98 protein-coding genes and 4 pseudogenes are annotated in these 96,713 nt (G+C 62.3%); 53 read left to right on the plus strand and 49 right to left on the minus strand.

The annotated features are described in order from the left end of the window. Positions 1 to 332 precede the first annotated feature (332 nt). The gene (locus A0U87_RS06785; protein ID WP_137405305.1) at positions 333 to 527 is read left to right on the plus strand and encodes a hypothetical protein; all 195 of its coding nucleotides are present in this window, start codon (positions 333 to 335) and stop codon (positions 525 to 527) included. Next, entirely contained in the window at positions 524 to 949 is a 426-nt protein-coding gene (dksA, locus tag A0U87_RS06790) for an RNA polymerase-binding protein DksA (RefSeq protein WP_137405306.1), read from the plus strand. The genes A0U87_RS06785 and dksA overlap by 4 nt, the downstream gene beginning before the upstream one ends. Positions 950 to 1,244: 295 nt before the next feature. Here dksA and A0U87_RS06795 read toward each other — a convergent pair whose 3' ends face one another. The 4 genes from A0U87_RS06795 to A0U87_RS06810 form a co-directional block, all read right to left on the minus strand. Next, complete coding sequence (locus A0U87_RS06795) at positions 1,245 to 1,631, minus strand: DUF4168 domain-containing protein (RefSeq protein ID WP_137405307.1); 387 nt, start codon at positions 1,629 to 1,631, stop codon at positions 1,245 to 1,247. Between the two features lie 172 nt (positions 1,632 to 1,803). After that, a complete protein-coding gene (locus A0U87_RS06800; protein ID WP_137405308.1) occupies positions 1,804 to 2,109 on the minus strand; it encodes a hypothetical protein in 306 nt (101 codons plus the stop codon). A gap of 285 nt (positions 2,110 to 2,394) precedes the next feature. Further along, complete coding sequence (locus tag A0U87_RS06805) at positions 2,395 to 4,779, minus strand: membrane-bound PQQ-dependent dehydrogenase, glucose/quinate/shikimate family (RefSeq protein ID WP_137405309.1); 2,385 nt, start codon at positions 4,777 to 4,779, stop codon at positions 2,395 to 2,397. A gap of 365 nt (positions 4,780 to 5,144) precedes the next feature. Beyond that, the gene (locus A0U87_RS06810; RefSeq protein ID WP_137405310.1) at positions 5,145 to 5,813 is read right to left on the minus strand and encodes a TetR family transcriptional regulator; all 669 of its coding nucleotides are present in this window, start codon (positions 5,811 to 5,813) and stop codon (positions 5,145 to 5,147) included. A 373-nt stretch (positions 5,814 to 6,186) separates the two neighbouring features. On the opposite strand from A0U87_RS06810, the gene A0U87_RS06815 reads away from it, so the two are divergent. Beyond that, complete coding sequence (locus A0U87_RS06815; RefSeq protein WP_137405311.1) at positions 6,187 to 7,173, plus strand: SDR family NAD(P)-dependent oxidoreductase; 987 nt, start codon at positions 6,187 to 6,189, stop codon at positions 7,171 to 7,173. Positions 7,174 to 7,241: 68 nt separating this feature from the next. On the opposite strand, the gene A0U87_RS06820 is transcribed toward A0U87_RS06815, so the two are convergent. Continuing rightward, positions 7,242 to 7,841, minus strand: coding sequence for a TetR/AcrR family transcriptional regulator (locus tag A0U87_RS06820; RefSeq protein WP_240700513.1), 600 nt, complete (start codon positions 7,839 to 7,841; stop codon positions 7,242 to 7,244). Positions 7,842 to 8,147: 306 nt separating this feature from the next. On the opposite strand from A0U87_RS06820, the gene A0U87_RS06825 reads away from it, so the two are divergent. The 4 genes from A0U87_RS06825 (at position 8,148) to A0U87_RS06840 (ending at position 10,361) form a co-directional block, all read left to right on the plus strand. After that, positions 8,148 to 8,402, plus strand: a complete 255-nt coding sequence (locus A0U87_RS06825) for an acyl carrier protein (protein WP_137405312.1) — start codon at positions 8,148 to 8,150, stop codon at positions 8,400 to 8,402. Positions 8,403 to 8,915: 513 nt separating this feature from the next. Then, entirely contained in the window at positions 8,916 to 9,197 is a 282-nt protein-coding gene (locus A0U87_RS06830) for a type II toxin-antitoxin system ParD family antitoxin (protein ID WP_137405313.1), read from the plus strand. Continuing rightward, on the plus strand, positions 9,194 to 9,490 hold the full coding sequence (locus A0U87_RS06835; protein WP_137405314.1) for a type II toxin-antitoxin system RelE/ParE family toxin: 297 nt from the start codon (positions 9,194 to 9,196) through the stop codon (positions 9,488 to 9,490). The genes A0U87_RS06830 and A0U87_RS06835 overlap by 4 nt, the downstream gene beginning before the upstream one ends. 325 nt (positions 9,491 to 9,815) lie before the next feature. Then, entirely contained in the window at positions 9,816 to 10,361 is a 546-nt protein-coding gene (locus A0U87_RS06840; RefSeq protein ID WP_240700514.1) for a hypothetical protein, read from the plus strand. On the opposite strand, the gene A0U87_RS06845 is transcribed toward A0U87_RS06840, so the two are convergent. From A0U87_RS06845 to A0U87_RS06955, 22 genes are all read right to left on the minus strand, one after another. Next, on the minus strand, positions 10,358 to 14,101 hold the full coding sequence (locus tag A0U87_RS06845) for a conjugal transfer protein TraG N-terminal domain-containing protein (RefSeq protein WP_137405315.1): 3,744 nt from the start codon (positions 14,099 to 14,101) through the stop codon (positions 10,358 to 10,360). The two genes, A0U87_RS06840 and A0U87_RS06845, sit on opposite strands and share 4 nt — an antisense overlap. A gap of 8 nt (positions 14,102 to 14,109) precedes the next feature. Next, positions 14,110 to 15,534, minus strand: a complete 1,425-nt coding sequence (locus A0U87_RS06850) for a conjugal transfer protein TraH (protein ID WP_137405316.1) — start codon at positions 15,532 to 15,534, stop codon at positions 14,110 to 14,112. Between the two features lie 46 nt (positions 15,535 to 15,580). Beyond that, the gene (locus A0U87_RS06855; RefSeq protein ID WP_170978365.1) at positions 15,581 to 16,129 is read right to left on the minus strand and encodes a hypothetical protein; all 549 of its coding nucleotides are present in this window, start codon (positions 16,127 to 16,129) and stop codon (positions 15,581 to 15,583) included. A 50-nt stretch (positions 16,130 to 16,179) separates the two neighbouring features. Further along, the gene (locus A0U87_RS06860; protein WP_137405318.1) at positions 16,180 to 17,067 is read right to left on the minus strand and encodes a conjugal transfer protein TraF; all 888 of its coding nucleotides are present in this window, start codon (positions 17,065 to 17,067) and stop codon (positions 16,180 to 16,182) included. After that, positions 17,064 to 17,660 (minus strand): S26 family signal peptidase, encoded by a 597-nt coding sequence (locus A0U87_RS06865; RefSeq protein WP_137405319.1) that lies wholly within the window; start codon positions 17,658 to 17,660, stop codon positions 17,064 to 17,066. Before A0U87_RS06865 ends, A0U87_RS06860 begins: the two co-directional genes overlap by 4 nt. Beyond that, positions 17,632 to 18,480 carry a type-F conjugative transfer system pilin assembly protein TrbC gene (locus A0U87_RS06870; RefSeq protein WP_137405320.1) on the minus strand — a complete coding sequence of 283 codons (849 nt, stop codon included), beginning with the start codon at positions 18,478 to 18,480 and terminating at the stop codon, positions 17,632 to 17,634. Before A0U87_RS06870 ends, A0U87_RS06865 begins: the two co-directional genes overlap by 29 nt. A gap of 13 nt (positions 18,481 to 18,493) precedes the next feature. Then, positions 18,494 to 19,588, minus strand: a complete 1,095-nt coding sequence (gene traN / locus A0U87_RS06875) for a conjugal transfer protein TraN (RefSeq protein ID WP_137405321.1) — start codon at positions 19,586 to 19,588, stop codon at positions 18,494 to 18,496. Further along, positions 19,585 to 21,510, minus strand: a complete 1,926-nt coding sequence (locus A0U87_RS06880; protein ID WP_137405322.1) for a hypothetical protein — start codon at positions 21,508 to 21,510, stop codon at positions 19,585 to 19,587. The genes traN and A0U87_RS06880 overlap by 4 nt, the downstream gene beginning before the upstream one ends. A 316-nt stretch (positions 21,511 to 21,826) precedes the next feature. Further along, positions 21,827 to 22,840, minus strand: a complete 1,014-nt coding sequence (locus A0U87_RS06890; RefSeq protein ID WP_137405324.1) for a TraU family protein — start codon at positions 22,838 to 22,840, stop codon at positions 21,827 to 21,829. After that, positions 22,837 to 23,496 (minus strand): conjugal transfer protein TraW, encoded by a 660-nt coding sequence (locus A0U87_RS06895; RefSeq protein ID WP_137405325.1) that lies wholly within the window; start codon positions 23,494 to 23,496, stop codon positions 22,837 to 22,839. The genes A0U87_RS06890 and A0U87_RS06895 overlap by 4 nt, the downstream gene beginning before the upstream one ends. After that, positions 23,486 to 23,722, minus strand: a complete 237-nt coding sequence (locus tag A0U87_RS06900) for a hypothetical protein (RefSeq protein ID WP_125999402.1) — start codon at positions 23,720 to 23,722, stop codon at positions 23,486 to 23,488. The genes A0U87_RS06895 and A0U87_RS06900 overlap by 11 nt, the downstream gene beginning before the upstream one ends. Further along, entirely contained in the window at positions 23,719 to 24,036 is a 318-nt protein-coding gene (locus tag A0U87_RS06905) for a hypothetical protein (protein ID WP_137405326.1), read from the minus strand. The genes A0U87_RS06900 and A0U87_RS06905 overlap by 4 nt, the downstream gene beginning before the upstream one ends. Further along, positions 24,033 to 24,440, minus strand: coding sequence for a hypothetical protein (locus A0U87_RS06910; RefSeq protein ID WP_137405327.1), 408 nt, complete (start codon positions 24,438 to 24,440; stop codon positions 24,033 to 24,035). The genes A0U87_RS06905 and A0U87_RS06910 overlap by 4 nt, the downstream gene beginning before the upstream one ends. After that, positions 24,437 to 24,766, minus strand: a complete 330-nt coding sequence (locus A0U87_RS06915) for a hypothetical protein (RefSeq protein ID WP_137405328.1) — start codon at positions 24,764 to 24,766, stop codon at positions 24,437 to 24,439. The genes A0U87_RS06910 and A0U87_RS06915 overlap by 4 nt, the downstream gene beginning before the upstream one ends. Beyond that, positions 24,763 to 27,285 (minus strand): TraC family protein, encoded by a 2,523-nt coding sequence (locus A0U87_RS06920; RefSeq protein ID WP_137405329.1) that lies wholly within the window; start codon positions 27,283 to 27,285, stop codon positions 24,763 to 24,765. Before A0U87_RS06920 ends, A0U87_RS06915 begins: the two co-directional genes overlap by 4 nt. Next, positions 27,282 to 27,890 carry a TraV family lipoprotein gene (locus A0U87_RS06925; RefSeq protein ID WP_137405330.1) on the minus strand — a complete coding sequence of 203 codons (609 nt, stop codon included), beginning with the start codon at positions 27,888 to 27,890 and terminating at the stop codon, positions 27,282 to 27,284. Before A0U87_RS06925 ends, A0U87_RS06920 begins: the two co-directional genes overlap by 4 nt. 26 nt (positions 27,891 to 27,916) lie before the next feature. Continuing rightward, positions 27,917 to 29,248: a TraB/VirB10 family protein gene (locus A0U87_RS06930; protein ID WP_137405331.1), complete on the minus strand. Its 1,332-nt coding sequence runs from the start codon at positions 29,246 to 29,248 to the stop codon at positions 27,917 to 27,919. After that, positions 29,245 to 29,991 (minus strand): type-F conjugative transfer system secretin TraK, encoded by a 747-nt coding sequence (locus A0U87_RS06935; protein ID WP_137405386.1) that lies wholly within the window; start codon positions 29,989 to 29,991, stop codon positions 29,245 to 29,247. The genes A0U87_RS06930 and A0U87_RS06935 overlap by 4 nt, the downstream gene beginning before the upstream one ends. Before the next feature lie 73 nt (positions 29,992 to 30,064). After that, positions 30,065 to 30,700, minus strand: a complete 636-nt coding sequence (locus A0U87_RS06940) for a TraE/TraK family type IV conjugative transfer system protein (protein WP_137405332.1) — start codon at positions 30,698 to 30,700, stop codon at positions 30,065 to 30,067. A gap of 5 nt (positions 30,701 to 30,705) precedes the next feature. Further along, positions 30,706 to 30,972 carry a type IV conjugative transfer system protein TraL gene (locus tag A0U87_RS06945; RefSeq protein WP_137405333.1) on the minus strand — a complete coding sequence of 89 codons (267 nt, stop codon included), beginning with the start codon at positions 30,970 to 30,972 and terminating at the stop codon, positions 30,706 to 30,708. 129 nt (positions 30,973 to 31,101) lie between these two features. Continuing rightward, positions 31,102 to 31,416 (minus strand): hypothetical protein, encoded by a 315-nt coding sequence (locus tag A0U87_RS06950; RefSeq protein WP_137405334.1) that lies wholly within the window; start codon positions 31,414 to 31,416, stop codon positions 31,102 to 31,104. A gap of 194 nt (positions 31,417 to 31,610) precedes the next feature. Next, positions 31,611 to 32,378, minus strand: coding sequence for a DsbC family protein (locus A0U87_RS06955; protein WP_240700515.1), 768 nt, complete (start codon positions 32,376 to 32,378; stop codon positions 31,611 to 31,613). 1,021 nt (positions 32,379 to 33,399) lie between these two features. On the opposite strand from A0U87_RS06955, the gene A0U87_RS06965 reads away from it, so the two are divergent. From A0U87_RS06965 to A0U87_RS06985, 5 genes are all read left to right on the plus strand, one after another. After that, positions 33,400 to 33,822, plus strand: coding sequence for a transcriptional regulator (locus tag A0U87_RS06965; protein WP_137405337.1), 423 nt, complete (start codon positions 33,400 to 33,402; stop codon positions 33,820 to 33,822). Positions 33,823 to 33,828: 6 nt separating this feature from the next. Beyond that, positions 33,829 to 34,443 (plus strand): GntR family transcriptional regulator, encoded by a 615-nt coding sequence (locus tag A0U87_RS06970; protein WP_137405338.1) that lies wholly within the window; start codon positions 33,829 to 33,831, stop codon positions 34,441 to 34,443. A gap of 171 nt (positions 34,444 to 34,614) precedes the next feature. Next, positions 34,615 to 34,749, plus strand: coding sequence for a benenodin family lasso peptide (locus A0U87_RS06975; protein WP_164546142.1), 135 nt, complete (start codon positions 34,615 to 34,617; stop codon positions 34,747 to 34,749). A 65-nt stretch (positions 34,750 to 34,814) separates the two neighbouring features. After that, positions 34,815 to 35,486 (plus strand): lasso peptide biosynthesis B2 protein, encoded by a 672-nt coding sequence (locus A0U87_RS06980; RefSeq protein ID WP_137405339.1) that lies wholly within the window; start codon positions 34,815 to 34,817, stop codon positions 35,484 to 35,486. 374 nt (positions 35,487 to 35,860) lie between these two features. Next, the gene (locus A0U87_RS06985; RefSeq protein WP_170978366.1) at positions 35,861 to 37,183 is read left to right on the plus strand and encodes an asparagine synthase C-terminal domain-containing protein; all 1,323 of its coding nucleotides are present in this window, start codon (positions 35,861 to 35,863) and stop codon (positions 37,181 to 37,183) included. A 17-nt stretch (positions 37,184 to 37,200) separates the two neighbouring features. On the opposite strand, the gene A0U87_RS06990 is transcribed toward A0U87_RS06985, so the two are convergent. The 4 genes from A0U87_RS06990 to A0U87_RS07005 all read right to left on the minus strand — a co-directional run bounded on the left by A0U87_RS06990 (position 37,201) and on the right by A0U87_RS07005 (position 43,499). Next, on the minus strand, positions 37,201 to 39,120 hold the full coding sequence (locus A0U87_RS06990; RefSeq protein ID WP_206366582.1) for an Atxe2 family lasso peptide isopeptidase: 1,920 nt from the start codon (positions 39,118 to 39,120) through the stop codon (positions 37,201 to 37,203). Between the two features lie 155 nt (positions 39,121 to 39,275). Continuing rightward, positions 39,276 to 41,840 (minus strand): TonB-dependent receptor, encoded by a 2,565-nt coding sequence (locus A0U87_RS06995; RefSeq protein ID WP_137405342.1) that lies wholly within the window; start codon positions 41,838 to 41,840, stop codon positions 39,276 to 39,278. 88 nt (positions 41,841 to 41,928) lie between these two features. Then, the gene (locus tag A0U87_RS07000) at positions 41,929 to 42,957 is read right to left on the minus strand and encodes a FecR domain-containing protein (RefSeq protein WP_137405343.1); all 1,029 of its coding nucleotides are present in this window, start codon (positions 42,955 to 42,957) and stop codon (positions 41,929 to 41,931) included. Continuing rightward, positions 42,954 to 43,499 carry a sigma-70 family RNA polymerase sigma factor gene (locus A0U87_RS07005; RefSeq protein ID WP_137405344.1) on the minus strand — a complete coding sequence of 182 codons (546 nt, stop codon included), beginning with the start codon at positions 43,497 to 43,499 and terminating at the stop codon, positions 42,954 to 42,956. Before A0U87_RS07005 ends, A0U87_RS07000 begins: the two co-directional genes overlap by 4 nt. Positions 43,500 to 44,059: 560 nt before the next feature. Here A0U87_RS07005 and A0U87_RS07010 point away from each other — a divergent pair. Then, entirely contained in the window at positions 44,060 to 45,145 is a 1,086-nt protein-coding gene (locus A0U87_RS07010; RefSeq protein ID WP_137405345.1) for a MarR family transcriptional regulator, read from the plus strand. Then, a complete protein-coding gene (locus tag A0U87_RS07015; protein WP_137405346.1) occupies positions 45,145 to 46,053 on the plus strand; it encodes an antitoxin in 909 nt (302 codons plus the stop codon). Before A0U87_RS07010 ends, A0U87_RS07015 begins: the two co-directional genes overlap by 1 nt. A gap of 208 nt (positions 46,054 to 46,261) precedes the next feature. Here A0U87_RS07015 and A0U87_RS07020 read toward each other — a convergent pair whose 3' ends face one another. From A0U87_RS07020 to A0U87_RS07040, 5 genes are all read right to left on the minus strand, one after another. Beyond that, positions 46,262 to 46,495 carry a DUF6429 family protein gene (locus A0U87_RS07020; protein WP_137405347.1) on the minus strand — a complete coding sequence of 78 codons (234 nt, stop codon included), beginning with the start codon at positions 46,493 to 46,495 and terminating at the stop codon, positions 46,262 to 46,264. An 81-nt stretch (positions 46,496 to 46,576) separates the two neighbouring features. Next, entirely contained in the window at positions 46,577 to 46,918 is a 342-nt protein-coding gene (locus tag A0U87_RS07025) for a MarR family transcriptional regulator (RefSeq protein WP_021228339.1), read from the minus strand. A gap of 6 nt (positions 46,919 to 46,924) precedes the next feature. Continuing rightward, entirely contained in the window at positions 46,925 to 47,839 is a 915-nt protein-coding gene (locus A0U87_RS07030; protein ID WP_137405348.1) for a phytanoyl-CoA dioxygenase family protein, read from the minus strand. 12 nt (positions 47,840 to 47,851) lie between these two features. Then, complete coding sequence (locus A0U87_RS07035; RefSeq protein ID WP_137405349.1) at positions 47,852 to 48,478, minus strand: acyl-homoserine-lactone synthase; 627 nt, start codon at positions 48,476 to 48,478, stop codon at positions 47,852 to 47,854. A 78-nt stretch (positions 48,479 to 48,556) separates the two neighbouring features. Continuing rightward, a complete protein-coding gene (locus A0U87_RS07040; RefSeq protein WP_170978367.1) occupies positions 48,557 to 49,312 on the minus strand; it encodes an autoinducer binding domain-containing protein in 756 nt (251 codons plus the stop codon). Positions 49,313 to 49,820: 508 nt separating this feature from the next. On the opposite strand from A0U87_RS07040, the gene A0U87_RS07050 reads away from it, so the two are divergent. From A0U87_RS07050 to A0U87_RS07065, 4 genes are all read left to right on the plus strand, one after another. After that, a complete protein-coding gene (locus A0U87_RS07050) occupies positions 49,821 to 50,756 on the plus strand; it encodes a toprim domain-containing protein (protein ID WP_240700516.1) in 936 nt (311 codons plus the stop codon). A 67-nt stretch (positions 50,757 to 50,823) separates the two neighbouring features. Next, complete coding sequence (locus tag A0U87_RS07055) at positions 50,824 to 52,971, plus strand: ParB/RepB/Spo0J family partition protein (protein ID WP_240700517.1); 2,148 nt, start codon at positions 50,824 to 50,826, stop codon at positions 52,969 to 52,971. A gap of 335 nt (positions 52,972 to 53,306) precedes the next feature. Further along, positions 53,307 to 54,302, plus strand: coding sequence for an ATP-binding protein (locus A0U87_RS07060; protein ID WP_137405389.1), 996 nt, complete (start codon positions 53,307 to 53,309; stop codon positions 54,300 to 54,302). A 3-nt stretch (positions 54,303 to 54,305) separates the two neighbouring features. Further along, positions 54,306 to 56,807 (plus strand): S8 family peptidase, encoded by a 2,502-nt coding sequence (locus A0U87_RS07065; protein ID WP_137405352.1) that lies wholly within the window; start codon positions 54,306 to 54,308, stop codon positions 56,805 to 56,807. A 96-nt stretch (positions 56,808 to 56,903) separates the two neighbouring features. On the opposite strand, the gene A0U87_RS07075 is transcribed toward A0U87_RS07065, so the two are convergent. After that, complete coding sequence (locus tag A0U87_RS07075) at positions 56,904 to 57,170, minus strand: type II toxin-antitoxin system ParD family antitoxin (protein ID WP_137405353.1); 267 nt, start codon at positions 57,168 to 57,170, stop codon at positions 56,904 to 56,906. A 224-nt stretch (positions 57,171 to 57,394) separates the two neighbouring features. Here A0U87_RS07075 and A0U87_RS07080 point away from each other — a divergent pair, with 224 nt between their 5' ends. Continuing rightward, positions 57,395 to 61,675, plus strand: coding sequence for a strawberry notch-like NTP hydrolase domain-containing protein (locus tag A0U87_RS07080; RefSeq protein WP_137405354.1), 4,281 nt, complete (start codon positions 57,395 to 57,397; stop codon positions 61,673 to 61,675). A 67-nt stretch (positions 61,676 to 61,742) separates the two neighbouring features. Here the strand turns inward: A0U87_RS07080 and A0U87_RS07085 are convergent, their stop codons facing one another. After that, complete coding sequence (locus A0U87_RS07085; RefSeq protein WP_240700519.1) at positions 61,743 to 62,681, minus strand: MucR family transcriptional regulator; 939 nt, start codon at positions 62,679 to 62,681, stop codon at positions 61,743 to 61,745. A gap of 194 nt (positions 62,682 to 62,875) precedes the next feature. Between A0U87_RS07085 and A0U87_RS07090 the strand changes: the two genes are divergently transcribed. The 7 genes from A0U87_RS07090 (at position 62,876) to A0U87_RS07115 (ending at position 67,439) form a co-directional block, all read left to right on the plus strand. Then, the gene (locus tag A0U87_RS07090; RefSeq protein ID WP_137405356.1) at positions 62,876 to 63,361 is read left to right on the plus strand and encodes a hypothetical protein; all 486 of its coding nucleotides are present in this window, start codon (positions 62,876 to 62,878) and stop codon (positions 63,359 to 63,361) included. Further along, positions 63,354 to 64,016 carry a hypothetical protein gene (locus tag A0U87_RS07095; RefSeq protein WP_137405357.1) on the plus strand — a complete coding sequence of 221 codons (663 nt, stop codon included), beginning with the start codon at positions 63,354 to 63,356 and terminating at the stop codon, positions 64,014 to 64,016. Before A0U87_RS07090 ends, A0U87_RS07095 begins: the two co-directional genes overlap by 8 nt. A gap of 44 nt (positions 64,017 to 64,060) precedes the next feature. Beyond that, the gene (locus A0U87_RS07100) at positions 64,061 to 64,765 is read left to right on the plus strand and encodes a hypothetical protein (protein WP_137405358.1); all 705 of its coding nucleotides are present in this window, start codon (positions 64,061 to 64,063) and stop codon (positions 64,763 to 64,765) included. A 142-nt stretch (positions 64,766 to 64,907) separates the two neighbouring features. Next, positions 64,908 to 65,726 carry an N-6 DNA methylase gene (locus A0U87_RS07105; RefSeq protein ID WP_240700520.1) on the plus strand — a complete coding sequence of 273 codons (819 nt, stop codon included), beginning with the start codon at positions 64,908 to 64,910 and terminating at the stop codon, positions 65,724 to 65,726. 32 nt (positions 65,727 to 65,758) lie between these two features. After that, complete coding sequence (locus tag A0U87_RS26150) at positions 65,759 to 65,908, plus strand: hypothetical protein (protein ID WP_170978369.1); 150 nt, start codon at positions 65,759 to 65,761, stop codon at positions 65,906 to 65,908. 197 nt (positions 65,909 to 66,105) lie between these two features. Then, positions 66,106 to 67,137 (plus strand): hypothetical protein, encoded by a 1,032-nt coding sequence (locus A0U87_RS07110; RefSeq protein WP_137405359.1) that lies wholly within the window; start codon positions 66,106 to 66,108, stop codon positions 67,135 to 67,137. Continuing rightward, positions 67,134 to 67,439 carry a hypothetical protein gene (locus A0U87_RS07115; protein ID WP_137405360.1) on the plus strand — a complete coding sequence of 102 codons (306 nt, stop codon included), beginning with the start codon at positions 67,134 to 67,136 and terminating at the stop codon, positions 67,437 to 67,439. Before A0U87_RS07110 ends, A0U87_RS07115 begins: the two co-directional genes overlap by 4 nt. 21 nt (positions 67,440 to 67,460) lie before the next feature. Here the strand turns inward: A0U87_RS07115 and A0U87_RS07120 are convergent, their stop codons facing one another. The 3 genes from A0U87_RS07120 to A0U87_RS07130 all read right to left on the minus strand — a co-directional run bounded on the left by A0U87_RS07120 (position 67,461) and on the right by A0U87_RS07130 (position 70,080). After that, on the minus strand, positions 67,461 to 68,012 hold the full coding sequence (locus A0U87_RS07120; RefSeq protein WP_240700521.1) for a hypothetical protein: 552 nt from the start codon (positions 68,010 to 68,012) through the stop codon (positions 67,461 to 67,463). Continuing rightward, on the minus strand, positions 68,002 to 68,274 hold the full coding sequence (locus A0U87_RS07125) for a hypothetical protein (RefSeq protein ID WP_137405362.1): 273 nt from the start codon (positions 68,272 to 68,274) through the stop codon (positions 68,002 to 68,004). Before A0U87_RS07125 ends, A0U87_RS07120 begins: the two co-directional genes overlap by 11 nt. Positions 68,275 to 68,349: 75 nt before the next feature. Continuing rightward, entirely contained in the window at positions 68,350 to 70,080 is a 1,731-nt protein-coding gene (locus tag A0U87_RS07130; RefSeq protein WP_137405363.1) for an ABC transporter ATP-binding protein, read from the minus strand. A 188-nt stretch (positions 70,081 to 70,268) separates the two neighbouring features. Between A0U87_RS07130 and A0U87_RS07135 the strand changes: the two genes are divergently transcribed. The 3 genes from A0U87_RS07135 to A0U87_RS07145 all read left to right on the plus strand — a co-directional run bounded on the left by A0U87_RS07135 (position 70,269) and on the right by A0U87_RS07145 (position 72,334). Further along, the gene (locus A0U87_RS07135) at positions 70,269 to 71,465 is read left to right on the plus strand and encodes a DUF932 domain-containing protein (RefSeq protein ID WP_137405364.1); all 1,197 of its coding nucleotides are present in this window, start codon (positions 70,269 to 70,271) and stop codon (positions 71,463 to 71,465) included. Between the two features lie 85 nt (positions 71,466 to 71,550). Further along, entirely contained in the window at positions 71,551 to 71,763 is a 213-nt protein-coding gene (locus tag A0U87_RS07140; protein ID WP_125999077.1) for a hypothetical protein, read from the plus strand. 85 nt (positions 71,764 to 71,848) lie between these two features. After that, positions 71,849 to 72,334, plus strand: coding sequence for a hypothetical protein (locus tag A0U87_RS07145; protein ID WP_137405365.1), 486 nt, complete (start codon positions 71,849 to 71,851; stop codon positions 72,332 to 72,334). A 103-nt stretch (positions 72,335 to 72,437) separates the two neighbouring features. On the opposite strand, the gene A0U87_RS26670 is transcribed toward A0U87_RS07145, so the two are convergent. Next, complete coding sequence (locus tag A0U87_RS26670; RefSeq protein ID WP_240700522.1) at positions 72,438 to 72,791, minus strand: hypothetical protein; 354 nt, start codon at positions 72,789 to 72,791, stop codon at positions 72,438 to 72,440. Between the two features lie 432 nt (positions 72,792 to 73,223). On the opposite strand from A0U87_RS26670, the gene A0U87_RS26675 reads away from it, so the two are divergent. The 21 genes from A0U87_RS26675 (at position 73,224) to A0U87_RS07250 (ending at position 89,777) form a co-directional block, all read left to right on the plus strand. Then, a complete protein-coding gene (locus A0U87_RS26675) occupies positions 73,224 to 73,766 on the plus strand; it encodes a hypothetical protein (protein WP_240700523.1) in 543 nt (180 codons plus the stop codon). Between the two features lie 52 nt (positions 73,767 to 73,818). Next, entirely contained in the window at positions 73,819 to 74,253 is a 435-nt protein-coding gene (locus A0U87_RS07155) for a DUF4262 domain-containing protein (protein ID WP_137405367.1), read from the plus strand. Between the two features lie 25 nt (positions 74,254 to 74,278). Then, positions 74,279 to 74,590, plus strand: coding sequence for a hypothetical protein (locus tag A0U87_RS07160; protein WP_240700524.1), 312 nt, complete (start codon positions 74,279 to 74,281; stop codon positions 74,588 to 74,590). A 136-nt stretch (positions 74,591 to 74,726) separates the two neighbouring features. Continuing rightward, on the plus strand, positions 74,727 to 75,188 hold the full coding sequence (locus A0U87_RS07165; RefSeq protein WP_137405368.1) for a hypothetical protein: 462 nt from the start codon (positions 74,727 to 74,729) through the stop codon (positions 75,186 to 75,188). Between the two features lie 15 nt (positions 75,189 to 75,203). Then, on the plus strand, positions 75,204 to 76,286 hold the full coding sequence (locus A0U87_RS07170; RefSeq protein WP_137405369.1) for a hypothetical protein: 1,083 nt from the start codon (positions 75,204 to 75,206) through the stop codon (positions 76,284 to 76,286). 23 nt (positions 76,287 to 76,309) lie between these two features. After that, a complete protein-coding gene (locus A0U87_RS07175; protein ID WP_137405370.1) occupies positions 76,310 to 76,723 on the plus strand; it encodes a hypothetical protein in 414 nt (137 codons plus the stop codon). A gap of 313 nt (positions 76,724 to 77,036) precedes the next feature. Next, complete coding sequence (locus A0U87_RS26680; protein WP_240700525.1) at positions 77,037 to 77,276, plus strand: ATP-binding protein; 240 nt, start codon at positions 77,037 to 77,039, stop codon at positions 77,274 to 77,276. Positions 77,277 to 77,318: 42 nt separating this feature from the next. After that, a complete protein-coding gene (locus A0U87_RS07180; protein ID WP_240700526.1) occupies positions 77,319 to 78,704 on the plus strand; it encodes an ATP-binding protein in 1,386 nt (461 codons plus the stop codon). A 64-nt stretch (positions 78,705 to 78,768) separates the two neighbouring features. After that, positions 78,769 to 79,338: a hypothetical protein gene (locus A0U87_RS07185; protein ID WP_137405371.1), complete on the plus strand. Its 570-nt coding sequence runs from the start codon at positions 78,769 to 78,771 to the stop codon at positions 79,336 to 79,338. Further along, entirely contained in the window at positions 79,335 to 80,177 is an 843-nt protein-coding gene (locus A0U87_RS07190) for a hypothetical protein (RefSeq protein WP_137405372.1), read from the plus strand. Before A0U87_RS07185 ends, A0U87_RS07190 begins: the two co-directional genes overlap by 4 nt. A gap of 61 nt (positions 80,178 to 80,238) precedes the next feature. Next, positions 80,239 to 81,441: a type IV secretory system conjugative DNA transfer family protein gene (locus A0U87_RS07195; RefSeq protein ID WP_137405392.1), complete on the plus strand. Its 1,203-nt coding sequence runs from the start codon at positions 80,239 to 80,241 to the stop codon at positions 81,439 to 81,441. A gap of 12 nt (positions 81,442 to 81,453) precedes the next feature. Further along, on the plus strand, positions 81,454 to 82,752 hold the full coding sequence (locus A0U87_RS07200; protein WP_137405373.1) for a hypothetical protein: 1,299 nt from the start codon (positions 81,454 to 81,456) through the stop codon (positions 82,750 to 82,752). Positions 82,753 to 82,776: 24 nt separating this feature from the next. After that, positions 82,777 to 83,079: a hypothetical protein gene (locus A0U87_RS07205; protein WP_137405374.1), complete on the plus strand. Its 303-nt coding sequence runs from the start codon at positions 82,777 to 82,779 to the stop codon at positions 83,077 to 83,079. 36 nt (positions 83,080 to 83,115) lie between these two features. Beyond that, on the plus strand, positions 83,116 to 83,331 hold the full coding sequence (locus tag A0U87_RS07210; RefSeq protein ID WP_137405375.1) for a hypothetical protein: 216 nt from the start codon (positions 83,116 to 83,118) through the stop codon (positions 83,329 to 83,331). Positions 83,332 to 83,711: 380 nt separating this feature from the next. After that, positions 83,712 to 84,662 carry a hypothetical protein gene (locus tag A0U87_RS07220; protein ID WP_137405377.1) on the plus strand — a complete coding sequence of 317 codons (951 nt, stop codon included), beginning with the start codon at positions 83,712 to 83,714 and terminating at the stop codon, positions 84,660 to 84,662. Positions 84,663 to 85,282: 620 nt separating this feature from the next. Next, entirely contained in the window at positions 85,283 to 85,753 is a 471-nt protein-coding gene (locus A0U87_RS07225; protein ID WP_137405378.1) for a DUF736 domain-containing protein, read from the plus strand. Between the two features lie 87 nt (positions 85,754 to 85,840). After that, entirely contained in the window at positions 85,841 to 86,119 is a 279-nt protein-coding gene (locus A0U87_RS07230; protein ID WP_137405379.1) for a hypothetical protein, read from the plus strand. A 70-nt stretch (positions 86,120 to 86,189) separates the two neighbouring features. After that, the gene (locus A0U87_RS07235) at positions 86,190 to 87,200 is read left to right on the plus strand and encodes a DUF2493 domain-containing protein (protein WP_137405380.1); all 1,011 of its coding nucleotides are present in this window, start codon (positions 86,190 to 86,192) and stop codon (positions 87,198 to 87,200) included. A gap of 125 nt (positions 87,201 to 87,325) precedes the next feature. Then, a complete protein-coding gene (locus A0U87_RS26685) occupies positions 87,326 to 87,490 on the plus strand; it encodes a DUF6117 family protein (protein ID WP_240700528.1) in 165 nt (54 codons plus the stop codon). Positions 87,491 to 88,001: 511 nt separating this feature from the next. Beyond that, positions 88,002 to 88,982, plus strand: coding sequence for an SLOG family protein (locus tag A0U87_RS07245; RefSeq protein WP_137405381.1), 981 nt, complete (start codon positions 88,002 to 88,004; stop codon positions 88,980 to 88,982). A 282-nt stretch (positions 88,983 to 89,264) separates the two neighbouring features. After that, positions 89,265 to 89,777 carry a hypothetical protein gene (locus A0U87_RS07250; RefSeq protein ID WP_137405382.1) on the plus strand — a complete coding sequence of 171 codons (513 nt, stop codon included), beginning with the start codon at positions 89,265 to 89,267 and terminating at the stop codon, positions 89,775 to 89,777. 15 nt (positions 89,778 to 89,792) lie between these two features. Here the strand turns inward: A0U87_RS07250 and A0U87_RS07255 are convergent, their stop codons facing one another. Beyond that, positions 89,793 to 90,029, minus strand: coding sequence for a hypothetical protein (locus tag A0U87_RS07255; protein WP_240700527.1), 237 nt, complete (start codon positions 90,027 to 90,029; stop codon positions 89,793 to 89,795). Between the two features lie 185 nt (positions 90,030 to 90,214). On the opposite strand from A0U87_RS07255, the gene A0U87_RS07260 reads away from it, so the two are divergent. The 3 genes from A0U87_RS07260 (at position 90,215) to A0U87_RS07270 (ending at position 91,934) form a co-directional block, all read left to right on the plus strand. Further along, entirely contained in the window at positions 90,215 to 90,595 is a 381-nt protein-coding gene (locus A0U87_RS07260; RefSeq protein WP_137405383.1) for a hypothetical protein, read from the plus strand. A gap of 338 nt (positions 90,596 to 90,933) precedes the next feature. Beyond that, entirely contained in the window at positions 90,934 to 91,491 is a 558-nt protein-coding gene (locus tag A0U87_RS07265) for a tyrosine-type recombinase/integrase (RefSeq protein ID WP_230588603.1), read from the plus strand. Beyond that, positions 91,491 to 91,934, plus strand: coding sequence for a hypothetical protein (locus tag A0U87_RS07270; RefSeq protein WP_206366584.1), 444 nt, complete (start codon positions 91,491 to 91,493; stop codon positions 91,932 to 91,934). Before A0U87_RS07265 ends, A0U87_RS07270 begins: the two co-directional genes overlap by 1 nt. Before the next feature lie 106 nt (positions 91,935 to 92,040). Here the strand turns inward: A0U87_RS07270 and A0U87_RS07280 are convergent, their stop codons facing one another. From A0U87_RS07280 to A0U87_RS07295, 6 genes and pseudogenes are all read right to left on the minus strand, one after another. Continuing rightward, complete coding sequence (locus A0U87_RS07280) at positions 92,041 to 92,658, minus strand: tyrosine-type recombinase/integrase (protein WP_230588604.1); 618 nt, start codon at positions 92,656 to 92,658, stop codon at positions 92,041 to 92,043. A gap of 3 nt (positions 92,659 to 92,661) precedes the next feature. Then, positions 92,662 to 92,910 carry a phage integrase N-terminal SAM-like domain-containing protein gene (locus tag A0U87_RS26690; RefSeq protein ID WP_230588605.1) on the minus strand — a complete coding sequence of 83 codons (249 nt, stop codon included), beginning with the start codon at positions 92,908 to 92,910 and terminating at the stop codon, positions 92,662 to 92,664. A gap of 392 nt (positions 92,911 to 93,302) precedes the next feature. Continuing rightward, positions 93,303 to 94,333 (minus strand): annotated as a pseudogene (locus A0U87_RS07285) (IS110 family transposase). A 247-nt stretch (positions 94,334 to 94,580) separates the two neighbouring features. Next, positions 94,581 to 94,676: pseudogene (locus A0U87_RS26695) on the minus strand (IS5/IS1182 family transposase); the annotation flags it as partial. A 314-nt stretch (positions 94,677 to 94,990) separates the two neighbouring features. Continuing rightward, positions 94,991 to 96,146: pseudogene (locus tag A0U87_RS07290) on the minus strand (IS110 family transposase). Between the two features lie 79 nt (positions 96,147 to 96,225). Continuing rightward, a pseudogene (locus A0U87_RS07295) lies at positions 96,226 to 96,540 on the minus strand (transposase); the annotation flags it as partial. Positions 96,541 to 96,713: the final 173 nt, after the last annotated feature.

A 96,713-nucleotide genomic window follows, 5' to 3' on the forward strand; every position in this document is an offset into this window, starting at 1 on the left:
TCTGTCGTCGGTCATCGTCTTCTTCTCCAGGTTCGAGTTCGCATCCGAACCCTACCAGAAGATCGACGGTGGCCACCCTCTCAGGGAAACCTTCCTACACCACCCCGTGGGACACGACCAAAAGAAACAATCGAAGTTGCCATCCTGTCCGTTTCGCCGGACCGGCATTGCCTGATGCAGAAAAAAGGGGTGGGCGCAAAGAAGTGCGGCTCGCCCTATCCTCCGCATGCCCCGCCTCATCGGGCCATCCTGGCAAAAATGGCGCAGCCTCCGCCATTTCATGATAGGAGCCCCACCATGCCAGGCGATACCTTGGAATGTGAGATCGAGAGTTGAGCGCAGCCGACTTCTACCATCAGCAAGCCGCGGCCGAACGCCTCGCGGCGCAGAAGGAAATCCTGCCACAGCGGCGCCAGCAACATGAGCGCTCCGCTGAGCGATGGGAGGAGATGGCCCGGTCCGCCGAGGAGACGGAACGGCGTACCGCCATCAACGAGGCATCCAGGCAGGCAAGAGCACTGTCATGACAAATGCCTGGATTGACCTGCCTGCCGATTATCATCCGTCGGCCGAGGAGGAGTTCATGAACCCGCGGCAGCTGGAATATTTCCGCCAGCGCCTGCTCGCCTGGAAGAAGCAGATTCTCAGCGAGGCGGAAACGACGCTCAATGTTCTGCAGATGGAACAATTGCGAGAACCCGATCTCAACGATCGGGCGTCGAATGAGACAGACTGGTCGATCGAATTGCGCACGCGCGATCGCCAGCGCAAGCTCATCGCCAAGATCGCGGCAGCGCTGCGCCGTATCGACGAGGGCGAATATGGCTATTGCGAGATCACGGGCGAACCGATCTCGCTCGGGCGCCTCGAGGCGCGGCCCATCGCCACGATGACGCTCGAAGCGCAGGAAAGGCATGAGCGCCGCGAGAAACTGTCACGCGAGGGATAGTGACGCTGTATGACCGATGCGCTGCAACGCGCAGAAGCTCGCTATCCTTCTGCCTTCCAATCCAGCAGCTATCGGCGATGGGATTTCCGGCGGATCCGCGCCCCGCAATGGCGGCATGTGCCTGCATAGTCGAGGCCATCCCAACGCACCTGCGGGCGATGGGGAACATGCCGATTGAACCAGCATAGCGGCAAAGGAAATCGCACCGGACCCTCCGTTGCACTGAGGCTGTCAGCGGCGCGTCCGATCGCGCTGGCAAGTATGGAGGCGCCGCCGGACAGGGCGAACCCGATGCCTATTGCTGCGGCGGCGTCGCGCCCTGAAGCTTCCCGGCGATGGCCTGGAGACGTTGCTGCAACGCCGGATCGGATTGTGACGCGGTCGCGATCTCGTTGAACTTTTCGGGGGTCAGTCCCGCCTGTTGCACAGCGGCCGCCATCTTCGTCTGCTTGTCGGCATCGGGCGTGGCGCTATCCTGCTGGATTTGCTGCACAGCCAGCGCGGCTCTCACATATTGCTCCAGTTCCACGTCGCTGAATGTGGTAGTCGGTGTCGGAGCCTCTGGCGTCGTCGGGGCAGTTGATGGCGGCACCGCGTCTTGCGCCGATGCCTGTATGCTGCTGCCAATCAGCGAAAAGAGGCACAAGGCCGTGGCTTGCATGATCGATATGTTGGACTTCATTTCGCACTCCATCAAGGCAAGGGCTGAGCGTTTCCTATCGTCCGCAGGAATCCAACCGAACATTGGACCCACGGTGCCTTGTATGGGGTGGACCGACGACAAAGGCGCAAAAGCGCTTGCCGGCCCTGGCCGGCGGGTGTTCCAGATTTGTGGTGGGACGCTTGGAAAAGAGCTATCGTCGACCCATGACGTGGGCTGCAGGATCTATGATCGTTATCGCGTCGCCCGAACTATTGGCGACGGCATTGGCCATGCCGAACAGTTCGACGCGCCCGCCATCATTATAGACCCGTCCGGCAACCGTACCATGCAGGATCGCGTGCGCGCCTCTCTCGACCGTGAAATCGCCCACAATCGTGCCGCGAAGAATGAAGCGCCGGCCGCCGGCAAGCGTGGCGTCACCGGTGATGGTGCCGTAAAGCGCGATATCTTCCTCGATCACATAAGGGCCGTCGATGTTATTATGGACTGCCTTCACGTTCGTCTCCTTTCCATGACCGCAAGATAGAGGCTCCCGTCACCTTCGCCAAGGCGTGTCAGGTTCTGCGCCGTGTCATCTGGAAACCGCTGACATCGCCGGGAAAAGGAGAACCGGCGGCGACCGCTTTATCGATGCGCTCTATCCACCCGGCAGGCACCGCCTGCAGGATTGCTCACGCAACATGCTGGAGCATCGGGATCTCACCCGCAGCCTCGCCGTGCCGCCTCGGCAGCACCAGAGCGGCCCGCAGTCTGCAAGGCGCGAGACGTCGTGAACGAACCGCTACTCGGATCTTGGGGGCAGTGCGAAGGCCATCGTATAGTCGCCGTAGCGCGTTCCCAGCGCGCCATGGCCGCCTGCGGTGATGACGACATATTGTCTCCCATCGCGTCCGCGGTAGGTCATGGGTGTAGCTTGTGCGCCTGCCGGCAGCCGGGCCTTCCACAGGACCTTGCCGGTCCGCAGGTCGAAGGCGCGCAGATACTGATCGGTCGTCGCGCCAATGAACACGAGGCCACCCGCCGTGATGATCGAGCCGCCCAGGTTCGGCACGCCCGTCTTGAGCGGCACGCCGAGGCGCGAGCCGAAAAGACCGGTGTCGCGTGCCGTGCCCAGCACCTCGCGCCAGAGAACCTTGCGTGTTTTGAGGTCGATGGCAGTCAGATGGCCCCAGGGCGGAGCGTTGCAGGGCGCGCCGAAGATGCCGATCCAGGCTTTCACGACGGCGGTGTAGGGCGTGTTGTACTGAGTCTGAAGCTGTGCCTGCCTGGCGTTCTCACCGCCTTTCTTCTGCTCTATCAGCGCTTTCGTGCGAGGATCGTCGCGGCGCATCAACCAGAGCTTGAACGGCATCTCCATGGTGTTGACCGTCATGATGCCGCTTGCCGGATCGACCGCCGCGCCGCCCCAGTCGGTGACACCGTCAAATGCCGGATGGCCGATAATGGGTTCCAGTCCCATCGGCTGATAGGCGCCGGTGCCAAGCGCCCTGCGAATATCGATCCGGCACATGAGCTGGTCGATCGGTGTCGCGCCCCAGGTCGACTTCTCGTCCGGCGCCGGCGGGGTGAAAGACGGCATCCCGACAGAAAAAGGCTGGGTCGGCGATACGCGCACCCCGGGCGTCGCGCCATCCTGCCGCACCGGGCGCTCGACGACCGGGGCGATCGGCTCACCGGTCAGGCGGTTGAGGAAGTAGACCTGACCCATTTTCGTGGTCTGGATGAGCGCCGGGATGGTGCGACCGTCAGCGCCGCGATAGTCGAACAGCGATGGTCCGATGGCGAGATCCATGTCCCACATGTCGCGATGCACGAGCTGGCGGCTCCAGCGCAGCTTGCCCGTCGCTACGTCGAGCGCAACGATCGAGGTGCCGAACCGGTCGTCGAACGGCCTGCGGTAGCCGATCCAGTAGTCGGGCGAGGCGTTTCCGGTACCGAGATAAACGATGCCGTTGGCCGCATCCGCCGTGATCGCACCCCAGACATTGGGTGTACCGCGCGTGTATATTTCGTCCCCGCCCAGCGGCGCGATCGCATCGGCCGAGCGACCCACATCCCAGGCCCAGATCTGACGGCCCGAGACCGGGTCATAGGCGCGCACCACACCGCTGGGAATGTCGCGATTGACATTGTCGGTGATCCGCTCGCCGATGATGAGACGGTTATTCACCACCATGGGCGGCGAGGTGCTGATCTGGTCCGCCGCGCGCGATACGCCCATGTTGGCGCGCAGATCGATGCTGCCATTCTCGCCAAAGCCCCGGCACAACTGGCCAGTCTCGGCGTCCAGTGCGACCAGCCGGGCGTTGAAGGTCGGCGCAAAAATACGGCGCTGGCAAGGCGTTCCCGCCGGTGCCTCAAAATATGCGACACCCCGGCATACGAGATAGCTGTTTCCTTCGCGGGTCGCCTGCTCCCGCCAGGTCCAGCGCGTCTGCCCGGTCGTCGCGTCGATCGCCTGCACGAAGGAATGCGGCGTGCAGGTATAGAGCATATTGCCGATATGGATCGGGGTCGCTTCGGAATGATATTCCCGCTTATGCTGCTTTGCTTCGGCGACGTCCGGCAGGTCGCCGGTGCGCTGTGTCCAGGCAAGCTTCAACTGCCCCACATTGGCGGGCGTGATGTCGGCGAGAGTGGAATATCGGCGGCCGGCGAGGGTGCCGCCATAGGCCTGCCAGTCATTGTCGGCCTCGTTTCCACGCGATTGACCGGAGAGTGGCAGGACTGCGCTGGCTTCCTGGTCTCTTTGCGCACTCGCGCCGTGGCCGAAGGTAAAAATCGTGCCCGCGACCAGAAGAATGAACGCCGCCGTGATGACCGGATTTGCGACTGAACGGATTCGGAACGAGTGTCCACGAGCCGCGGTCAGCAAAACAAGGATGAGAAGTACCGTTGGCGCAACGACCCGCGGAATCAGCTGAAGCCCGTCCAGCCCCACTTCCCAGATCGCCCAGGCAATCGTGCCGATCCAGATCGCGCCATAGAGCCACCGCCCGCGACGATCCCCGCGCCCGATCAGGCCGCCGCTCGCAATCATCGCGACACCGGCTATGACGTAATAAAGCGACCCGCCCAGCCAGGCCAGAATGCCGCCGGCCACCGCAAAGTAGCCGCCCAGGATCGCAATGATCCACCCCAGAATGGCTGTCAGAAAGCGTGCCATCTTTGCCCCGCGATAAAGATCGACCTTTTGCAACGCCTGATTGTCTCGAAGGTTTCCGAACTGTGATCGGGAAATGACAGAAGTCACAATCCGGTCCGACGCGGCTTGACCAGAGAGAAGGACGAGTTCCTGGTCGTCCGATCTATTTCATCGATCTTGTGGTCTATCCCTCACACCAACATGCTGTGGCCGCGAGCAAGGCCAGTTCCGCTTCCTCAGCGATACGTCCAGCGATCAGATATCGGGCGACGGGGGGCTCTGCCTCATCGAGACCGGCGGTCTGTCTGCGCACGGACGAAACGCTCTGCAAGGCTCGCAAGCCCATCGCGGCTGAAAATCGGCACAACCGCTGACGACATTCTCGATCAAATCGTCACCCGCCCGGCCAACAGGCCGAAAAGGGTTAGCGCGAGCGCCTCCTGCATGAACGGCGCAAACCGCATGCGATGCGCGCCAATCTCCGGATCGGCGGTATAGGCGGCCAACAGCGCCTCGGTCGGCCGATCATGCGGCCAGACACCGCTGGTCATCAGCAACGCAATGGCGATGATTTTGTAGATATCGCCCTCATCAAGTTCCGGCAGCGGCGTCCGGAGCTTCGCCGACAGCGCCTCGACCGAGACGAGCACGGCCCGCTTGTGACGCAGAACGGTGTCCGTCGACACATTACGTTCCAGCACGCTCGCCTGCGCGCTTATGAGATCGCACAAGACCGGGCGAGCGGCGAGGCTCTGTGCGATCGCACCGGCGACAGCCTCCGCCCGTTCATGTGGAGGGGAGGCCGGCGAGATTGCGGACAGATCCAGATCGTCGATCCACGCCTGGAGCGCTCCATTCAGCAGCTCCAGCAGGACGGCTTCCCGGGATTCGAAATAGCGCAGCACATTCGACTTCGCGAGGCCGACGCGGCGGCTCAACTCGTTAAGGCTCACATCGGCGACGGACATGTCCTCTAGCATCGCCCAAGCCATGCTCAGGATCGTCCGGCGGCGCTCGTCCCGCTGGGTCTCGTTTCTGGCGCGCTGGAACTCCATGCCCTTCTCCTATTCGACCGATGGTCATTTGTGAACCGATCGGCGTGTTCCTGATCGCGTCCTGTCTGGCACCACCGCACGGCTCTTCATGCTTTCGTCCGCCAGGTATTGATATAAGACCATCGGTCTTTTATATAGGGGCGAGCAGGAAGCTGACTTTGGACGGACCTTGCAGAATGGACTGGAACTTGACGGACTACCAATCCCGGAAACGATGCATGTCATCCATGAACAGGCAGCGGGTCGCTTTCCTGCAGCACGGCGACGAACTCGTCCGCTGTTGACGATGGCCACGCCGCCGGAACGTTCCTGAGAACGCGTGCGGTCTCGCCTCGAACACCATCATCTCCCCAACCCGAAAAAGGATATTTCCATGTCCAGTGAACAAGCCCCCATCGGCTCGCCCTTCGGGCCTGCCAGCACCGCCGAGGACGTCATCCAGGGCATCGATCTCACCGGCAAGACCGCTATCGTGACGGGCGGCTATTCTGGCATCGGCCGCGAGGCAGTGCGCGTCCTGCTCGCCGCCGGCGCGAAGATCATCGTGCCCGCACGCAACATGACGAAGGCGCAAGAGACCGTGGCCGGACTAGACGGCGTGCAACTGGAGGCGATGGACCTGATGGACCCGGCTTCCATCGATGCTTTCGCCAAAAACTTCCTCGCCAGGAACGATACGCTCGACATCCTCATCAATTGCGCCGGCGTGATGGCCAATCCGCTGACGCGCGATGCACGGGGCTATGAGAGCCAGTTCTCCACGAATGTGCTGGGACACTTCCAACTGACCTGCGCGCTGTGGCCGGCGCTGGTCACAGCGAACAACGCGCGCGTGGTGTTCCTCAGTTCGGCCAACCACCGCGGGACAGTCATCGATGTCCTGCACGATCCGAACTTCGAACATCGCGCATATGACCCCTGGGTCGCCTACGGCAACTCAAAGGCGGCCAATATCCTGCTGGCGCTGGCGCTCGACAGCATCGGCGAGGCGCAGGGCGTGCGCGCCTTCTCTGTTCACCCGCGCGGCATCTTCGACACCGGCCTGGTGCGCCACATGGACCTTGCGATCGCCAGGGCCCACGGCATGATCGATGAAGACGGCAAGCCGATCATCGATCCCGAAAAGGGCTGGAAGACGCCTGAGCAAGGTGCATCCACCATGGTCTGGGCCGCCACCAGTCCGCTGCTCGATGGCAAGGGCGGCGTCTACCTGACCAACAACGAGGTAGGCCGGCAGCTCACCGAAGATGACGATGACAAGATCGACAACGACAGCGTCAAACCCGGCGTCAAGGACCCGGTGAACGCCGGGCGTCTGTGGCGGCTCTGCGAGGAACTGACCGGCGCACGCCTCGACTGATAGCGGCGCAATAGCATCGTGCGTCCGGAACGGCCGCCCGCTCCGTTCCGGACGACACCGACCCGCGGCTATGGCGCGTAGGCGCGCAGGAACGTCTCGACCGCGACCGAAGCATCTGCTTCCATCAGTTCAGGCGTGGCGCAGTCGATCAGGCACAAAAGCAGCTTTTGATGGCACCCCGCCAGAGTGAGGGTCGTAAACGACCGCGCCGCCACATAGGGATCATCCGCCCGCAATTGGCCGCGCGCCATGGCGGCCCCAAGAAATTGCGCAAGGAGGTTTTGCATCTGACGCGGCGCGCGATCATAAAATATCCGCCCGACTTCAGGGAATCGTGCCGCCTCCGCCAGCACCAGACGGTTCAGGGCTATCGCATCGCGCGAGGTCGCCTTGGCTAGCAGCTTGAGACCGACGTTATGCAAGGTCACACGCAGGTCGCCGTCCGTGTTGGCCAGCATCTCCAGCATCTGCCCGCGATAAACCGCCGTGACACGATCCAGCACGGCCTCGAACAACCCTTCCTTGGACGGGAAGTAGTTCCAGAGCGTCCCTTTCGAGCCGCCGACCGTTGCCGCGATGCCGGACATGGTCGTCGCCGCATATCCATGCTCCAGAAAGGATTTTGCAGCGACCTGCATGATCGATTCGCGACGGTCGTTGCGCCGCATTTCCCTGCGGCTCAATGGGCAAGATGAAACAACCGAAATCATCGCTCGAGCATAGGAGCAGCGGCATCACATCGCCACTGGCAACTTCAAAATGAACCCGCGCAGGTGTCCATCCGCCGGGTAACAGGCCTTTCCGTCGAGACACGCTGGCTGGCTGATCCCGGATGTCCGTATCACCTTACTGTTCATCTCAACTCTTGACGACCGGATGCGAATTGACAGCATGTCGAGACGAGCTTGCGATCCATGGAATTTACTTCCGGGCGGATCTGCATCCATCTCATCATCCAGGCGGATAGAAACAACATGAACGATATTGCGGGACGAATCATGAAAATCATCGTCGAGCAGATGGGGGTCTATCCGGACCAGGTCACCCCCGACGTCCATTTCATCGACGATCTGGGAGCCGACAGTCTCAACCTGGTCGAGATTGTCATGGCGATCGAGGATGAATTCGGTATCTCGATTCCCGATGACGATGTCGGAAAGATAGCGACCGTGCAGGATGCGATTTCCTATGTCGAAACCGCACAGGCTGGGCCGGGAGCCCGTAAATAGGCCGCTCGAGGATTGTTCGTCCACATGACCGGATTTCGCGCCCGGTGCTTCGGCCAGATTTATGCGCACCCATGGAACAGCTATTCTCCTGGAATCCGGCCCTAATATCGCAGTGCACAAATGTCACGCAAATGACGTCCTGGGAATGACCAGATTCTGTGGTCCGGAAAGAACCTCCCTCACTGCGCCATCGATATGATGCTGCGCCTGCGGGCAAGAAAAAGGCCGGCAGAATGCCGGCCTAGTCAGGAGAGGATGCCTGAAAGGCAAATATATGCTGCGCTTGCGAACGCGATTGCGCAAGCAAAAAATTCAGACGCTGAAAACTTCCATTTCGACAGATAGGATATCGCGCTTCGTTTCCGTTCGGAATGGTCGGCGCATGGTTCGCTGCAAGCCCATAAAGGGCGCCGACCACCCAGTCGGCGTAAATCAGGGGATAGCGGACAATCCTGGTTTACCGTTGAAAGCGGTGGCAATTTTTGCCATATGAAGTGCAGGAGGTATGGCCCGATGGCGACCATGAATGTTTCCCTGCCGGATCCGATGCGGGACTATGTGCAGAACCGTATCGACAGCGGCCACTATGCCAGCGTCAGCGACTATGTGCGCGACCTGATCCGCCGCGATCAGACGGAGACCGAAGATGAGCAGCGTTGGCTCAGCGACCTGGATGCTTCAATCGAACGCGGGCTAGAGGATGAAAAGGCGGGCCGTCTTTACGATCTGGGGGCAGTCTGCGCGGAAGTTCGTGCGGAAATTGAAGGGATGGCGGGCGAACAGCCACTTCAATGAATGTTTTCCTGACGCGCGACGCCCGCAATGATCTCATGGTGATCGGTCGCCACATCGCAAAAGATAATCCGGGCCGGGCGATGACTTTTATTGCGGAGTTGGAGGACGTCGCCCAGCGCATAGGCGACATGCCGCGCGCCTTTCCGCTGGTTCCACGCTACGAGCAGCACGGTATTCGGCGACGTTCCTACCGTGGCTACGGCATGCTCTATGCGGTGCGAACTGACACAATCATTGTCTACCGCATAATTGGGCCGGGCCAGGATCACGATCGCGCCCTGCGGCTGAATTGACGAGAGGGCGCCACGCGCAGGCAGGAGATTCATCTTCCCCATCAAATCGACTCGCGCCGATGCTTTCTCCTCTGGCCCCTCCAGAGCCAGCCAGATCAATCTGATGAATCTGCTGGCTCCTGTCCCTGCCTCTCCCGTTCCAGCTGCGCTTCATATTGTTCGCGCGCCATCTGACGTCCCAGGAGCCGGGCAAGACGCAGGATCGCCGCATCCGCTTTGGGAGACAGGGGCGGAGCCTCCTGCAGAGAATGCCGCCTCTTCTTCATCGCGGCGTCCGTTCCGACCGCAGGTCCACCCATGACCGGGGTCCGTAAAGAAAACAGGCATGGAGCGGGGAAGGGATGAGCGAAGGGAAGAGGATTGGGACGGACTTTTTCCGCGCAATCGCGCCGTCATGATGATGGCCGCCCGGTTCCATGTCCGACCGGCCTGTGCTATTTCCTCCCTCGGAAAGGCTCTGCACATGCAGGACGTTGATCAGATCGACCCGACACCAGAAGAGACCCTCGCGCCAGCGCCGTCGCCGCGTGCGGCTGACTGGTTCTGGCGCCCATGGTATGCGAAACTCTACTGGGCTTTGGCGCTGCTTTACTGGATCGGTCTCGAGCTGATGATCACCATGCCCTATGACCAGTGGAACATAACATTGGCCGATATGATGGTGCTGCTGATCTTCGTCTTCAATCCGATCACGGTGGTGGCGGTGCTGGGATATGGCTTCCTCAAAGCCAAGGTCGCATGCGGCGAATGGATTATAACGCCGGGACCGCCGTCGCAACGGCCAATGATTGACCCTTACACGGATCCATTTGATATACGATCTGGGAGTATCTTCCACAGACATATCGGCTTGATGAAGGATAGACATTAGGGATCCCTGCGCTCTTTGAAGCTGGGGTCTCCGTCCGCTGGGCCATGATCTCGATCCATCAACAATCGACCCGAACTCAGGATCGATGATTGTTCCATTGAAGTAAGCGGGGCAGTGACCTGCATAGTGCCGCGACCAGAATCTGCCTGTTCCAAATAACGATTGCGAAGGCCTTGATTGCCGAGAACCCCTTCGCTCAATTCCTTTGCGAACGCTTCCTCTGGGCGTCCCGAACGGGCCGCGGCTTTCTCCGCCGACGCGATGACCTCACGAACATCGTAATTCACGATGTCAATCGATGACTGTGCCGAAACAGTCGCAGCTCCCCGATCGGAGATATCCATTCCCAGCTTGCCACTCAGCGATCCGGTCACGCTACCAGAGGCTCCCGATTTGCCTTTGTCACCCTTGTCACCTGTGCTGACGCCCCTGCTAGCGGTTGCCGAGAGATCACCCGACACGTTTTGAGTATTTGAAGTCTGATGGTCTGCATTTCGAGAAAGCGATCTTTGCCACCCAGTTTGCACCATGATCGCAGTGACATCGCGCTCCAGTGTATCGGCAACCTGCGGTTTCAACCGCCAGTTGCCTCGCCGATCCATCTCGAACCCACCACGCAGCCAGTTGGCCATGGCGGCCTGACCTTCCGGGCCACTGCCCAGGAAATGCTCGATTGTGTCGGGGCCGGCCTGCTTGCCGGCCTCGAACCGCGTGCTGGTGTCATTGCGGGCGGACTGGCTGAACCCGGCGCTGCTGGAGACAAGCAGATCATTATGGGCGAAGCTGAACCGGGCATGCCCGCCATTGGCGATGGCGCCAAGCTGGCTCTCGTTGATCAGCCCGCCCCGCCACATCTGCGCTGCGAGTTCCGGTGTCAGGTTGAGGCTGAGGTCGCCATTCTGATCCATGGCGATCTGGCGCCTGGACATTTCGACGCCATGCGCACGCAGCAGCGCCTGGGTACGGGTAAGGCGCTCCCTGTCGACAATTCCGGTCAGACGCTCGTTCCGCGCGCGATCGGCGATGCCTTCCGCGCCGCCCTCGGCCATATCGACCTGGTTGCCGGCCGTACCGGCGAGCGCGCGGATGAAAGAATCGAGGCGAGCCGCTTCCCGGACCGATACTCCGGCGGCCGCCGCGCCTTCGGCAAAGCCCGCATTATCCGCCTGCCGCCGCTGCTCGCCGATCTGGGCATTGCCGCGTACCCCGTCGGGCCCGATCTCGCGCTGCGCGTCGAGCTTGCCCGACCGCTCGGCAAAATCATAGCCTGCAGCCTCCCGCGTGCGCCCATAGACGCTGGTGCCCTCACGCGCCGCCTCCGCGGTCGCGCCATCGGCCGTGCCGACCTGCACGGCGGCGTTGTAACTCTCCAGCGCGCCCAGGACCTGCGCCTCGTTGCGCCCGGTCGCGCGCGAGAGTTGGCTGATCGCGGTCGATCGTGCCTCGCCTGACAGCGCATTGATGAACCCGATGCGCCGGCTGGTTTCGGTGACAGAGAGACCCAGCATGGCCGCAGCCTGCCGTTGTCCCTGATTGCCGCCGGTTCGATGCGCCTGCTCGGTCGCGACATTGCCTCGCTCGACGGCGGCAACTCTGTCGCCCGCATAGTCGCGCCGGCCTTCCATCGCGCCCACCTGCGTCTGCGCCGCGGTCAGGTCATTGCGCAGCATCTGCTCCTGATCGAACGCATTAGCCGTCAGCTTGGCGAACGTCGGATCAGCGCTCGCCTGGGCGATGACCGTCGATGCCTTGAGCGCGGCATCCTTCGCATCATAGCCGCTGCGCTCAAAATGCCGCTGCGCGCCGGATTGCATCATGTCATAGGCTTGGCTGTCGCCGAACGTCTTCCACTGCACCATATTCTGCGCGAAGGCTGCAAAGGCGCGTTCGCCGCCCTGGCCTTGGCCGAAATAGGTGGTGCCAAGCTTGCGCAGGGCATCGCCCTGAGCAAAATTGTGGATCGCCGAAGTCGCGGCATTGGCGCGTACCGCGCGCGCAGTCGCCGGATCGCTCAGATCTCGGCCCACAAGGGCAGGGGAGAGCCCGCCCAGTTCCCGCGCAGCGTCCGCCCGGCCGAGGCCGAAGGCTGCAGTTCCCGCCGCGCCGCCGCCCTGTTCGCCGAGCACGGATCCGGCCGACGCGAAGCTACGGTCCAGACCGAAGCTGCTGCGCTCGCCAAAATCGCCGAAGCCTGAGGATGCAGCGCGCCGCGACATGGTACCGCCGGCCGAGGCCTGCGCCTCCAGGGCCGAGGCATAGCCCTCGCTCGTTCCGACGGTCGCGGCCGCCATGCTGCCCTGACCCTGCACACCGAGCATGCCGGAGGTGAAGGCAGTGAACATGTTGCCCGAGAAGCGGAAGACGGTGAAGACGAAGGCGCCGGCAAGCCCTGCCGCGGCCGTCCGGAACGACCCGAAGATGGCAAGCGCCTTCATCGCCGCCGAGGGCGCGAGGATCCAGCTATCGGCGGCGACATTGGTCGCCCGCAACTCGGCCAGGACGTCCATCGCCCGGCCGAGGGTGAGCTGGTAGATGCCGGCATCGATGACGCCCCAGAGCGCGACGAACACGAAGAGGCCGAGCGCGAAGCTCGCGACCCTGAGGTTGATCGGCGTCAGGATGAAGAGCAATGCGATTGGCATCATCATCAGCATGATCGCGAAGACCGAGGCGCGGATGGTCGGCATCCATTCGTTGGCGGTCGAGAGCGTGGCGAGTCCGTTGGATTCGATCGCCCGGTTGGCCATCACCCGCGCGGTTGCCGCCGGGGAATCCTCGAACAGGACGTCGCCGACGGTCTGGCCGAGCAGGATGTTGGTCAGGAACTTCTGCCGGCTCATGGAATGACCCAGCATCATGTCGCCCAGCGCATCGATCTGCTGGCGACAGCGATCGCGCTGGGCCGCCTGGGTCACGTCGAAGCCGGTGCGCGCGCAGACCTGGTCGCTATAGGCGTCGAACAGCGTGCTGTCCGACAGGCGATCGGCGATATAGCCCCATGCAGCCTCGCAGCTCATCGTCGTGCCGGCCTTGTCGCTCGCTGTGTACACGGTCGAGAAGGTTGCTGGCCCTGCCATCGCCGCGAAGGAGGCTGGAAGATCGGTCGACGTCCGGAAGAGCTGATCGTCGTCGACCCCATAGGCCGGCGACACGCGGGCGACCGGATAGCATTGCCGCACATAGTCCTTCACCGTCGCATCGAGGAAGGTGTCCACGATCGGGCTGCGGGGACTGACGGCGTTGAGGAACAGGTCGAAAGCATGACCGCCGGCGCCAAATTCCAGCTTGGCATTGGGATCGGTGGTATTGTCGTCGATCGTCTCGGCGAGCGCCCGCTCCATAAGATTGGTGACGCCGGCGACCAGTACGATGAGGTTGGGGACGTCGCCGACCGGCTGATAGGCGTTGCGCACCCGGTCGTAGATGTGGATCGTGCCGGTCGTAGCGATCATCCCGGCGAACAGGCCGATGCCGATCAGCATCTGGAAACCGAAGGCGACCAGCCCCATGCCGGAGCCCTTGATGCTCGCCAGCACTGCGCCCAACCCGATCCCGGCAACTGCGATGATCACGACCAGCGTCTCGTAGCGCGGGTCGCCGAACATCATCGCGACCAGGTGGAACGCATCGACGGTCTCCGAGAAGCCGTCCCATGTGTGATAGCTCGCATCGATCGCCAGCGCGGGCGTCGCGCCCAGACACCCGACAAGGGTGAGGATTAAGCGAATGATTTGACGCATGGCCCGCCTCACCGGTTGCGATTGGCATTGGCGCCAGCGGCGTCGCGGGCATCGCGATCACGCTGGCGGACCACTCCGGCATAGTTGGCCGAGAGGTTCGCCTGGTTCATGGCGGCCATATAGGACTGGCGCATCTGCGCGCGCTGGCGCAGCACCTCGTCTCGCAATTCGCGCAACTGCTCGATGCCCTTGGTGAGGATACGCGTCTGGCAGATGTTCGTGTTCTCAGCGTCCGAAGCGCCCGCCGTCGTCACACCGCGTTCGGCATTCTGCAGCGCGAAGTCGATCGAGCGGGTGAGGTCATTCAGCATCTGATAGGCGAGGGTGAGCGCCACCAGTTCATCGGTGTCGGCGATGACGCTGTCGGTAAGCCCCTGTCGCACGCCCCATTCGAGCAGGCGATAGACCGGTAGTGTCCGGACATTGGCGACAAACTGCTTTTCCTCCGTGGTCAGCGCCGCGCGCGTCCGGATCTTGACGGAGATCGCCTCCATCCGCTCGCGCGCCAGGATGAGCGCGCCGCGGCCCGCGCCATTCACCGAACAATCCGCAGCGGTCGCGGGGATGTTGAGCGCACGCGTCGGCACGCGACCGGTCAGGAAATCGTCGGCGCTCTCGGTATCCTGGCGCGGGCAGGCGGGAATGGCCGAGAAGAGCGGCACCTTGTCGTTCGCATCCCAGCGCATATAGACGTCGCCGACCCGGGCCCGCATGACGCCCGCCCAGTCGGATGCGCCGACGCGCGCGGCGGCGTGCGCCAGCAGCGATCCGGTCTTGAAAATATCCGTCACCTCGGTCGGGCAATTGGCGAGCGCTTCCTTCAAGTCCTCCGTCGGATTACCCTTGTTGGCCTGTATCTTCTCGCGGCTCTGTTGCCAGCTATTGGCATAGCCTTCGCGGATGGACTTGTAGCCGGTCATCTCCTCGACAATGCCCGACATATTGTCGTCGCCCTTGGCGATCTGGACCATGCGATTGGCGAGACGGCAGTCGTTCACCTGAATAGAGTTCAGGAAATTGGTCGCCGCCTCCATTTTTGAAATAATATTGCCCATCTTCTCATCCAGCGTTTCCAGAAGATACTGGAAGGCGACGGCCGGGGCGGCTTGCAGGATGGTCTCCAGCTTCTGGACGAGATAATCGGGATCGAGGAACGACATACCGCCAAGGAACATGTCGATGCCGCCGCAGCCCGCCTTCACCTTGGGCAGCGTCAGACTCATCAGATAATCGTCATGCACATCGACCCGGCCGGACATGCCGCCGGCGGTCACATAGCCGCGTGTCTGGTCCTCGAAGCTGCCGGGCGAGGTATAGGTGACATTATCGAACCAGCTCTCGGCCCAACCCTGGGCGTGGGCCGGGACTGTCTGGCCGCATGAAGCTGCAATCAGGCAGAGCGCGAGGAACGGGCGGCGTATATGATAGGCCATGACAGGTTTCCTGAAGGCAAGAGTTGACGACACAGCCCCGGCACGATCAGCGTCCTTTCCGATTGGGAGAGGCGGGCGCCCTCACGCCGACAATTCCCGTAAATTTCGACATGGCGCGCACACCCACCGCGGCGCGCGCCCCGGTCAGCATCCGGGCGGCAAGCCAGGCGTTGCGCGCAATATTGGCGCCATGGTCGGTGCCGATCGCGATCGGCACCATGCGGCCTGGATCAGCCAATGGCCGCACCCATGCGACCGGGTGTCCGACCCAGGGAAGGCCAAGACGCCCCGATCGGAGCGCTGCCTCATCTTGTCGCAACGTTCGGACCTGCCAGCCATAGCGGCCGCGGAATGCGAGAAGCTTCGTCCAGAGGTCGCCGCAGGGCAGGCAGCCGGGCGCCGTGCTTATCTCGATCACATAAAGCGATGCCTGGCCGCGCAGCATGGTCTCGAAGTCAGGCGGAAAATCGCGCGTCATCGGCACGCGGGAGAGCCACAGGCGCATGTCCGCAGCCGTCGATACCGGATGGATGGCCGCCTGCCGTGCGACGTCCCGGTCTGCCTGCTGAGCGAGGACGCTCGCCGGCAGCAGCATCAGTGACGCCAGCAGCGAAACGCCGCAGGCCAGCGTGGAACCCAGGCGCCTCACGGCCTGCGATCCCTGGCATCGATAAGATCGCCGCCGATCACGCGCGGATCGGTCGAGGAGACCGGGCCATTGGCCAACGCATCGAAGAAGCCGTCTTCCTCCCCCGCGCCGGTCAGCCACTGCTCGGGGCGTATATCGCCGCTCAGCAATCGCACGGCCTGATAGGCCATCTGCGCAAGATTGGGGTAAGTCTCGACCCCTGCGGCAATCACCATGCGCTGGGGACTGCCCCGACGGATGACCATGGTGGTCGGCGTCACCTCCACCCCGAAACGCTGCTTGAGGTCGGGCCTGCGATCGAGATCCATCAGGCTCACCTGCCAGCCCATGTCATCCTGGAACCGCTGGACGATCGGCCACTGCACCTTGCAATAGCCGCAGGATTCCCGGGCAAACATGACGAGCGCAAATTCCCCGGCGTGCGCCCGCAGATATTGGCGGCGCACCTGATCCTTCTGCGCGCCCAGCGCATCGCGTGCCTCGCCGACCATCGGGTTGGCAGCCTTGGCATTGAGTTCGGGATGGGTGAGCATGGCAAGCTGGGTGACGCCGGCAAAGGCGCGGGCCTTGCGCCGGGCAAAATCCTGCAGCCGCCAGAAATCGGCGACCGCGTCGATCGTGAGGACGGTTGCGGCATAGTCGCGCTGCTCCACGATGAGCTTCGCGATCCGGGGCGGCGACCATTTGGCCAGTTCCACCATCGGAGGGATGACGGGCTTTGGGACCGTCTCTTGCCGCACCTCTTCTTCAGTGCCGGATTTGGGTGTCTCGTACCACCAGTAGCCCCGCGCCGTACGATCGCCCGCGCTCGCAGGCGCCGCTTGCGCGCACGCAGGACCGGCGGGCAGGAGCAACGCCATGCCCAGGATGAGCATGCGCTTCACAGCAACTTCTCCATGCGCGTGAGCCGCTCGATCGCCACCGGGCCATAATAGCGGCTGTCATATCCGTCGGGATGCCGCGAACCGACGAAGATCATCCCCTCGGGAATGCGCGGACTTTCCGGCTGCCAATGCATGAGCGCCTTGCCATTGCGCGCCGCAGGCTTGCTGACGCCCATCAACCTGCCATTGCAATAGTACCAGCCATTCGCGATCAGCCCGCCAATCCCATGCTTCTCGACCATGCTGATCCGGTCACCAGGCAGGCAGAGCGCATATTTGGTGATGGCGACGGGCTTCGGGCCGGCTACGGGATCGGACAATGTGAAGGATATGAGGTCGCCGCGATGGATCGGACCGGGAGATCGATGGACGACCCATGCGTCGATCGACGGCGTCATGACCAGGGTGATCTGCGGCATCGCCCACCAGGCAAAGAGACCGATGGGCAGCACGATGCCATAGGCCTTGAGCAGCTGGGCAGGCCGCGCCGGTTGCCCAAGACCGCTTGCGCCGAGCGCCACGGCCGCCCGGAGCGGCAGATCCTTGAGTTCGCGCCAGAGGCGGTTACCGGCGCGCCAGGTGAGCAAGAGCATCTCGCACCTCCTCCTTGCCGCCAAGGCGGCCATATTCCTCGAGCAATCCCGATAGGGCAGCGTCGCCCAGCACGATGTGCGCGGCGCGCGGGCTGGCCTCGTCACGCTCGCAATAAGGGAGGGTCGGATCGCCCGGGACCATCGCTAGCGCGGGCACCTGGGTGACGCCATGCTGGCGGAACACCAGGGGATCGACGATGACCTGTACGTCGCGCATTGCGCAGGCAGGGCCTTCGCAACCGGGATCGCGGCGCAATATGGCGGCCGACAATTTCGCCATCGGCGCGACCTGCCGCATCCCGCCCGGCATGCCGCGGAAGGCCATCACGCCGCCGGCGCGTTCGAGCTGCCCGGCATAGGTGCGCAGCGTCTCGACCGGCATGGACGAGGAAACGAACAGGACGGGAACCCAGCGTTTCGCACCACCGGTGGATACGACGCCGGCCAGCGCTGCCTCTTCGGGCTGTTCAAGGCCCAGGGCCTGGGCGATACGACGGCTGGCGGCCTCCCGCTCGATGGCCAATGCATCGCGGGCCGCCGCGACATCGGCCTCCACCTGTTTCGCCATGGCGGGATCCGGCTTGCGCCTGTTGATCGCCTCGAAAGCACGGCGCTGCGCGGCGGCATCGGCTTTGGCCGGTAGAGCTGGTGAAGAGGGATGGGCGGTCTTTGCTTTGTCGGCGGCGCGCTTCACGCGCTCCATCGCCGCGCCGCCCTTATCCTGGATGCGCGTGCGGGCATTGCCGTCCCGCTGCTGACCAGCCGTATCCTGCAGTTCGCTCGCTCCGACCAGCAGCGGGGCGAGGGCAATGGCTGCCAACAGGCGCGCGCGCCTAGTTGTTGATCGTCTGCATATAGGCATCGATCTTGTCCTTCATGTCGATCTGGATTTCGGATTGGGCGCGCGCCTCGACTTCCGCATAATATTCCGACAGGTCCATTCGCGAGAAATCGAGCGCCTGGAACTCCTCTGGCGTGAAGCCCCGGCAATAGGGCTGCTTGGGCGTACCCCAGCCGATCGCGCTGAAAGCCTTCAACTGCGGCCGGCCCTGCTCCTGGATGATCCGGCCGAGCTTGGTGTTGAAGCAGCAATGGCCGCGGGCCTTCTGGACGCAGATGCCAAGGATCTTCGAGGAGCAGTAGCTGCCGACCTCATGGCACATGCCCGACCCGCGCAGCATGCCCACTTCCATGTCCTGCTGGTCGCAACCGGAAAGCAGGAAATCCATCATGAAGTTGATGGCGAGGCTGATCGCGATCGATGTGGGGTCAATGCCGACGACGATCGCATTGGCGCCGGCGCTCGCGGCCTGGCCCGCCGTCGCGCCCGCCTTGAACGCGCTATAGGCCGCTTTCATGCCGGTGAACACGCCCTTGGCAACGGCGATCTTAGTGCCGATCGACGAGATCGAGCCACCCATGCCGTCCTTAACGATCTTGCCCTTGTCCTTGCAGCAATTCGAAAAGGTGGTCTTGAGACCGGCCGGGCGGCACCGCGCGGCGCGGCCCGAGAAAATCTCGATGGTGCCAAGACAATTGCCGTCGGCATCGACGCCGCCATCCGCCTCGACACCCGGATCGTCGACGACCGGATCATCGACGATCGGATTGGCGCTGGTGTCGATGCAGGCATTGGGCGAACAGGTCGGCGCGCCGCCGCTGGCCGGCACGGCGCACGCATATTGATCGCCGAGCGGGCAGTGCATCGCCCCGGCCACATCCGCCTCGCAGCGCGTTTCGCCGATCGGGCACATCCATCCGCCCGAGCCGGTCAGATGGCAGCTCGCCGTCTCGCCGTCATCGGCCGCATCGCCATTGCCATTGAGATCAACCGCGCACAGCTGCTGGGCCATGGCGGTCGCTGGTACCAGCGAAAGGCTCGCGCCGACAAACAGGAGCGTGGCAAGAAGGGCGCGCACCGGCGTCATCGCACGGCACCCGTGCAGATCATATCTGCTCCGCCCAGACGCACTGTCTGCATCATCACCACCGCTTCGGGGAAATCGTCGATGCAGCCGCAGCCCTGCACCAGTTCCTCGCCCTCGCCCGCGGGGCAGACATTGCTGTCCTGGCAGGCGTGATAGAAAAAGTCCCAGCCCGTGGGATTGGTCTGCTTCGAACCGGTCACGCCATCGGGAGCTGCGGCGCTATTGGCCTGAGCCTTGCGCGTCTTGCAGATGGGCTCGCAGGCATTGACGCTGCCACGATCAGGCAGCGTGAAGGCGCGGGTCGTGAGGCTATGGCCGCCATCGCCCGTCCGCACCCGGTCCGCCAGCAGCGTCTCGGTCGAATGATCGATGATATAGGCGCCGCGTGACAGATCGGGCTGAGGGACTGCACCCTGATCCACCGTGCAGGCATAATCGCGCTGGCGCGCGAAGAAATCGCGGCTGACCTGCATCGCGCAGGCGCCGGTACCGATCACCCGGGTCTGGGGGAGGGGGCTGAGCCCGGTCCTGACACCATTGCGGAAGGTGGTGACGCCGTCCACTGTTTCGTCAGCAAGACGGCACGCATCGTTCGCGGCGTAACCCGAGCACAGATCAACAAGCCGCTCACTGACCTCGCAGTCGGTATTGGCCTGGATCTCGACGATCACGTTGCCCCACCGACCCCCGCCGCCGCCACGCACCCGCGCAGACACGGTGGTCGCGCCAGCCTTCACCTGCGAGGTGATGTCGATGGGCGAATAATTGTACCAGCTGCTCCCGCTGATCCGGCAGTCGCCGGAAGGGATGCCATTATCCATCCACACGCGCTTGCCCGCATAGCCGACGGCGACACCATTAACGCGCGCTTGCACCCAGTCGTCAGCGCTCATCTCGACGATACGCGCGGACGTCATGCGCTCGGGCGCGATGGCCGTGAAGATTGCCGAATAGACGGGAGGATTGTCGCCGCAGGCGCCTTCACCCCGAATCTGATAGCGGCGGCACCCTTCGCCGCAACTCCAGCTTGACGCAATGACGCCGCTCGCCGCGACGATGTCGTCGAACTGCCAGGCCTTGATGCTGACCTCGCGTTCGATCGTGCAGGATCGCACCTGCTCGGTCTTGCCGACGCCGGCGGGCGAGCCCTTCAGGGACTGGAACACGCTGCTCCCCTGCGCCGCGGCATAGGCATCGCCGGCGATGACGCCAGGATTAGCCTTGTAGGCCGTTGCGCCAACCTGGGGTTGCGACGCACAAGAGGTGGTCTGCGCACCCGTATAGCGGATCACGGGGCCTTCGATGGAGGCCTGGGCGATGCCGATGCGCGGATCGCTCGTGGTGAGCGCGCCCACGACACCGCCACCCAGATCCTTGAGCACCGAGGCCATATTGCCCCAGACGAGATTGCTACCGCAGCTATTGTTGACGCAGTAACAGCCAGCAAGATCGGTCAGCTCGACCTCGGTGAGCTTGAGCGATCCCGACGCGGCCGTATCCCAGCGGAGGAAGCGGCAGGCATTCCAGGTGCCCGGCGCACAGGAAATGAGCCCGTTGGCGCAGATCCCTGAAACCGGAACAGGGACTGTCATCGCTTCATCGAAACTGCCGTCGAGATCGCGGTCGCGCGAAATGCTGAGCGTTCCGATATCCCCGCTTGCATTGGGCTGTGCGAGCAGTTCGAGCAATGTCGCGCTTTTCTGGCAGACGAGGTTGGGCGAGAACGTCTTAGAGGAATCGACCGTGCTGATCGCCTCTCCGGCCAGGCCCGGCGTCACATAATTGCCAAGGATCGCGTCGCTGTCAGCACTCTTCGCCCGGGCGGCCTCGGCCGCAGCGCGGGCGCGATCCTCAGCCGTCTGGGCATGAAGCGCTACGGGCAGGCTGAGCGCCGCCATCAGAAGCAGGGCGCGCTTCTTCATGGCCGAATCTCGCTCGGAATGATCCGCCGGGATCCCCGCCGCAGCCGGAACAGGAGCGTGGATGGAACCGGGCCGGGCAGTTCCGCCCGAAACACGGCCTGTCCTTCGAAAACGGTCAGCGTGGCCACGACGACATGCGGCGAGGAGGGGGGGACCGCATCATCGTTGGTTGTGGCCACGCCGACCGTCCGGCCGGCACCGCGGGGGCTATGCGGCACCGGTCTAGCCGCGCGCGTTCCGCCTGGCTCCATGGGGTGACGGGAAGGCCATCGGCTAATCCCAGGCGTACGAGCGCGGATCTGGTGAGATAGAGGGCTCATGGCGTCGAGATTCCGGCGCAGCAGATCGTCTTCTCGAACAGCATGAACTGGGCATTGTCCTTGCCCGGCGCATGTTTGCCGCTGGTCCAGAGCGCGCCTGGCCGGCCGACATTGACGCACTGGCCGCCCTTGACCGGCTCCATCAGCTGGAACTTGTAGCGGCTCTTGGTCCAGACCGGCTGAGGGATGAACGAGCAGCCGTCCGCCGAACTGATGGTGAGCGCGCCGAGACGCCCCATCATGAAGACGCCGCGCGCGGCGAGCCCCGCCCAGGCTTCGACACTGTCTCCGAAATGGATATCGCCCGCCACCGGATAGGTCGCGCCCCAGGAACCCATGCACCAGAAGAGCGGATCGACGACCTTGCCGGCGGCTGCAGCGGCACTGTCGGCCATGCAGGCTAGACCTGCGGCCGGATTGCCGAAGAGGATCGCCTCGGGCTGGATGATCGCGCCCAGCGTGGCCGATTGCCAGGTCGGCAGCACTTCGGTGATCAGCGCCACATCGAAGCCATTATCCTCGATGCACGGCAGGTCGGTGAACATGTCGAGCATCTTCCAGACCGGCGCGATATAATAGTGCATCTGCGCGAACATCTTGGCGGTGTTGGTGCCGTCCGAGATGCTGGTCTGGCTGCCCTGGAGCCTGCCGCCGGTCGGCATGATGTCGGCGCCGAGCGCCACCATGCACCCCGGTTCGGTCACCACGTCGACCATGCGACCCGGCGACCAGAAGCTCACCTTGACGCCGAACCAGAAGGTTACGCCCTTGCGGCAGGCGCACAGCGGCTTGGAGGCGGACTGGGCATCGAGCGCCTTGCCAAGCGGATCACTCGGACCCACCTTCACGCCGCCGATGGTGATCGGGAAAATGCAGTTCCAGCGCACTTTGGTGATCGGATTGAACACCGTGCCCGCCTCGCATTTGGAGGCATGGGCCGGAGCCGCGACCGCCAGTGCGGCAAAGCCGGAGCCCAGCGCGAGCAATCTGCGAAACGACAATAGTTTCATCGCACTGCCCTCCGGTCAGTTTTGCGCCTGTCGACCTCGGTCAGCACCAGCTTCTGCCCGGTCTGCGCGACGATCACCGGCGCGACCGTCAGGCCAAGCCGCGCCTTGACGCGTTCCTCGAGCAGGAAGAGCGCCCTGCCGTGACGCTCGCCGAGCGTGATCGCGTCGGCATCGCCGGGGCCCCCGGCCGCCAGCAGGATGAAATCGGCCGGCCGCGCGGTGCGCAGCGCCCAGGCGAGGTCGCGCGGATGGACCACGATGAGCCGCTGCGGGAGCGACACATAGGCGAGGGGATTGAAGCTGTAGCCCCTCGCGTAGAGCAGCTTGCCGTCCGGAAGCCGAATGTCCTGTTCGAGGGTATAGAAGGGCACGACCGTCCGGGCCCTGTCGGCCTGGGCGATCCCCAGCGTCGCCGCCTTCATCGCCGACCAGTTCTTGCGCGGTCCGAAGGCACTCTTCATGTCGGGGACATGCGCGGCCCGGCCCTCGATCTCGCTCAGCGCGTCGGTCTCGGCGATCGGCCAGGTACGCCCGATCTTGCTGATCGCCGCCATGCTCATCGAAGGCGTCAGCACAGCCATAGTCGTCGCGACCGCAGCGAGCAGGGGCAGGAGAGGACAGCGACCGAAATGCCGATGCAGCGAGCTAGCGACCATGGCGCCGTCTCCACCAGGGATGAGAATTCTCGCGATCCTCGCCGATCGCGGCGCTGATGAGCGCCGCCATCGCGACGATCGCCGTGACGGCCACGAGAATGCGGAACAGGGTCGGCACGGCCGGGAGCTGCCAGGCGATGAACGACTGCACCAGGAGCAGACCCTGGCTGCCGATCATGAGGCGGATCGGTCCCGGCGCGGGCGTGGAGGAGAAGATGCCGTTCATGGCCGCCCGCCTCCTCGAATAGGAAGGCCAGGATGCACCGGGCAACCGCGGGCCAGCCAATAGCCGTACAGAACCGGACCCAGGCAGGAGAAGACGAACAGCAGCCTGGGATAGGCAGCCAGTTTATCCCACCAGACCAGCCTGACGACGATGATCCCCAAAGCCAGCAGCAGCTGGATCGCCAGGCACATGCGCCGCGACCAACGCGCATCCTCTTCCTCGCGCGCCTTCCAGCATTCATAGGTCTCGATGCTGATCATCGATCGGCCGGTTCCGGGCTCGAATGCCGATGCTGAAGAGAACATGTCGGTCATGCGGGCCTCGCCTTCGCCTCTTCCGGCTCGGCCGGACGCAGGCGGCAATAGAGCCTGAACCCGGCTTCTTCGATGACAGGCCAGAGGCAGACGATGCCAAGCCACAGGCCGTAGAGCGTGACGGGCCAGCCGATCAGGAACATGAACGGAATGAGCGGGACAACGGCCCAGCAGCTTTGCAGGAGCGGACCCAGAACGGGGTGTCTGGCTTGCTTGAGGAACCCGGCGAGCAACTCGTCAGCCGTCTTGAGGCTGCGTGTGCATTCGCCATTGGCCTCGTGAAGCGTCAGGATCGCGCGACCCAGAAAATCATTCTGGCTCTCTCCAGGATAGCGCTTGCACCGGCACATCGCACCGAAGTCCTCGATCATCCTGGGCGTGAACGGTTCGATCCTGTCCGTCATTTGTGCCTCCATTTCCGCAAGCGCGAGAGAAGCATCCCGCATGCACCCGACAGGCCGATCAGCAGCATCCCGCTCGCAAAGCAGGCGGCCGCCACGATGAGTCCCGTGCGAACCGTCCGGAGGACAGGCTGGTCGAGCGCGATCCCGGCCGCGATGACGACACTGCCCATCATGCAGGTCTCGATCGCCACCAGCCGCAGGCGCCACTGGAAGGCGGCCGCTTCGGCGCGCTTTGCAACACGCGCCTCGATCAGCGCCTCGATTGCCGGATCCTTTTCCCACTCGAGCGCGAGCTGGTCGGGATGGGGAAGGGCCTTGTGTGTCATGCGACCCTCCAGCCTTCAGGGCCGACGCCGCCCAGCACCTCGACCGGATCGACGCCGGCCAGTTCGCACACCGCCTCCAGCGGATTGCGGCCGGCCCGCACCAGCGCCTCGAAGGCGGCGACCTCATTGGGCGCCGAGGTGTTGATCCAGTAGCTGAAGGGATCAACCACCAGCCGCGCGATACCGAGCCCGAGCGGGCTATCGATGAAGACCTCGCTATAATGGGGCTTGGCGTTGCGGACCGATTTCAACAGGTCGAGCACGAACCCCGAATAGTCGAGGATCTTGTTGTCGACCGCCTTGTCATAGGTGGAGCCCTGCAGCAGGAATTTGGTCGCGGCATTTTCCAGGATCACCTGGCCCGTGCCGCCGAAGAGCATGAGATCGTTCATGCTCTGGAGGACGATGCCGAAACTGCCCTGATATTTGCGCGCGCGCCGATAGCCCTGGCCGAACGCCTCGGCGAGGCGCGAGAGATCCTGCCCGTCGCTGCGCGTCATGAACTGCGCGGCCTCGTCGCACAGGACGAAGCGGGGCTTGTCGCGCGCCGAGAGATAGAGCTCCTGGGTGACGGCGTTCACTACCACCATCACGACCACATTGAAGAGGTCCGGAAGAGCCTTCAGCCGTTCGAGTTCGAGCACCACGAACTCGTCGCGGGAGATATCGAAGGTGGAGGGGCCGTTGAAGAAATGGCCATAGGCACCCTGCGACCCGAAATCGCGCAGATTGAACGCGAGTTCGCGCGCGACCGGCACGAGATGATCGACCCGGTCGAGATCGGAGACGGCATTGTCGGGATAGCGGCCGAGCCAGTCGCGCACCGCGTCGATGCCGTCTACGCCCCGTCCGCTATCGACCGTCCATTGCACGGCGGACTTGAGAAGGTTCCATTCCGACGTGGTGACGGGCTTGCGCGTCGAGGCATTGGCCATCTCGGCGACGATCGCGACCGCCATGGCGATCGCCGACTGCTTGTCCTCGCCGTCGAGCGCCAGTCCCATGTCGAAGGGGTTGAGGACGAGGCGCTCCTCGCCGATGTCGATGTAGCGCCCGGAACAGAGCGTGCAGAGTTTCCTGTAGCTGCCGCCGATATCGATGATGCGGATGAGCGCGCCTTGCGCATAATATTGCTGGCAGAGATTATTGAGCAGGAAGCTCTTGCCCGCGCCCGACTCCGCCGAGACAATGAAATTATAATTGTTGATGCGCGGATCGAAGAGATCGAGCGTGATTAGCTGGCCCTTGCGCCCGACATAGAGCAAGGCCGGGCGGCCACCGCCGCGAAAGTCGGTCTGCACCGGGGCCATCAAGGTCGCCGCCTTGACGGGCATACGGAAGTCGCGCTCCAGCAGCTTCAATGTGCGCTTTTCCGGGTAAAGTCCGAAGGGCAGGCTAGCGGCGAGCAGCACCGGCAGGAGATAACTTTCCTCCTGCACCATGAAGGGCAGGGGTTCGGATTCCCATAGCCGCTTGGCCCGCGCCGCCATCTCCCGCGCTTGCGCGCTGTCGCGGCCGAACACCCACATGGTCGGGATCACCGAGACGAACCGGCTGTTCGACGCCTCGTCCAATATCCAGCCGATCTCCTCGATCTGCTTGCCGACCTCGACCGCGAAGCTGCCGGCCGCCTTCTGCGCCGAAAGGATCTGCGCGCGCTTGTGGATCTCGAACTGCGAATGATCGAAGAGGACCGAAAGACAGTAGAGGAACGGTCCGCCGATCTGGTCGCTGTCCTCGGCGCTCCCGCGCATGCCACCCATGAGCCGGTTGGCGCGCTCGGCGGTGATCCGCCGCGCCGGTGCCTTGGGCGTGAGGCATCGTGCGACCTGGTTGCCCAGAAAGACTTCGGGCCCTTCGAAAAAGAGGTCCGGTCCTGCCTCGATGATCTGGCGCGCAACTGAGGGCGCGGGCATGCCGCCGACGCTTTCACTGAGGAACACGCCGGGCGCGGGGGCAAAGACTCCGTTGAAGATCCGGCGATAGAAGCTGACCAGTTCGTCCGGCGGCAACCGCCGGATGCCCATCTTCGCCAGCTGCTCCTCGACCTGGCGGCGAAGATCGGCGCCGAGCTTCACCCGCGTCTTGATGACGAGGAACAGCCGGAAATCGCGTACCGGGATCGAATGCAGCGCATCGAGCCCCCTGGTTCCGCGACGCAGATAATCGGCCGTGCGCCGGGCCGAGGCCTGGACCAGCGGGTCCGGTCGCACCTTGAGGTCGAGATAGGCGTCGAGCGCCGGATCGATCAGCGGATCGGCGAAGGTGATGAGCTGGAGGACCGTGCCTTCAGGGAAATGGATGTTGAGAAGACCCAGCAATGCCTGCTGGACATGGGCGAACATATAGGCGGCGGGCACGAGTTCCCAGGCCTGGCCCCAGCCATCGTCGATGCACAGGAAGGCTTCTTCTTTCTCGACCCAGGCGACCATCGGCAGGAAGTCCGAATAGGCGTCGCGGGTCACGGCGGCGCGCAGCCGCTGATAGCTGAGGGTCTTGTGGGCGGCGTTCGCGCTCATGGCCGCTTCTCCGGTTCGATCGCCATCGGCGCGGCCTCTTGCGTCGGCGCGTCCGCGGCGCCGGGCTCGGGCGCGCGCATCGTGCGCAGCACGGGCGGGGCAGGGCTGCGTCCACCCGGCTCGACCAGATAGTCGCCCACGACCCAGGCCGGCCGATTGAGGATCGAGTAGACATAGCGGGCCATGTAGAGCCGGTCGGGCCGCTGCTTGTCGGCATAGGGCAGGATCAGCGTGCGGATCGTGCGCGATGGGCGGAGCATCGGCGAACCGGCCCCCTCGATCACCGCGCCGACATTGCCCTGCCCAGCTTGCGGCGACACCGCGACGGCGGCGGCCGCTTTCGCGCCGGCCTTGCCCGGCACGGGTGCTCGCCCCTTCCGGTCGGGGCTGAGCAGCTTGCGGTCATTGGTGACCGACGGATCGGATTTCGACGCTCGCCCGGCAACCGCGTCGGCATAGGCCTGATCCGGATGGATGCACTGGCCATGGTCGCTGTTCTTGCAGGAAAATTTCTCGCTATAGGGCGACATCATCGATCCGACGGTGGCGCAGCCGGGAAGCGCGAGAAGCGGCAAAACCATCAGGCAGGGATGAAATCTCTTCATCGCTTTGACTCCAGAAGGGGGGCGCATCAAAATTTCACTCCCGCGCCGGGCTTGATCTCGAGGGTCGCGCCCTCCTGGATCACCACGACGACATCCTTGGCTGCGCCCACCTCGACGATGGGACCGGCCTGCCGCGCGAGATCGAGATAGAAATCGGTGAGCTTGTCCGAGGATTTGGAGAGGCCGCCGGCGATGCCCGACTTCGCGGCATCGCCCGCGTCGAGCGTGCGGACCGTTCCCAGCGCCGAGGTCGACATGTTGCCGAACGTGCCCTCGACCGACTGGGATATGCCGCTGATGGTGCCGGCGATGAAGGCGCGCGCCAGCGTGGCCCCGGCCCGCGTCACCACCTTGCCCGACAGGCCCTTCTTGCCATCGGTATCGACGAAGAAGCCCTTGACCGGCTGATCGACGATGGAATGTTCGTCGAAGTCGACGCAGGACAGCGAGACGAGCTGGACCTCGACCCGTTCCTTGGCGAGGCTGCCCGTGGCGTTGCCGATCACGAAGCATCCGGCAAGGTTCGCCTTCACCTCATTGGGCAGCACCGCAGGCGCCTGCACACGGGCGATGATGGGTTCGGGATTACTGGTCGCGTCCCGGCTCGCCAGCGCGTCGATCCCGGTCAGAAGCCGCGCTTTCATGAAACCAGGCGGCAAATAGATCGTCCGATTCTTTTTTTTGGACGAAGCCGAGGCATCGGCGCCCTGGGCCACGACCTGGCCGGTCGCCGTCCCGATCGCGCCCACCGTCTTCTCGACCGGCGGCGCGGGCGGGGCAGGCGGCGCTACCGGGCCGCTGGGCGGCGCCGGCAGCTTGTCCGCGTCCGCGCTGACGTCGCCGGTTTCCGGGGGATAGGGAAGGGCGGGCACGCTGTCCGGCAGGGCAGGCGGGAGATCGCCATCGACGCCCCCGGCCGCCCCGCGCCCCGGCGAGCGTGATCCAGGGACGACCTTGCCCTCCTCGATCGCGCTGATCCGGTCGCCGAGCAGTTGCTGCCCGTCAAGGACCTTCCTGAGGTCACCGCGCAGCTTCACCTCAAGGCTGTCGCCGCGCAGGCCCGCACCCATGTTGAGCGAGGACGCGGGGTTGGCGGGCTTCGCCTCCTCCTTGCTGCCGGAGACCGTATAAAGGCCGATCCCGATGGCGCCGACCGCGACGCCGACGGCAAGCTGGCGCGCGCGCAGTTTCTGACGGGCGGAAAGCTTGCTCCATTGCGTCTTCCAGTCGAGAAGCGCCGGCGCCGAACGGCGCATCGCGTCATCCCTTTCCCGCGCGCCTTCGCCGGCAAGATGCGCCTGATAGGGCGACAGCTCTTCCGGTCCCTGTGCCGGATCCTTGTCCATTTCGCCGCTCATTGCCCGGCTCCCCGGCGAACGACGACAAGTCGGGCCGTTTCACCGGCGTCGAGACGGACCCGGTCCAGGGTGAGCGAGAAAATGCTTGTCCCAAGCACCGGATCGACCAGCAACCGTTCGTCCAGCGCCACCGGGGCGGCCGCGCGCAGATGATATTCGGAAGCTGAAAGCCCGGCGCCCTCGACCGTGATACGCCGCCGTTCGGTGATCGACAGGCTGGGCGCCGCCGCTATGCCGACCGTGCCGCCGGACGGCGCGACCTCGCTGAACGAGGCAGGGATGCGATCGTCGAGCAGCGACAGGGTGATCGAGACGGCGCGGTCCTCATCGGCGAGCGCCGCCATCAGCTCATTGTTCGCTTGCGCGCGCTGGCGGGCGCCCGGCATCAGTACCACTGTCTGCGCCGGAATCTCCGCCGGCTCGGCATAGAGCGGGTAGGTCGCGCCGTTGCAATGCACGAAGAATTCGGAAGGCTGCGTCACGTAGGTGCGCGTCACCTGGCCGGCATCGTCGATCTCCCGCGCCAGGAACTTGATCCAGGCATCCGCGCCGCCCTTCTCGACGGCGAGGCCCTTTTCGGCCGAGAATTTGATATCCTCGATCTCGCCGCCCTCGCACACGACATGGTTGATGTCGCGGTTGGACAGGCGGATATGGCTGGTCTGGTCGGGCAGCGCGTGGATCGTCTGCGCCGACGCCGGCGGGCCCCCAAGCAAAAGGAAAAGCGCCAGGGCGCGGCGCATCGGCGCGCCGCAGAATTTTCTTGTTGCCGTGATTTCCGAGCCAGCAGGCGCTGCCGCCTGCTTCGAAATCACTTCAGCGGGTTTCGGCATTGAACTGCTCCTCGGAAAGGCGCGTCAGCCAGAACCGGCCATTTTCGATGGCGTAGCCGATGCGCAATATGCCCCGGAATTTGCGGATCACGCCGCCGATGACGCGTACCTTCTCGACCGGCACCACGATCTCATGCGCGGTCCACCGCACCGGCTGATCGCCCCGGATATAGGTGGCGATCGACAGGGTTGGATTGCTCGCCAATTCGTCGAGCACGGCATTGAGACTGTCGCGCATCGCCCCATAGGCGGAAGGATGTGCGAGCCCGAGCAGCTCCTGGAACTGGCGGTCCGCCGAATAGGCCGACCAGGTGCCCGACAGCGCGACAATGTTGCGCGTCATCGCGACGATATAGGCTTCGGACGGCTTGTTCCCGGAGACATGCAGATCGCCGGTAGCCCCGAAGGGCACGATGATGGTGCGGGCATTCTGGTTGGTCGTATAGATCACCACGCCCAACACCGCGGTGACGCCGAACATGCCGGTGATCGCGACCTTGAGCAGCCGGTTCTCCTCGAAGAGGTTCGCCGAGCCCTGCAGGTAGCGATGGATGCCGAAGCTGGCGGGCTTGCCGAGCAGCGGATCCTCCTGGCTCCCTTTGCGACCGAACATGCGCATCGCCCTCACTCGAAGAAGCGGGTCTGGGTAGGACCCGGATAATGGGGAAAGGACACCAGGCCCCAGCGCCACGCGAGGTGCGCGAGATAGCCCCTGGGCTTGGTCCGCTTCCACGGGATGAAGAGGAGAAGGGCAGCGATGAGCGCCCAGCCGACAAGTCCGCCCACGATCGCGGCCACGAACACGCTCGAGGTCATAGCCAAGAACTCGTCCGATCCGAACCACAGGATCTGGACCGGCCGATGCAGATATTGCGGAAGGCGTTCGTCCACTTGCCCTTCTCCTCCTGCTTCATGACACCTGTGAAGGTGCCGGTTTCCGGAGGCCGACCATCGGCCCCCAGCACGTGCCGGTGCGAATGCGTCTGGCTGCTCAGCCAGCGCGCAGCCGCACGCGGCATCTCAGACGACCATCCCGAAGGTCTGGAGAATGGAGTCCGCCTTGATCAGGCAGACAGCCGCAACGATGGTCGGGATGCCGATCATGATGTTCGAGAAGAGGCGCGAGACGCCGAACAGGAAGGCGGCGACCCCGCCCACGAAGCCGAGCGGGCCCTTCACCCCCTGGTTCACGACGATATCGTAGATATCGTAGCCGAGGTCGCCGGCGGCCGGCGCCGAGAAGGCATGGGCCGGACCGGCGATCAGGGTCATCGCGCCCAAAGGGAGACCGAAATTGGCCACCGCCAGGGCCTTGTTACCGAGTTTACGCATCATGGCATTGCTCCAAAGAGAAGCCGTCCAACAAAAGCCTGCCGGCATCGAAAGAGGATCGGTGTCGGCCGGGGCGTCGGTGGACGGCTCCAAGAGCCCGTCGCCGCCGGCATCCGGTTCATCCGCCGGGCCGCGTCCGCCCAGGCTGGATGCCCTCCGAAATGAGATCGTCGCTTGCCACGACGGCGTGGCTGAACTCAGCGGGACGCATCACTCGCCGCCTTTGCCGCCGCGGGCCTCGCGTGGCTGTCGAGGAAAGCCTCGAGTTCGGCCTGCAGGAACCCGGAAATGAGCTTGCCGTCGGCGATCAGTGTCGGCGTTCCCGAAATGCCGATCCTGGCGACCAACTCGGCATCGTCGGCAACCTTGGCGCGCCCTTGCGCGCATTGCGCCAGCGCGGCCGGACTCTGGCCGGAATAGGCCGCCTTGAACGCGGCCTCGCGATCGGCCGAGCACAATATATGCTCCGCTTTTGCCGCCGCAGTCGGGTGGATCCCGCTCACGAAGAAGATGAGCCGCCGCACCGGCTTGCCCTCCGCTGCCTTCGCGGCCCAGAAGCGATCGAGCGCCTGGCAGTAAGGGCAGTCGGGATCGGTGAACTCGATCACCGTAGGCGCGCCGGCAGGACCGATCGCCAGCGCCTTGGCGGGATCGATTGCCTTCAGGCGGCGCGTCGCACCCTGTTCCTGTGCCAGCGCGGTCAGGTTGACGCCATTGCGATCATAGACCGTGGCGAACAGGATATGCTCGCTTTGCGGCGCGTAATAGACGATCCGGCCACCGGCGCTGGCCTGATAGATCGGGCCCTCGACAGGCGAGGGGCCAAAATCCTCAAAGCGGAGGTTGGTGAAGGTCTGCTGGAGTTGCCGTTCCGCTTCGTCCGCAGCCTTGGCAAGCGCGGTGTCCGATGTGCGGCCCTGATCCTCTTTCGCTAACGCCTCGCCAGGCTGCAGGAGGGCGAACAATGCCGCCCCGCAAATTCCGCTCACCCATTTAACCGACGCCGGCGCATCCCGGCCAATCGACCTGCGGCGATCCTGGTTGAACGGCCAAGAAAACAGGCGCTCAGCCGCAACTGGAGGGATCGCCAATGGGAAATGTCTGTGCGAAACTGACATAAGCCTCCTTCATCCGGCGCGCAGCTCTTTGCGCGTCGGGTTTCGTCATGCGGTTCGGGCTGGGAGCATCGTTTAAGGGCTGTGCTCGCCGTCACCGTGTTGTTCGGATGGATGAAGGATGAAACGTCAGACCAAGCCACACAATGGGCGGGGTACTGAGATGCCGATTCGGCACCTCAATACCGATTTCGGCATTTCAGTGCCGATTTTTCCGCTTTTTCGGGGTCATTGGCCCGTCTCTATTCGTGGAGACACTGCCGCAATGACCATGACCAACTCGCGAATCATGCAGGGAGAACGTGCATGAGGGCCTCAAGAACTTACAAGCTTCAGCTGTCGGAACAGGGAGTCGATCAGTTCCTTGCCTGCCATTGCAGGCTCGCGCGAATGACCCGGGAATTCATCCCTTATGGAACGACTCTTAATGTTGCGATCAGCATTCTCGATCGCTGCGATCCTTCCGAGATCGCCGCGGAACTTGAATCACCCCTATGTGGGCAGCTCGGAGGCCCATCCTACCGCTTTGTCGGCACCACATCTCGACTGGCTGCCGTCGTGGACCGGGTCGGCAGGCGCCTTATCGAGAGTGGGGAATGTGGAGCCGGGGTGGCGACATGGCGCCTCTATAATGTAGCACTAATCATGTTTCTGACTTCCGAAGACCGGGAGTTGCAGACTGCTTATAAGATAGCGACGGCATTGGCCAGTTAACGGAATGTTATAACTATCTGTTTCACTGGATATTCAAGCGCCAAGCTAATGCTTTCAATTTGAAAGCAAAATAGTTTGACCATTGGTGCGACTAACAACATTTTACATCCCTGGGCTGTGCACGGGAGCTTTGAGCCATTGGCAGGGAGACCTTGTCATGCCGCTTCAGGCTTTGCCCAATGCACGTGACCCCTCGGTTCTTGCGACGATCAAACTGATGTCCGGGAGGCGCATAGAGATGATGAGACGATTCGGGAGAATAACGCAGGAAGACTTCGCTGCGACCGTCGGGATCGGCACCCGCTGGCTGCGCGAAATCGAAGCCGGCAACCCCAAGTCGCGGCTCGACGATCATTTCCGCTGCGCGCATGCGCTGGGTCTCTCGACCGGGCACCTCGTCATTCCTCTCCTTTTCATCGAGCACGGCCGCGTGTTCCCGCGCGGACTTCTCGAAGGCGATCTCTCGAAACTCGAAACCGTCTGCATCGATGCCATCGCGCAACATAATCTCGACACGCTCTCACGCCAGCTCCTGTCGCCCGCCGCCGATGACGATGCCGATGAGAATACGGACGAGTGATTTGTCATGTCGCCTGGAACACGTCATGCCGAACAGGTCTACCGAGACCTTAAGCACGCGCTGCTTTCAGGCCGCTATGCGGCATCTTCCGATCTTTCGGTGCCGGACCTTGCAACTGAATTCGGGCTCAGCTCCTCGCCGATCCGCGACACGCTACACCGCATGTTTGGTGAACGGCTGCTGGAAGTGGGTCATCATCATGGCTTTCGCGTCATTGGCTGGACACCGGACAAATTGCGTGACTGCTATACATGGCATGGGCAACTCATTCGCCTGGCGCTGAAACCCGGCATCAGGGCCAATGCTCAGCTTCCCATAGCGCCGGACGGTTGGTTTACCGATTACACGACGCCGGAAGCGGTCGTCGCTACGACCGAACGCATGTTTCTCACGCTGGCGAGCATGTCCGATTCAGAGGAGATTGTCGCGGCGATTGCTAACGCCGGAGAGCGCCTGCGGGCCGTGCGACTCCGGGAGATCGAGCGCTGGCCAGAGTGTGCCGACGAGCTCAACTCTGCCAATATATTGGCAGTTTCAGGGACAGGAAAAGCCCTTTTGCAAATGCTCTGGAACTATCATCGGCGCCGTATCAGGGCCGTATCGATGTTATGTGAGCCATAGCCAAGGGTTTGATAATGAAAGATAAGGCCGCATCCAGGCGGAGTGTTCTTTCTTTCTCTCGAAGAGTGCAAATAAAGCTTTCAAAATGAAAGCATATATTGCTGAATATATTTGTTCCCAAGCCTAGCCTTTCACTCGCCACGAACCATGTGGCGACAGAAGGAGGCAAATATGGAACGCGAATATGACAAGTCGAGCGCCGACGTGATCGAGCTGGGCGTTGCCAGCGCGGTGACGAACGGTGTCGGGCAGGGATCCATCGACCTTCCCGCCAAGCAGCAGGCGCCGGGAATCCTCGACGACTGACACCCAGAACGGTACCTGGTCCGTGCCCAGGGCTGGATCAGGTACTGTTGCTATCGGAGGGCGCGGTGGAACGTGTCATTCTCAAGCAGGATGTCGGCTACTGTGAGCTGGAAGGCCATCTCTACTTCCTTGACGTCAGCCGCGATCGCTACCTTGGTGCATCAGCCAGTTTGGCGGCAACTGTCGACCAGCTGCTGCAAGGTGCCGAGTTGTCTGAATCCTCCAGAAAACAGCTGATTGATACTGGACTATTTGTTCACGCAGAGGGAAGGCAGAAGGTTCTCGAACCGCCTTGCCAGCTGCATTCAGCTCACGCCATTACCGGGCGTTCAGCCAAGATTTTTCCGGTCTACACGGCTATCTACCTTCTACCATGCGCTGTGCTCTTCCTGGCAATATTTCATGGTTTGGTAGGACGACTACATCTAAGAACGATCATACATCTTTCTCAGTACACTTTGAGAACCAAATCCATCGACGTTCTGCCCTCCAACATCGAACCGATGCTCCACTCCTTTACGCAAGCACTGCGACTGTTTCCACGGAAGGACAAATGTCTGCCAGATGCGCTTGCTCTGCGCGCCTATCTCGGACTTCAAGGAATCCGCACAACCCTCGTGTTCGGCATTCAGCCGTCACCATTCATGGCACATTGCTGGATACAGCATCATGACACGGTCTTGGGACAAGATTTGGAGGCGGTGGCGGATTTCCGTGCAATAAAGGTTGTGCCGTGAATACCTCATACCGCATCGACCTACGGCGGGGAGCGGAAAGTTCTGCGGAAGCTCAAATTTCAGATCACCGACCGTCGGGCATCCAATTAGAGCATAGCCCAGACTTGAACGTTGCCCGCGCTGAAAATGGGCAAGTTCTAATTCTGGGAGATTGTTTTCCATACGATGGAACGAAATCGTCATGTAGCAGGGGATCAAGGGGCACGGCCGAACATATTCACGATGTCGCGCGGAATTATTGGGGTAGGTTCGTTATCGTCGCCCACGATCCTGACGGGGGCCTTACCGCCATATATCGCGATCCGTCTGGCATGATTCCGTGCTACTATTCCGTTGAACCCGAGCGCGTGGTCGTTGGTACGAGCGCCGTCGAGATGACAAAAATTCTGGCAAGCCAGGCGCGCATTGATTGGAAGGGCGTCGCCGATTGCCTCATGGCCTCGGATCTCCGGGAGCATCGCACCTGTATCGAACAAATCATTGAAGTTGCGCCAGGAGAGATGGTTGTAATTGACACGGACGGTCCCCATCACCAGTTGTTCTGGGATCCATCTGCATTTCTTGGCAGGAACGACGAGTATAGCTTTGAAGAGGCGGCGGAGAATCTACGGAAAGTTTTGAACCAGGTATTGGCTGCGTGGTGCGCTCGCTATCCTCGGGCAGCGGTCTCCGCATCAGGAGGATTTGACTCCTCAGCCATTGCTGAATTGGCTACCCGACACGGAACTGTCGAACTTCTTCATTTCTACACAAGATCGCCTGGCGGTGATGAACGAGCCTATGCGGAACAGCTGGCCAACCATCTGGATAAAACTGTCCGCTGCGAATGCTCCGAAGCCGACAGCATCGATGTTACCGAAAATCGGTCCGGTTTTCGGCCAAGACCTTCTGCGTGTTCGTTCACGCAGGTTTTTGATGATGCTTCAGAGAGATTTGCGACCGCAATCGATGCCTGCGCTCATTTCAATGGAGGTGGCGGAGACAATGTCTTCGGTAAGCTGCATTCCGCATACCCGCTGGCCGAACTTTACCGGCATGCCGGGCTCTCGCGCTCGCTGATTTCGACGGCAATCAACATCTGTGACGTGACCGGCGTTGAACTATGGTCGGTGTTCCGGCAGGCGGCGCAGGCCATATGGAATCCAGGGCGAATAGCCGCTTCTTGGCCGCGACAGACCGAACTTATGGCATCGTCGGCTATATCTATGGCCAGCAACGAGTCTCATCCGTGGTTGCAGTCAGCCAAAAACGCTGGGCCTGGGCAGAAGCAGCATCTGCGAAACATCGCACGTGGTACCGCAACAACGGACTACTTGAACATCCGCAGCACGCGACCCACGATCTACCCGCTTCTCTCCCAGCCTGTAATCGAACTATGCCTGTCGATTCCGACCTGGTTTTGGTTCATGGGCGGGCGAGATCGCGCACTTGCGCGTACCGCTATGCAGCCTTTTTTGCCCGTGCCCATCATCAACAGAAGCACTAAAGGCGCGTTCGATGGGCTGCTGTATCAGATATTTGCGCTCAATCGCGATCAAATATTCAGGGATTTGAACGAAGGAACGCTTGTCTCTCACAAAATGATCGACATGGATCAGATCACACATCTCCAAACGCAGGATGCTATTTCTGCCTCCCAGCGTGCTCGTATTCTGCAACTGCATGAGACAGAAATCTGGTGCCGGAATTGGTGCTGATTGTTGAATCTATAGAGTTATGGCGAAAGCTGCTTCTGCAGCCATGCTATGTTCCTACGGTATATCGCCAGACGATGGGCCGGATGCACTTTTACGTGCCCCTCGTCAGGATAGACAAACATTTCGATTGGCCATCCACGTCCCTTGAGTTCGCGATATGTGGTAAGAGCCATACGGTACTCGCCGGATGAAGCCTGAATAAGCATTGGTACAGGACGTGCTCTCGGTGCATCCATTAGAGACACCTCCCGCCAGAACCCCGGATTTGCGGCGAAGGAAGTAGGATAGCCAATCTCTACGTAGAAATCGTGCAAGGCTTCTCCGGCCAGCGCCAGCGTCGAAGGCGCCTCGCAGCAGGTGCTGAGAATCGCAGCTGAAAATAGTGTCGAGTTCGACAAGGCGAAAGTTGCAGTTGATGCGCCATCGCTCAAGCCTGTGATCGCAACACGATTGGCGTCTACTAGGCCTTCATTCACAAGTTTATCAATAATTACCTTAAGCGAGGACAGATTGCTTCTGCGATCGGCCCAGCCATTTATGCTTGCTTTGAGAAGCTCAATTTGGTCCTTGGGCTTGTGCAGTGATCCGTACCACATGGGGCGGTTGAAGCTAAGTACAGCGAAACCTTGTGCCGCCATGGCCTGGATTGGATATTCGTCGCCAGTGCCGCCGCGGAGAAAGCCACGCGAGTCGTATTGAACAATGACGAGCGGCAATCTTTTCCGTTCTCTAGGACTTGGAGGAAGGACGAGATCACCGAAGGTCGAAATGTTGAATTCGTTAGACCATTCCAGCCGCCTGACTGAGCCCGAGGACAGCTTGTCAAACCACGGATTCGGATCGAAAAGGGTGCGTCGACGTCCATCGCTCGGCGAGACCGCGATGATCCTGCGCGGCTTCGTCGATGTTTCTTGGGCGCAGACAAGCTGCTGCTGCCACGGTCGACAACCAAACACAGCGTCAATCGTACTTAGGAACCGGCGCGGCTTCCCGTTTCCAGGTGACCAGATGAAGAATTCTGTACGGTTATCTCCAATGCCGGTATATCGTTGATATAGAAGGTGGTTTCCATCATCTGACCACCACATCGCGACTATGTTGGAACAAACATCCCATCCGCATGCAATATCATGCTTTTCGACCTTCACCTTCAATGCCGTCTCACCGCTGACACTGTCGCTTTCGCGGGTGGTCCAGGCCAGACGCGAACCATCGTTCGATTCCGCAAATCTGATGCTTCCTGCAGGTCGCGAGGCAGATGGATGCAGCGCGCTCACATCATCGGGACGGACGGCTCGGCCAGCACGATTTTGGACGTCTATCGCCTGATCAATTGATGGAATATCGGACGAAACAAACGGGCGGTCACCGGACAGCGGCCAGAAGCGACCGTCATAGTGGTAGCCTTGGCGCCCCTCCGCTTCGATTGAAGCAAGGGCCTCGATCCTTCCTGGACGGCTTGAAAACAACACGGCTGTACCATCAGGCGACCACGAAAGAGCTTCAATGTCTACTGCGCTCGAGAGCAGCAGATGTGACGACGCGCTAGCCAGTTCATATATCCAGATTTCAGATCGGGTTCCGGCGATTTTTGTATATGCAAGGCTCCCACCGGATGGCGACCAGCGCAAGAGCGCCGCTTTTGGCCCTCCGACCGGGATATCGGCAATTCCGTAAATGTCACCCGTCGCTGGTGCGATGTCCCCACCATCGTCAATGACCTTCGTCCTATTCTTTGAGTCCAGCGGGACGAGGGCGATCGCGGTGCAATAGCTATCGTCCCCCACGATGGCACGCCGAGCGCGTACGGCCAGGAACGCCCCTCCCGGCTGAAGCTCAAAGGCGTATGATGACGGCGAGACCCCAGGGTCGCCGAAATCCGTCAAATTGACGAGATCTTCCGCAGATATCCCTCGCTTGCCTTCTTGCCCGAACATCTCACGAGGCGCCAATTCGCACCGTTTCGATTCAGCGAAGGCGGTCTCCGAAAAGGAACCGAATGCGAGAGCCGCGACAAGGCTCAAGCCGGTTGTTGCACGAGACCGGGCCATATATTCACTCAGAGAAAGTTGGATGATGTTCCGCGGTCGGCTCAGAAGTCCTTGGCTATTGTGAGGCTTATGAACCGGCCAATGGCGGAGAAATTCGTAGAGTCGTAGTTTGCGTAATAGCTGTAGCCGCCGCTCGGAGCCGCGTATGGGGGACGCTTGTTAAAGACATTCTGGGCATTCAACGTGAAGCTTATGCCGGAGAAATTAGCGAAGTCGTCCGGCAAGGTGTAACGCAACGACAAATCGACCGTAGTTTGCGATTCAAGATCGACGTGAGGTTCGGTCCGATTATCGGTAATTCCGGCAATATGATTGATATAAACAGCGGCCGCCGACCCACCATTGGTCCAACCTACGCTCGCGCGACCCTTGAACCTGGCGGGATTAAAAATTGTCCCGGCAAGCGGCATCCAGCCTGCATTCGATGTCAGTTCCTGCTTGGACCAAAGCCAAGCGCCGTTGGCGTTCAGAAGCAGTGTCGAACTTGGGCTTACTGCTATCCGGTAGTCCAGCGAGATATCAACACCTTCAATACGCTGCCGAACAGCATTCGTGTTCCTGTTATGGAGGATCGCGACGACGTTATCGACCTGTGACGAACCGGAATAGTTATAGAACTGGGCAGAGTTGGCGATGATTTGATCGATATCGGTCTGCGAAGGGCTGTAGGCGACAAAATCCGAGAAACTTTCGTCCGACAGGGCCCGAAAAATGGCAGTCCCCGCGACGGGCTGCACGACACGGTCTTTGTAGTCGACATTGAAATATGTCGCTTGAAAGCTAAATTCATCCAGGAAATTTGGACGGATCGCCGTCGACACTGACCATGACGTTGCTTTTTCCGGTTTTAGATTTGGGCTTCCGCCAATATCGACGAGCAATGTCGAGCCGCTGGGAAAGCGATCTCCACCAAAATAGTTCGCGGGATAAAGGTAGCTGTAGTTGGTCGCGAACTGATCGTAGAGACTTGGTGCCTTGAACGACTTCCCCCACGTACCCTTAATTTCGATCTCGTCGGAAATCCCGTAAATGACCCCGAATTTGGGGACCGCGACCGAGGCGATTTGGGGGTAATGCTCGAAACGCAGTGCTGCGTTGAACTCCAGCTTTTTCAGGAAGTTTATATCCTGAGCCGGCCCGACGGCCGGGATCGAAATTTCCGTGAAGCCGTAATAGCTCTCAACTGAGCCGCGGGAATCCGGCAATGCGGCCTCGTCGCGAACAGCGATATGCTGGTTGTATCGATAGCCGCCGCCCGCCACAATCTTCACGGGGTTGCTGTTAAGCTCGGCGACCGACCCTGTAGCGAAGGCTTCCACATTGATCAGCTCATTGCAGTAGCAACCGCGGGTATGGCTCATGGTGGTGCCATTCGATACCCACGCCTGATCAAACCGAATACGGTCACGTCCATAGGTGCCGGATACGGTTACGTCCCATCCACTTCCTGCGTCGATTTTTATGTTCGGTGATACAGAATAGGAGGTCGTAGTTGGCATATTCTCATAAATATACTCAGCCGATTCGCCATACGATCGAAAAGTTGTTCGGCGACTATATGTTGCATCGACTGAGAAATTTACTGTGTCGGAAAGGGCCTGCGTGGCAGAAAGGAGACCACTCGTCTGACTAACTCTGGGATAGAGAGTGTTGCCATCTGGCATGTATGCCGTATAGGTCCGATCCTTCGCGTCAATCTCGGAATTGTGATCATAGCTGATTGCCGCCATCACATTGCCAGATTTCCAACTTTTTCCTGCAACTGCACTGTACTGCTGTCGGAAATTCCCTCCACCTGTCGCGCCCCCGATTGTGCTCGAAACCGATATGCCTTCGTAGTTACGCTTGAGGATGATGTTTACCACGCCGCCGACAGCATCCGTGCCGTAAACTGCTGATGCCCCATCCGGGACAATTTCGACCCTATCGACCGCAGCAAGCGGAATGGTGCTGAGATCGACGGCCTGAACGACGGACCCATAGGACAGGCGATGGCCGTTCAATAGCGTCAAAGTGGCATCGCCGCCGAGTCCGCGCAGATTGGCGGATGAGCCAGATGAGAGATCGAGGTTGTTCACCCCGACCGCGCCGGACAGTACACCCAGGTTTTGTCCGCCGCCGAAATTCTGTGGCAACGTTCGAAGCGCCTGCCCGAGATCCGTTTGGCCTGCAAGCTTTATGGCGTCAGCGTCTAAGCGGATCATGGCCGAAGCGGAATCCGCTGTCTCAATTCGCGACCCGGTCACGATGATGTCACTTTCGCCGTTTCCCAATCTGTCGTTTTTTGCCGAACGAACATTCTCGCGAACAATCAGGGCTCCTTCGGCGACTTCAGCCGTCAGCTGTGTTCCAGCAAGTAACTGCCGGGCAGCCTCTTCAATCGTGAATGTTCCTGAGAGACGCTTTGACCTTTTGCCCCGCAACGGATCGGCGGGCGCAGAGAATTCCAAACCACCTTCGCGCGCGACTTTGCGAAGGGCCTCCGTAAGCGATTGGGCCGGGAGATCGAAGGCGACAGACTTGTCCGCCTGCGCCGAAGCAGGAGAAACCGCGATCAAAGCACTGACTGCAATGCCTACAAGAAAACCGCTACGAACCGCTCGCATGCCTATCCCCCAGACCTGATGAAACGCGCATCCCTGGATGCGTTCAGTGGGTCAGACGGGATAAATTGCGAAACTAGCGGCGGGTGAGCTACTTCTTGAGAATGATCTTGTCGTTGCCTTGAAACTCGACGGTCAGACCGAGAGAACGGGCAAGATGTTTGGCGACATTCTGTGGGTTGCGGATATGCAGATCGGCGCTCACGCGCATGTTGGCGATCTCGGGCGTATCGGCAACTATTTGCACCTGCGAATAGAGGTTAGCTTCCGCCAATATCGAACCAACGGTTTCGTCATTATAACTCTTCACGCCGGTCACCCATTGCCCTTCGTTTTCCGGCGCCGGTTCAGGAACAGCCGGTGCTTCCTGGCTAGCAGCCGGAGAATAGCGAAGTCTTTCACCGGGTTCGAGATATCGTTTCACAACCCGGCCGTTGACCCGTTGCGGCTGACAGGGCGGGGTGACGGCGACCTTTCCTTCGAAGAGCACGATGTTCACCTTGCATTGCGCCCGCCGTTCCACATCGAACACCGTTCCAAGCGCCGTTGTGGAGCCGCCGTCAGCCATTACGGTGAACGGGCGGGAGCGGTCATGCGCCACCTCAAAATGAACCCGCCCGTGGTCGAGTTCGAGATCCCTTCGGTCCGATCCCATCCACACCAGCAGGCGGCTGTCGCTATCGAGCGTCACCACCGATCCATCCGCAAGCGTGACCTTGCGCACCTCTCCCCTTTTCGTGCTGAGCACGAGGGGGTCATCCTGCACGCGACCGCCTCCTACCGCGACCTCTCGCTTTCCCTGGGGCTGAGCCGCTTCCTTCTTGAAGCCCAATACGCCGATGACAAGCAGGCCTATCACCGAGGCGGCGATCGCCAGTTTCCAAAGCCCTTGACGAGAAGGGCTGTTTTGGACCTCGGGTTCGCCGGAGCGGAGACTCTCACCGGCGGCATCGAGTCGAAGTATTTTCGCCTCGATTTCGTCGAAGGCTGTCCGATGTTCGGGAGCCTCATCGCACCAGCGCATCGCCGCAGCTCGTTTCACCGGGTCATCTTTGGATTCGAGCACCCAAAGTGTCGCCTGCTCGTCGATCGAAAGCTTGGGATCCTGCCCTTCCGTCATCGGTCGTCCATCCTTGCCATCAGATGGCCCAATGTTTTGAGCATGTTCCTCTTCACCGCCCACTCGCTCAGCCCCATGCGCTTTCCGATATCGCGAAAACTATAGCCGTCAACGCGGTTGAGGAGGAATATCTCTCGATCAAATGGTTCGAGTTCCAGCAGCAGTTTTTCACAAAAGGCCAGGTCCTCGCGCGCGGCCAACGCGCGGTGCTGATCTGAATCGCCCGGAAGTTCAGCAGCGTCCGACAGGGGGCTTTTCAGTTTTGCCACGCGGGTAGAAGAACGGTCTACCCAATCGCGCAGCAGGTTGGTCGCGATACGCCGGAGATAGTGCTGCGGCGAGGTCAGCATTTTTCCCGCGCCGCTCCGGACGAACCGAAGAAAGGTTTCCTGCGCAAGCTCATCCGCTTCCGCGCGCGTGACCGAGTTTCGGTAAAAGTACCGCACCAGCCGGGGATTCTCCTCCTGATAGAGGCGGACGATCAGATCATCGTCATCGGCCGTATGGGCAGCATCGCTACCAGTGTGGGCATCATTAGCCATGGCATTCGCTCGCCGCCGGACGAGCCGACAGTCCCGATGTAACATTGCCACCGACCGCCTCGATCACTGCGGCCGCATTGCCCTGATCTTTCGATTGATCTCTTCGCCCCATTCGCCGCACCTATGTCCACTCGGAGCGACGGCCGAAGCCGGATGTTGGAAACCTGTCTCATGGCAGGCGCATGCGCCTTTACCGTTGCCAGCTGGACATACGCGCATGCCACCCGGCCGAAAACCGACCGAGTTCATGAGAAAAAGGGGTTTCCACGCCCCACTCCCAGATTTCATGGGAGCACAGGCATTTGTGCATGGGAACTGTGCGGAGGCAAGAGCTAATTGACAGCCGGTGCATCGAACACCACGCGGCGGAGTCCCCTTTGGAACTGGGTAACGACATCGGGAGGCGGGTCGTCCTGCCACCGCAAATCAATGCGTCAGCGGGTGTGGCACCCATGCCCGGACGGGAATGCGTGTCGCATGCGCCTTAAATTTCCTGATCAGTAGATATGGACAAATTGTCGAATATTCGATAAAACGGCCATATTCACTGGACATAAAATATGTTGAAATATGAGGCTGAAGAACGCGAGCTGCTGGACGGCCTGATCGATGCGATCGCGACGCTACCAGATGGCCATGCCGAAATCGATGGGCTCGAGGTTGCGATCGGACCGCGTGGGCGAGTCGATGCGCTGATCGATGCCCAGATCGGCGGGCAGGCGGTCCAACTCCTAGTCGAAACGAAACGTGAGGCCTTTCCACGCGACGTTCGCGAAACCGTCTGGCAATTGCGCAACCACCTCGCGCACATGCCGGCCAATCGCGAAATCCTGCCTTTCTTTATCGCGCGTGCCATCTCCCCTGGCGCGCGTGACATTCTGCGCGAAGAACGGGTTGGTTTCTACGACCTTGGCGGATCGCTCTACATCCCCGCCCGTCATGCCTTCGTCTATGTCGATCGCCCCGTCCCGAAGAAGAACGCTAAGATCTTCGGTTCCCTTTTCCAGGGGCAGAAGGCGCGGGTCGTCCAGGCCATATTTGATCGCCGATCCGAATGGCTCAGCGTCAAGGAGCTGGCGGAATCGACCGAAGTGTCACCGGCTACCGTCTCAGCAACTCTTACCGAACTGGAGCGACGTGAATGGGTCGACGTCGAGGGCGCCGGCCCCTCCAAATTGCGGCGCCTGCGCTCAGCCAAGGCGTTGGTCGACGCATGGTCCAGCTACATCACCGACCAGAAGCCGCCGAAACTCGCACGCTATTATGTCCCAGGCAGCAATGCGCTTGAACTCGCCCAGCAGCTGGACCGGGCGTGCCGCGAGGCCGACGCGGCCTATGCCGTGACGGCCGAAGCAGCCGCCCAGCTCTATGCGCCTTATCTGTCGAGCATCTCACAGGTGAAATGCCGGATCGAACCGGGCCGCCGGCAAGAAGAAGCGCTGGAACGGTTGAATGCGCGCCCCGTCAGCGAAGGCTGGAACCTCGGGCTTCTCGAGACCCGTGCCCGGGGCGATGTCACCGTGGCAGAAAGCGTGCAGGACGTGCGGCTCGCTTCGCCGCTGCAAGTCTATATCGACTTGCTGCAAGGCTCCGGCCGCTCTCGTGAGATGGCCGCGCACCTGCGGTCGGAAAGGCTCGACGCGTAATGACCAAGCCCCAGACGATCGGCGGCTACGGCACCGCCGTAACCGAGGCGTGCGAACGCGTGCTGGTGACCTTGCTGCGCGGTCTCGGCCCATGGAAGGATTCGGTCTTCCTGGTCGGGGGACTGGCGCCCCGATATCTGGTCACCGCGCGCCCGCCCAAGGTGCCGGCCCACGCCGGGACCGGTGATGTCGACATTGTCGTCGATGTCGGCATCCTCACGAACACCGACGCCTACAGCACGCTCGAAGAGAATCTGAAGGCGATGAAATTCGAGCGCGCCGAGAGCGACAAAGGTGCCAAGCAGTCCTGGGGTTGGCAGACCGAGATCGATGGCGGCGCCAGGATGATTCTCGAATTCCTCGCGGATTCCCCGGAACTAGGTGGCGGCAAGGTCCAGGAGCTGCCGACCGAAGGCAATGTCACCGCCATCAACATCCCGCATGCGTCGATGGTGTTCGATCTGCACGAACGGATCGAGATCACGGCGGATCTGCTGAACGGCGGCGGCCGGGCCACCGAGACCATCCGCTATGCCGACATCGTCAGCTTCACCTGCCTGAAGGCCTTCGCTTACGACCAGCGTCATGAGCGCAAGGACGCGCATGATCTTGTCTATTGCATCGAACATCATGACGGCGGGTTAGAGGCCGTCCACAAAGCATTCCACCAGGCACTCGAAGGCAAGCATGCCGACGTCATCCACGAGGCGATTGCTCGTCTCACAGCCCGCTTCCGCGATCCCAATGCCGACGAGAGCTATCTGCGTGATGGACCCGTTGCCGTTGCCCGGTTCGAGGACGACGATGCCGACGTCGAGATCGATGAGGAACTTCGCAATGCCCGGCTTCTCCGCCAAAGGCGCGCCGCGGATGTCATGGCCGCATTTCTCGGTCCATGGCTGAACTGACGAGCCGCCAGCGTCTGCGCGATTAAGTCCTCGATTTTTCTCCCGCCGGCCACCCTTTGTGAACCGGCTGTGTAGGCGTCGCCGGACCATGGCATGTGCCAAGTAATACCTGGCTCCTCAGCGGTGTGGCACTGGTAGGAGCAGCCCGACAAACAGACGGTGCCGGGACGTTCCATTACCCGAACTTCCGCCGGCAAATGACGCATCTTTAGCGGCGGGTGAACAGCTCATCAAAAAGACGTCCGGCTTCTTCCCGTCCCTCTGCCGTCAGTTCGACGGAGCGGGCCTTGCCGACCGGATTGGTGATGAACCCGCGCTGATGGAGCCGATCCATCGCATCCCAGTCAAAGCCTTTCCAGGCCATCCCTGTACCGCGCAAATTGTACCACAACAGCGCGAGCACTGCCGCGTCGATCCGGCCCGTGTCGATATCGTCACTCATCCCAGGCCGACCCTGTATCGATCCAGAAGCTGTCGCATGGCGCCGGATCATGCCCTGCCCACATCAAGATGATCTCGCTTATCACGGAAACAGCAATTTCGCGAGATCATCCATCACCTTGTCTATCCCTGCCCTCGTCCGCGCCGACAAGCGGATGAAGCTGCGCCGATGATCGTCAGGGTGCGGAATCCGGTCGAGCATTCCGGCCTCAACCATTTCAACGGTCCTGCGAAAACCCGTCGTTTCAGACAGACCTGAGAGACGGGCAAATTGTCTGAACACCTCCTCCATGTCCTTCTGCTCGATCATGTAAAGATCGAGAAACATCATCCATACCGGCCACTGGCGTCGACCGAGGCCCAGTTCACTTTCGGTGAAGCCGGGTTGTTCGACCAGAGCATTGCAGATGCGGCGGCGGACCATCGCGGCTCATCCATCTTCGGCCGGCGAACCGCCCAAACCTGGCAGGATCCGGCCGGCACGATAGTCCGCGATCAGCCGTTCCTGCTCGGGGCGAAGAACATCGATCGCGCCCTGCGCTCCATCGCCTATGGCATTGAGCAGCAGGGATGGGCATCGCCCTTCATGAGTTCCCAGGTTCGGGCGATGCGCCTGATATCCGGCAAGCGTCATGAGAGACCGGGGCAGGGATCGCGCAATCTCGGGCGGATAGGCCAGCCACGGCAGTTCATAGGGTTTGAGCCAACCGAGACTGTAGCTGATGATCATGCCGCGGCGGGAATTGGCCGACTTGTTGGCACCGCCCGCATGCAAGGTGGACCCAAGGAATATCAGCGCATCGCCTGGATCCATCTCCGCTGCGATCGCATCTTCCGCGGGCATCACGATCTCATCCTGCCGTCGGTGACTGCCGGGCCAGATCAGCGTGGCGCCATTTTCCGCCCGATACGCGGAGAAGGGCCACATCACGTTGACCATATATTCGACGCCGGCAGTGTGGACAGGCCACATGTCCTGATCGCGATGCGGCGGCTGTGCCACGCCGCCTGGTTCGATCTCGATCGCCTGCGTCAGGTTGAGCTGGATCGTGTCGCACCAGGGCTGGAGGAACCTCTCGACGACCGCCACCACAAGCGGGTCGAGCGCAAAGCGCCCCATGTGGCGCGAGCGCCGCAGGAGACCGTGGAAACGCCGCGTCGTCTCGCCATAGAACGGCCCGACCGAATGCGGGGTCGCTGCGAAATCCTGTTCGAGGTCGCATGCCAGCCTGTCGACCAGGCTGGACGGAACGGCGTTGCGGATGATGCAATAGCCTTCCGCCTCGAGGCGCTCGCAGCACGACTTCGTATCCGGCACCAGCCGGTCAAGAGCAATGATGGTCATGGGATGTCTCCGTCAGGCTGCGGCGCGGCCGTCAGCTTGGGCGTGGACGATGCGCATCGGCACATAAGTGCCTGCAGTCCGCAACTTGTCGGGTGTGTCGCCGTCGATGTCGATCACGAGAGCGCCGGTGCTCAGGCCCGCGATCTCCCGGGGCAAGCCCAGCGGCCGGCAGTCCCATCCGAGCGACAGGATCTGGCTCAGCCATCCTGAATCCGCGATGCATGTGAAACGGCGAATGCCCCGAAGCAGCGCAAACTCGACCACGGCCGTCGTGACCGCATTGCGGACCTGCAGTCTCCGCGCCGCGCGGTTACGCGGCGAAAGGCAGGCGCGGCTGAGCTCAAAGATATGCTCGCCCGATGGGACCGGGCCATCGCACAGTTCGGGGAAGATATTGCCCAGGACATGCGGGCGAACGCTCGGAAGCAGACGGATCGAGCCGTCATGCTCGCCGCGCTCATTGGTCGCGACGACGTAGATCGCATGCTCGTCGTCGAACTGGTCTACTTCATAGACGCCGTCGACGACCGGTACGTCCCAACCCAGCAGATCGACGAATATCCTTTTCCGGTCACGATACATGCCGTTCAGCACGGGAGAGCCTTCGCCCCATTCCGCGCCTTCGAAAATCTCGATCATGATGATGCTCCTTCGTTGGTGGAAAGGGCATCATCGGTGCGATCAACAACAGACTTCTATAACCGGAACTGGGTATTGCTAGTGCTTGCGGAGCATCTCCGGGAAGCTCGCGAGACCGTCGAACAGCACCCGGGCGATCAGATTGCACCGCTGGATGTTGCCGTATGAGCGAAACACCGCCTTGCAGTGCTGATGGGCCGTATTCCCGGAAATTCCGAGGATATCTCCCATTTCGGCGTAGCTCTTGCCTTGACCCAACAGCAACACGATTTCCCGTTGTCGTGGAGTGATCTCCGGAGTGGGATCAAGGCTCAATCCCGCGGCCATGCGTGCCTGTCGCCGCATTGCCTCGAACGCATGAGAGGCGGCGTAGAAGGCGGCAGGCAGAACCTCACGGGAGATATCCCCCGACAAGGGCGTGGCGAAGGTGCAGCTTCCGGAATATTCACCGGGAAGATGGACGGGGATCGTATAGCCGGCCCGGAAATTGCGCAGCGCGCCTCGTTCGAGGATGTGACGATGCCGCTCATTCAAGCGGTTCAGCAGATGAGGATCAGGCCAAATAAACCCCGTATTTCGACCGCTGCACAGGAAATGGATGGGATCATCCATATAGTAACCCTCATGGAAGACTTCGCTGAGCCAGCCAGGCGTGTAGTTCGAGATGCCGAAGGACGTGGATGGTGGACTAAGAAGGTCGACATGATGCCCGATCGCGAAATGCCGGAAACCCAGGAAATAGGTGAGATGTTCAAGAACCTCCTGTATTTCCTGACCATCCTTTGCTTCGTAAAATGCCTCAATGATCGACTGATATTCCTGGGAATGTAGCATGACTGGCTCCTTCTGGAGCGGGCTGTGAAATAGCCGTGTCCGCCGGCCGCCGCTCCAGAGCCGTCGGCCCCGAAATCCTATCAAAAATGCTGCGACGCAAAAATTTAGTTCTTTCTTCAACGTCGTGACAACCTTCATTTCACGAACGTTATTCGGTCGTCAAAGGGAAGGGGAGGGTGAGGCGAGAAGCGGGCTTACGCCCGGATTTCAACAAGATCGCGAGCTTCGTCATGCCTCCCCGGAGTCCCGCCAAAATGGTTCAAGCTGTTTTCGCAATTTTGTCGCGCATGCGAACCAGGTGGCGATCCGCAAGAGAGTTGCGCGAAGACACACGATGGCTGCGGCGCATCATTCGCTCCGAACCGGAACCTGGCCGACGGATACTCGAACTCTATTTCATCGAGAAATGTCCGGTCGATGATATCGCGATCCGGCTCGATCTATCCGTTGAAACGGTGCGTCGACACTTGCTGCGCGCAATACATCGCTTTGAAGAGGAGCGTGTGTCTTGAACGGTTTGCGCTCGCAAGCTGACCGGCATCGCCGCAACGCGCTATGTGTCGACTCGCTGCGGCTGCAGGAAATCGAGACAGCGGGTGCAAACCTCGTCAAACGTCTGGGCGGCAGATGGCGCGGTGGACAGGGGCTTTGTCTCTGCCCCGCCCATGACGATCATGACCCGAGCCTCTCCGTCCGCGTCGGCGACTCCGCCCTGCTGTTCAAATGCTTCGCCGGTTGCGACACGATCGCCGTCTTGCGGGCTATCCGCTACCTTCACCTGGACCTGCCCGAGCGAGGCGCCCCAATTCCCTCGATCAGGCACCGCTCCTTTCAAACCGGATCCGGGCCGGCACTGCGCGTCTGGGATGCCTCCAATCCAATCGCCGGCACGCCCGCCGCCACCTATCTCGTCAACCGCTTCCTTGTGCCGCCCTGGCGCGACCTTCGCTACAACCCGCGCACGCCGTTGGGGCGGGGGAGGGCTGCCGTGTTTCGACCCGCGCTCATTGCCGCAGTCCGCGAGGGCCATCGGATCGTTGCCATCCATCGCACCTTTCTCGATCCCGTAGCGGCCTTGAAAGCCAATGATCTGGCCGACCCGCGGATGATGCTTGGACGCCCTGGCCGCGGCGCGGTGCAGCTAGCGCCTGCGACCACTACTCTTGGCCTTGCCGAAGGCATCGAAACGGCGCTCGCTGCGATGCACCTTCATCGAATCCCGGTCTGGGCAACGCTCGGCGCCGAACGCGCTGCGCATGTCCTGCTGCCAAGCCGACTGGAACGCCTCGTGCTGCTCTTCGACAGGGATGTGGCGGGATGGAAAGCGAACCGCCAGATCCGGCTAGCTCATCAGCATACGGGTCTGAAGGTCTTCAGCCCATGGCCCCCCGTTCCTCATAATGACTGGGCGGATGTGCTCGAGGACATGCCGCGCGCGGCGTGACGATCTCGCCAATGCGGAAATCTGTTCGCAGCCACGAGCGCAAGGACGCTTCCATCGCTGACAAGCCATGTCGCCTGCGATCCTGTCTCGTACGGCCCCGGCCCGGCGCAGCAAGAGGGAAGGGAGAGGGGATGGGCGGTTCGATGAGCGAGCCGCACCAATGGAGAAACCCATGTCCCAGACTCCCATTCCCGTACCCGCTGCCAATCTCACCAAGTCACCCGTCAATGTCCGGACCCGCGGCGATGCGGACGCCGATGCGGAACTGGAAGCCAGCATCCTTGCCCACGGTCTCATCCAGAACCTGGTCGGGGTGCCGGTTTCGCGCAAGAAGGGCTACTACCGGATCACCGCCGGCGGTCGCCGCCTCGATGCCGTGCATCGCCTGATCGAAAAGGGGAGCCTGCCGGCCGATCATGCGATCCCCGTCCTGGTTCTCGACAACGCCAAGAATGGCCGCGAGGTCAGTCTCGTTGAAAATTTCGAGCGGCTTCCGATGGGACCTGGCGAGGAATGCCGCGCCTTCAGGGATATCATCGAGGTCGAAGGCAAGACGGCGGCCGACGTCGCCAAACGGTTCGGGCTCACCGAACGGTTCGTGATGGGCCGTCTGCGTCTCGCCAACCTTGCCGAGCCGATCTTCGAGGCACTCGAGAATGGCGAGATCACCCTTGATGTCGCCAAGGCCTATTGCACCACGGCCGACAGCGCGCGCCAGAAAGCGATCTGGGACATGCTCTCGGACAGCTACTGCGGCCATTCCGTCAGTGAAATCCGCCGCCGCATTAAGGACTATAGCTATCGGGGCAACGATCCCCGCGTGCTGCTGGTCGGTCGCGATGCATACACGGCCGCCGGCGGGCGGATCGAGGACGCCGATCTCTATTCGAACGCGGACGACGAACGCTGGATCGACACCCATATCGTCGACGAGCTTGCGATGATGAAACTCGCCGCCGAAGCGGACATGCTGCGCGAACGGGAAGGCTTTGCCGAGGTCCGTCCCGTCGCTAACACCCGCGTCCCCTACATGGACACCTACGCCCTGACGCCGTTGCTGGTCGAGGCGCCGGCGCTCAGCGAGGAGCAGGAACAGCGCAAGGTCGAAATCGAGGAGGAACTGGCCGAACTGGAAGCCGAACTCGAGGATGAAGGCTGCGAGCCGGACGAGGAGGACCAGAACCGCTACACCGCCCTCCAGACCGAGCTGTCGGCCATCGTCGAACGTGAACCCGTCGTCGATGCCGAGCAGAAGGCGAACGCGCTGGCCTATCTCGTGATCGGGCCGGACGGCCAGCCCCATATTCACCAGGAACTGTTCGTCGCGCCCGTCGCCGCTGACGAAGAGGGTGAAGATGATGAGGATGAAAGCCTCGAGGAGGGGGAAACCAACGGCGAAATCCTCGCCGAAGAGGCCGGCGAGGACGAAGCGCGAAACAGCGGCCCGGTGATGAGCCAGCGCCTGCGCGAGATGCTGGCTATGATGAAAACCGAATTGCTGGCGGTCCATGTCGCCAGCAATCCCGCGTTCGCGTTGGATCTGGGCACCTTCATCATGGTCGATCGCGAATGCCGCGTCTCGTCCTCCGACATTCCGAGCGATCTGCGCGCCTCGGCTTCCGCCCGCCTCCTCGCCGATTTCAAACCGGAAACGGCCGCTGTGGCGGAATGGAAGAAGCTCGATGAGGCGCTCGATCGAAGCTGGGTCAATCACCAAGCCATCGCGGATCGCTACGACGCCTTCTGCGCTCTCCCCGATGAAGCGCGCGCAGCCTGGCTGGGCTGGGCGATCGCCCGCACGCTGCAGGCCGTCCCGCTCGGCCGCCGCGAAGCAAGCTTCCTCGATCATCTGGGAACGAAGCTCGGGATCGATGTCGCGGCCTGGTGGCGGCCGACCGCACTCACCTACTTCGACAAGCTGACCAAGCCTGCCATTCTGAGCCTGTTCCAGGAGATCGGCGGTCTCGAGCTGCAATCGCGCTATGCCGGTTCCAAGAAGCACGATCTTTCGGCTTCGGCTGAGCGGCTTTTCGGAGGCGACGTCATCATCGAGCCCGAGATCAAGGAGCGGGCGCTTGCATGGCTTCCGGAAGCCATGCGCTTTGGCCCTGCCGAAATCGCCGGTGAACACGGCGAATTGAGCGACGATCGCGATGCATCACCCACTGGAATCGTCGACGCCGACAACGACGATCAGATTTCCCAGGCTGCCTGATCGGGACCGGGGGGATGGGCTACGGCCTGTCCCCCTGGCTTTGAGGTTCAACTTGGCGACGCCAAACGCCAGGCTCGCGCACTCTTGGAATCTATCCTCCAACAAGAGTAAGATGACTTTGCCCCGGCTCCTGCGCGAATTTGGCTATATGTCAGGCACTATCGCCTCTCAGCGAGAGAGCATATGTGCTGACACCCATCATTGACGAAGTCGACGGGACTGGTCTGCAAATGTCGCATCCCGCATCAGCTTGTTCTTCATTTCCCTTGGCGTTTGCGTTATCGAATCAGGAACGATGGGGGAAAATTGCGTGCGAAAGAAATCGAGTAGATTCAATGTCTAATGCCAAGCAGATATTGGCAATGCTGCGCAGTCGAGCCGAAGGCGACGACGAGCAGTTCTACTCGATCGCTTTGCAGGTGGCCGCCGCCGAGGCCCGGCAGGGTCGCCGGGACACCGCGAACGACTTGCGTGCGGCGGTCGATACTGCACGCGGCGCGCGTGGCGTCAGCCCATCCATTCCGATCGCTTTCGCCCGCCCGCGCGGTGATCTTGAAGGTCTCCTCGACCTTCGCGAACCGACAGTGACGCTCGCCGACGTGATCCTTCCGGCCGCCGTATCGGAGCGGCTTGGCAATGCTATTCTCCAGCAGCGGCGACGGGATTGGCTGCGCGAACATGGCAAGGCGCCCAACCGGCGTCTCCTTTTCGTCGGCCCGCCGGGATCAGGCAAAACCATGACCGCCGAAGCGCTGGCCGGCGAGTTGAAGCTACCACTCTTCATCATAAGGCTGGAGGCGCTCATTACCCGCTTCATGGGTGAGACCGCCGCCAAGCTGCGGCTCGTGTTCGACGAAACCCTCCGTCGTCGCGCCGTCTATCTGTTCGACGAGTTCGATGCCGTAGGCGGGCATCGCACCGCTTCCAACGACGTTGCCGAGATGCGCCGCGTCCTCAACAGCTTCCTCCAGTTCATGGAGGAAAAGAGCGCCACCGACAGCCCGCTCGTGGCGGCGACCAATCATCCCGAATTGCTCGATCGCGCTTTGCTGCGCCGCTTCGACGACGTGATAGAGTTCGAGCTGCCCTCCGCCGAACAGGTGCGGGCGGTGGTCAAGGCCAACCTCAAGCCGCTCAAATATCCCCGATTGGCGTGGTCCACCATCGAGAAGGCGGCGCGCGGCCTCAGCCAGGCCGAGATCGCGCGCGCGGCCGACGAAGCCGTCAAGGCTGCGATCCTCGACCAGCGCGACCAGATAACCACGCCCGACATCACCGCTCGCCTCGCCGAGCGCCAGGCGATGCGCACCGCGTTCTCCGCGAAACACTGACCTGTGGCGCAACACGACCGACCGCATCTCGACATTTCGGGACTGGCGCACAGCGTTGCTTTCAAGTCGCCGGGCAGCAATGCCCGGCAGCGCCCGCTCATCCGCATCCGCGCGGACCACGGCCAGCGCTTGATCGCCGAACTCGCTTCGGCTTTTCAGCACGCCGAGCAGGCCCGGCAGATGCCGGATGGCGCTCCGCCCCTTCCCCCGCCGGACGGCACTTTCCTTGAAGTGGAGCTGTCGCCGCAAGCCGGTCCGACCACGCTCGAACGCACGCGGGAGAAAACCCGGCAAGGCGCCGTGACGTTCACCGAACAAGGCGCGCGCCGGATCGCCTTGTTCGTGCCCGACGACATGCGCGACACGCTCGAAGCGGTGTTCCAGGATTACACGTTCGGGCCGCTCAACGAGCGCACCGGCTCGCCCAAAGGGAAAACCCGCGTCGAAGCGATCGAGCATATCCGCGAGGCGCGCATCCGCACCTTCTGGCGCGATGATCCCGCCGCATTGCCCGAAGACCCCCAGGCGGAAATGTGGTGGTCGCTGTGGTGCTTCCGCGACCGGGTTGACCGCGTTCTCGAAGCCGCCGCCCAGCTTGGGCTCCATGTCGGCGAGGCCGACACCTTCCTGCGCTTTCCCGAAACCATCGTCGTTCCGGTCTATGGTCGCCGCGCCGCGATCGAGTTGCTGCTGTTCGCGACGGGCGGCATTGCCGAGCTGCGACGCGCCAGCGACAATCCTCATGTTTTCACCCATGACCTGCGCGACGAGGCGCGCGCCTTCATCGACGACCTTGCCGAACGGACGATCTGGCCCGGCCGCGAGGCGCCGGCCATCTGCCTTCTCGATACCGGCGTCAATCGTGCCCATCCGCTGATCGAGCCCGCCCTGGCGGTCGAAGACCTGTTGAGCGTCGATCCCGCCTGGGGCGGCGACGATCATGCGCCCGGCTCCGGCCACGGCACCGGCATGGCGGGATTGGCGCTGCACGGCGACCTCGTGGCGCCCTTGGCCGATCAGGAACAGCGACGCCTGACCCACCGGCTGGAATCGGTCAAAATCCTGCCGCCCGCAGGGTTTCCCGCGAACGACCCTCACGCTTACGGTCCCATCACCCAAGGCGCCATCGCACGCGCCGAAATCCAGAACCCCGACCGCGCGCGCCTGTTCTGCATGGCCGTTACCAATGGCGGACGCAGCGGCGCCGAGGCGACCGCATGGAGCGCCGCCATCGACCAGGCTGCGGCCGGCGCCGAATCCGAGGATCAGGAAAACCCGTCGCCCAAGCGGCTCATCGTCCTCGCCGCAGGCAACGTCCCCGACCACGCCGATCCGGCGGAGATCACGGACGCCGACGCCTTTCCGGCGGAAGATCCCTGTCAGGCGTGGAACGCGCTGGCGATCGGCGGCTACACCGAAAAGAGCCAGATCGCGGAGGCCGGCTATCAGGACTGGACGCCGATGGCGGCGGTCGGCGCCGGAAGCCCCTACAGCCGCACCTCCTATCTCTGGCGCGCCGGTCAATCGCCGTTCAAGCCCGACCTCGTGTTCGAGGCGGGCAACCGGGCGATCAGCCCCGCCAAAACCGAAGCGATTGCCGGCCTCGACTCCCTTTCGCTTCTCACCACCGCGCGCGATGTCGGTCAGCGTCCGCTCGACAGCTTCTGGGCGACCAGCGCCGCCACGGCGCAGGCGGCGCGCCTAGCCGCGCAGATCGCGGCGGATCACCCCGACTATTGGCCCGAGACCATCCGCGCGCTGATGGTCCATAGCGCGCGCTGGACGCCGCTGATGACCGAGGCCATCGCGGCCTGCGCCGCCAAGCGCGACAAGGCGGATTGTCTTCGCCGCTATGGATATGGCCTTCCCGATCTCGCCCGCGCTCGCGCCTCCGCGATCGACGATCTCGCCCTTGTCGCGCAAAGGGAGATTCAGCCCTTCCGCAAGGAGGCGTCAGGCATCCGCTTCAACGAGGCCCATGTCTATCCGCTGCCCTGGCCACGCCAGATTCTCGAAGACCTCGACAATCTGCGCGTGCGGCTGAAGGTGACGCTCTCCTATTTCATCGAGCCCAATCCCAGCTTCGCCACGGCGATCGACCCGGCGCGCTACCAATCCTTCGGCCTGCGGTTCGACTTGAAGCGGTCACGCGAGACCACCGCGAACTTCCTGCGCAGGAACAACGCCGAAGGGCGTGAGGAGAATGACCCGCGGCCGGTCAGCGAGAATAATGATGGTTGGCTGTTCGGCGAGCGCACCATCTCGGCCGGATCGCTGCACGTCGATATTTGGGAAGGCCCTGCCGTCGAGCTGGCCGCCCGAAACATGCTCTATATCCATCCGATCACCGGCTGGTGGCGCGAGCGAACCGGGCTCAAGCGCTTCAACGACAGAGCGCGTTACGCCCTCGTCGTCAGTCTTGAGACGCCGGAGGCGGAAGTCGATCTCTACACTCCGATCGAGACGGCCATCCCGACGCTGATCGACGTCGAGATCGAAGGCTAAAGCGCTGCGCTGGCGACGCGGCAGCGTCGATATCGTCATAAACGGCATCAAGATGACCACGCGTTTCCGGCGTGAGGATGATGGAATGGACCACCTTCAGCCGCAGTTGGCGGTACGCTCATGACGTTCGGCCAGGCCGGCGCGCACCTCTTCTAGCGGAATCCTGCGCGAGGGATCGGCCTGATAGGCGTCATGGCCAGGGACGACCTCATCGCGGAGCCATGTCTCCAGGGCCTGGAACGCGCGCAGCCCATCGCGAATGACTTCGCTCTCGCTGGCATATTCGCCCGACACCGCCTTGGCGCGCACTGGCACCGCCATGTCGTTCCGCAGCGTCACGTTGAACTGTTGGGGCGTCCGCATGGAATACACTCCTTGTGGATATGATCTAATCCTAATCGCACCATCCTCCAAGCCGAGCAGCAAGGCAGGTGCCGGGATGGCTGTCAGCCCCTGAAGAACTGGACGGTCTCCCTCGGACCCGGTCCGATTTTCCACACAGTATCCGACCGCGCAAATCCGAGCGCCCCACTGGAGGAGAGCGGGAAGGGGACAGGAGGATTGTCCTGTTGTCCCAAGAGGTGCCCATGAACTTGCCCCAACTCGCCCTGTCGCAGACCCAAGATAGCGCCACATGCCTGTCCGAGGTCGCCCGCTCTCTTTCCCATCGCCTGCGCAATGGCGCCGCCGTCAGTCGCCAGGGCCTCAAGCGCTTGATGACCGAGGCTTTCGGCGATGACGATGCCGGCGGGCTCTGGTCGATGCGCGATGCCTATGACGCATTGGAAACCGCCCAGGTCCTGCTCCTCGCCGATCCGCAAGGCTCGCTCCTTGGTGGCACGCCTGCCGACATATTCGAACGTCTGCGGCAGTTCGAGCGCGGCTTGCGAACCCAGACCTATCGCTCGGAAAAGCAGGTCGATCTCCAGCAGTTCAGCACGCCGATCACCCTGGCCTGGCTCGTGGCCATAGCGGCGCGCTGCCGACCGGACGATATCTTGCTCGAACCCTCGGCCGGCACCGGCATGCTTGCCGTCCATGGCCTGCGGGCAGGCGCGCACCTGCTTCTCAACGAACATGATCCGGCGCGCGCCGACCTCCTGTCCCGGAATTTCGGTCAGACTGTTACCCGCCATGACGGCGAGAATATCCATGATCTGCTGGCAGGCGAGCAGTCGCCGACGCTGGTGCTGATCAATCCGCCCTTCAGCCGCAGCGCCGGGCGCGGGATCGACCGTCATGCCGGCGCGCGCCATCTGCGCGCCGCACTGGCGTGCCTGGCCCCTGGTGGGCGATGCGTTGCCATCATGCCCACCAGCTTCTCGCCTGAAGGGTCCGCGGCGCTTGGCTATAATGCCGTGGCCGAACTTGTGCCACCCCGCGCCGAACTCACCATATCGGGCAGTCCATACGCCAAGCATGGCACGGGGGTCGATGTGCGGTTGCTGGTCTTCGACAAGGGATGGACCGGCACGCCCGAGCGCCACGTTGCCGGTGACATCGAAGCCGCGCTACGCCTCGTGCTTGCCATGCCCGATCGGCTCGATCCCCTCGAGCCGCCGCCGCTTGCCCCGCCGCCGGCCGCCGCTGCACCCCGTTCCCTTATCCCTCCCGCCCAATCGCCCGCCATGCTCTTCGCGCGCATGAACGGCCAACGGCTTACGCCACCCTCCCGGATCGCCGCCACGGCGGATGAGGCGCGGCCGATTATCTATACCGCGCAACAGGCGCCGCTTGCGCCTGGCGAGACCATCGGCATTTACTCCGCCTGGCGCCTCGCGCGGATCGCCATCGAGGATGCTTCCCGGCATCCCGACGACCTCGTCGAATCCATCGCCATGGCTTCTGTGTCGCTTCCGGCACCCAGCTATCAGCCAATGCTCCAGGACCGCGCGATCAAGGCACTCTCGGAGGCGCAGCTCGAAACCATCATCTATGCGGGCGACGCCCATGAGCGCGATCTTGCCGGTCGCTTCTCGGCCAATCTCGCCGGCGATCGCCTGATCGAGGACAGGGACGGTCACCACTATCGCACCGGCTTTTTCATCGCCGACGGCACCGGCGTCGGCAAAGGCCGCGAGGCGGCAGGCATCATTCTCGACCAGTGGAACCGCGGCAATCGCCGCGCGATCTGGATTTCCATGGCTGACCTGATTGAGGACGCGCGCCGCGACTGGACGGCACTAGGCGGCCTTGCCATCGATATCCAGCCGATCGCAAATTTCCCTCTCGGCAAACCGATCACGATGGAAAGCGGCATCGTCTTCCTGACCTATGCCGGCCTGCGCTCCGCCCGCCATGACTCGGCATCGCGCCTGCAGCAGTTGCTGGACTGGACCGGCGAGGACTTTGCCGGTGTGATCGTCTTCGACGAGTCCCACGCGCTGGCCCATGCCGGCGGCACGGAAACCGATTTCGGGAAGGCTCAAGGGTCGGAACAGGGGCTGGCGGGCGTCCGGTTGCAAAATGCCCTGCCACGGGCCCGCATTCTCTATATGTCGGCCACCGGCGCGGCGAAGCCTGAAAACCTCTCCTATGCCGTTCGCCTTGGCCTCTGGGGACCGGGCACGGCCTTTGCCACGCGCGACATGTTCATGAAGGCGATGGAGGAGGGTGGCATTGCAGCGCTTGAGGTCGTTTGCCGCGACCTTAAGGCGATGGGCCTCTACACCGCCCGGGCACTGAGCTTCGCGGGCGTCGAATATGAGCCGCTCGAACATGTGCTGACGCCCGACCAGATCGCGATCTACGACGCCTATGCGGATAGCTGGAGCATCATTCACCGCGGGCTACGCGAAGTGCTGGCCGAGATCGGCATCGTCGACCGGATATCGGGCAAGACGCAGAACGCACGGGCGCGCGGATCGGCGCTCAGTTCCTTCGAGTCGGCCAAGTTGAGGTTCTTTTCCAGCCTTCTCGTGAGCCTGAAAATCCCCTCGCTCATCAGGGCGATCGAACAGGAACTGGCGTCGGACAACGCCGTCTTGGTGCAGCTTGCGAGCACGGGTGAAGCCATCATGGACCGGCGGATCGCCGAACTCACCGCCGAGGAGCGGGCCATGCTGGATGTTCAGGTCTCGCCCAAAGAAACCCTTATCGACTATTTGAAAAATGCCTTCCCCATACGCCAGATGCGGGTCTTCCGGGCAGACGACGGCGCCGTGCGTGCCGAACCGATGACCGATGCCGAGGGCAATCCGGTGTTGTGCAGACAGGCGATCGCCGCTCGAGACGCACTGATCGAGGATCTGTGTGCGCTTCCGGCGATTCCGACTGCACTCGACGCCCTTATCGCGCATTTCGGAACCGACCGGGTCGCCGAGATCACCGGACGCTCGCGGCGCATCGTGACCGATATCACCGGGAAACAGAAAATCGAGAGGCGCGGCGCCCGCGCCAATGTCCTTGAAGTCCAGGCATTCCAGAACGGAAGCAAGCCGATCGCCGCCTTTTCGCTCGCGGGCAGCACCGGCCGGTCCATGCATTCCGACCGGAATTGCCCCACCGCCCACCGTCGGCGCGCGCATTTCCTACTCGAGCTGGGCTTCCGCATCCTCTCGGCCGTACAGGGCTTCGGGCGCAGTCATCGCACCAATCAGATGACCGCCCCTGTCTATCGACCGCTCACCACCGATTGCCGCGGCGAGCGCCGCTTCCTCAGCACCCTCATCCGCGGCCTCGAAGCATTGGGCGCCTTGACCAGGGGACAGCGCCAGACCGGATCGCAAAATCTCTTCGACCCGTCCGACAATCTGGAATCGGACTATGCTCGTGACGCACTCACACAGTGGTTCCATCTTCTCTACGAGGCCAAGCTGCGCAGCGTCTCGCTCGACGACTTTCAGGCGATGACGGGACTTGAGCTGTGCGACGAGGGCGGGGAACTGCTCGAGCGCCTGCCCCCTATCCATCGCTGGCTCAACCGGATCCTGGCGTTGCGGATCGCCACCCAGAACAGCATATTCGAGGAGTTTCTGGGACTGGTCGAGGATCGCGTCGAAGCAGCGCGCACGGCAGGCACACTGGACCTGGGCATCGAGACCATCCGCGCCGACCGCATGGATCTGCTGTCCGATCAACTCTTGCGCACCGATCCCGTGACCGGGGCCGAGACGAGGCTATTGCGCCTGGAACTGCATCGGCGGCCGCCGATCACCAACTGGGCGATGCTCCAGCTCGAATGCAAGGATGCGGACGATATCGCCTGGCTTCGCAATGCCCGCTCCGGCCGGGTGGCGCTGCGCGTGCCGACATGGCCGGGGCAGGATGAAGAGGGCAACTGGATCGAGCGATGCTATCTTCTTCGCCCCACAGGCCAGTCCCGCATGGAAGTCGCAGCCCTGGCGGCCAGCCACTGGGGCGAGATCGAGCGCGACACATTCCAGCACCTCTGGGAACAGGAGGCCACTGAAGCCGGCAAAAATCTTCTGGTCGAAACGATTACTCTCGCCACCGGCCTGCTATTGCCCGTCTGGAACAAGCTGCCCGAGGATGATGTGCGGGTGTGGCGGATCGACGATGGCGCCGGCACGTCCATCCTCGGGCGTATCATCCATCCTGCCGCCCTCGAACGGCTCGAAAGGGAGTTCGGGCTTGATGGCGGCATCGCCCTTGGTCCTGACGAAATCATCGCCGGCGCGCGTACTGGGACCGGCGTTCCGATCCCCGGACTTGGAACCGCAAGGCTCGCACGGGTTCATGTCAACGACAGTCCCCGTCTCGAGATCCGGGACTATCGCCCCGAAGATCGGTCCTGGCTGAAAGCATGCGGCGCATTCAGCGAGGTCGTGCAATTCAAGACGAGATTGTTCCTGCCACCCGAACGGGCGCGGGACATCGTTGCCAGGATTATCGCCGAGCGCCGCTGATCTCGGCTCGGTAACGCACCGGACAGGCGAAGTACGGCGCGCTTTCGCCGCACTTCGCCGCAGATCATCATTCCGCCGGTGCGGCGACCTCCGCCTCGCCGGCATCCTGCTTGACCGCCGCAGCACGCCGCCGAGGCGCCTTCGGCTTCGTGGGTGGAGCGGCCTTCACGGCTGAGCCTTTCGTTGTGGCCTTCTTTCTGGCCGCGGGTTTTGCAGCTTCCGCCGTTGGCGGCGCGGCCGCAACTTCCTCGGCGGGCGCCGGCGTCGGGGCTTTCGCCGCAACCTTCGTCTTCGCCTTGGCCGGCGTCTTCTTCACAGCGGATTTCTTGGGAGCTGTTTTCTTGCTTGCCGGCTTTGCAGCGGCGGCGCCTTCGGGCTGTGCAGGCGCAGCTACCGGCTCCGGCGTCGGTTCAGATGCAGCGGTCCCGGCCGCATCGCCCAGATCGGCAAGAGCAGCCCTGACACGAACACGCCGGGACTTTTTCTCAGGGACAGGGGCCGCCTCGGTCACCGGTGCAACCTCCGGCACAGTCGCCGAAGCCCCTGCCGCTTCTGTCTCGGCCACACGCGCTGCTTCGACTGCGGACGCTTCAGCCGCCGACTGTGCGCCAACACGCCTTCCAAGCCCCAGCTGCTGCGCGACAGCACGTCGATGCTCCGAATAGGCCGGCGCGATCATCGGATAATCCTTGGGAAGATTATAGCGTTCGCGATATTCTTCCGGTGTCAGCCCATTTGTCGCCAGATGCCGCTTCAGCGTCTTGTAGGGCTTGCCGTCGAGCATGCTGATGATGTGCTCACGCGAACCGAGGCTTTTGCGGATCGATACAGCCGGAACATATTCAGGCGCTGCCGGCGTCTCTACCGTGGCTTTCCGTTCCAGCGCGTCACGGGTCGCTTCGATGATCCCGGCAATGTCGGCCGCCGGCACCTGATTGTTCGAGAAATAGGCGCTCAATAACTGCACCGTCATGGCGGTGGAATCGGGCTGCTCGGTGTCGGCCACGTAAAACTCCCTGAATTGGAAGGCCATGAATATGGCGGTGATTGTGGGGAAGAACTTGGGGGCAACAGCTAAGCGGGAAAGCGCTGCTCATGCAAGCACCCTGTGCATCGCGCGCATGGGACCGAAAATGAGAAGGGGAGGAAGAGGGGAAGATCAGGACCGATTGAAGGTCTTGTTTCCATGAAAGGCGAACCATGGCCGACCGCGTATCCGCCCACATCATGATTGGCGGCATGCTTGCCCGCTCCACATATCCTCAACTCATCAAGGCTATAGGCAACGATAATCCCGCTATCGATTGGGATGGCACGCCGTTCAGTCCTGAAGATCTACCCACCGATACGCCACTCGCGCTGATGGATCATGACGTCGCCGATGGTCGTTTCGAAGAGATCGAAGATGTCTGTCGCCGTCATGGCCTCCACTATGTTCGCTGGTCCGGCGGCTATCCCGGTAGTTTTCCGTCTGTTCGGGTTATTTACCTCGGCCATGGCGAACCACAACTGGTTCTGACAACCGAGGAGGACGAGCAACTCTTCCCGATTGAACGCATCAGGGAATTGGGAAGTCTCGAGGCGATCGAAGCGGAATACCGCCTTGCGCGCATGAATCCGCCCCCATTGTTGCTGGTCGACGACGATCCGGGCGATCCGGCTATTTCGGAGACCATCCATGGCTGATCATCATGTCCAGGGATCCTTCGCTTTCACTTGCACGGCAGCCGAAAGTGCGTTGATCGACGAGGCGTGGCAGCATGCTGCCGACCTGCTGGGTGACTTCACGCCAGGTGAACCGAGCGCGGAGTTTCTCGCCGCCTTCATGCCGACGGACCTCGGCAATCCGTTCAACGGCCTGCTCGGGCTCTTCGATGACCCCGCCTTTCCCGATTTCGGAGCGGAAATCGAAATTGAGAGCGGCGTCGACTGTGTCGTCTCGATCTACGGAACCACGGACTTCCAGCCAGGCCCGATCGCCGAACTCATCCGCCATTGTTGCCAGGAGAGTTTGAAGGCCCAGCCCCTCGGCTTCGACTGGAGCTACAACTGCTCACGTCCCCGTCGCGACAGCTTCGGGGGAGGGTGGTGCGCGATATTCGCCGATCATGTCGAGTTCGAGACCACGCAACAGCGGCTGGCGCGACGACTGGCCATATTCGCTACCGCGCCAGTGCGAGACCCGCCCGATCCATGGGTCGACGACCCCGACCATCCTTCCGTCGACCGGATCGCCGAGGTCCTGAATGGCGACACGCGCCTTGGTTATCTCGACTGGACGCTCGCCCGGATTGAAGCAGGCGATAGCGCCGATGCCCTGACGGTGCCGCCGCCGGCCTGACCGGCACACACCACAAAATCATCTCAAACCAGAAGGACAATATCATGACCGACGCCACCGCGCCGGGCGCATCCGCGCGCCTGTATAGCCAGACCGAACATGACGACCGCGGGAACTTCCACTATGAAGGCGACCTCTATCGCGCCGGAGAAGCGTTGCCGTCGCTCGCCTCCCGGATCGAGCGCCATCTGGCACAGCATTTTGCTGAAACCACGTTCGCGATCCGCACGGAGAAATTCTCCGGAGGGCGCAAGGTCATCGCGGAGCTCCTCGATGCTCCGACCGACCTGACTGGCCGCGACGCGCAGAACGCCTTCATTGTCGAGGTGCGCGATCAGATGGAACGGTTCGGTTCGACCCGGACAAATCCATTGCAGGATTTCTGGTCGTGCAGCTTTTACTGCGAAGTGCGCATTGGCCAGGCTTATTGGGCGGCGTTGGCAAAGCGCCAGGGGAGCCGCAATCCGGTCGATACGGTGATATCGCTGGCGGCCTTCAAGAAGCGGATCAGAGCCGGCGACCAGTTGAAACTGATCGACGCGCCAGCCGGTCATCGCCTGCTCGGCACGACCCGCGAAATCACGAAGGTGCGCTCCGGCGACCTGATCCTTGAAGGACGCTCCTACCTCAGCTTTCCCCGGGCATCAGCCTTTGCCTGTGACGGCCGTCTGATCCGGATCGCCATCGGCTCGGAACATGGTCCGGATGACCACCTGCTGTACGAGTGGATTCGCCTGAACGCCGCCTGAGCAGGGCCATACCCGCGCCCGCACTCTTCAGTTCGCGCGAATTCCGGGCGGTTACGAAAAAGCGCCGCACAGAAGATCCTGCTGCGGTTGGCTCATCCGCCCGCGCCCACGCGCGCGTGACATCATCGATCCGGAGGCTCCGATGCATGAGCCCTATCTCAAGGCGATGGCGACGCTGCTCCGCCGCAGCCAGCCGCGCCACGATCTCTACACCGTTTTCGGCCACTGTATGGAGGCCATGGCACTTGCCCTGGCCAACAGCGTCGATCTGCGGCAGCGCGAGCCACGCGAGGCGCGCTATCTCGACATTGTCGGACACTACCGGCCGGATGTGATTGATCTGTTTCCGCGAGTCCTCGCTGAACTGGTGCAGGCGCTCGAAGTCGGCGCTGGCGATGTGCTGGGCGCCCTGTTTCACGACCTTGAACTGCACAACAAGGCGCGTGGTCAGTTCTTCACGCCTTTTACCCTCAGTCGCTTCATGGCCCAGGTGACCATCGGGGATTGCGAAAGCGTCAAAGCGATCATCGGGGAGCATGGCTTCGTGACCGCGATGGAACCGGCCTGTGGGGCGGGGTCGATGGTGATCGCGCTCGCTGAGGCCATGCGCGATCTCGGTATAAACTATCAGCGCCATCTTCATGTTACCGCGATCGATATCGACCCGCGCGCGATCCATATGGCCTATGTCCAGCTCTCGCTGCTGCATGTGCCGGCGCATCTTATGGTCGGAAACTCCCTTTCGGGCGAAACGGGCGAGCATTGGTACACACCGGCCCATATTCTGGGCGGATGGAACGCCCGGCTCGCCCATCGACGACGCCACGAGCCCACTGGTGAGGCGCTTGTCCATGCTGTCGAAGCGCCGCCTGCGCAAGTCCCGATCAACCACGCAGTTTCACCGTCGCGCGATCCCCGAGCATCGCCGCCGGCCATGCCGCAACAGCTGAGCCTTTTCTGACCATCCGAGATTTCACATATCTGGAGACCGCCATGTTCCATCATGTCCATATCACCGCGCTCAGCCGGACGCCGGCCGGGATGACGGTCATAACGCTTGCCATCTGCGGACCACGCGGCGGTATGCGCGCCCTCGAGGATATTTCCATCGAGGAAGCCGAGGAGATGGCGGTACGGCTTTAGACGGCCATCACCGCTGCACGCGCCGGGCTCGACAAGGATCCGGCCGATGTCTTTGTCCAGGATGTGGTCGGTCAACTCGGCGACCCCGCACTTGCTCTCGATCCATCTTTCCGCAGATGGTGTAGCGCGCACCATGGCCTGCTCAGCGCTCGGCAAGCCGCAGAACGCTGGTGCTGCTGGCGCGTCGCCTGAGCCCCATGGCGATCGAAATCATGGTCGGCCTTCCGCACCTGCGCGAGGGACCGATATTGAGCCGCGCCCGTGCCATGCAGGTGCCGACACTCATCTCGGCGAACGCGCTCTCGCGCTGGAATCGCAGCAAGGGCTGGCCGGAATGGCAGGGGTGGCGCCTCGATTTGCTGAAAAATGCCGGCGGATTGTCCAGCATTTCATTGGACAGTGCGGGATTCGTGGCTTTGTCGCGCTATCACGCATATCCTTGGGCAACCGAGGACTATCTCGATCTCGCCGCAAGCTATCCGTTCCGCTGGTTCGCCAGCATGGACTATTGCGTTGAACCTGAGATCGCACCCGATCGCGAAGAGGTTCGCGACCGGATTTCAAGGACCATCCGCGTCAACCGCGATTGCTGGCGCGGCGCTCATGACCGCGGCATTGCCCATCGCTTCATGCCGGTAATGCAAGGCCGGGTCGCAGGCGATTATGAAAATTGCATCGATGCGCTGGGCGATATCGTCGAGGCCGTACCTCTGATCGGTATCGGCTCCATGTGCCGCAGACCCGTAGGCGGCAGCGATGGGGTAGTCGCCATCTTCGAGCATCTCGATCGGATTCTCGGAGCCAAGACGATGATTCACGGGTTCGGCATAAAAGGCACGGCCCTCAGCAAGCTGAGCGGGCTCGAACATCGTGTCGCATCGGCAGACAGCCAGGCATTCGGCCTCACCAGCAGGATTGAGGCGCGCCAGCGCGGCATCTCCAAGACCGACGCCTTCGTCGCCGATCATATGGAAAGATGGGCGCGCTGCCAATATGCACGGTCCGCCCGTTCTCCCGCGCCCCTACAGGGCGAGCTGCCGCTCGGCCCCGACGACCGACTGCCACGCGATCCATGGAAGAGGGCGATTGCACAGGCCCGCGCCGAAATCCGGGCCCTGATCGAAGAGGGGCAACTTTCGCACGATGAAATTTCCGACCCCTGGATCGCGCAGTGGGCAGCCGACATCTTCCAGGACGAACCGCTTGTAACCGCCGGGGATTCTCGATGATCCGCCACGGCGAAAGCATGGAGCGCATCCTGCCCGGCCTATATGCGGGGAACGAGGTCAGGGCTGAGCGCCACCGTCGCGGCTGGGCATTTCAGATGAAATGCGGCCAGCTCGGCCGCCAACTCTGGTTTGAATATTCTCCACACGGGCTGTGGACCGCCATCGGCATCTGGCGCACCCTGGACACCGGACTCTGGGTGGCGGCGCGCCTCCGCGCCGGAACGCATTTCTGGGATGAGAGCTGCCAGACCGCCCGCCTATATGGTGGTGACGTCTATTCCATTCTGCGCGATGAGGTGTGACCCGAACAGGTGAACCAGCGGTCAGTAGAGGATCAGGCCCGTTCCCGGCATGAGTTGATCCAGAAAATCGAAATCACGCCGGTTTCCTGTCAGTAGATCGCAACCTGTCGCTGCAGCCTGAAGAAACAGCAGGGCATCGTTGAGCAGCGCGATGGAATGCGGCTGACCCGAAAGGCGTATTACCGTTCCCGCCAGCATACCCGCCTCGCCGAACACACGCGAAGAGGGCACGCTCAGGCGATGCTCGGGAATATCGTCGATTGTCCGCCCCAGCATTTTGAGAACAGACGCTGTGCGCTTGTCGGCCGGATCGAGCGCACCCATCAGATGGGTCATTTCGCCAAGCGCCACGCTCGAATGGTTGACGATCCGGTTTTCCAGCAAGCGGTCTACTTCGAGAGGCGTCTTGCCCTGAAGCACGTCGATATAGACGCAGGTGTCAAGCAGGAGCTCCCGGCCGACGACGGCTGTCTTGTGAACGAGCGGCAATCCCTCTTCGGACCGCCGTGTCAGCCTTGCTGCCCGCCGCTGCGGCCTGATCCTGCGTAGCGACGCCTTGCGATCAAATCCCAAGCGCAATATCCGCAGGAATGGAACCCTTCCGGCCTACCAGTCTCGCACCGAAATCATCCTCGAGCGCCACTTTGGCAAGAGCATATTCGACGAGATCTGTGGTCGAGGCGATCCCGCTGCGCATCTTGGCGCGATCGATGAGTTCACGCGGCACGCGCGCGCCGACGGCGCAGTTTGTGCCTGACAGCAAACCTGCCGCTTTCGCGGCGGCCACGACCGCTTCATGTCGCTGGGACAAATGATCTTCGTGCTTCGTTGCCATCGAAAACTCCTCGCGTTGAACATATACGCCATTTTGTAAAACATGCAATGCGTCGCCGAAAGCCGCCTGCCAACCTCATTCTTGCGGACCGAGCCAGAGCGCCTGGTAGTGTGTGCATTGCCGCATCAGCTCCGCATGCGTCCCGCTGCCGACCAGACTGCCGCCTTTCATGAAAAGAACCTGGTCGGCACCCTTTGCTGTCGCCAGGCGATGGGTGATCATGATGAGCGTCGTCGCGTTATTGGTCCTGCACCGCAGCCTCGCGATTACATCTGCCTCGCTGCGCGGATCGAGCGCGGACGTGCTTTCATCCAGGATCAGGATCGGCACGTCCACCCCCGCCAAGCGTGCAAGCTCGAGCTTCTGGATCTGGCCTCCCGACAGGCGTTCGCCCTGTTCCCCCAATTCCATATCGAAGTCGATCGGTCTTCCAGGTTCGTGGAAGCGCCAGACATGAAGCAGTTCCTCGACGTCGCTGATGGGCTGGTTCGCCGGCGGATAGAGGATATTCTCCCGCAGCGATCGATTGAACAGCCCGATGAACTGCGGCGCATAAAGAATATAGCGATGACGCTCGCTCCAGGGGATCGTCGCAATATCCACTCCTGCAATCTCAACCCTTCCCGAGGCAGGGGCGAGCACGCCGGCAAGGATTTGGGCAAGCGTGGATTTGCCCGAACCGTTCGGGCCGACAATGGCGACGAAGCGCCCTGACGCGATGTGCAGTGAAATCCCGGCGAGGGCAGGCAAGCCATCGTCATAGCGGAAGCTGAGATTTTCAGCGGCGAGATCGGCATCGGCAAAGCGGTCGGGCTGCCAGGAACCCCGCTCATCCTCGGCATTCGTCAATGCCAGAACGTCGCGAATGTTGGCGATCGCGACGCCGGCCTGCGCCAGAATATAGCCAAGCGAACTCAGCGGAACCGTCAGTCGGAAGGCAAAGGTCTGCAACAGCACGAATTCGCCCGCCGTCATTCGCCCTTTGCCCACGTCGAGACCGGCCAGCATGAGCAGCGCCACAAGCCCGGCCCCCACGATGCAAAACTGGAGCGCCGCCATGATCGTCAGCGAACGGTACATGGCCACGCTGGCCTGCCGCTTCGCGCTCAATGTCCTGCCCACATAGTGGAGTTCGCGATCGAGAGCGCCGTTGAGGATGACCCGGCGGGCATTGCGCACGATGTCGCCGATCGTGCGGGACACATGCGATGCCGCCGCATTGGTTGCATCGGCATGCACACGGTGGCGTGCCGCGCCCATCCAGGTTGCCCCGAGAAATCCCAAAAGCGTCACGCCCAGGATGAGGACATAGCGAGGCTCGATCAGGCTGGCGATCACCGCGAGACTGGCAAGAGCCTGCAGGAAGACAGGCCCCAGTCGCCAGATCAACCCTTCCACGACCAGCGTCAGGCTATAGGGCAATCGCTCCAGCATGCCGGGAACGCGTCCGCTCCGGCTGTCGCGCGCCGCGGTGATTTGAGGCAGGGCGGCGCCCAGCGCATGGGTTTTGAGCTGCCGCGCCAAAGCTTCGACCATTTGTGCGGTGCAGGAAAGCCTGGCCGTTTCCAGGATGGAGGCGCCCGCCCAGCATCCCACGAACAGCAGGATGTACAACAACAATTGCATGGGCGGTCCCACTGGTCCGGCCAGCGTGTCGATCAGCAGCTTGAGCGCATAGGGACCGGCGACGCCCATCGCGATCACGAGGGTTTCCAGGGCAAAAGCCTCTATCAGACTCCGCCTGGCACCGAGGTTCGCAGACAGCATCAGCCGCGTCAGCCGGACCAATATGCCGAACGTCGTCACTGTAATGGCCTCCTGGCGATCGGTGAATGAGCCAGAAGGAGGATTTGGAACGCGGCCTTCATCCTAGCGGCAAATCAGGCTGTTGCGAAGCCGGGATCGCCAGACGCCAGAAAGGAAAGGGAGAGGCGGGAATGTGACGGGAGACGTGGATCGTCCCGTCGTTCCTCTATCTCAAGGAGATGGTTCCCATGGCGACCCTTGCCCGCATGAACGAAGCGCCCCCCGTATCCGCCCCCTATCGCATCGATGTCTCGCGCGGCCGAATGAGCAGCCGCGTTTCCTCGGAATGGTTTTCACGCCCCGACGATGAGAAATATCTCTCGCTGACCAGCCTCTATGATGCCGTTCGTGGCCGCGCGGACCGGGCGACCACCCGCATCGTCGAAAGCCGCGCGATCCGGGTCGAGGCGAAAAGCGACAATCCCGAACGCCTGATGCTGATGGCGCCCGGAGATGATCGCCCCCTGGCGCCGACCAACTGGTCCTTCGGCCAGGTGGCGAGCCTCGTTGGGGCACCGGCTTCCTATCTGCGCCAGCTTCCAGCGGCCCTTGCGGGCATCAACCTGCAACATGGGCTTATGACCCACCGCGGCGAGCAGGTCAAACTGCTCCAGACGGATAATGGCAGAACGGAACTGCGCGCTGCTACCGGTTCCGAATATGGGCGCATTTTCGACTGGGAACTGGTCCAGGCTGTGATGGCCTTTGCCGGCGATGGCGTCGGCGATACGCGATGGAAGGTGCCTGGCACAATTCAGTGGGGCAGCATGACCTACAATCCTCACGTGGACATCACCAAGGAAACGACCACACTCTACGCATCGGACAGAGATATTTTCCTGTTCCTCGTCGATGATACGCATCCGATCGAGGCAGGAAGACTGCCAAATGGCGATCCTGACCTGTACTTTCGCGGCTTCTATGCGTGGAATAGCGAGGTCGGCTCGAAAACCCTTGGCATCGCGACATTTTACTTGCGCGGAGTATGCGCGAACAGATGCCTTTGGGGTGTCGAGAATTTCGAGGAAGTCAACATCCGCCACTCGAAATTCGCCGGCGCCCGTTTTGCCCATCAGGCCGCTCCGGCACTCGAGCATTTCGCGAACTCCTCTCCGTCGCATTTCATCTCCGGCATCAAGGCCGCCCGCGAACGGATCGTCGCGCGCAAGGACGAAGATCGCGAGCCTTTCCTGCGCAGGCGCGGCTTCTCGAAGGCCGAGACCACGAAAATCATCCAGACCGTGCTCGCCGAGGAAGGCCGGCCGCCTGAATCCATCTATGATTTCGTGCAGGGCATAACCGCGCTCGCCCGGTCGAAGCCCCATCAGGACAGTCGCCTCGAACTGGAAACCAAGGCCCGAAAGCTCCTCGAACAGGCGCTTTGACGCCCGGCCTTCGTCCGCTTCTCCACTCTTCAGTCCCGCATCCTGGTCCCGCGCCAGAATGCCCTTAGTCATGAAAGGATGCCCGATGCGTCCCCATCAATCCGCCCCCCTTCAGGAATTCACCGTCGACGTCGCCTTTTTCAGCGGCGCAGACCCTTTCGCCACCGAAACATATCGGATCCCGGCCGCGACATGGTTCAGCGCTCAGCAGCAGGCGCTGCATATGTCGGTGAACAGCGTCTACGATAATGCGCGCATTCCCGATCTCCGTCGCACCGCCACCGTCCGGTCCGCCTGACGCACATCTGCGATCAAATCGGACATAGCCAGCCATTCCGGCGCATCATGCGGCGGAGTGGCCGGTCCCGATCAAGGACATCATCATGCAGGAACCTGACGATCGCATGTGGCGCGCGCTGCTCGATTTCCGCGCGCGTCATGGCCGGCGCTGGAAGGACGCGCTCACTCTTAAATGGATGAACGGCGATGACGAGCGGGAGCCAAACAGCGCATCGCTTCGCATGATCCGCAACCAGTTCGGGCCATCCTGGCTCTCGGACTTGCCCAGGCTTCGCCTCGACAACGCGGCGCGGCGTCTCGCCAATCTGGAGAAGCTTCCAGATATGTGCGCCTGTCCTCATCTGGAAACTGGCGAGACCATCATCATCAAGCGCGGCGAGGCCCGATATTGGCCAATGCCCTCGCTCATCGCGGTCGATGCGTTCAATGCCAGTTTCAATGCGAGGCCTGCCGCGATCGCAGCTATGCAAGCCGGCGCCATGTTCGGATGGGATGTCCCGGCAGCCGATCCCGATCGCTATGATGCGGTTGGAAGTCTACTGACCGATCGGGGCAATGCTGCCGGATGAGATCCCCATTTCGCGGTGCCTCCTTGCCGCCGACCCGAGACCTAGAGGAGCGAGGGAGGGATGGCGTGATCCTTGAGGAGATCGCGCATGCATGACAAGCCGCTCAGAAATTCCGTCCAGCATGGTTGCGGGCCGTCGCTGCCTTCCTCCGGTGCCGAGGCCTCCCGCCATGATTGAAGCCTCGACAGCCTTCGATCCCGCCGACGCGCGATGCTGGGTCGCGCGGGGCCGCCCCGAAGATCATGCAGAGCAACTGGCTCGCGCATGGGCTGACTTTCCGGATCTTCCCAATGAGGCGCCAGCCCAGGACCGCATGGCCCGCATTCGCGAGCGCGTCGCGGCGCTTCGCCCCCTCAACGACGCCATCCGCGAGGAAGGCGAACGCGAGCGGAAGCGCCGGAATTTCGCCTTCGTCGAACGCCGCATCGCCGAAGGGAAGGGCGCCGCGCGCGATCATTTCATCCTGCAGGCTTCCTCCCGCCATGGCTATGACTGGGACGACGCGGTTCAATATGCGGATGGCACTATCGCGGCATTATCAGGCTGGGAACCGCGCCGATCCTTCCATACAAGGTCTGGCGCTAGCGCTGATCCCCTCGACAGCGCCTATGCCCAGGGCTTTCGCGATGGCGGTGGGCGTTTCGACGATCCGTTCGATGCCGCGCGGCGCGCCTATGCCGCCGCGGCCGCCATGGAGAGAGAGCCACGAACCACCTCAGTCCAACCAATGTCCCGGCCGCTTCCAAGTAGTTGGCCTCTGCCGACAGACGCGCCGCGCCCCACGCGATGGTCCAGGCGCCTGCTGATCATAGGTGCGACTGCCGCGGCGGATGCAGGCCTTGCCCTTCCTGCCATGCTCCAGTCCCGGTCAGGTCATCAGGAAATGACAATGATCCTTGCCGTTCCCGGCCAGGGCTTTGGCCCGTGGAATAGCGTCGGCAATGCCGAAACGGAATGTGCGCAGAAGTCCTTGCCTGTCCTGCTCGCCGATGTCGATCCTGACGATATTCTGGTCGTTGCAGACGGCGATGATCTCGACTGGATTGACCACCACGCCGATCTCCTTCCCCTCTGCCGCACGATGGAGCGGACGCGAAACTCGGTGATCCAGCAACGCGGTCAGTTTCGCACCTGGCTCGATCGTGGACTCGATACCGGCGAAATCATGGCCGGCGGCCATATCTGCTGGACGAAGGTCGCCCAGGGGCTCTCTGGCCGCCTTGGCGAATTTACCGCCCGCTATGGCGGTCCCGCCCGCCCGCGCGGCCATCAGATCGTCGTCGAGCTCACAGACGGAACGTCCGCAACCGGCTTCATGACGCCGCAGGGCGACCTGCTCAAGCCGGAAGCGATCATCTCCAACAAGGCGCATTTGCGCAAGCATATGGCGGCAATCCTGCGCCGCTTCGCCTCCGCGATCCCGCACTATTGACCTCTTCTGGACCAAGCGACGCCGGTTCGCATCGCGAGATTGGAAACCCATCATGATCATCCCCACCACCGGCAGGGCCATCATTCAATCCAACATCGACAGGATGGGACAGCATATCTTCGCAATCTTCCCCGACGCCGACAATGCGGGCTTTGCCTATACGATAGGCAACGCCCGTCTCGGCCTCCCCGAACTGCTGATTACCGGAAATTTCGCGCCGATCCTGATGGCATCGGTTCTCAACGAAGTGGGCCAGCGAATGCGCCAGACGGACCAAGTGCCCGACAAGGATATCGATATCGGAGGCGTTTTCCCGATCCGTCCCCGCCTCGCCGGGGCTGAGGCTCGCACCGCATTCACCATCCAGGTTGGGCGCTTTCTCGGCCATGATGAATATGCCGTCGTTCAGCTCCTCCTGCCCGATCCCATGGGTTTCTATCCCGGCGAGCCAGGATGCGACCCTCGGTACGACGTTGCCCGTCCATGATCTGCTATCATTGAGGAACGCAGCCATGCGCCCGACCGCGAAAATCCCATATACCGAACCACGCCAGCAAAAGCCGGTGTCCCTGATCGTCAGGCAAGCCGGATATCCCGACATCCTGGTGCAAACGCTTGAGCAAGCGTCGCGCGGCTATTGCGAACGCCGCGATAGGACCGGCCTTGGCGCCAGCGCTTTCCCGGAAGCCGAACTCATGCGCGACGGCGTCATCGTCGGCCGCATCAGCTATAACGGCCGCATCTGGCATCCCATCCCATGGCGACCGGGCGACAGGCCCATCTACGACAACGCAGCTTGCCATGGCGGCGAGGCCGAGAGCTGACATCCGCTTCAGCCCAATCCGGCCCGTTTCTGCAGAGTTTCCAGACCGCTCTCCGGACCGGGAAGCGGAGCGGAGGGGGAGGGTGTGTGTGGGAAACCGCGAGCAGCATTGCGCGCCCATGTGAAGGAAACCCTCGATGGATATGATCACCTGCAGGGCCCGCATCGGCGGGCAGGCTCCGCTTTACAGCTATCGCGTCCTTGTCCCCCTGGACCAGATCTCGCCCCTCCGTCGTCATCGTGTCGTCATCCTTCATGCCGTAACACCGGCCGGACGACAGCCCTGTACCCGGCTCGCCGACGTGCTGGCGCCCAACCGCTGGTTCGAGCGCTATCTCGCCATGCATTGCGGCCTGGCGGCGCGCCTCAATCTCGTGTCCCGCCGTGTCGAAGCCATCATCCTGCACGCCATTTTCCCTGAAATGACTGCGCGTCTCGTTCCGCCGATGCTTCAGCTCGATCATGATCCCGGGGAGGCCAGCCATCGCATATCCGGCATCGATCTCAACGCAGCCTTCGATAGCCTCGCACCGCGGATCGAAACGCTGATGGCGGCCGATCTTGGGCTTTGCATCGACAATCAACGCCGCGCAGCCTGAAGCAGGATCCAGCCCATGACCAGCTATGCCCCATTCCGTCTCGAAATCGCCGCCTGCCTTTGGGAAACGGTCCTGAACTTTCGCGACCGGCCTCCCACCGATCCCGATGCGCTCCAACGCGCCCTCGCCATCCACAGGGCATTCGACAGGCTTGGGGCTGACGCCCTGCGTCCCATTGTGCTCAGTTGGACCCCTAAGATCGAACGCGCATGGCGGGACGTCGATGACGATTGCCCCTTTGGCTACGACTGGGCCTATATAGGCCAATGGATGGTCGAGAATGTCGACTGGACCCATCCGCACCACCCGGTCCTGCACTCCGATACGACGGGACAGGATGCCGAACAGGCTTCGTCAACCGGCATTGGGGAAGCGGTATCGTCGGGACCGACGGATACGGTCAGCTGCCAGGATCACCTCGCCCTTTTGGCGCGGGCACGCTCCGCCCTCGAATATCCCGATGACCTTGCAAACCATGCACGGACCCAGTTGATCGCGGAAATCCGCGGTGCCGAGGATCTTTTCGAACAATCGCCCTTGCCCTGGCCGGTCCATCTTCATGCCGCCGCTATCGAGCACCGCTATGGCACCAATATCCATGCCGCCATCGATGAGGCCACGCTGGACGCGGAAATTGCCGCCTGGTGCCGGGAGTGGTGGAAAGAAGCCGGCGACGAACGCGATCCCGCCACGCTCGATGATGAGACCGTGATCGCCGTCTATTTCGACGGGCATCCGTCGGACGGATGCGCAAAGGACCAGCTCCAGGTCGTACCGCCACTTCTCAAGGCACCCAGCACTTCGGAAGCGGTGGAAATGGGACGCTATTGCGTCCTCTCGACGGCGCATCTCACGGTCCAGACTGCCGGCCTTCTCGATGGCTGGGCATCCTGGCCGCCAACCGAGCGGCCGATCGACATCGCTGCCTCCGTCTACGGCTGGTTCGTGCCCACGCGGTCGCTCGAAGAAGCGCGCCAGGCACAACTGCCGGCAGACCTGCTGCGCTTGATGGGCTTCGGCAGGAGCCGGGGCTTCCAGTTCCTGCTGCTCGATTGCGACGGCGACCGCTCGGATGATTTGCCGGTCCACGACTGGTGATCCCGCACTCGAAAGGAAATCTGATGATTGGAACGCTTGAGCGCGCCGTGGCTCCCAGCCGCTCGGCCAGTGCGCAGACACCGCCGACAATCCCTGCCCTACCGCTGCAACCGGGCAAGCTTTATCTTCGGCTCTACCACGGCCGGGCCACGCCCGACGAGCAGATGGAGGACTGGGGCAGCGATGGCCCCGTGATCGGACCGCTCGCCTCGATCCATGTGACCTATATGTGCCATCTGAAATTCACCGCAGCCCAGGACGTCATGGAACGCTTTTTCCCGGAGGTCATGGCGCAGTGGCAAGCCAGCGATGTCAGTAACGGTCATGGGCCGCTTTGCGACTGGCAGTTCAACGTGATCGACGATCTCATCGAATATGGCGGCAACCTATATGGGGATTGGTCGACTTTCCTCGCCGACGATCATGCTGCCCGCTAGCGCGTCCCACCCCATCATGGGCCATCGGCGCTACCCTCCAACAACGACAGCAGCATCACATGGAGGGCATCTTCCGCGCGCTCCCGCCTTGTCGCATCGCTCGAAGCCAGATCCTTTCGCATCCAGTCGGGCAATCGCCGCACAAGGTCGCGCAGTTTCACATCGTTTGATTGGCTCATCACCCTCCCTTTGCAGGACGGTCATCCCGGCGGCAACCGTCTTGCCCAACTGGCATCCGCAAACCGGGATGAAGGGGGAGGGGGCGGCGCAAGGGAGGCGGACAGACGGTCCGTCGTCGAGACCGGAGATGATCATGCCTCTTCCCGCCACCATCCAGACGGCCGTCAGCCAGGACGCGATCCGCCGCGCATCTCGCCTTTTCTCGGGGAATAGCCGCTACTGTCTCCAGGAGCTGTGCCAGAATGCACGGCGGGCCGGTGCCACGCGCATCGCGATCGATCTCACCCAGCAGGACCGCCGCTTCTCCCTTCATATTCGCGACGATGGCTGCGGTATCGACGATCCGGCTGCCCTGCTGCTGCTGGGACATTGAGGTTGGGACCATGACATCGCGCGGTCCGAAGACCCCGCCGGCATGGGCATGTTCAGCCTTGCGGGCCGCTCCGTCGAGATCCAGTCCTTTTCGCCATCGGCCGGCACGGCATGGAAAGTGCGCATACCGGCCCAGGCATGGGACAGCGGCGCACCGCTTGCCCTTGAACAGGGCACGATCGGCTGGGGCACGCTGATCTCGATCGCAATGCCCGATGACTGGCATTTCGGTTTACACAGGATTGTCGCGGATATCGCACTCCACTTTCCCTTGCCAATGACGATGAACGGGGTGTTGCAGCCGCGGGAAGATTTCCTCAAGGACGCGCTACTGGTCGAAGACGCCTGCGGCTGCCGTATCGGCGTCTATAATCTCGACCCTGACTGGCAAGATGGCCGCCGCATCAACTTTCACGGTTTGCGTGTCAAATGCCCCTTGCCCACCATTCGCGAAGTCAAGGACAGCTTCGACCACTGGGCCGTTCGGATCGATATTGTCGATGCGCCTGAAATCCATCTGGTACTTCCGGCCCGCAAGGACGTTATCGAAAGCACCGCGCTGAAGGTTCTTCGCGAATCCGCGGAACAAGCAATATATAAAATCATCGCCACGCAGCCCGATCATCGCCTCCCCTTCTCTGCCTGGAGACGGGCTCACGAACTGGGTGTCACCCTGCCTGAAGCGCGCTGCGCCCTGTTTCTCTGGCGTCCACAGACGCCCGACGACCATCATGCGCGCGTCAGCACCGGGTTCGCTTCCGAGGGCCCGATGCTGCTTGTCCCCACGCTGGAGTCCGACATCGCGCAGCCACTCGCGGTAGCCCGGCGCCAGGCGCCGCTTCAGGCGTTCCAGCTCGTCGAAGAGGAACGCCTGCTCGAAGGCTATAGCTGGTACGACCAGCTCCCGATCATCGATCAGCTTTCCTTTCAAATCCACCATGATGGGGCTGAATATCTCCATGGCGACGACCACCATCTCCCCGTCGATCTGCCTTCAGGTCTTGTCGACAGCATCACCCTCGAACTGACTGTCGCTCAGTCCGAATGCGAAAACGCACCACAAGCCAAGCATTCCATCGAAGTCCCGGCTCTTGTTTGCCCCAACAACGGTTGGGACATCGAACAGGCAACCATCCTCGTGGCACGCGACAGCGACATCAAACCGGACCGACTGGGGCATCTGATCTACGCGACGCTATTCTGTTCGATCGACGATGGCGACAATGATAGCTGGGAAACCCAGTCACGCGCCTTCGAGCGCGATGCCCGCCAGGAAGCGACCCGGATTCTTCTCGGCGAGGATGCCGCCATCCTTCAGGCCATCACGATGAACGCACGGGATCATCTGACCTGGCTGATCCCGCAGGATCGCAAGATCGTCATTCACGCCGATCGCGACGCTTTCACCGTGGATTTCATCTCGAACTGAACCGCCGGCGGGAGTGCCTGGCGCTCCCGCTACTCCTATCCGCCCCCCATGAAGGAGACTGGCCATGCGCCGCTTCCCCGTGTGCGCCTGCTCGACAGCGCATCTTCCCCCTGCCGACCGCGACACCATTGACGGCCTGATCCGAAACGCGCCCCGAAGCGGCGGCCGCCTCATCGTCGATCATCCGCTATTGTCGATCGAGCCGCACCAATATGGCTTCTGGATCCATCTTGGCCTGCTCGATGACTGGCCGGAGCGTCCCGACGACCTTTCCCCTGAGATCTGGGTTCTGCTGACCCACGCCCGCACGACCGGCGCCAACTGGATCAGCTTCGACCGCGACGAACCGCCCTGCGATCGCTTTCCGGTCTTTCCCGCGGTTACGGAAATAGCGGCAACGCAATCCGGCGACCTCGCCGAACCGGTGGCCACCGCAAGGCCTGTGGCCGGGACCACTGTGCGCTGCGCCTCTTGCGGCAGCGCGGATGTGATGCGCGACGCCTGGGCCTGCTGGGACGATCACACCCAGGATTGGGTCCTCGGCTCGGTGTTCGACGCAGCCTTTTGCGAAGCCTGCGAGAACGACACGACACTGGTCGTGGAGATCCTTGAAACCACGGAGATTGCAGCATGACCATGCCATCGGCCGCCATCGACCATCCTGTTACCCATGTCGCCCTCAGCAGCCTCGAGCGCTCGGCCTTGCAGGTCGCTCTTTTCGATCCCGCATCCATCGCGTCGATCCGCGGTGGCGCGCGGCTCAACCTGATCGACGCGGACGACAGCGGCATGCTCAAACATGTCGTCGCCCTGGCCGATTATCCCGATGCGCTCTGGCACGCGGTCGCGTCCGCCCTTGTCGAAGCGCCGACTCCCACCACTTCACCAGTCTCGCTGGCCGAACTTTATGCGTCCCGCGCCGTTCCCGATCCGCAGCTAAGTGCCTGCTTCATAGCGCTGATACCCGCCGAACTCGAAGCGGCGCTCGAGGCCGAGCATCCCGATGCGCTGGACAGACGCGATGCTTTCGGTGCGCGAATCCATTGCATGCACCAAATGCGCTGGTTCAACGATATTTTCGCCTTCCTGCCGCCCGAGGCGCTGTCGCAAACCGGCTGGCAGGCTGCCGCACGGCAAATCGACCAGCCCGAAGGGCCTCGCTGGGCACCGGAGCTTCTGCTGCGCCGCCGCTCGCTGTTCCACGATCCCAAGCTCGACCGCGCAGCCGCCCTGATCCGGGAGATTGAGGCGTCGCTCTGGATTACCTGCGAAGAACCGTTCGGGGCAGGGCAGGATTTCGACGCCTATCGCGCCGGCCTGTTCAAGCACCTGATGGCCAACCCCTGCGCGCTGGGAATCCTTCACGATGACGGCGATCGCCAGTTCGCTGTCGTGACCGATGCCCTGGAAGCGGCCGGTCATGACTGGCGCAATGCTGGACCCATCACTCTTCCGGCAGCGATCGCCGCCTGAATTCACCTCCACATTCAATGCGAACGACCGCCTTCTGACGGCCGGTCAAGGAGTATGTCCGATGAACATTCCCATCAGCAATTTCACCCGCGACGCCCGCGTCCCCCTCGGCCATTGCTCGACCGGTCCCCTCGAACTGGATCTCGGCAAGCTGATGTCGGGTCGCTGCCTGATCCAGGGATCATCGGGCGCGGGAAAGAGCCAGACGCTGCGCCGGATCATCGAGGAAGCCTTCGACTATCTCACGACCATCATCGTGGACCCGGAGGGAGAGTTCGCCAATCTCGCCGCGCATATCGGCGCCACCACCGTGGTCGCGCGCGACTATGCCAATGACGGTCTCACCGCACTTGCGCTGCGCACGCGCCAGCACCGGATCGCGTTGCACCTCGATCTCACCGATCTCGAACCCGATCACCGCATCGAGAAGGCGGCCGCCTTTTTCGCGGGGCTTCTGTCAGCCCAACGCGAACATTGGGCGCACACGGTGCTGGTATGCATCGACGAAGCGCATCTGCTGGCACCGCATATGGCAGCGTCCGCCCGTGATGCGGAAACCCGCCGCCTGGGCGTTGCCACGCTGACCGACATGTGCGCCAGGGGGCGCAAACGCGGCATCGGCACAATCATCGCTACGCAGCGCCTCGCCAAACTCGCCAGTTCGGTGGTCTCGGAACTGCATAATCATCTGATCGGCCTCAACGTCTTCGACCGCGATGTGGCGCGCGCCGCGGACCTGCTCGGGTTCGGCAGCGATCAGGCAGCGCTATTGCGCCTGCTTCCACCCGGCGAGTTCTTCGCTTTCGGTCCCGCACTGGCCGCCACGCCCGTGCTCGCGAAGATCGATCCGACGATTACGCCCCATATCGGCCGCACGCCTGACCTTGTGGCCGCTGCCGACCTTGGCCCGGACGAGAGCCGCACTTTGCTCGACCTTGATAACTTGCGCGAGGTTGCGCCGGTCAGGACCACCCATGCTGCCATGCGGGGACAGCGCGCGCTCGACGCCTTCCTGCTCGACCCTGCCGCCCCCGCCGCCGCACGCATTGTCGGTGCCCTGGGAAACATTGCACCTAATGCCACTACGTCCGACGATCTTGCGCGCCATCTTGCACTTGCCGCCAATGATGTCGACGCGGGACTGGATCTGCTCGCTGCCATCGGCGCGTCCGATACGATGCCGCGCGGGGATACGCGTATTGCGCGTCTGTCGGCCCGGTTGCGCCTGCGCGTCGTCGATACGCCCGTCGTCGGTCTGGTCTGAAGGAAGCGCATCATGACCCATAAAAGCTTCGATCTCGACGCCGATATCGTCGAACTGACCCCCTTCGTCCCCGAATCGGAAGCTGTTCCGACCGTGCCGCTTGCAGAACTGGCCTTCCGCGCGGACGCATGGCTCCCCGATGAGACGAAGCGTCTGCGCGCCGCTTTCGCCGACGATCGCACGATCGATGAGATAGCGGCCATGCTTGGCAGACCTCGGGCGGGCGTCGCCACGCGTATCCATGATCTTGGCATGCGCCGTAACTCGCGGCGGTCCTGGACCGAATGGGACGACGAGGAGATGGCACGCTGCTATGCGCACGAACCCACGGCAACGCTGGCCGCCCGGCTCGGCCGTGGTGTAAGTGCGCTCTATGCCCGCGCACGGCTGTTGGATCTGTCTGAGCCCGGATCGCCACCCTATAGCGGATGGGAAGATGCGCAACTTCGCGCCGGCTACGAGAAAGGCGTTCCCGTCGCCCAGATCGCGAGCCTGATCGGCCGCCCGTTCACTGGCATCATTGCCCGCGCATCGACATTGGGCCTGCGCCACGCCTGCCAGCCCGATGACTGGAGCGACGCGGAAATGAACCGTGCGCTCGAACTTGCGTCGACCGGCGCACGTTATGTCGCCATTGCGCAGGTTCTGACGGCCGAAGGCTTTCCGACCCGCAATGGTCGCAGCCTCGGGCAACGCCTGCGCAAACTGGGCTATGGTCGGGGCTGGGGACGTCCATGGATTGCTGAGGAAGACGATCTTCTACGCCATGCCTATACGACCGGCGCGAGCCTGACGCCGCTGCGCGAACGTCTTGGGCGCACGCCGCACTCGATCCGATGGCGGGTCGAGGCGCTGGGCTTGCGCGGCACCCATATCCATCGCGACGGCTTTCGGCAGGGGCCCGTCTGGACGGCCGAAGAAGAAGCCCGGTTGCGGGCGGACTATGGCAAGATTCCGACACGGCAGATCGCCGACCAGATTGGCCGCGGGGTGCGCGCCGTTCTCTACCATGCCAACCGGATGGGCCTTACCCACGGTTTCATGCGCGCGTTCAGCGCCGACGAGGACAGGGCGATCCGCAATGCCTGGACATATGGCGTCTCGATGGTCGATGTCGCCCAGGCGCTGGGCCGCGATCCCGCCGTCATCGGTAAACATGCCGCGCGGATCGGCTGTCGCTTCGACGACCCTGCCAGACCTGTCCGAGGCCCGAAAACCCGACGGGCAACTCGCACGCCTGTCACGCTTCAGAGCCTGCTCGCGCTCGATCCTGCGGAGGTGGTCGATGTCGACCTTCCGCTCGCTGCCTGATCCTGTTCCAGCACGGAGATCATCATGTCATCGTCTGATCATCGCGGCCCTTCCGCGTCACCATCCACAAGGCCCGAATTTACCTATTCCCGCTGGAGACATGGCGGCTGGTATGTTCACGGCGTCCGCTACCCAAATGGTGCGATCGGTTGTGTCTCCCGAAACTATCCCGACGGCAAATGGCGCATCGTTTGCGATCCGCGCCCCTTCGAGAAACGCCCCACCTTCCAGAAGCGCGAAGACGCCGCCATGGCCGAATGGCGACTGGCGCAAGCGGAAGTTCTGGAAAGCAATAGCGGCGCTCCGCGCTGCTGCTCACAACCCTGATCCTCGACACCCACCGTCAACCGGATGGAGGGCACAATGCCATCTGCCTGGAAAACCTGTTGCTGTTGCGGTCAATATGCCGGCCATTTCGAGCAGCACTGGAATCGCGATACCGGCTATGGTCTTTGCGAGGATTGCATCGACTATTGTGCTCGTGGCGAAACGGCCGAGAGTTTCGAGCGGACCTATGGCGTAGCGGGCGTCCATTATGCCCGAAGCCCGTCGCCCGGCATCCTGCGCAATGCGGACTGAACGACGAAGCCCGCACGATCCCCAAGAGATCGCGTTTTAGGCTCTCCGAGCCGATCAGGCTGATGATCTACGCGAGCACGTTACCAATCCCCATCGCCGTACCACTCGAAATACTGGTGCGCTACCGCCGATCTGTCGATCGCGGCCTGATTTTTCGCCTATTCTACTGGAGGATCCATGTCCCCGCCAGACCAAAGCAACGGCTTCTCGCCCTTGAGGAAGAAACTTTCCTCCTTCGATCATGCCCTCAGAACCGCACAGCAACTGCGAGGTCAAACAGGGGTTCCGCATTATGTCGTGCACGGCGTCGCACCCCTACAATTCTACAAGGTTACGATGCGGCCGCCGGCCTGGCCGGACCGCTGGCTGGCGATGGTCGCATGAGCGCGGGCAGTCGTGCGCCCGTCGTCGCGGCATGGGGTGCGGGCACCAATTCGACCGCGATGATCATCGAGTTGGTCCGCCGCGGCGAAATCCCGGACATGACGTTGTTGGCAGCCATGCCCGAGCAGCCACACACGAGGCGGCTTATCCCTGCCTTCCGCCAGTGGATGGACGATCATGGCGTTCCCAACGAGATCGTCGAATATCAGGCCCGGTTCTTCAAGCATTGGCCACCCTACACCTCGCTGCTCGATGCGTGCCTGACGAATGGCACATTGCCGTCGATTGCCTTCGGGCAGCACAGCTGTTCGGCCCGGCATAAAATTTCGCCGCAGGATAAGTGGGTCAAGGCATGGCCTCCCGCCCAGCACGCCTGGGCGAATGGACGCAAGGTTATCCGCCTGATCGGCTACGACTGCTCCGCCCGGGACAACCAGCGTTATGCTCATCGCGAAGGGCATGTTTCAGATCTTTTTGAGTACAGGTACCCCCTTCGGGAATGGGGTCTCACGCGCGAGGATTGTGAACACATCATCGCAGATGCTGGCTTGCCAAGCTTTTGTAAAAGTTCATGTTTCTTCTGCACGGCAATGCAGATTTCGGAGGTCCGCGCACTGCCTCGCGAGGAATTGCGGCTCATCGTCCTGCTTGAAGCGCGCGCCGCGCCGAGGCTTCGAACCGTTGAAGGTCTATGGCGCAAATCGACGAAAAAGCGTCCCGGTTCGATGACCGCGTTCATCCGTGCCGAAGCGTTACTCGATCCCGGCGAGATCGACGAGATCATCGCCAACGCGCCTCTCGATCTTCTCGACTTCCAGCGTGCAGCCGCTGCTGTTCCGATCGAGCAACGATCCCATATCAGCACATGGATCGACCGTTTCAATGCGGGTCGAGCCTGTGCTCCCCCACCCGCCAATGATCCGGATGACCTTCCCCGGACGGCTTGATCCCTGGCTCCAGCCCGGCATGGGACATATCTGGTGCCAGCGGCCTTGGCACCCATCAAGGACGTTGGCTGAAACGATCAGTGCAGTCAACACAAAGGCGTCGTCCGCCGCTTCGTAGTCAATCGCGATCCATGCGCTTTGCTGTGCGTGCCATAAGCTATCCCCGATAGGGACGAAGTGTTCGGCGATCCCGCCGTGCGGCCCGCCACCATCCCCTGCTGGTTCCCGCTACCGGAAACGCACCGGCCGGTGCCGCCCTGCATGGACCCGTTCGGTCTGCCTGCAGGAGCCGCCTGATCATGCCGCCCCCGCCGCTACCGCTACTCCCGCCGGCGTAGCGCCAGCGCGGCTACCGCCGCGCCTCCGGCCTCGCTCCCCAACCCCTCTTCGGCCCCGCATCTTCCACCCCGGCTCCGCGCCATGCCGCGGTGGTCGCGCAGAGTTGTGGGCGGGCCGGCGTTGCGCGTGGGGCAGGCGGGGAGGCGTCGCGCGGGAGGCAGGCGGAGCGCTGTCCCATGGGCGGGCGGCGCGCGGAGAGAGGGCGGGACAGAGAGGAGAGAAGGACCGGGGAGGGTGTCGCCGGAGAATGGTCTTCGAGCGAGATTCGAAAGGTCAAGACGATGAATATCGGTGAAATCTTCAATGTGAACAACCGCCTGACGGGCTCGATCGCCACCCGCACGATCGACCTGCCCCGCATCGGGCTGCGCAAGGTGATGAGCGAGAACGAGAAGGCTCCGGTCTACGAGATCCTCGCCCTGAACGTCGCACGCCGCTGGGTCCAGATCGGCGCGCTGTGGGAAGCCGTCTCGAAGCGCACCGGCGAAACCTTCCTCGCCGGGAATATCGACGATCCCAGCCTGCCCGAACCGATGCCGATCGCGCTCTTCCCGGCCGATCACGGAGGCTACATGGTCGCGTGGCGGCGCGACACCATGCGTTCCGACTTCGGCGGTGGCATGGGCGTCAGCCGCACCAACTATGACGATCGTGGTCCGCGCGATCAGGATGGCTTCGGCGGCAGCACCGCCGGTGCCAACGGCGAACTGACCGGCGCGGGTGCGCCGTTCGGCGAGGAGGACCCGTTCTGATCGCCGGTTGATCGGAACAGGTTCCGGGCCGGGGAGGCGTCAGGCTTCCCCGGCCCTTTTCTTTTCTCTTGTCTGAGGAGGCAGCCCATGCCGCTCCCTTCGTTGCACGACCTCGCCCCCTTCGCCGATCTCTCCGCGCTCTGCGCCGCGATCATGGCCAGTCCCGCCATCCGGGATATGCTTTCCCCGCCATTTCCTGCGGCCCATGTTCCGGAAATCCCGGCCGGGATCACCTGCGGCGAGATCATCGCAGCCATTTACGACCTGCTCGAGGGCACGCCCTTTGCCCCGCATGCCGCTGAAATCGTCGGGGCCGTCCTGACGCGCTCCGCCGCCTTCGCCGGCATCCGGGCGAGCATGCACTGATCCGACACCATGGGGGCGGGACGCCATCGCGTCTCGCCCCTTTTCTTTTCCATCATGCAGGAGAAGTCCCATGACCCAAGACCGTTCGCGCAGCATAAGCCGCTTCGCAGACCTGCCGGCATTGTTCGCCGAGATGACGGCAACGCCGGAATTCCAGCGCGCCTTTGGCGATCCTATCCCGCTTTCGATCATCCAGCCGGGCGACGAACCGGGCGAGCATGACATGCCCGATCCGTTGCACGCGCAGGCGGATTGCGCGGGGATCATCGCCACGATCTTCGACCTGCTGACCGATACAAGGCTCGATGCGCTCGCGCCCGAAATCGCGTGGGGCACCGTCAACAGCTTCCATTTCGTCGCTGGCAAGCTGGAAAAGCAGGAGGACGCACTGGTCGACGAGCTGCGCGACATGATGCGGCGGAACGATATCTCCGAAGTGTTCAACACCGAACTGGAGGAGAAGCAGCTCCTGTGCCAGTCACTGTCCGAACAGCGCGAGGCGGTCGAGTGCATGCGCGACTATGCCGCCGAAACCTTCCGCGTGCTCTCGGGCCGTCCCTGGTCGCCCGCGCGCGGCTCGCGTGTCTCGAAGGCCGCCACCGCCACACAGGTGTCGATACAGGACTTCCTGCGCGCCCGGGAACTGGCCGACCGCGAGCGCTACCGCCCGCGTGGTCCGATCGTTGTCGCCTCGGGTCATGCCGAATGGCATGACTGGCAACTGCTCTGGGACCGGCTCGATTCCATCCTCGCGCGCATCCCGCACATGACGCTGGTGACGACCGCGCAGCGCAAGGGGTTCGATGCGATCGTGGCTTCATGGGCGGGGAATCGCGAGGTCCAGCTCGTGACCTACTCGTTGACAGGCTCGGGACGCGGTGCGCCCTTCGCGCGCAACCGCAAGCTGGTCGATCTCAAACCCGTCGAAGCCTTGCTGGGGGAGGGGTCAGGCATTCAGGCCAATCTTTATCAGGCCCTGCGCAAGGCAGGTGTCCCTATCCATGCCTTCCGCAAGGCAGATCAGGCTCCGGCCGAGAAGGTCGCTCCGCCGGAGCGGGGTCGGCTGCGTCGGGTGGCGTAACGTCGGCGAACTTCCTTCATCCTGTCGGGGACGGCGCTTCGCGCTGTCCCCGTTTTTTATGGGAGCGCATGATGGCGATACCCGATCATCACCGAGCCAATTTTCAAACTTTGCTGGATGCCGCCATGGATGGCAATCTCGCTTTGATGGAATGCGTCGATGCGGTTTCCGGCGAACCCCGCTTTGTGGTCTGCGCCGTCGGCCGGAGCAGGGAGGAATATCTGTTCATGCCGTTCGGGCACTTGCATGACGGCGATCCCTTCGCCGCCTATGTTCCGCCAGCGCCCTGAGCAGGACGCGCCCCCGATCAGGCGGAACGACGTGCGGGCATCGCGAGCAGGCTCGCAATGCCCTCCTATTCCCATGATCGTCATGGAGGCGTCGGTTGGCGTCAAGGACGGCGGGGCCCCACCATTTTGCTCCGCAAAATCGTTGCCCCCACTGCCGCTTCGCGACCGCATCTGCGGTCCTTGACCCCGGCCCTCACCGTCCATGGACATTGAGGGCAGCGCTCGGAGGCACCCATTTGCGAATCAGGGGCATCGAGCCCCAGATTCGCAAAGCCTCTTCTCTCTCTAAAGAATTCCTATGGTGGCACGGGACCGCGTCGGCCTCAAGGACTACGGGGCCCCACCATTTTTTCGGGCGGGTCGGGCGTCGCGCCTGGCCTGCAATGTAGGTGGCCGCCCAAAAAATCGTGACCCCCATCGCCGGCTGCGCCGGTCGCTTCGCGATCCTTGACCCCGCCGCTCGGAGCCCGTGCCCAAGGGGGAACCTCTTTCGTTTCAGCAGGAGGTTCCAATGACGAATATCAACCGCAGCATCCGCCCGTTCTCCGACATCGCCGAATTCATCGCGCAGGAGACAGCCGCCACCACCGACGATTTCCACGCCGCCTTCGCCTCCAATCTCGAGGGGATCCGCATCGGGCGAGGTGAAGAGGAGATGGCGACCGACATGCCCGATCCGCGGGAAGCGCAGCTTGCCGTGGAACTCATTGTCACGACACTCTTCGACGTGCTTCGGGACACCCGGTTGCAGCCAGCCGCGGAGCGCCTCGCATGGGGCATCGTCAACAGTTTCCATCACGTCGCCGACCAGTGGGCGGGCCAAGCCGACAAGGCGACGCGCGATGTTCAGGACCTGCTGCGGTGCGCCGACGGCAGCGAAATCCACGGCGTCGAACTTGAGCAGGCCCGCGATAACCTCGAATTCCTCGATGAAGCCACCGACGCCCTGCGGTGCATGCGCGACTACGCCGCCGACGTCTTCCACACCGAAACCGGCCGCCCGTGGTCCGCTCCGAAGGGGTCGCTGATATCGAGCAAGCGCACCGCCTCGGTGATCGCCGCCACCGATTTCCTCGCCGCCCGCCGCCTCCGCAAGAACGAAGCGCACTACCCGGAAGGGTCCGTCGTGATCTTCTCCGGCGGCGCGGACTGCTGGTTCGACGAGCGCCTCATCTGGGGGAAACTCGACGAAACGAAAGCGCGAAATCCGATGATGCTGCTGGCGACCACCGCACAGGATAAGGGGTGCGACGCGATGGCCGCAGCGTGGGCCGCCTCGCGTAAGGTGAAGCTCATCACGTTCCGCCTCAGCGCGAAGCTGGGGAAGAGGGCGGGGTTCGTCCGGAACGAGCAGATGGTCGGACTGCGGCCCGTCGAGGCGCTGGTCTGCGAAGGGTCGGGACTACAGTCTCACCTCGCGCGCCTCGTTAAGGAGAAGCGTATCCCAGCGCGGTTCGTCAGGCTCAGCGATCAGGAATGGGAGGCGCAGTGAGGTTCCGCCTGAGGATCGGTCCGGTTCGCCGGGCCGGTCCTCATTTCGTTTATCCAGCGTCACATTCGCCCCCGCTCAGGGACCCGCAGGCGGGTCCGTCGCGGGCGCGATGCGGAACCGCCGGGGCGGTCCCGGCCGTCTGCGCGCGGCTCCGCCGTGCTCGCCGCAGGGACACCCTTCGGGTGCGGTCTGGGCGGGGTTGGCTGAGGTGGCGAGGCCCGCGTCCTGCCATTAGAGGAGAGGAGGGCAGAGAGGAGTGGCTCATTCGAGGAGATTAAAGCCATGTCCGAGCATACCCCATCACACCTCTCCGGTTCGGCCGTCTTCATTTCCGGATCGCTGTCCATTACCGCGCTTCCCGAACCTGTCATCGAACGCATCGGCGGCATCATCGAGCGCGCTCTTCCCATCCTGATCGGGGACGCGCGCGGCATGGATCGGTTGATCCAGCGCCATCTTGCCGACCGGGATATCGCTGCCGTCACGGTCTACTGCTCCGGCGAGGGACCACGTAACAATCTGAGCGATTGGCCTGTCCGGAACATTCCTTCTTCCGGGCGAAAGGGCACCGCCGCCTACCATGTCCCGAAGGATGCGGCGATGGCGCGCGATGCCTTCAGCGGTCTCGTGATCTGGGACGGTCGAAGCCGGGGGAGCCTTGCGAATATCCACCGGTTGGCGGCGCAGCGGCGCTTCATCATGATCTGGTTCGGGCCCGAAGCGCGGTTCATCACCCTGAGATCGGATTTCGACAGGGACAGCTTTCTCGAGGCGTATCCCTGCCGGAACCTGTGATGACCAGTGGCGTGATCAGATCGCCGCTGGCAGTCCTTTAACCGCCGTCAGCGCCGCACTGCCACCGACCCGGATCGCCTGTGTGAGAAGCTCGCGGAACTCCTTTTCCGTGAGTTTCTCCACCGGCATCTCCGCGATCATTGCGGCATATTTGCCGCGCAGGGCACGGCGCGCGGTTTCCAGTTCATCATTCATCTTGCGCTGACGCGCTTCCAGATCGGCGAGCCGATCCCTTTCCGTCATCTTTGGCATGTCCATCGTCCTTCCCCGATGGCCTGCCCGTCACGGTGCATTCTGCCATAGCCACTCGTGGAGGCAAGGGCCGAACGCCGCTTATACCGGCACCGGGCGGCTCAGATACGCAGCTCCATGCCTCCCGAGATTTCACCTTCCCATCATTCCTCCCCTGCGCAGGCAAGGGGAACGAGGAGGCTGTCATGTCGATCACCGACCCCCAGCTCGATCGCTTTGTTGGACCCAATGACCCCGATTACCGGGCAGCGCAGATCAGAGGTTTCGCGCTCATTGCCCAGATCGAGGAACAGGTCAGACGGGCGGACCACTATGCCGGTGGATACACTGGCTACACTGGCTACACCGACCCGGTGACCCACGACCTTGTCATCACCGGCGAATGCGACGCTGAATATGATGAGGCGACGACCAAGGCCCATAACCTCGGCTGGATCGCCGCGACCTCGAACGCCTATCTGATCCTCAAGGCACAGGGGAGGACCGACGAGACCGCGCAGATCGTCTACAACGCCCACTACAATATCTTCCACAGCGATCCGGAGCCTCCATGCCCCGGTGAATGATAGCGAATGACTTCCGGGGTCGGGCTCGTGCCCGGCCCCTTTTTTGCTTGCAGGGAGTCCCCACCAATGGCCTTCGTCCCTCGTGCCGCTGCAGCGGTGAACAACAATCCTCTGAAGCAAGGTTGCCCCGCGCCTTCCGGCACGAGGCTGCGCAGCGCGAGCGCGCTGCGTAAGGCTGAACGCACGGCGCGAGGCCGTTTGTAATGGACCCTACGCACGGGTGCAGCGGGCGTATTAGCCTGTAGAAACAAGGTCATATTGCCGTAAGACCCGTATGACCCGGTTCCAGGGGAGCGTCGTACGCGGACCACGACGCCGACGAGGTCGGCCCTATCCCGTTGAGTTACCTTGAAATAATTTGTGGTACGCGTCAGACGCGGTTTCAGGATCTGTTCGACCGCCACCTTCATGAAAAGGGCTGGACTCGCTGGTGCATCGGACTGCGGGCCGGCGACGTGGCGCAGCTCCGCCTCACCGATATCGAGTGGCAGGCGGGTTCGCTGCGGATTACGGGCAAGTCGCGCCATGAAGTTCGCTTGCCGCTGCCCCAGGACGTCGGGGATGCGGTCGCGGCCTATCTCGAATGCCGACCGTCTTTCTGCCGAAGTGATCGCGTGTTCCTGAGCACGATCGCGCCCAGTCGCCCGTTCCTAAACGGTGACGCCGTCTCTTCGGTGGTCAGGCGCATCATGAAGCGGGCTGGCCTCGTGACACCGTTCAAGGGTGCGCACGTCCTGCGGCACACCGCGGCGACCGAGATGCTGCGCCACGGGGTGCCGCTCGACAAGATCGGTCTGGTCCTCCGGCATAGTGGCATCGACACTACGGCCCACTACGCCAAAGCCGATGTCACTCTTCTGAAGCAGGTGGCGCAGCCATGGCCGGAGGCGCTCTGATGTTGAAGACCATCGAGACCTATCTCGCACTGCGTCGTGCCACGGGCTTTGCGATGTCGAATGCCGAGTATTTGCTCAAAAGCTTCGCCGGCTTCGCGACTGAGCGCGGACAGGCGTATGTTCAAACGCAAACAGCCATCGATTGGGCCGCACTGGGACCGTCGATTGCGCAACGCGACGCGCGACTGAAAGCCGTCTGCCGCTTCGCACGCCATATCCGCGTCGAAGACGTGCGGCACGAGTTGCCCCCGCGCAATCACTTCGGTGCCCAAAAAAGGCGCCGGCCACCGCACATTTACTCGGGCACGGAGATCGCTCGCCTGATCGAAGCCGCTAGCAAGCTTCGACCTCAAGGAGGCCTGCGCCCGCTGACTTATGCGACCTTGATAGCCCTACTCGCGGTCACGGGGTTGCGCATCGGCACAGCTCGACCGCCGACATGACGCGGCGTTCGACGCGACCGAGATGGCCGTCATGGGCCAGGCGAAAAGCAGCACCGTGGCGGCGGAAAATATCCGCCACCTCCAGATCGGACCGCACGGGGTCGGCTCAGGCGGGCGGCACCACCTCGATGGTCAAACGATCGAGTGGGCTCTGCGTGCTTGCGATCGTCGTCGTCGCCACATGCGTGTAGCGCGCCGTCGTCGACAGGCTGTTGTGCCCGAGCAAGACCTGGATGATCCGGATGTCGACGCCGCTCTCGAGCAGATGGGTAGCGAAGCTGTGCCGCAGCGTGTGCACGCTGACCTTCTTGGTCAATCCCGCCGCCTTGGTCGCGGACCGGCAGGCCGAATGGAGCACGGAAACGTTGATCGGCTTGTCGCCGCGACCCGGAAACAGCCAGTCGCTCGGCCGCGCCAGGCGCCAGTAGGTCCGCAAGATACCGAGCAGTTGTGGAGAGAGCATGACCGTCCGGTCCTTGCCGCCCTTGCCGTGACGGACCTGGATAACCATGCGCGCGCTGTCGATATCAGCAACCTTCAGGTTCACCGCTTCCGAAACGCGCAAACCCGCGGCATAGGCCGTGGTCAGCGCCGTGCGTGCCTTCAGGGACGGCACCGCCTCAAGCAGGCGCACGATCTCGTCGGCGCTCAAGATCACCGGCAGCTTGCGGGGCGTGCGCGCATAGGCGATCCGCTCGGGAATCTCCGCCCGGTTCAGCGTCACGCCTTAGAAGAAGCGCAGCGCGCAGACAGTCTGGTTCAGCGCCGGCCAGGAAATGCCCTGCGACACCAGATACACTTGAAACGCGCGGACATCCTCCAGCCCCAGGCGGTCCGGCGAAGGGCCGAAATAACGGCTGAACTTCGTCACGGCATGGAGGTAGGATCGCTGCGTGGCTGGCGACAGGTTGCGAAGCATCATGTCGTCGATCATGCGACGGCGCAGCGGGCTCACCGCTGCCAAGGTGTCGGTCATGGATGGTCTCCTGATCAGGGGTTGGTCTTCAGCAACCAAACCTTCCCATCAGGAGGCCATTCCAGCCAGCGAACAACCCAGTGCCGCGTCAGCGGGTCGTCTAATCGCCCCTCGGTCAAGTCCAACGAATTGATCGTTCATAAAGATGCGCCGCGTGTGCCGGGTACAGGGTCGTCTACGCGGTCGATACAAATTTGATCGCCGCAGGATGGGTTCCGTAGCCGAGATCTTCCTATGTTCGTGACGCAATCTGCTCGCAAGGGGCAGTTGCTTCCCGCTTCGCGGAATGATCCCAACCGCGTCCCGGCAGGGACGGCTCGGCACGCCCCGAACGGGCGCTAACTGATGAAACGATAGATGATGCTGGTTCCGGCGCTTTTTCCTCCTATTGGTCAGGCCGGGGCAGTGGCTCCGGCATTTGGATCAAACAGCTCACCCGTCTTCAGCATCGAGTGCATGATTACCGCCAGTTTGCGCGCAAGGGCGACAGCGGCCCGCTTGAATCCCAAACGCTCTTTCAGCGCGAGTGCCCATGTTCGCAACGCGCTGGTCTCCGACGACCTGTTCAAATCACCGAGGCCGCGTCGTACAACAACGTGCGTAGCTTAGCGTCACCACGACGCGAGATGTGACCTTCATAGTCAACCTCGCCTGACTGATATCGCTTCGGGGTCAGCCCGACCCAGGCGCCCACCGCGCGCGAGTTCTTGAAGTTGATCGAATCCTCCACTGCTGCTGCAAAGGCCGTGGCGGTGACCGTACCCACGCCAGGTACCGAGGCGAGTAGGCGGCAGCGTTGATCCGTGCCGGCCATAACAACCAGCTGCTTGGTCAACTCCGCCACGCGAAGCCGAATATCGCCCCAGGCCTTAAGCAGTGGTAGGATGATGCGCGCCAAATTGTCTTCGTCTTCCAGAAGCGTAACTACGTTGCGCTCAAAGACGCTGCCTGCGCCTTTGGGTATTACGAGACCGAACGTCTTCATCAGCCCGCGTATCTGGTTCGACATCTGCACCCGCATCTTCATAAGTTGGCGTCGTGCTGCAATCAGCGTCCTCATTAACATGCTGTCGAAGCCTTTGACGCGGATCTCCCGAAAGAAACCTACCTCGGCCAAATGCGCCAGACCGTCAGCGTCGTTCGCGTCTGTCTTGTTCGCGGCCATGTCGAGAGCCGCCTTGGCATGGCGCGCGTCTATGCAGATCGCTGGCAAACCCTCCGCAGTCAGCGCATGAAAAAACCAAACCGAAAGAGGCCCTGTCTCGAACACCACGCGCTTTGCATTCGGCGCGCGTTTGCGGATCACTTCTGCGAGCAGCTTCGGATCCGACGGACACTTGCCACGCCAAACGCGCTTGCCATCCTGACGAATCGAAATCGAAGTGTCTTTCAGGGAAACATCGAGTCCTATATGCTGGTCCACGGTTGTCCTCCATCTGATGCTGGGCCCGGTCCAAAATCGTGAGCCCGTTCTTCATCTAGCGGGGGGCAACCAACCTTCCAGTAATCTCGAGCCCCTTGCCCATGGCCGGCGCTCCCGCGATTACGTCATGTTCGTTCGTTCAATCAATCATAACCGACTCATCCGATTCAACAATTTTCGACAACTACTTGATAAGTGATTCAAAAACTTATGGGTAATCGCAAGCCTCCCCGGATGCGTACGCTTCGCCCCCGGTCAGCGCCACCGCTATGGGCAGGCCCAACGCATTGATGCGGAGATGGATCTTGGTCGTAAAGCCACCTTTTGAGCGGCCAAGACCCTGACGCGGAGTCCCCCTCATATGATGAGTTGAAGGTCAAGGGGATATCTCGTCGTTTCGTATCTCCCGGTCGGCATCGGCATCCAGCTGAGCCCGTTCACGAGTACCGGCGGGTGTGCCTCGCCTGTACCACCTCATATCCGGTCGCCGCTCGGGACGGCTGCACCATAATCCCGCATTCGGGGACGCGGCTCAGGAGAACGGAACCCTTCTTTTGAGCGGCGTTGGAAGCCATGGGGGGGCTTCGGTCCGTTCGCCTGGATCCGTCAGGACCGATCAGGTCCTGAGGATTGGAGTGTATCGCGAGCAGCCCTTCGCTACGCTGCGGTCATGGCGACTCCCTCGATCACGACCCCTGCGGTCACGTAATTCCACAAGGCAACGAGCAGCTTGCGCGCCAGCGCGACGATCGCGACCTTTCGACCTCGCCCGCCGCTGTGGCTTGCCCGTTTCATGGAACCAGCGTGTGAGAGCCGCGTCCGGCTGATAGCGCAGCCATAGCCATGCCAGCTGGATCATCGTCGTGCGCAGTCGTGGATTGCCTGCTTTCGAGACGCCCTGTTCACGATCGATCGAGCCGCTTCGCCAAGGCGAGGGTGCAAGCCCTGCATAGGCCGCGACCTGGCGCCGATTGTCGAACTGTCGGAATAGTCCCTCGCTCGTGAGGATGTTGGCGGATTCCGCGCCGATACCCTTGATCCCCGTCAGCATCGCTTGAGGCGAGGTCTCATGGGCTTGGGAGCACAGGGCATCGCGTTCGGCTTCGACGGCCTTGATCTGTCCGTCCAATAGCTCGAGCCGGTCCAGTTCACGACAAAGCTGTGCCTTGAGATGGGTAGGCAATGGGCGGCCGTCGCCGGTTCGCAGTTCTTCCAGGCGCTCACGGCGGTCGCGACGAACAGGCTCATAATGCCGGATGCCGACGCCAAAGAGCAGCCCCTTGATCCGGTTGACGTGCCGTTTGCGTTCCTCGATCAGCGCCTTGCGCTCTCGGCCAATCCGGCGGCGATCCTCATCCTCGACTGCAGGCACACGGACCATCGTGCAGACGCGAGGCTCACCGCGCATCCATGCCATCAGCGTGCGGACCAGCGTCTCTCCGTCGATGCGATCGGTCTTCGCCTGGCGATGCCGGCGTGACACCGCGATCGATGCGGCATCCACGACATGGCTTGCGATCCAACCTTCCGCCTCAAGCGCGCGATGGATCCAGAAGCCATCAAGCCCCGCTTCCTGGATGACCACTACACGATAGAGCCTGCCCTCCCGGGCCCGTGTCTTCTCACGCAAGGCACCCAAGCAGGCCAGCAATGCGGGCAGGTCGCCGCCCGGCACCCAGTGACGCGACATCCGCTCGCTGCCAGGCGATAGCGAGGTCGCCAGCCAGGTCGATTTCGACAGTTCCAGCGAAACGAAAATTGCGCCAAGGTCAACCCAGATGGCGGCAGGCGGCGAGATTGATTCTGCTGACATGGCAAATCCTTTCAGAGAGGTTGGTAGCAAACCGACTCTGATCTCCCTCAGGCCGCTGTCCACTTCTCATCATGGGATCTTTTGCGCGGGCTGAACAGTGGTGCGCCCGGATTATTGTGCTGTCGATCATCTGTAGGCTGGGGTTGCCGCCCCCGCTTTCGTTGAAGGCTTCGAGCAGCAACTCCCACAAGCCTGACAGCGTCCAGCGCCAGAACTGGCGGTAAACCGATGACCATTTGCCAAAATGCTCGTGCAGGTCGCGCCGGGCCACGCCCGTCCGTGCGATCCAGAAAATCCCATCGAGGACGAGGCGGTGATCTCGCGGGCGCCGCCCGCTGCGCGCCCTGCGCTCGATCACAAACGGCTCAAGACACGTCCATTCCTCGTCGCTCATCAAACCCCGGATCAAGACAGCCTCCCACTTGGCTACCTTCGAGACGCCGGCCCATTACGGCATCTAGCTAGTGGTTTCCGCCTGACATAAGAGTCCGGTTCGGGATTCCCTTTGTTGCGTTCGCATGCGAGTCTGGCGCATGCGCACAGGAATATCGTTCACCGTTTCGCCGA

The organism is Sphingobium sp. MP9-4 (assembly GCF_005281675.1).
GTDB classification, from domain to species: Bacteria; Pseudomonadota; Alphaproteobacteria; order Sphingomonadales; family Sphingomonadaceae; genus Sphingobium; species Sphingobium yanoikuyae.

Bases quoted from the DNA above. Each gene is read 5' to 3' on its own strand.
- dksA (WP_137405306.1), top strand. From the start codon at position 524: ATGACAAATGCCTGGATTGACCTGCCTGCCGATTATCATCCGTCGGCC.
- A0U87_RS06795 (WP_137405307.1), bottom strand. From the start codon at position 1,631: ATGAAGTCCAACATATCGATCATGCAAGCCACGGCCTTGTGCCTCTTT.
- A0U87_RS06805 (WP_137405309.1), bottom strand. From the start codon at position 4,779: ATGGCACGCTTTCTGACAGCCATTCTGGGGTGGATCATTGCGATCCTG.
- A0U87_RS06810 (WP_137405310.1), bottom strand. From the start codon at position 5,813: ATGGAGTTCCAGCGCGCCAGAAACGAGACCCAGCGGGACGAGCGCCGC.
- A0U87_RS06815 (WP_137405311.1), top strand. From the start codon at position 6,187: ATGTCCAGTGAACAAGCCCCCATCGGCTCGCCCTTCGGGCCTGCCAGC.
- A0U87_RS06820 (WP_240700513.1), bottom strand. From the start codon at position 7,841: ATGCGGCGCAACGACCGTCGCGAATCGATCATGCAGGTCGCTGCAAAA.
- A0U87_RS06825 (WP_137405312.1), top strand. From the start codon at position 8,148: ATGAACGATATTGCGGGACGAATCATGAAAATCATCGTCGAGCAGATG.
- A0U87_RS06830 (WP_137405313.1), top strand. From the start codon at position 8,916: ATGGCGACCATGAATGTTTCCCTGCCGGATCCGATGCGGGACTATGTG.
- A0U87_RS06835 (WP_137405314.1), top strand. From the start codon at position 9,194: ATGAATGTTTTCCTGACGCGCGACGCCCGCAATGATCTCATGGTGATC.
- A0U87_RS06840 (WP_240700514.1), top strand. From the start codon at position 9,816: ATGGAGCGGGGAAGGGATGAGCGAAGGGAAGAGGATTGGGACGGACTT.
- A0U87_RS06845 (WP_137405315.1), bottom strand. From the start codon at position 14,101: ATGCGTCAAATCATTCGCTTAATCCTCACCCTTGTCGGGTGTCTGGGC.
- A0U87_RS06850 (WP_137405316.1), bottom strand. From the start codon at position 15,534: ATGGCCTATCATATACGCCGCCCGTTCCTCGCGCTCTGCCTGATTGCA.
- A0U87_RS06855 (WP_170978365.1), bottom strand. From the start codon at position 16,129: ATGCTGCTGCCGGCGAGCGTCCTCGCTCAGCAGGCAGACCGGGACGTC.
- A0U87_RS06865 (WP_137405319.1), bottom strand. From the start codon at position 17,660: ATGCTCTTGCTCACCTGGCGCGCCGGTAACCGCCTCTGGCGCGAACTC.
- traN (WP_137405321.1), bottom strand. From the start codon at position 19,588: ATGACGCCGGTGCGCGCCCTTCTTGCCACGCTCCTGTTTGTCGGCGCG.
- A0U87_RS06880 (WP_137405322.1), bottom strand. From the start codon at position 21,510: ATGAAGAAGCGCGCCCTGCTTCTGATGGCGGCGCTCAGCCTGCCCGTA.
- A0U87_RS06890 (WP_137405324.1), bottom strand. From the start codon at position 22,840: ATGAAACTATTGTCGTTTCGCAGATTGCTCGCGCTGGGCTCCGGCTTT.
- A0U87_RS06895 (WP_137405325.1), bottom strand. From the start codon at position 23,496: ATGGTCGCTAGCTCGCTGCATCGGCATTTCGGTCGCTGTCCTCTCCTG.
- A0U87_RS06900 (WP_125999402.1), bottom strand. From the start codon at position 23,722: ATGAACGGCATCTTCTCCTCCACGCCCGCGCCGGGACCGATCCGCCTC.
- A0U87_RS06905 (WP_137405326.1), bottom strand. From the start codon at position 24,036: ATGACCGACATGTTCTCTTCAGCATCGGCATTCGAGCCCGGAACCGGC.
- A0U87_RS06910 (WP_137405327.1), bottom strand. From the start codon at position 24,440: ATGACGGACAGGATCGAACCGTTCACGCCCAGGATGATCGAGGACTTC.
- A0U87_RS06915 (WP_137405328.1), bottom strand. From the start codon at position 24,766: ATGACACACAAGGCCCTTCCCCATCCCGACCAGCTCGCGCTCGAGTGG.
- A0U87_RS06920 (WP_137405329.1), bottom strand. From the start codon at position 27,285: ATGAGCGCGAACGCCGCCCACAAGACCCTCAGCTATCAGCGGCTGCGC.
- A0U87_RS06925 (WP_137405330.1), bottom strand. From the start codon at position 27,890: ATGAAGAGATTTCATCCCTGCCTGATGGTTTTGCCGCTTCTCGCGCTT.
- A0U87_RS06930 (WP_137405331.1), bottom strand. From the start codon at position 29,248: ATGAGCGGCGAAATGGACAAGGATCCGGCACAGGGACCGGAAGAGCTG.
- A0U87_RS06935 (WP_137405386.1), bottom strand. From the start codon at position 29,991: ATGCGCCGCGCCCTGGCGCTTTTCCTTTTGCTTGGGGGCCCGCCGGCG.
- A0U87_RS06940 (WP_137405332.1), bottom strand. From the start codon at position 30,700: ATGCGCATGTTCGGTCGCAAAGGGAGCCAGGAGGATCCGCTGCTCGGC.
- A0U87_RS06950 (WP_137405334.1), bottom strand. From the start codon at position 31,416: ATGATGCGTAAACTCGGTAACAAGGCCCTGGCGGTGGCCAATTTCGGT.
- A0U87_RS06965 (WP_137405337.1), top strand. From the start codon at position 33,400: ATGCCGCTTCAGGCTTTGCCCAATGCACGTGACCCCTCGGTTCTTGCG.
- A0U87_RS06970 (WP_137405338.1), top strand. From the start codon at position 33,829: ATGTCGCCTGGAACACGTCATGCCGAACAGGTCTACCGAGACCTTAAG.
- A0U87_RS06975 (WP_164546142.1), top strand. From the start codon at position 34,615: ATGGAACGCGAATATGACAAGTCGAGCGCCGACGTGATCGAGCTGGGC.
- A0U87_RS06985 (WP_170978366.1), top strand. From the start codon at position 35,861: ATGACAAAAATTCTGGCAAGCCAGGCGCGCATTGATTGGAAGGGCGTC.
- A0U87_RS06990 (WP_206366582.1), bottom strand. From the start codon at position 39,120: ATGTTCGGGCAAGAAGGCAAGCGAGGGATATCTGCGGAAGATCTCGTC.
- A0U87_RS06995 (WP_137405342.1), bottom strand. From the start codon at position 41,840: ATGCGAGCGGTTCGTAGCGGTTTTCTTGTAGGCATTGCAGTCAGTGCT.
- A0U87_RS07000 (WP_137405343.1), bottom strand. From the start codon at position 42,957: ATGACGGAAGGGCAGGATCCCAAGCTTTCGATCGACGAGCAGGCGACA.
- A0U87_RS07005 (WP_137405344.1), bottom strand. From the start codon at position 43,499: ATGGCTAATGATGCCCACACTGGTAGCGATGCTGCCCATACGGCCGAT.
- A0U87_RS07010 (WP_137405345.1), top strand. From the start codon at position 44,060: ATGTTGAAATATGAGGCTGAAGAACGCGAGCTGCTGGACGGCCTGATC.
- A0U87_RS07015 (WP_137405346.1), top strand. From the start codon at position 45,145: ATGACCAAGCCCCAGACGATCGGCGGCTACGGCACCGCCGTAACCGAG.
- A0U87_RS07020 (WP_137405347.1), bottom strand. From the start codon at position 46,495: ATGAGTGACGATATCGACACGGGCCGGATCGACGCGGCAGTGCTCGCG.
- A0U87_RS07025 (WP_021228339.1), bottom strand. From the start codon at position 46,918: ATGGTCCGCCGCCGCATCTGCAATGCTCTGGTCGAACAACCCGGCTTC.
- A0U87_RS07030 (WP_137405348.1), bottom strand. From the start codon at position 47,839: ATGACCATCATTGCTCTTGACCGGCTGGTGCCGGATACGAAGTCGTGC.
- A0U87_RS07035 (WP_137405349.1), bottom strand. From the start codon at position 48,478: ATGATCGAGATTTTCGAAGGCGCGGAATGGGGCGAAGGCTCTCCCGTG.
- A0U87_RS07040 (WP_170978367.1), bottom strand. From the start codon at position 49,312: ATGCTACATTCCCAGGAATATCAGTCGATCATTGAGGCATTTTACGAA.
- A0U87_RS07055 (WP_240700517.1), top strand. From the start codon at position 50,824: ATGTCGCCTGCGATCCTGTCTCGTACGGCCCCGGCCCGGCGCAGCAAG.
- A0U87_RS07060 (WP_137405389.1), top strand. From the start codon at position 53,307: ATGTCTAATGCCAAGCAGATATTGGCAATGCTGCGCAGTCGAGCCGAA.
- A0U87_RS07075 (WP_137405353.1), bottom strand. From the start codon at position 57,170: ATGCGGACGCCCCAACAGTTCAACGTGACGCTGCGGAACGACATGGCG.
- A0U87_RS07080 (WP_137405354.1), top strand. From the start codon at position 57,395: ATGAACTTGCCCCAACTCGCCCTGTCGCAGACCCAAGATAGCGCCACA.
- A0U87_RS07090 (WP_137405356.1), top strand. From the start codon at position 62,876: ATGGCCGACCGCGTATCCGCCCACATCATGATTGGCGGCATGCTTGCC.
- A0U87_RS07095 (WP_137405357.1), top strand. From the start codon at position 63,354: ATGGCTGATCATCATGTCCAGGGATCCTTCGCTTTCACTTGCACGGCA.
- A0U87_RS07100 (WP_137405358.1), top strand. From the start codon at position 64,061: ATGACCGACGCCACCGCGCCGGGCGCATCCGCGCGCCTGTATAGCCAG.
- A0U87_RS07105 (WP_240700520.1), top strand. From the start codon at position 64,908: ATGCATGAGCCCTATCTCAAGGCGATGGCGACGCTGCTCCGCCGCAGC.
- A0U87_RS26150 (WP_170978369.1), top strand. From the start codon at position 65,759: ATGTTCCATCATGTCCATATCACCGCGCTCAGCCGGACGCCGGCCGGG.
- A0U87_RS07110 (WP_137405359.1), top strand. From the start codon at position 66,106: ATGGCGATCGAAATCATGGTCGGCCTTCCGCACCTGCGCGAGGGACCG.
- A0U87_RS07115 (WP_137405360.1), top strand. From the start codon at position 67,134: ATGATCCGCCACGGCGAAAGCATGGAGCGCATCCTGCCCGGCCTATAT.
- A0U87_RS07125 (WP_137405362.1), bottom strand. From the start codon at position 68,274: ATGGCAACGAAGCACGAAGATCATTTGTCCCAGCGACATGAAGCGGTC.
- A0U87_RS07135 (WP_137405364.1), top strand. From the start codon at position 70,269: ATGGCGACCCTTGCCCGCATGAACGAAGCGCCCCCCGTATCCGCCCCC.
- A0U87_RS07140 (WP_125999077.1), top strand. From the start codon at position 71,551: ATGCGTCCCCATCAATCCGCCCCCCTTCAGGAATTCACCGTCGACGTC.
- A0U87_RS07145 (WP_137405365.1), top strand. From the start codon at position 71,849: ATGCAGGAACCTGACGATCGCATGTGGCGCGCGCTGCTCGATTTCCGC.
- A0U87_RS26670 (WP_240700522.1), bottom strand. From the start codon at position 72,791: ATGATCGCGCGCGGCGCCCTTCCCTTCGGCGATGCGGCGTTCGACGAA.
- A0U87_RS26675 (WP_240700523.1), top strand. From the start codon at position 73,224: ATGATCCTTGCCGTTCCCGGCCAGGGCTTTGGCCCGTGGAATAGCGTC.
- A0U87_RS07155 (WP_137405367.1), top strand. From the start codon at position 73,819: ATGATCATCCCCACCACCGGCAGGGCCATCATTCAATCCAACATCGAC.
- A0U87_RS07160 (WP_240700524.1), top strand. From the start codon at position 74,279: ATGCGCCCGACCGCGAAAATCCCATATACCGAACCACGCCAGCAAAAG.
- A0U87_RS07165 (WP_137405368.1), top strand. From the start codon at position 74,727: ATGGATATGATCACCTGCAGGGCCCGCATCGGCGGGCAGGCTCCGCTT.
- A0U87_RS07170 (WP_137405369.1), top strand. From the start codon at position 75,204: ATGACCAGCTATGCCCCATTCCGTCTCGAAATCGCCGCCTGCCTTTGG.
- A0U87_RS07175 (WP_137405370.1), top strand. From the start codon at position 76,310: ATGATTGGAACGCTTGAGCGCGCCGTGGCTCCCAGCCGCTCGGCCAGT.
- A0U87_RS26680 (WP_240700525.1), top strand. From the start codon at position 77,037: ATGCCTCTTCCCGCCACCATCCAGACGGCCGTCAGCCAGGACGCGATC.
- A0U87_RS07180 (WP_240700526.1), top strand. From the start codon at position 77,319: ATGGGCATGTTCAGCCTTGCGGGCCGCTCCGTCGAGATCCAGTCCTTT.
- A0U87_RS07185 (WP_137405371.1), top strand. From the start codon at position 78,769: ATGCGCCGCTTCCCCGTGTGCGCCTGCTCGACAGCGCATCTTCCCCCT.
- A0U87_RS07190 (WP_137405372.1), top strand. From the start codon at position 79,335: ATGACCATGCCATCGGCCGCCATCGACCATCCTGTTACCCATGTCGCC.
- A0U87_RS07195 (WP_137405392.1), top strand. From the start codon at position 80,239: ATGAACATTCCCATCAGCAATTTCACCCGCGACGCCCGCGTCCCCCTC.
- A0U87_RS07200 (WP_137405373.1), top strand. From the start codon at position 81,454: ATGACCCATAAAAGCTTCGATCTCGACGCCGATATCGTCGAACTGACC.
- A0U87_RS07205 (WP_137405374.1), top strand. From the start codon at position 82,777: ATGTCATCGTCTGATCATCGCGGCCCTTCCGCGTCACCATCCACAAGG.
- A0U87_RS07210 (WP_137405375.1), top strand. From the start codon at position 83,116: ATGCCATCTGCCTGGAAAACCTGTTGCTGTTGCGGTCAATATGCCGGC.
- A0U87_RS07220 (WP_137405377.1), top strand. From the start codon at position 83,712: ATGAGCGCGGGCAGTCGTGCGCCCGTCGTCGCGGCATGGGGTGCGGGC.
- A0U87_RS07225 (WP_137405378.1), top strand. From the start codon at position 85,283: ATGAATATCGGTGAAATCTTCAATGTGAACAACCGCCTGACGGGCTCG.
- A0U87_RS07230 (WP_137405379.1), top strand. From the start codon at position 85,841: ATGCCGCTCCCTTCGTTGCACGACCTCGCCCCCTTCGCCGATCTCTCC.
- A0U87_RS07235 (WP_137405380.1), top strand. From the start codon at position 86,190: ATGACCCAAGACCGTTCGCGCAGCATAAGCCGCTTCGCAGACCTGCCG.
- A0U87_RS26685 (WP_240700528.1), top strand. From the start codon at position 87,326: ATGGATGGCAATCTCGCTTTGATGGAATGCGTCGATGCGGTTTCCGGC.
- A0U87_RS07245 (WP_137405381.1), top strand. From the start codon at position 88,002: ATGACGAATATCAACCGCAGCATCCGCCCGTTCTCCGACATCGCCGAA.
- A0U87_RS07250 (WP_137405382.1), top strand. From the start codon at position 89,265: ATGTCCGAGCATACCCCATCACACCTCTCCGGTTCGGCCGTCTTCATT.
- A0U87_RS07255 (WP_240700527.1), bottom strand. From the start codon at position 90,029: ATGCCAAAGATGACGGAAAGGGATCGGCTCGCCGATCTGGAAGCGCGT.
- A0U87_RS07260 (WP_137405383.1), top strand. From the start codon at position 90,215: ATGTCGATCACCGACCCCCAGCTCGATCGCTTTGTTGGACCCAATGAC.
- A0U87_RS07270 (WP_206366584.1), top strand. From the start codon at position 91,491: ATGTTGAAGACCATCGAGACCTATCTCGCACTGCGTCGTGCCACGGGC.
- A0U87_RS26690 (WP_230588605.1), bottom strand. From the start codon at position 92,910: ATGACCGACACCTTGGCAGCGGTGAGCCCGCTGCGCCGTCGCATGATC.